Origin of the sequence: Saccharicrinis sp. 156 (assembly GCF_050589685.1) — a bacterium.
Taxonomy (GTDB): Bacteria; Bacteroidota; Bacteroidia; order Bacteroidales; family Marinilabiliaceae; genus Saccharicrinis.
Window position 1 is genome coordinate 1 of record NZ_JBNGOS010000024.1, and the last position, 107,558, is coordinate 107,558.

The 107,558-nt window shown below is 39.5% G+C and carries 71 protein-coding genes; 41 read left to right on the forward strand and 30 right to left on the reverse strand.

Annotation, left to right across the window (positions count from 1 at the left end; genetic code table 11):
- The first annotated feature begins 97 nt into the window (after positions 1-97).
- The 16 genes from ACRD64_RS15290 (at position 98) to ACRD64_RS15365 (ending at position 24,362) form a co-directional block, all read left to right on the forward strand.
- The gene (locus ACRD64_RS15290; protein WP_430934320.1) at positions 98-334 is read left to right on the forward strand and encodes an RNA polymerase sigma factor; all 237 of its coding nucleotides are present in this window, start codon (positions 98-100) and stop codon (positions 332-334) included.
- A 119-nt stretch (positions 335-453) separates the two neighbouring features.
- Positions 454-1,608, forward strand: a complete 1,155-nt coding sequence (locus ACRD64_RS15295) for a FecR family protein (RefSeq protein ID WP_430934321.1) — start codon at positions 454-456, stop codon at positions 1,606-1,608.
- A gap of 77 nt (positions 1,609-1,685) precedes the next feature.
- Positions 1,686-5,069: a SusC/RagA family TonB-linked outer membrane protein gene (locus tag ACRD64_RS15300; RefSeq protein WP_430934322.1), complete on the forward strand. Its 3,384-nt coding sequence runs from the start codon at positions 1,686-1,688 to the stop codon at positions 5,067-5,069.
- A 25-nt stretch (positions 5,070-5,094) separates the two neighbouring features.
- The gene (locus ACRD64_RS15305) at positions 5,095-6,705 is read left to right on the forward strand and encodes a RagB/SusD family nutrient uptake outer membrane protein (RefSeq protein ID WP_430934323.1); all 1,611 of its coding nucleotides are present in this window, start codon (positions 5,095-5,097) and stop codon (positions 6,703-6,705) included.
- Between the two features lie 410 nt (positions 6,706-7,115).
- The gene (locus ACRD64_RS15310; RefSeq protein WP_430934324.1) at positions 7,116-8,612 is read left to right on the forward strand and encodes an alpha-L-fucosidase; all 1,497 of its coding nucleotides are present in this window, start codon (positions 7,116-7,118) and stop codon (positions 8,610-8,612) included.
- Between the two features lie 356 nt (positions 8,613-8,968).
- The gene (locus tag ACRD64_RS15315; RefSeq protein WP_430934325.1) at positions 8,969-11,479 is read left to right on the forward strand and encodes a sugar-binding domain-containing protein; all 2,511 of its coding nucleotides are present in this window, start codon (positions 8,969-8,971) and stop codon (positions 11,477-11,479) included.
- 4 nt (positions 11,480-11,483) lie between these two features.
- Entirely contained in the window at positions 11,484-13,676 is a 2,193-nt protein-coding gene (locus ACRD64_RS15320; protein ID WP_430934326.1) for a T9SS type A sorting domain-containing protein, read from the forward strand.
- A gap of 73 nt (positions 13,677-13,749) precedes the next feature.
- Positions 13,750-16,545 (forward strand): carbohydrate binding domain-containing protein, encoded by a 2,796-nt coding sequence (locus tag ACRD64_RS15325; protein ID WP_430934327.1) that lies wholly within the window; start codon positions 13,750-13,752, stop codon positions 16,543-16,545.
- 476 nt (positions 16,546-17,021) lie between these two features.
- Complete coding sequence (locus ACRD64_RS15330) at positions 17,022-17,633, forward strand: TetR/AcrR family transcriptional regulator (protein WP_430934328.1); 612 nt, start codon at positions 17,022-17,024, stop codon at positions 17,631-17,633.
- Between the two features lie 4 nt (positions 17,634-17,637).
- Positions 17,638-18,897, forward strand: coding sequence for a TolC family protein (locus tag ACRD64_RS15335; RefSeq protein WP_430934329.1), 1,260 nt, complete (start codon positions 17,638-17,640; stop codon positions 18,895-18,897).
- Between the two features lie 7 nt (positions 18,898-18,904).
- Positions 18,905-19,795 carry an HlyD family secretion protein gene (locus tag ACRD64_RS15340; RefSeq protein WP_430934330.1) on the forward strand — a complete coding sequence of 297 codons (891 nt, stop codon included), beginning with the start codon at positions 18,905-18,907 and terminating at the stop codon, positions 19,793-19,795.
- Positions 19,792-20,694 (forward strand): ABC transporter ATP-binding protein, encoded by a 903-nt coding sequence (locus ACRD64_RS15345; RefSeq protein ID WP_430934331.1) that lies wholly within the window; start codon positions 19,792-19,794, stop codon positions 20,692-20,694. Before ACRD64_RS15340 ends, ACRD64_RS15345 begins: the two co-directional genes overlap by 4 nt.
- On the forward strand, positions 20,691-21,422 hold the full coding sequence (locus ACRD64_RS15350) for an ABC transporter ATP-binding protein (RefSeq protein WP_430934332.1): 732 nt from the start codon (positions 20,691-20,693) through the stop codon (positions 21,420-21,422). The genes ACRD64_RS15345 and ACRD64_RS15350 overlap by 4 nt, the downstream gene beginning before the upstream one ends.
- Complete coding sequence (locus tag ACRD64_RS15355; RefSeq protein WP_430934333.1) at positions 21,419-22,525, forward strand: ABC transporter permease; 1,107 nt, start codon at positions 21,419-21,421, stop codon at positions 22,523-22,525. The genes ACRD64_RS15350 and ACRD64_RS15355 overlap by 4 nt, the downstream gene beginning before the upstream one ends.
- Before the next feature lies 1 nt (position 22,526).
- A complete protein-coding gene (locus ACRD64_RS15360; RefSeq protein WP_430934334.1) occupies positions 22,527-23,648 on the forward strand; it encodes an ABC transporter permease in 1,122 nt (373 codons plus the stop codon).
- Between the two features lie 168 nt (positions 23,649-23,816).
- Positions 23,817-24,362, forward strand: a complete 546-nt coding sequence (locus tag ACRD64_RS15365; protein ID WP_430934335.1) for a Pycsar system effector family protein — start codon at positions 23,817-23,819, stop codon at positions 24,360-24,362.
- 127 nt (positions 24,363-24,489) lie between these two features.
- Here ACRD64_RS15365 and ACRD64_RS15370 read toward each other — a convergent pair whose 3' ends face one another.
- On the reverse strand, positions 24,490-25,035 hold the full coding sequence (locus tag ACRD64_RS15370) for a ribonuclease HI (protein WP_430934336.1): 546 nt from the start codon (positions 25,033-25,035) through the stop codon (positions 24,490-24,492).
- A gap of 37 nt (positions 25,036-25,072) precedes the next feature.
- Between ACRD64_RS15370 and ACRD64_RS15375 the strand changes: the two genes are divergently transcribed.
- A complete protein-coding gene (locus tag ACRD64_RS15375; protein WP_430934337.1) occupies positions 25,073-25,708 on the forward strand; it encodes a DUF6629 family protein in 636 nt (211 codons plus the stop codon).
- Between the two features lie 52 nt (positions 25,709-25,760).
- Here ACRD64_RS15375 and ACRD64_RS15380 read toward each other — a convergent pair whose 3' ends face one another.
- From ACRD64_RS15380 to ACRD64_RS15405, 6 genes are all read right to left on the reverse strand, one after another.
- A complete protein-coding gene (locus ACRD64_RS15380; protein WP_430934338.1) occupies positions 25,761-27,311 on the reverse strand; it encodes a sulfatase-like hydrolase/transferase in 1,551 nt (516 codons plus the stop codon).
- A gap of 204 nt (positions 27,312-27,515) precedes the next feature.
- Complete coding sequence (locus ACRD64_RS15385; protein WP_430934339.1) at positions 27,516-28,904, reverse strand: glycoside hydrolase family 28 protein; 1,389 nt, start codon at positions 28,902-28,904, stop codon at positions 27,516-27,518.
- Between the two features lie 93 nt (positions 28,905-28,997).
- The gene (locus ACRD64_RS15390) at positions 28,998-29,918 is read right to left on the reverse strand and encodes an alpha/beta hydrolase (RefSeq protein ID WP_430934340.1); all 921 of its coding nucleotides are present in this window, start codon (positions 29,916-29,918) and stop codon (positions 28,998-29,000) included.
- A 98-nt stretch (positions 29,919-30,016) separates the two neighbouring features.
- The gene (locus ACRD64_RS15395; protein ID WP_430934341.1) at positions 30,017-31,402 is read right to left on the reverse strand and encodes a glycoside hydrolase family 28 protein; all 1,386 of its coding nucleotides are present in this window, start codon (positions 31,400-31,402) and stop codon (positions 30,017-30,019) included.
- A 146-nt stretch (positions 31,403-31,548) separates the two neighbouring features.
- Positions 31,549-33,609 carry a LamG-like jellyroll fold domain-containing protein gene (locus ACRD64_RS15400; protein WP_430934342.1) on the reverse strand — a complete coding sequence of 687 codons (2,061 nt, stop codon included), beginning with the start codon at positions 33,607-33,609 and terminating at the stop codon, positions 31,549-31,551.
- A gap of 198 nt (positions 33,610-33,807) precedes the next feature.
- Complete coding sequence (locus ACRD64_RS15405; protein WP_430934343.1) at positions 33,808-35,160, reverse strand: family 43 glycosylhydrolase; 1,353 nt, start codon at positions 35,158-35,160, stop codon at positions 33,808-33,810.
- Positions 35,161-36,842: 1,682 nt separating this feature from the next.
- Here ACRD64_RS15405 and rpsF point away from each other — a divergent pair.
- From rpsF to rplI, 3 genes are read left to right on the forward strand one after another with little or no spacing between them, the layout of a single operon-like run.
- On the forward strand, positions 36,843-37,190 hold the full coding sequence (rpsF, locus tag ACRD64_RS15410) for a 30S ribosomal protein S6 (RefSeq protein ID WP_430934344.1): 348 nt from the start codon (positions 36,843-36,845) through the stop codon (positions 37,188-37,190).
- 3 nt (positions 37,191-37,193) lie between these two features.
- The gene (rpsR, locus tag ACRD64_RS15415) at positions 37,194-37,463 is read left to right on the forward strand and encodes a 30S ribosomal protein S18 (RefSeq protein WP_027471639.1); all 270 of its coding nucleotides are present in this window, start codon (positions 37,194-37,196) and stop codon (positions 37,461-37,463) included.
- A 16-nt stretch (positions 37,464-37,479) separates the two neighbouring features.
- Positions 37,480-37,926: a 50S ribosomal protein L9 gene (gene rplI / locus ACRD64_RS15420; RefSeq protein ID WP_430934345.1), complete on the forward strand. Its 447-nt coding sequence runs from the start codon at positions 37,480-37,482 to the stop codon at positions 37,924-37,926.
- A 303-nt stretch (positions 37,927-38,229) separates the two neighbouring features.
- On the opposite strand, the gene ACRD64_RS15425 is transcribed toward rplI, so the two are convergent.
- A complete protein-coding gene (locus tag ACRD64_RS15425) occupies positions 38,230-38,631 on the reverse strand; it encodes a response regulator (RefSeq protein ID WP_430934346.1) in 402 nt (133 codons plus the stop codon).
- Between the two features lie 202 nt (positions 38,632-38,833).
- Here ACRD64_RS15425 and ACRD64_RS15430 point away from each other — a divergent pair, with 202 nt between their 5' ends.
- Positions 38,834-41,566, forward strand: a complete 2,733-nt coding sequence (locus ACRD64_RS15430) for a serine hydrolase domain-containing protein (RefSeq protein ID WP_430934347.1) — start codon at positions 38,834-38,836, stop codon at positions 41,564-41,566.
- 84 nt (positions 41,567-41,650) lie between these two features.
- On the opposite strand, the gene ACRD64_RS15435 is transcribed toward ACRD64_RS15430, so the two are convergent.
- On the reverse strand, positions 41,651-42,958 hold the full coding sequence (locus ACRD64_RS15435) for a M18 family aminopeptidase (protein WP_430934348.1): 1,308 nt from the start codon (positions 42,956-42,958) through the stop codon (positions 41,651-41,653).
- A gap of 323 nt (positions 42,959-43,281) precedes the next feature.
- Between ACRD64_RS15435 and ACRD64_RS15440 the strand changes: the two genes are divergently transcribed.
- Positions 43,282-45,651: a DNA topoisomerase 3 gene (locus ACRD64_RS15440; protein ID WP_430934349.1), complete on the forward strand. Its 2,370-nt coding sequence runs from the start codon at positions 43,282-43,284 to the stop codon at positions 45,649-45,651.
- Between the two features lie 428 nt (positions 45,652-46,079).
- On the opposite strand, the gene ACRD64_RS15445 is transcribed toward ACRD64_RS15440, so the two are convergent.
- Positions 46,080-48,971 carry a PD-(D/E)XK nuclease family protein gene (locus tag ACRD64_RS15445; protein WP_430934350.1) on the reverse strand — a complete coding sequence of 964 codons (2,892 nt, stop codon included), beginning with the start codon at positions 48,969-48,971 and terminating at the stop codon, positions 46,080-46,082.
- 306 nt (positions 48,972-49,277) lie between these two features.
- Here ACRD64_RS15445 and ACRD64_RS15450 point away from each other — a divergent pair, with 306 nt between their 5' ends.
- From ACRD64_RS15450 to ACRD64_RS15460, 3 genes are all read left to right on the forward strand, one after another.
- Complete coding sequence (locus tag ACRD64_RS15450; RefSeq protein ID WP_430934351.1) at positions 49,278-52,100, forward strand: 2-oxoglutarate dehydrogenase E1 component; 2,823 nt, start codon at positions 49,278-49,280, stop codon at positions 52,098-52,100.
- 353 nt (positions 52,101-52,453) lie between these two features.
- The gene (odhB, locus tag ACRD64_RS15455; RefSeq protein ID WP_430934352.1) at positions 52,454-53,707 is read left to right on the forward strand and encodes a 2-oxoglutarate dehydrogenase complex dihydrolipoyllysine-residue succinyltransferase; all 1,254 of its coding nucleotides are present in this window, start codon (positions 52,454-52,456) and stop codon (positions 53,705-53,707) included.
- A 715-nt stretch (positions 53,708-54,422) separates the two neighbouring features.
- Positions 54,423-57,755, forward strand: a complete 3,333-nt coding sequence (locus ACRD64_RS15460; protein WP_430934353.1) for a S41 family peptidase — start codon at positions 54,423-54,425, stop codon at positions 57,753-57,755.
- A gap of 149 nt (positions 57,756-57,904) precedes the next feature.
- Here ACRD64_RS15460 and ACRD64_RS15465 read toward each other — a convergent pair whose 3' ends face one another.
- Together ACRD64_RS15465 and ACRD64_RS15470 are read right to left on the reverse strand one after the other, a co-directional pair.
- Positions 57,905-58,438 (reverse strand): DUF4395 domain-containing protein, encoded by a 534-nt coding sequence (locus tag ACRD64_RS15465; RefSeq protein ID WP_430934354.1) that lies wholly within the window; start codon positions 58,436-58,438, stop codon positions 57,905-57,907.
- A gap of 128 nt (positions 58,439-58,566) precedes the next feature.
- Positions 58,567-58,839 carry a CPCC family cysteine-rich protein gene (locus tag ACRD64_RS15470; protein ID WP_430934355.1) on the reverse strand — a complete coding sequence of 91 codons (273 nt, stop codon included), beginning with the start codon at positions 58,837-58,839 and terminating at the stop codon, positions 58,567-58,569.
- Between the two features lie 181 nt (positions 58,840-59,020).
- On the opposite strand from ACRD64_RS15470, the gene ACRD64_RS15475 reads away from it, so the two are divergent.
- The gene (locus ACRD64_RS15475; protein WP_430934356.1) at positions 59,021-60,499 is read left to right on the forward strand and encodes a sulfatase family protein; all 1,479 of its coding nucleotides are present in this window, start codon (positions 59,021-59,023) and stop codon (positions 60,497-60,499) included.
- Positions 60,500-60,650: 151 nt separating this feature from the next.
- On the forward strand, positions 60,651-62,039 hold the full coding sequence (locus ACRD64_RS15480; protein WP_430934357.1) for a sialate O-acetylesterase: 1,389 nt from the start codon (positions 60,651-60,653) through the stop codon (positions 62,037-62,039).
- A 56-nt stretch (positions 62,040-62,095) separates the two neighbouring features.
- Here ACRD64_RS15480 and ACRD64_RS15485 read toward each other — a convergent pair whose 3' ends face one another.
- On the reverse strand, positions 62,096-63,241 hold the full coding sequence (locus ACRD64_RS15485; RefSeq protein WP_430934358.1) for a hypothetical protein: 1,146 nt from the start codon (positions 63,239-63,241) through the stop codon (positions 62,096-62,098).
- Between the two features lie 329 nt (positions 63,242-63,570).
- Between ACRD64_RS15485 and ACRD64_RS15490 the strand changes: the two genes are divergently transcribed.
- The 4 genes from ACRD64_RS15490 to ACRD64_RS15505 all read left to right on the forward strand — a co-directional run bounded on the left by ACRD64_RS15490 (position 63,571) and on the right by ACRD64_RS15505 (position 69,149).
- Positions 63,571-65,976, forward strand: coding sequence for a glycoside hydrolase family 88 protein (locus ACRD64_RS15490; RefSeq protein ID WP_430934359.1), 2,406 nt, complete (start codon positions 63,571-63,573; stop codon positions 65,974-65,976).
- 89 nt (positions 65,977-66,065) lie between these two features.
- Complete coding sequence (locus tag ACRD64_RS15495; RefSeq protein WP_430934360.1) at positions 66,066-66,251, forward strand: hypothetical protein; 186 nt, start codon at positions 66,066-66,068, stop codon at positions 66,249-66,251.
- A 244-nt stretch (positions 66,252-66,495) separates the two neighbouring features.
- Positions 66,496-67,449 carry an SGNH/GDSL hydrolase family protein gene (locus ACRD64_RS15500; protein ID WP_430934361.1) on the forward strand — a complete coding sequence of 318 codons (954 nt, stop codon included), beginning with the start codon at positions 66,496-66,498 and terminating at the stop codon, positions 67,447-67,449.
- Positions 67,450-67,706: 257 nt separating this feature from the next.
- A complete protein-coding gene (locus ACRD64_RS15505) occupies positions 67,707-69,149 on the forward strand; it encodes a sulfatase (RefSeq protein WP_430934362.1) in 1,443 nt (480 codons plus the stop codon).
- A 53-nt stretch (positions 69,150-69,202) separates the two neighbouring features.
- On the opposite strand, the gene ACRD64_RS15510 is transcribed toward ACRD64_RS15505, so the two are convergent.
- Complete coding sequence (locus ACRD64_RS15510) at positions 69,203-69,625, reverse strand: SRPBCC domain-containing protein (RefSeq protein ID WP_430934363.1); 423 nt, start codon at positions 69,623-69,625, stop codon at positions 69,203-69,205.
- 328 nt (positions 69,626-69,953) lie between these two features.
- Between ACRD64_RS15510 and ACRD64_RS15515 the strand changes: the two genes are divergently transcribed.
- The 3 genes from ACRD64_RS15515 to ACRD64_RS15525 all read left to right on the forward strand — a co-directional run bounded on the left by ACRD64_RS15515 (position 69,954) and on the right by ACRD64_RS15525 (position 76,442).
- Entirely contained in the window at positions 69,954-74,777 is a 4,824-nt protein-coding gene (locus ACRD64_RS15515; RefSeq protein WP_430934364.1) for a RecQ family ATP-dependent DNA helicase, read from the forward strand.
- 287 nt (positions 74,778-75,064) lie between these two features.
- A complete protein-coding gene (locus tag ACRD64_RS15520; RefSeq protein ID WP_430934365.1) occupies positions 75,065-75,451 on the forward strand; it encodes a DUF302 domain-containing protein in 387 nt (128 codons plus the stop codon).
- Between the two features lie 262 nt (positions 75,452-75,713).
- Entirely contained in the window at positions 75,714-76,442 is a 729-nt protein-coding gene (locus ACRD64_RS15525) for an NYN domain-containing protein (protein ID WP_430934366.1), read from the forward strand.
- Positions 76,443-76,483: 41 nt separating this feature from the next.
- Here ACRD64_RS15525 and ACRD64_RS15530 read toward each other — a convergent pair whose 3' ends face one another.
- The 4 genes from ACRD64_RS15530 to ACRD64_RS15545 all read right to left on the reverse strand — a co-directional run bounded on the left by ACRD64_RS15530 (position 76,484) and on the right by ACRD64_RS15545 (position 80,539).
- Positions 76,484-77,206: a (Fe-S)-binding protein gene (locus tag ACRD64_RS15530; RefSeq protein ID WP_430934367.1), complete on the reverse strand. Its 723-nt coding sequence runs from the start codon at positions 77,204-77,206 to the stop codon at positions 76,484-76,486.
- An 87-nt stretch (positions 77,207-77,293) separates the two neighbouring features.
- Positions 77,294-77,689 carry an alternative ribosome rescue aminoacyl-tRNA hydrolase ArfB gene (gene arfB, locus ACRD64_RS15535; RefSeq protein ID WP_430934368.1) on the reverse strand — a complete coding sequence of 132 codons (396 nt, stop codon included), beginning with the start codon at positions 77,687-77,689 and terminating at the stop codon, positions 77,294-77,296.
- The gene (locus ACRD64_RS15540; RefSeq protein WP_430934369.1) at positions 77,682-78,371 is read right to left on the reverse strand and encodes a PrsW family glutamic-type intramembrane protease; all 690 of its coding nucleotides are present in this window, start codon (positions 78,369-78,371) and stop codon (positions 77,682-77,684) included. Before ACRD64_RS15540 ends, arfB begins: the two co-directional genes overlap by 8 nt.
- Positions 78,372-78,655: 284 nt before the next feature.
- Positions 78,656-80,539, reverse strand: a complete 1,884-nt coding sequence (locus tag ACRD64_RS15545) for a methyl-accepting chemotaxis protein (RefSeq protein WP_430934370.1) — start codon at positions 80,537-80,539, stop codon at positions 78,656-78,658.
- Between the two features lie 222 nt (positions 80,540-80,761).
- On the opposite strand from ACRD64_RS15545, the gene ACRD64_RS15550 reads away from it, so the two are divergent.
- Positions 80,762-81,517, forward strand: coding sequence for an SIR2 family NAD-dependent protein deacylase (locus ACRD64_RS15550; RefSeq protein WP_430934371.1), 756 nt, complete (start codon positions 80,762-80,764; stop codon positions 81,515-81,517).
- Between the two features lie 126 nt (positions 81,518-81,643).
- Positions 81,644-82,390: a 3-oxoacyl-[acyl-carrier-protein] reductase gene (fabG, locus tag ACRD64_RS15555; RefSeq protein ID WP_430934372.1), complete on the forward strand. Its 747-nt coding sequence runs from the start codon at positions 81,644-81,646 to the stop codon at positions 82,388-82,390.
- Positions 82,391-82,454: 64 nt separating this feature from the next.
- Here the strand turns inward: fabG and ACRD64_RS15560 are convergent, their stop codons facing one another.
- The 5 genes from ACRD64_RS15560 to ACRD64_RS15580 form a co-directional block, all read right to left on the reverse strand.
- Complete coding sequence (locus tag ACRD64_RS15560; protein WP_430934373.1) at positions 82,455-83,645, reverse strand: hypothetical protein; 1,191 nt, start codon at positions 83,643-83,645, stop codon at positions 82,455-82,457.
- A 105-nt stretch (positions 83,646-83,750) separates the two neighbouring features.
- Positions 83,751-85,325, reverse strand: coding sequence for an OstA-like protein (locus tag ACRD64_RS15565; RefSeq protein ID WP_430934374.1), 1,575 nt, complete (start codon positions 85,323-85,325; stop codon positions 83,751-83,753).
- Between the two features lie 495 nt (positions 85,326-85,820).
- The gene (locus tag ACRD64_RS15570) at positions 85,821-86,225 is read right to left on the reverse strand and encodes a hypothetical protein (protein WP_430934375.1); all 405 of its coding nucleotides are present in this window, start codon (positions 86,223-86,225) and stop codon (positions 85,821-85,823) included.
- A 44-nt stretch (positions 86,226-86,269) separates the two neighbouring features.
- Positions 86,270-87,628, reverse strand: a complete 1,359-nt coding sequence (locus ACRD64_RS15575) for a peptidylprolyl isomerase (RefSeq protein ID WP_430934376.1) — start codon at positions 87,626-87,628, stop codon at positions 86,270-86,272.
- Between the two features lie 219 nt (positions 87,629-87,847).
- The gene (locus tag ACRD64_RS15580) at positions 87,848-88,027 is read right to left on the reverse strand and encodes a hypothetical protein (protein WP_430934377.1); all 180 of its coding nucleotides are present in this window, start codon (positions 88,025-88,027) and stop codon (positions 87,848-87,850) included.
- 232 nt (positions 88,028-88,259) lie between these two features.
- Between ACRD64_RS15580 and ACRD64_RS15585 the strand changes: the two genes are divergently transcribed.
- Positions 88,260-89,294, forward strand: a complete 1,035-nt coding sequence (locus ACRD64_RS15585) for an alcohol dehydrogenase catalytic domain-containing protein (protein ID WP_430934378.1) — start codon at positions 88,260-88,262, stop codon at positions 89,292-89,294.
- A gap of 1,005 nt (positions 89,295-90,299) precedes the next feature.
- Positions 90,300-91,028: a DUF6261 family protein gene (locus ACRD64_RS15590; protein WP_430934379.1), complete on the forward strand. Its 729-nt coding sequence runs from the start codon at positions 90,300-90,302 to the stop codon at positions 91,026-91,028.
- A 60-nt stretch (positions 91,029-91,088) separates the two neighbouring features.
- On the opposite strand, the gene ACRD64_RS15595 is transcribed toward ACRD64_RS15590, so the two are convergent.
- From ACRD64_RS15595 to ACRD64_RS15620, 6 genes are all read right to left on the reverse strand, one after another.
- Complete coding sequence (locus tag ACRD64_RS15595; RefSeq protein WP_430934380.1) at positions 91,089-91,937, reverse strand: hypothetical protein; 849 nt, start codon at positions 91,935-91,937, stop codon at positions 91,089-91,091.
- Between the two features lie 116 nt (positions 91,938-92,053).
- On the reverse strand, positions 92,054-93,991 hold the full coding sequence (locus tag ACRD64_RS15600; RefSeq protein WP_430934381.1) for a peptidylprolyl isomerase: 1,938 nt from the start codon (positions 93,989-93,991) through the stop codon (positions 92,054-92,056).
- 301 nt (positions 93,992-94,292) lie between these two features.
- Entirely contained in the window at positions 94,293-96,590 is a 2,298-nt protein-coding gene (locus ACRD64_RS15605) for a multiheme c-type cytochrome (RefSeq protein WP_430934382.1), read from the reverse strand.
- Positions 96,590-97,051 carry a ubiquinol-cytochrome c reductase iron-sulfur subunit gene (locus ACRD64_RS15610; protein ID WP_430934383.1) on the reverse strand — a complete coding sequence of 154 codons (462 nt, stop codon included), beginning with the start codon at positions 97,049-97,051 and terminating at the stop codon, positions 96,590-96,592. Before ACRD64_RS15610 ends, ACRD64_RS15605 begins: the two co-directional genes overlap by 1 nt.
- A gap of 17 nt (positions 97,052-97,068) precedes the next feature.
- Complete coding sequence (locus tag ACRD64_RS15615; protein ID WP_430934384.1) at positions 97,069-98,355, reverse strand: cytochrome b N-terminal domain-containing protein; 1,287 nt, start codon at positions 98,353-98,355, stop codon at positions 97,069-97,071.
- Between the two features lie 184 nt (positions 98,356-98,539).
- Entirely contained in the window at positions 98,540-100,321 is a 1,782-nt protein-coding gene (locus tag ACRD64_RS15620; RefSeq protein WP_430934385.1) for a LytS/YhcK type 5TM receptor domain-containing protein, read from the reverse strand.
- 268 nt (positions 100,322-100,589) lie between these two features.
- Between ACRD64_RS15620 and ACRD64_RS15625 the strand changes: the two genes are divergently transcribed.
- The 3 genes from ACRD64_RS15625 (at position 100,590) to dacB (ending at position 104,265) form a co-directional block, all read left to right on the forward strand.
- Positions 100,590-101,753 carry an iron-containing alcohol dehydrogenase gene (locus ACRD64_RS15625; protein ID WP_430934386.1) on the forward strand — a complete coding sequence of 388 codons (1,164 nt, stop codon included), beginning with the start codon at positions 100,590-100,592 and terminating at the stop codon, positions 101,751-101,753.
- A gap of 149 nt (positions 101,754-101,902) precedes the next feature.
- Positions 101,903-102,874: a DUF6340 family protein gene (locus ACRD64_RS15630; RefSeq protein ID WP_430934387.1), complete on the forward strand. Its 972-nt coding sequence runs from the start codon at positions 101,903-101,905 to the stop codon at positions 102,872-102,874.
- Positions 102,871-104,265 (forward strand): D-alanyl-D-alanine carboxypeptidase/D-alanyl-D-alanine endopeptidase, encoded by a 1,395-nt coding sequence (gene dacB / locus ACRD64_RS15635; protein ID WP_430934388.1) that lies wholly within the window; start codon positions 102,871-102,873, stop codon positions 104,263-104,265. Before ACRD64_RS15630 ends, dacB begins: the two co-directional genes overlap by 4 nt.
- A 230-nt stretch (positions 104,266-104,495) precedes the next feature.
- Here the strand turns inward: dacB and ACRD64_RS15640 are convergent, their stop codons facing one another.
- Positions 104,496-107,216 (reverse strand): 4-alpha-glucanotransferase, encoded by a 2,721-nt coding sequence (locus ACRD64_RS15640; RefSeq protein ID WP_430934389.1) that lies wholly within the window; start codon positions 107,214-107,216, stop codon positions 104,496-104,498.
- Positions 107,217-107,558 lie beyond the last annotated feature (342 nt).

Consider the following 107,558-nt stretch of genomic DNA (forward strand, 5'->3'; position numbering starts at 1 on the left):
GTAAATTCATGGCTGATTAAGAAAAAAGTGAACGGGTATGGCCGTTTTCACTGGGTGGGTATAGACCGTTTTTTCTACTATTTCGACTCAATTAATTTTGCAAGATGAGGATATCGAGGATGATAGTTCTTTAGAGTCTATTAAAATCGCCATAAATAATCTACCTCCTCAAATGGGAAAAGTATTTAAAGCCAAATACTATCAACAACTAAAGATTGAAGAAATAGCCAAGGAATTAAAAATTTCTGTTTCAACAGTAAAAACTCAGCTGGCCAGGGGAAAAAGTAAATTGCGTGAGCTCATTCATGATTTTTTGTTATTCTATTTTCTATAGCTTTTTTTGTATACTTTCATGAGTGGGATAGAGCTTGTTATAAAAAACAAAAAAAAGTAAAGATATGTGTCGTCCTTTTTGGAATCCTTGTCGTCTTAAGGAAAAATCAAAAAAGAAAAATGCATAAATCAAATATAGACTTTAATATTATTTGGAGAAAAATTCATTTTACTATTTCAGAAGACGAAAGCCAGGAACTCGAAAATTGGCTGCGATATTCTCCAAAGCATAGGGAGTTATTTAACAATGCGGTAAAGTTTTATAAAGAAGGCTCTTCATTTTCAAGAAAACCTGCTAATAAGAATAAAGCGCTAAAGAATATTAAAGCAAGAATTAGCCGCAAAATCGTTTTTACTCGTATAGTTGCTTCAGTTGCTATTCTTTTTATCATAGCCACAGTAACTTATGTGTTTCAAATAGATTCGTTTGATCCTGAAGAAATTATTGCAAAAAATATTGAGCCGAAAACAAAATCAGGAAAGCAAAAGGCTATATTAATACTAGATGATGGCACAGCAAAACAGTTGACAACAAAATCATCTATAAAGATACGACAAGGCCAAACCATTTTGCAACAATCCGAAGAAGGGTTGTCTTATGTTTCGACTATTAAAAAAGCAGATCAATTAATTTATAATACTATAAAAATTCCCCGAGGAGGTGAATTTTTTCTCGAATTATCCGATAAAACCAAAGTGTGGTTAAACTCCGAAACTATACTTCGTTACCCAGTAACATTTGCCAATGATAATAGAATTGTTGAATTGACAGGAGAAGCCTATTTCGAAGTTACTAAAGATGCAAAACGTCCATTCAATGTACTTTCAAGCAAACATACAGTTCAGGTTTTAGGAACCCAGTTTAACGTTTCTTCCTATCCAGATGATGATAATATTAAAACTACCCTGGTTGAAGGATCGGTTAATGTAAAAGCAGGTGATGCTGATGTAGTGACTCTTAAGCCTGGTTTTCAGTCAGTATATAATCCCGTTAATGATATTATTGCGACAGAAAAAGTAAATGTAGAGGAATTTGTAATCTGGAAAAAGGGATTGTTTTATTTTAAAAACCAATCATTGGAAGATATGATGACAACACTTGAAAGATGGTATAATGTATCGGTGTTTTTTAGTGATACAGTATGCAAAGATGTTAAGTTCACAGGGAAGATAAAACGTTATGAGAGTCTCGAGAATATATTATCTGTGATTGAAGAAACCAATGAAATTAGTTTTGAAGTAACTCAAGATGAAGTGTTTATTACCCGGAAATGAAGAAAGGATGTGATACGGCAATATCACACCCTTTTAATGTTAATAATTCCAAGTTAAATTAAAAACGTAGTAAAATTATGAAAAAAAAATCAAAGTACTTGCCCCGCAATGTGGGCGCAATGAAATTGACTATGAAATTTACCTTATTCTTTCTGTTTATTAGTTATTTGCAATGTACTGCAAGTACATATGCTCAACAAACTAAAATGTCTGTTGCAATACAAGATGCTTCCGTTTATCAGGTATTGGAGGCGATTGAAAATCAAAGTGATTTTACTTTCTTATATCGTTCAAATCTTTTTGATAAAGTAGATAAACAAAATGTGGAAATACAGAATGTTACTGTATATGAATATCTGGATAAATATTTGGTTCCTGAAGGATTTGAATATGTTGTTAAAGACAAAACAGTAGTGATCAGAGAATTTTTAACTCAGAATAATACAGCCCAACAGGCTGAACATACAGTAACTGGGAAAGTTCTTGATGATAAAGGGTTCCCATTACCGGGGGTTGCTATTATGGTTAAAGGTACCACAACTGGAACAATTACTGATATTGATGGTAATTATGTTATTTCAAATCTGCAGGGGAATGAAGTACTGGTTTTTTCTTTTATAGGAATGCAAAGACAGGAAGTGCCAGTTGCCGGGCAATCATCTATTAATATAACTTTACAGGCAGATGCTATTGGTCTTGATGAAGTAGTTGCCGTAGGGTATGGTTATAAAAAAAGAAGCGTAGTAACAGGGGCTATTAGTAGTCTGAGTTCGGATGATCTGCTTCAGTCAAAGCCAGCTGATATAAATCAGGCTTTAGGTGGACGTGCAGCAGGCGTTGTTGTTTCACAAGCTTCAGGACAACCCGGTTCAAGTCCTAAAATAGTTATTCGAGGGGTTGGTACCAATGGAAATTCAGATCCTCTTTATATTATTGATGGCTTGCCTATGTCAGATATGACTTCCGTTAATCCTTCGGATATTGAATCCATGGAGGTATTAAAAGATGCTACCTCTGCGGCAATTTATGGAGCAAGAGGAGCCAATGGCGTTATACTTATTACCACCAAAAAAGGGAAAAAAGGAGAGTCTACCTTAACATACAATGGTTTTTATGGTGTGCAAGGGGCCTTTAACCAGCCGGATATGTTAAAAACTGACGGATATCTTGAACTGATGAAAGAGTTCTATGCCAATGATGGAAGCAACTATCCCGAAGTAATGCCTACAGAAAATTTAGGGGTGGATACAGATTGGTTAAATGAAATAACCGATACTGCTCCGGTGCAGGAACACAATGTAACCGCGACCATGGGAGGAGAAAAAGGTAGTACCTTGTTGTCCTTAGGCTATCGTAATCAGGATGGTATCATTGGAGGGGATAAATCATTTTTTAAAAGATATAATGCCCGGATAAACACGTTTATGGACGTGAAAGAGTACATCACCATAGGTGCAAATATTAATTTCACGCATATTGATAAAAATGGTATTTCAACAGGAACCAATGGTTATAATCCTGTTTATTATGCGTTGCAAATGGATCCAACCACTCCGGTATATGGTGATGGATTGGTTGCTGCCGATGAAGATGGATATGGAGTGTCGTCAGTGCCTTTTTCACGGATGTGGAACCCTTTTTCCTTTATGGATGTAACCAGTAATGGATATAACAAAACAGAACGTTTTTTTGGTAATGTATTTGCGGAAATAGAACTTATCAGCGGATTAAAGTTCAAAACAGATTTCGCCACCAACCTTAGTTCTAACAATAGAAGAAGTTTTTCCCGCGAATATAATCACCGGTCAGATATTAATTCTACAGTCAGTAGTGTAAGTCAAAACTCCAGTAGAAGTACATTCTGGCAATGGGAAAACACATTGAATTATACCAAAGAGTTTAATGGCCATTCGTTGGGTGTTTTGGTAGGTATATCTTCATCTGAGGATACGTATGAATGGTTGTCCGGTACCAGAAACGACCTGCCCGTAGAAGCAGAGACCAATTCAAATTTCTGGTATCTAAATTCAGGTGATGTTGGTTCCGCTTCAAACGGAGGCTCTGCTAATGCTATACATTCTTTGTATTCACGTTTTGGGAGGGCCAGCTATAGTTATAAAGAAAAGTATATGGCTGAGTTTGTGGTGCGTGTAGATGGCTCATCTAATTTTGGACCTTCCAATAAGTATGGTACATTTCCGGGGGTAAGTGCCGGGTGGAATGTTTCTAGCGAAGAGTTTTGGACTATTAAAAATTTCGACTACCTGAAGTTAAGAGCCAGTTGGGGACAGAACGGTAATGAAGATATAGATGCATTTTCCTATACTTCGATTGTAGGAAATGATCAATATTATACACTGGGGACAAACAGTTCCGTGGTGACTGGTTCGGCGCCAACATCGCTGGTCAATCCTGATGTGAAGTGGGAAACAAGTGAGCAGATAAATATTGGTGCAGATATGGGTTTATTCAACAATAAGCTGAGAGCTAATGTGGATTATTATGTAAAGACGACAAAAGATCTGCTTTTTCAAAGGACAGTGGAGGACGTAAGAGGTAACGAGGCATCGTATTATAATCTGGGCAAAGTAAAGAACTCGGGTGTCGAAATCCAGCTAGGAACTAATTTTGACGTCGGAGAAGTATCATTTGCCGTGAATGCCAATGCATCCTATCTAAAGAACGAGGTGGAAGAGGTTGGAAACGACAATGGATATGAAGAAGGAGGATCGTGGAAGGCTTCGTATAATGTAACCCGCATGCAGGAGGGATATCCCATCGGTTATTTTTATGGCTATAAGATAGATGGTATTTTCCAAACACAGTCTGAGGTGGATAGTTATACCGATGAGGACGGAAACTTAACCTATCCCAATGCACAAGCCGGAGATTTCAAATGGCACGATACCAATGGGGATAAACAAATAACAGCCGAAGATAAAACGGATATCGGCAACCCTTGGCCCAAATGGACTTATGGCGTCAATATCAGTGCCAACTGGAAAAATTTTGATTTTAGTGTTTTTGTTCACGGAAAAGCCGATGTGGATGTGTGGATGTCGCAATATCGGGATGAAGCATACGGAAGATCCAATTTGCCTTCGTTCTGGTTGGATCGTTGGCAAAAAGAAGGGGATGATAAAGGAGTGCCCCGGGTCACATTAGCCGATTTAAATAATAATGTGCGTAACCCCTCTGAATTTCATGTGCGCGATGCTTCTTTCTTTAAGATAGGAACAATTGAATTGGGATATACATTCCCCGAAAAAATATTGAAATCGGTTAACCTCTCTAATGTAAGGATCTATGGAGCCATCGATAATGTGGCCATTTTTACCGACTACCCTATGTTTGATCCGGAAGTGGGAGCGATGGAGGGTAACATATTAAACACAGGTTTAGATTACTCCATGTATCCGCAAGCAAGAACTTTCCGTGCAGGAATAAACCTGGCATTTTAATTTGTGAACTTAAAAAATGAAAAAAATGAAGAGTCTTAAAAATATATTTTTCTTTGGGTTATTGTTTGTGGCGGTAGCCTGTTCAGATGAGTTTTTGGAATCAGATCCGGTAAATAGTTCTACTGAAGATACTTTTTATCAAACAGATGATCAGATGTATGCTGCGTTGATGGCTGCCTATGACCCCTTGCAATATTGTAACGCCCTGGCTACCTTTGTGCCTTTCGGAGAGATCAGATCAGATAATTGCAAAACAGGTGGAGGTGGCGAAGGGGATCAGCCGGATATGCAAGCCTTAGAGGCCTTTACCAATACGGAAGTAAATTATGTCTCCGATGGTATATGGGAGAAGAATTATACAGGTATCTACCGAGCCAACCTGGTTATTAACGCTTCCTATGAAAGTGATGAAGCAACTGTTTATAAAGCTGAAGCTAAGTTTTTAAGGGCTTGGTATCACTTTGATGTATTAAGGACTTATGGCCCCTGTCCTATTATTGATCAAACCACTTATCCTGAGAGCGAAGAGTTTACCAGGCAAAGTAGAGATAATGTAAACGCCTTCATCGAAAGCGATTTGTTAGAGGCCATTCCGGTGTTATTGGAAAAAAGTGAAATGCCCGATGATCAGTTAGGTCGTATTACCAAAGCGGCAGCTCAGGCTTTGTTAGGTAAGGTGTATGTCTATTGGGCAGATTGGAACAGCGATGATGCAAGCCTGTTCGGTAAAGCAGAGGAATATTTGCAAGCTGTTATTAACAGCTCCGATTATAGTTTGGTGGCTGATTACTCAGACTTGTTTGATGCGCACACCGAGAATAGCTCTGAATCGATATTTGAAATTCAGCGATCTACAAAATCAGGTTGGACTAGCTGGGCGAATACCAATGGCACGGAAGGTAACTTCTGGGTACAATATGCGGGCCCTCGCGGTTTAAATTCCAAACATCCGGAAATAGAAGCTGGTTGGGGGTTTGTATTGCCTCAACACGATTTGATGGATTTCTACCTTCCTGACGATACTGTGCGTAAAAGAGCTGTTGCGTATACCTACGATGAGTTGGTTACCGAAGAGAATACAACCATTAGCGATCCGGACGACTATGTAGTATGGGATATAGCCCAATATAATCAGGTTGATTTTGTGGGTTATGCACAAAAGAAATATCCGTGCTGGGTAGATTATGAATATCTTGGCTCCAAGTCTTTGAATCGTCCGGGAAACGAACGTGTGATCCGTTTGGCAGAGGTGTACCTTTTGTTGGCAGAATGTAAGTTAAGAGGCACAGGTAACGAAGGGGAAGCAAAAGTATTAATGGATGAAGTACGAAAGTATCACGTAGGAATGAATACAGGAACCTATAATACCGTGGACGATTTAATCTCAAATTACCCTGAGCGTTTTTCAAGTGTTTTAGATGTATTGTGGTATGAACGTAGAGCGGAGCTGGCAGGAGAAGGAGATCGCTGGTTTGACTTAGTTCGCAGTGGAAGAGCAGAGAGTGTGATGGGAGTTATTTATCCAGGAGTTGATTGGAGCAAACACATATACATACCTATCGGCCTAACTGAGCAAGGAAATTCAGGTAATACACTAACAGCATACCCTGACGAGACCTATCCAGATCCAATATAAAACATATAAACTGTACTCTAATATAATTACGTCTTGGTAATTCCTAAAATTGAGAATCACTCCTTTTTTTAAGGGGTGATTTTTATGAGGTGGCTATTTTATCATTAAGGGGTTATAAGATGAAGTAAGGAAAGAAATTGTTCTTAAGATCCAAACGAACCTAGTCCAGTTCATGTTTTCATTCAAAAAACAAATGAATATTAGAATATTATTAATGTAAAAATATAATAATGTTGCTAATGCGCCATATTTTCTGGTACCTTTTGTTTTTGAGGTATTTATGTATCGTGGTTGAGCGGTATTGTGATAAGGTATGTCGTATTAGTGCAAAACAAAATAATTCGTGTGCCTTATTTTTGTATAAAGAAAATCAGCAAAAGTTTTTTGTAACTCAAATTAATTTTATCGTAATGAATAATTATCTATTAATCCTTATAGCAGCAGCCATGTTTGCCTGTAATGCTGTACCCGGAGAGTCGGAAAAAAACAAATCAGAACCTAAATACACGGCCGATTGGGAATCATTAAAACAATATAAAGTACCGGAATGGTGGCTGAATACCAAGTTTGGTATCTATTTTCATTGGGGACCTTATTCTGTGCCTGCTCATGAAACAGAGTGGTATGCGATACATATGTACACCCAAGGGCACCCAATTCGTAAGTATCATGAAGAGACTTATGGTGATTTAAAAGAGTTTGGTTACAAGGATTTCATTCCCATGTTTACGGCTGAAAAATTTGATGCGGATGAATGGGCAGAACTATTTAAGAAATCCGGAGCACAGTTTGCCGGTCCGGTTGCTGAGCATGCCGATGGCTTTGCTATGTGGGATAGTGAATTGACAGAATGGGATGCCATGGACATGGGACCCAAGCGCGATATCGTTGGCGAAATGGAAAAGGCTGTTCGTAAGCAAGGTATGAAATTTATTGCTACCTATCACCGTCATTGGTTGTATGCCTGGTACCCTACTTGGGATAAGAATACCGATGCCGGCGACCCAGAATATGCAGGTCTTTATGGGCCTTATGTACCGGAAGGTTCGTTTGTAATGGCAACGGGTGATTACCCTAACCCCCCAAAAAAGGAATTTCACCAGGAATGGTTGGATCGCTTGAATGAGCTGATGGACAAATATCAGCCAGATATCATCTGGTTCGATAATAAGATGGATATCATTGAAGAGCAATACCGTAAGCAATTCCTGGCAAATTATTACAATAAAGCAATAGAATGGGGTAGAGATGTAGTTTGTACCTATAAGTTTACCGATATGGTTGAAGGTACGGCAGTACTTGATTTGGAACGCTCCCGAATGAAAGAAAAAAAAGACTTCCCATGGTTAACGGATGATTCTATTGATTGGAAAGCTTGGTGTAATATCTCCGATCCGAAATATAAGTCGACCAATCGTTTAATCGACTTTCTGGTGGACGTGGTTAGTAAAAACGGCGCTGTTTTGTTGAATGTAACCCCGCAAGCCGATGGAGTAATGCCCGATGGAGTCAAGTCGCGTTTATTGGAAATGGGCGAGTGGCTTAAGGCCAACGGTGAAGCCATCTACGACACGCGCCCTTGGAAAATTTATGGCGAAGGTCCGCTTGAGATTAAGGAAGGTCATTTGAGTGAAGATAAGAACAAAGATGCGGTTGCCGAAGATATTCGTTTTACAACCAAAGATGGAAATCTGTACGCGTTTGCGCTAGATTGGCCTAAGGATAAAATGGTGATCCGTAGTTTAGCAACCAAAGAAAACCTATTGAACCGAAAGATAGATAAGGTAAGTATGCTGGCAACAGGAGAAGAGCTTAAGTGGAAACTTACCGACGATGGTTTGTCGGTTGATATGCCTAAGGAAAAGCCCGGTGATTTTGCGTTCGCGTTAAAAATAGAAACAAAATAGCTGAGGGGGTAAATTCCCTTTGAAATAACAGATAAAAGCCTGTTTCTTTATAGTAAGAAGCAGGCTTTTTCTAGTTAAACCCGCAATATGCATTAGAAATTCTATTACCTATTGAAATTACTTTAAAACAAGACACTTCGTTGCATCACTTTCAACTCACCAGAACGATGCTCCCGAAAGTAATCGGGACAAGTGATGCCTCGTTTCAGTAATGCCTTGTTTTATTGTACTTGCCATGCTCATGACGAACCTCCAATACTTTATCCGGGTTAAAAATATCCCCTATATCAGCATTATTTTGTCAATGAACAATTACTGTACAAAAGGTAGTTTTGTAACGTATAAGTTGAATGAATATGATGAGAAATATAATTGTAGCCCTTGTTTTTTTTATAAGCTGTTTAGGGTGCACATCAACGGTGGAAACGAGAAGGACAGAAGATTTTAATTTTGACTGGAAGTTCCATTATGGAGATGTGAAAAATGGATTTAAGGAAAATATTGATGAAAGCAATTGGCGGGAAGTTAAACTACCACACGATTGGAGCGTGGAACATTCGTTTACCCAGGAAAAAACCGGGGGTGCTACGGCCTTTCTGCCAGGAGGGGTGGGTTGGTATCGTAAAACATTTGAATTGCCTTCAAGTGCAAAAGATAAGTTGGTAAGAATTGAATTTGATGGGGTTTACACCAATTCTGAAGTATGGATAAATGAACATTATTTAGGTAAGCGACCATTTGGTTATGCTCCTTTTAGTTACGATTTATCGGAACATATCAATTTTGGTAAAGAAAACGTAATTGTAGTTAAGGCCGATAGAACAGCATTTTTGGATAGTCGCTGGTATCCGGGTTCAGGAATATATCGCAACGTAAAGTTGGTAATTGCTAATAAAACACATATTCCACAATGGGGTGTTTTTGTTACCACGCCTAAAGTTACAAAGGAATATGCAGATGTAAATATTTCAACGGATTTAAAAATAGAAAGTACTGAAGGAAACATAGTCCTCAAAAATACAATTTACTTTAATGAGGCTCAAGTGGCTTCTGAAGAAGAGAAATTAGACTTAACCTTTAATGGAGAAGCAAAATCTAATGTGGCTTATACCGTTAGGGTTGATAATCCACAACTTTGGGATACAGAAACACCTAATTTATATACCGCTGTTACTGAATTGATTGTTGATGGTAAAGTGGTTGACAATACTGAAACAAAATTTGGTATCCGCTCCTTTTATTTTGATGCAGAAAAAGGATTCTTTTTAAATGGTAAAAACACCTTGATAAAAGGAGTATGTCTTCATCATGATGGTGGTTTGGTAGGAGCCGCAGTCCCACGTGGAGTGTGGGAAAGAAGGCTAATGAAATTAAAAGAAGCTGGCTGTAATGCTATCCGTACCGCTCATAATCCTCCATCGGAAGAGTTTTTGGATATCTGCGACGAAATCGGGTTTCTGGTGCAAGATGAAGCTTTTGATGAGTTTCAAAAACCAAAGGACAAAAGGAAAAATTACAATCAACAATCCGTAGATGAAGAAACCAAAGGTTATGCCCAATACTTTGATGAGTGGTGCGAACGTGACCTGACCAACATGATTCTTAGGGACAGGAACCACCCTTCCATTATTATGTGGAGCATCGGTAACGAAATAGAATGGACTTTCCCTAATTACGGCCAGGCAACTGGTTATTGGGGAAGTACTAAAGTGGGCGATGTAAATTATTATTGGGATGAGCCTCCTTTATCTATTGAGAAAGTAAAAGAGCTATTTTATAAATCGGGTAAGGAGGATGTTTGTGCGCAAACGGCTCGTAAATTATCCCGCACAATTAAAAAGTTTGATACAACACGTCCTGTTACTGCTAACCTGGTAATCCCTGCTGTAAGTATGTTTTCGGGTTATGCCGATGCCTTGGATATTGTGGGTTTAAGTTATCGTCAGTCGGTTTACGATTATTGCAGAAAACATTATCCCGATAAGGTTATTTTAGGAACAGAGAACTGGGTTCGTTATCACGAATGGAAACCTGTGGTTGAAAACGAATATATGAGCGGTATATTTATGTGGACAGGTATCAACTACATGGGGGAATCGCGACGCTGGCCTGTTCGAGGAAGCGGGAGTGGGATGCTGGATTTTGCGGGTTTTGAAAATCCATCCTACCACATGTTTAAATCGCTTTGGAACAAAGTGCCACATGTGTATATCACTACACAAACTTCAGATAAATCGCCATATACTTTAACTAAAGGTGGTGAGGTTATCGAAAAAGAAAAAGACTGGTCAATTCATCAAAAGTGGGGCTGGCAGGATGTAAATACACATTGGAACTACAACGAGGGTGAAGGTGTTATGGTTGAAATTTATACCAACCAGGAGGCGGTTGAATTGTTTTTAAACGATAAATCCTATGGTGTTAGGCATTTATCTGATGTGGATGACCATATTCTAAAATGGTTTGTACCCTATCATCAGGGTGAATTAAAGGCTGTTTCTGCATCAGTGCAACATTCACTAAAAACAGCGCTTGAACCTACAGATTTTCTTATTCATGTGGATAAAGATACGCTAAATGCCAACGCCTGTGATGTAGCTCATTTCGAAATTCAATTGGTAGATAGTAAAGGTATTCCGGTAAAACATCTTGAAAAAGAAGTAGCATTTAAAATGAACGGCCCGGCAAAATTATTGGGTGTTGACAATGGTTCCCCTAATAGTATACAGGATTATCAGCGTAATAAGGTAACTACGTCGGAAGGCAGGTGTTTGATGATTCTTCAGGCATTGCAAAAGAAGGGTGTTGCAGAGATTGAAATAAAAATCGCAGGAATCAACAAAAAAACAGAAATAATAATAGAATAAATTTATGCTAAAAAGTCTACAAAAAACTACAGGAGCTTTATTGATGTCGGCATTTTCGTTAGCGGGGATTGCTCAGCAACAGATTACAGTAGATGTTTCGCCAACCATATCAAAAAGCATAGAAGGGCACAAGGATTTAAACCGTACCAAGTATTTTAACCTGGCAGCGAATGTTAGTGAGATTAAATCGAAATTGATGGGTTATGACATGACCATGGCCGATTATTATATCAACGATTTGGAAATGACGGTCGGCCGTAAGTTGATGATGGTAAAATCAGAAACTTTCTGGGGTAATTCGTTGCGGGAGGATTCGGAAAGACCTGGATTTACCGATATCGATTATTTTAAAAGTAAAAAGACGGGATTAAATGATGACGGCATGGATATGCTTAAAACGGCTTTCGGTGATAACCAAGATTTGGCCTGTCACGAAGGAACAGATGGATATCCGGATTATATGGATCAGTATACAGTAGATGGAAGCGCAGGTCATAAATACCCTTCAAATGCGGAATCAGCGGCCGAGTTGATATCTACCATCCTAAAATATGGACATACCGATTTTCAGCGCCCTGCATATTATGAGCTGATGAACGAACCTCACTGGAAGCATTATGACGACCAGCGCTTTATTGATTTGCATGTAAAAACTAAGGAAAAAGTAACCGCTGAAGGTGTTAATACTTTAATTGGGGGGCCATGTTCTTCAGTAAGCAACTACCATAAAAATGAATACCGAAATTTAAGGGGTATTACCAACTTTATAAGCAATACCGAATTTAAACTTGATTTTTACTCTTTTCACTCGTATGATTATATGAAATGGGACGATGATGCAAATGACTTTGTTGGTGCGATAAACTCAGGTTTGCCTTTAGAAGGGGTTTTAGATGCATGTGCAGCATATTGTTCTAATGCAGGTCACGAGTTTAAATATCTGGCCAGTGAACATGGAGGCTATATTTCTGATTCAGATAACAGAGAAACAGCATTGGAGAAATTAGGACAACAATATTTTGCGGGTTCGGGTTTTGATTATGAAATGGAGAAGCGTAATATCGATAACTTCATTATGGTAAACAGTGCTATAGCTAACACTATGACCTATATGAACCATCCTCACGTGGTTTTAAAATCAGTTCCGTTTATTTTGTTAGAAACTTCGGGATGGGATCCTTATTATTATTCGAGCCTTTTGGTAAAAGAGAATTTTGATAAAAACAGTGCTGATTATAGGGAATCGAAACTAATTGATTTTTATAAATTATTTAAAGGCGTAAAAGGAAGACGTGTTGATACTTATATAGACGATACGGATATCCAGCATCATGCTTTTGTTTCGGATAATCAGTTGATAATGGTTTTTCATAACCAAAGTAATACGGATGCAGAAATTACTTTAAATATTAATAACTACACGGAAACACCAAGTGATTACACCGTTCGTAGATTAAGAAGGCAAGTTGATTTTAGACCCGAAATGCTTGAGGAATCACTAGCTACTTTATCAACTTTAGAAATTGGGAGCCAGGAATCGATAGTGGTGTTTGTTAATTATGCCAATACCATTGGAGAAGAAAAAACATTAAACGAAAGCATGTTTTATGCAAGCGAAACAGGAGCTCAGTTTAATGGCAGTAAGGATTTTGAAATAGATTTGGCAAATTACACTTATGTAAATGAAGCTGAACTGAGAGTTGGAATTGGCAGGGATGCCGATAACAGCAAAGAGGTTAAATTGTTTTTTAATGGAACAGAATTGGACGCACCGGTTGAGGATTGTGCAGAAAGGATTACCGGTGATTATTATGCAACAACAAAAATAGTAAAAGTCCCAGCTGATTTGCTTAAAAATACGAATACAATAAGAGTTACTTTTCCGGATGGAAAGTCGGGTGGTGTTGGCGCTGTGGTTTTACGTGCCAGAATTGAAGATGATGCTTCAGTAAATAGTATTAAGTACAACAAAAGCAGTTTAAAGATATTCCCAAACCCATCTAATTCTAAAGTTTATTTAACTACAGAAAAAGAAGGTGTTATTGAAGTGTTATCTATGGATGGAGTTGTTAAAAAGAAAGTGCAAAGCGAGAAAGGAACAACGGTTATGTCGGTTATGGATCTAAACAACGGCACTTATGTGGTTCGTTATATTGTAGGTTCAGATGCATCAACGGGGCTGTTGTCAGTACAGTAAAATATTAAATACTTACCCAATCAAAAACGGAATTGCTATAAATCGTGATTCGGTTTTTATAGAATTTTAGAATATGCAAAATAGATGTACTAGATTAATATTATTAATAGTTTTGGTTATAACCAGTTCGCTTAATGCGCAAAACTTATTAATGAATCCTGGTTTCGAGTCCGGATTAACAGACTGGACAGCTGGTTCGTGGGGTGGGGCAACGGCTTCGTTTGCCGCTTCGACGGATTATGCGCAAGAAGGAACAACATCCGCCATGGCTACGATACCAGCTGCTAACGAGGACCCAGGCAAGGTGTTCTTTCGTCAACAGAATGTAGCTTTGTCTACTTCTTCTGAATATACGCTTTCTTTTTATGTGATGAGTAATTCGGGAAGCGAAGAATCCATCGACTTATCTATTTATTCTCACACCAATATGGATGGAGCAGCGTGGGGAACGGCTTATAGTCAGCCAACTATTACTTTCCAGGGCGATGGTACATGGTACAAAAAAGAGTATGTGTTTACGCCTTCGGTGGTCGCGGGAGATCCTGATTTTAATAAGTTGGCAGTGTCGTTTAACTTGGCTCGAAATGCAACAACTCTTTATTTTGATAATTTTTCATTGACTACTGATACCAACATTGAGCCATATGAACCACAAAATTATTTTGTAAGCAAAACCGGTGATGATGCCAATGATGGTTCTGAGGAAAATCCATTTTTAACCATATCAAAAGCAGCATCAATAGCCGAAGCTGGTGATGTGGTTACGATTCATGAGGGAACTTACGAAGAAACATTAACTCCCCAAAACTCAGGTACTAGCGATAAACCAATTGTGTTTCAGGGTAAGTCTGGCGAAAAAGTAATTATTTCGGCAATGCAAGCGCTTAGCGGTTGGACATTAGATGAAGGTAACATCTACAAAACAACAATAGATTGGAGTTTAGCACAAAAAAATCTTGTTTTCAACGAAGATCAAATGATGACTTTAGCCCGATGGCCTAACGATACGGATGGTGATATAAGTACTCCAAATGGAATTAGGAATAGTGGAGGTAGCGGATCGGATGAAATTTTGAATGCTTACCTTACCTATAACGATGGAATCCCCAATTTTAATTGGGAAGATGGTGGATCTATCTGGTTTTATGGAAACAAAGCTGGCGGTGGCTGGATTGCCTGGAAATCATGGATTAAATCAAGTACCTCAACACAAGTTAATTTTGAGTTAGATAAAAGCCCTAGTTGGATTCGTACCTGGCATGATCCTGCTAGCTTAGGTTATTTTTTCTTAGAAGGTGTTAAAGAAGCTATTGATATTGATAACGAATGGTACTTCAACGAATCTACAAAAACACTTTATTTGCAAGTAGATGGAGGAACAATACCCACAGATGGTCAAATAAGCATGAGAAGGCGAGAACTAACCATTAACCTAAACAATAGAAATTACATTCAAATTAAGAACCTGGCCGTAACAGGTGGTAGAATTGATATTACAGGATCTGCATCAAATAACTTAATCTACCAAGTAACCAGTACCTTTGGAAATCATACCAGAGGAGTTGTAGATAATGGGTTTAACTCAGGTAGTCAAAGTATCATGATTAACGGTTCTAATAATACCATTGAAAAATGTGAGATTGCATATGGAGCTGGTAATGGAATTAAAGCATCTGGCGATGGTCATAAAATTCTAAACAATCACATTCATCACTTTAATACTTTAGGATGTTACGATGCTGTACTGAGTTTACGAGATGGTTCAAATACGGTTGTTAAAAACAATACTTTACACCATGCAGGACGTGATATTATAAATGCAAATCACACCAATGCCGAATATGCGTATAATGATATTTCTTATGGAAATGGGATTGTTGATGACTGTGCTCTTTATTATACAACAGGAGGTCCGCAATACGTTGAGATTCACCATAATTATTTTCATGACAATTATGGCGCGCCAGGAGCTCATGGTAAAGCAGCTGGTATTTATTTAGATAATGACGCAGAAGCATTTGATGTGCACCATAATGTTGTATGTAATACCGAATGGACTAATATCCAGATTAACTGGGACGGAAAAGATTTAAACATTTATAATAACACCCTGTGGAACGGTTCTGCTGTTATGGGAGCGTGGCACAAAGATGGCACTGCATTTTCGAATGTTAATGTATGGAATAACCTTTCTGATGATGCAAATTGGGAAGAACAGGCTGACAAACAAAATAATTTAACTATTTCAAATGGAGATCCTTTTACCGATTTGGCTAATGGAGATTTTACTTTACAAGCAGCAACGCAACCCATCGATTATGGTAGAGAAATAGCGGGTTTTACTGATGGATTTGTAGGTATTGCTCCTGATGTAGGAGCTTATGAATATGGCGCAACAGCTTGGACGGCTGGTATTAGCTGGAACCCGGAGGAAGGCCCTGCCGGATTAGGATGTTATGGTTTACCTGGAGATTATTGTTCAGTTAACCCTGATCTGTCGCAACTAGATACCGATGGCGATGGTGTTACCGACGATATTGATCAATGTCCTAATACTACCCCCGGTAAAGAAGTGGATGAAAAAGGATGTGAATCGGACGTGAGCGTAAAAGAATTACGGGAGGTAGGTTTAATGTTGTTTCCTAACCCGGTTGATGGAGGACGACTCTATGTCCAATCAAATGATCTGGGTAGGTTGAATATGAAGTATGTTATTTATTCTATTTCCGGCACAGTAATGCAAATGGGTTTAATTTCGGGTGACCATTCTAGAACTTCAATAAATATTGATGAATTACCGACTGGATGTTACCTGATGCTTATTACCGATAAGCAAACAAAAGCAGCAACTCGATTTGTTAAATTGTAGTATAAAAATATTAAAATGAGTAAGATTTTAGTTTTGTGCTATCCATCCTGATAGGATTAGGTATTCAGGCACAGACGGCTAATGGTAATTTCAGAAATCACATATTAGCGGTTTCTAACCTGATCCTTCAATATGTTGAGTGGGAGATACATATTGCGGGTTGAACATAGTTGCACAGGAATAGACCCTTCACTTTTTGGGGAGGATAATGGGAGATGCTATTGTACCGAGCAGCTGAAATTGACAGAAATAAAAACAAATGGCCAGGTAAGAAAGAAATGACAGGTTCTTTTCCTTTGGTTTAATTACAGAAATAAGGTGTCTGTTGAATTTTTTTTACCGGCTTAAGGTGTTGAAAATTAATGAATAATATTCGAAGTGTTAAGGAGGTAACATTTTGCAAGTTGTTGATGTTATAATTTTTTGTAACTTTATCAACCATATGGTTAAACCAATTAGTCGACACCAGCAATAAGATGACAAAACACAAAGACAATAAAACGGAAGAACGGATATTAAAAGCAGCACAACAAATATTCGAAGCTAAAGGAATGGATGGTGCCCGGATGCAGGAGATAGCGGATAAAGCAAGTATTAACAAAGCTATGCTGCATTATTATTACAGAAGCAAACAGCTTTTATTTGAAGCGGTATTTAAAAAGGCTTTTTCGCTTTTGGCTCCGCAACTAAACACCGTACTAAACGAGGATACCACTTTAGAGGAAAAAATAAAAAAATTCACCCATAACTATGTCAGTTTTTTTATCAAGCATCCTTATTTGCCCAATTTTATTATTCAGGAAATTAACCGAAACCCGATGTTTATTGAAAATATAAATAACAATTCGTCCTTATTTAACATCGATAAGTTTAAGGAGCAGGTGCACGAGGAAGTTGAAAATGGTTCAATACAACAAATTAGTGCCGAACAACTATTTATCAACATCTTGTCCTTAAATATATTCCCATTCATAGCATCACCCCTGATTAAGGCGTTTACAAATGCTGATGACAAGGATTATAGGTCGTTGTTGGAAGCTCGAAAGGATGAGGTGTCCGATTTCATAATCAATGCGATAAAAAAATAAACCCATGAAAACAATATATCTGTTTGGCATATTATTTTTAACCACGAATTTAGGATATTCCCAAAACATCATTAGTTTAAACGAATGTTATGAGGGTTTAAAGGCAAACTACCCTCTTGTTAAGCAACGTTCTATTGTACAACAACAAAAAGAGGTTGAGCTTTCGGTTATTAAGGCGAAGACCCTGCCTCAGCTTAATCTTAGTGCCCAGGCAACCTATCAGAGTGATGTTACCGAAGTTCCGTTGCCCAATATTGATTTAGTGCCTCTGAACAATGATCAATATCGGGCCACCCTTACAGCCAACCAGCTCATATACAATGGCGGAAAAATAAAGGCATCAAAAAGTCTACAAAATATTAGTGCCGACAGGAAACTCCAAGAGGTTGAAGTAAACCTGTATCCACTAAAACAACGGGTCAATCTACTTTATTTTTCAATACTGCTGACTGATGACCAATCTAAATTGCTCAATGTGAGAAAACAGCAATTAAAAAGTAAATTAAAGGAGGTGAGGTCCGGGATAAAAAACGGTGTTTTGAAACCTACTTCAGATTTAGTTATTGAAGCTGAATTGTTGAAAATTTTGCAACAAACCAAAGAAGTTACCAACAACAAGTCAAAGCTAATTTCATCTTTATCATCATTAACCGGGATTTCCCTTGGCCTGCAGACGGAATTTGAAGAACCCCTGATAACATTGATTGATGACCAAGCGCTAAGCAGACCTGAATTAGGCTTGTTCAGCTTGCAAAAACAAGAGGTGGAACAACACCAAAATATACTCTCCAAATCATTAGCGCCCGAGCTTAAAGGATTTGCAACCGGAGGCTACGGAAATCCGGGACTGAATATGTTGGAAAATGATTTTAAGTCGTATTACATTGTTGGCTTAAAGTTAAACTGGAACCTATTTGACTGGAACGGCAATAAGAAACAAAGACTAGCACTGGATTATTCAAAAGAATTGATAAACAACCAGGAAGAAGTTTTCAGACTGAACACGAACACAGCTTTGGATGAGCAACAAAAGGAAATAGAAACCCTGGAAAGCACGGTTGCTATCGACCAACAGCTTATCTCCTTACAGGAAAAAGTAGTTAACTCCTTCGAATCTCAATTGAAGAACGGCGTTATTACAACATCCGAATACATCACTGAGCTTACCAAACTATACGAAACAGAAAATTTGTTCAATCAACATAAAACAAAGTTGGAATTAGCCAAAGCAAATTACAATACCTTAAAAGGCAATACTAAATAAAAATACAATGAAACTAAACACACTACTTTTTATACTTGTTGCCACGCTTTTTTCGGCTTGCAGCAAGAAAGGAAATAAAGCTGACGGCTACGGAAATTTTGAAGCTACCGAAATAACCGTATCGGCCGAAAACACCGGAAAACTAATCGTGTTTAATATTGATGAGGGCTCCGTGATAGAGCAAAATGAACGTATTGGCTATATAGATACTATTCCGCTTCATTTAAAAAAAGAACAGCTTCTGGTACAAAAAGATGTGACATATGCCAAGTCTAAAGGTGTTTTGTCACAGATAGATGTGTTACAAGCAAAACTGACAACCGCCAGTACCAATAAAACAAGAATTGAAAATTTAATAAAAGACCATGCCGGAACACAAAAGCAGCTGGATGATGTAGATGGTGAAATAGCGGTTTTAAAAAACAGTATCCGCAGCATTGAAATACAAAATGCACCCTTTGTTAACGAAATTAAAGGCATCGGTGTACAGCTGCAACAACTCAACGACCAGATTGCAAAGAGCATAATACTCAACCCAATAAAAGGCACGGTGCTGTCAAAATACGCTGAACCCAATGAAATTGTAACTTTCGGTAAACCGTTATATAAAATTGCCGACTTATCGACCATGGAACTGCGTGTTTATGTTAGCGAAACCCAATTGGCAAGTGTCACCATAGGCAAAAAGGTAAGCGTTAAAATAGATGACCGGGATGGAATGAAATCGTACGACGGCAAAATTAGCTGGATAGCTTCGGAAGCCGAGTTTACACCTAAGATTATTCAAACCAAAGAAGAGCGAGTAGCCCTGGTGTATGCGGTAAAGGTGCAAGTAAAAAATGATGGCAGTCTTAAAATAGGAATGCCGGCCGAAATGTGGTTAAACAATCTGCAATGAGTATTTCTGTCTCCAACATATCGAAATCCTATGGTAAGGTAACCGCATTGTCAAAAATTTCTTTTGAGGTAAAACCCGGTGAACTATTTGGGCTGATAGGACCGGATGGTGCTGGTAAAACCACCTTGTTCCGCATACTTACAACACTGTTGATAGCTGATAAAGGACAGGCCACTGTAGCAGGTTACGATGTGCTTAACGATTACAAATCAATCAGGAACAGTGTAGGATATATGCCGGGCCGTTTTTCTCTTTATCAAGACCTAACGGTAGAGGAAAACCTGAATTTTTTCGCTACTATCTTTGGCACTACCATCAAAGATAACTATGATTTGGTAAAGGATATCTACGTGCAAATTGAACCTTTTAAAAATCGCAGAGCAGGCAAACTCTCCGGCGGAATGAAACAAAAACTCGCCTTAAGTTGTGCCTTGATACACAAACCTAAAGTGTTGTTCCTGGATGAACCCACTACGGGAGTCGACCCTGTATCGAGAAAAGAATTTTGGGAAATGCTCAAACGCCTTCAAACAAAAGGTATTACAATCCTGGTTTCCACACCATACATGGATGAGGCTGCGTTATGCGACCGCATAGCTTTAATTCAAGATGGCAACATACTTGAAATAGATTCCCCGAAAACTATCATAAACCATTTCCCAAAGCCTATTTATAATATCAGTGCCCATAATATGCATCGTCTCATCGTGAGTTTAACAAATTACGAACACACCTATAGCGTATACCCTTTTGGTGAATTCGTGCATTATACCGATACACGTGAAATACTTGACGAAGTAAGTTTAAGAGACTATTTAGCACAACAGCAACTTTCAGATATACACATTGAAAAAACCAGTCCAACCATAGAGGACACTTTTATGGAATTAGCCAGATGATGAAAAACAACTATGTTATACAAGTAGAAGATTTGAGCAAGTTATTTGGTGACTTCGTGGCTGTGAACCGGATCAGTTTTCAGGTAAACGCAGGAGAGATTTTTGGCTTTTTGGGCGCAAATGGAGCTGGAAAAACCACTGCCATGAAAATGCTTATAGGCATATCTTCCCCTACCTCGGGAAAAGCAACCGTGGCTGGTTTTGATGTGTACAAAGAAGCCGAATCCATCAAAAAAAATATCGGTTATATGAGCCAAAAGTTTGCCTTATATGATGACTTGACCGTAAAGGAGAACATTACCTTTTTTGGAGGTATTTATGGATTGTCGAAAAAACAAATAGACCAAAAACGTTGCGAACTCGTGGAGGAATTGGGACTCCAGGATGTCACCAACAGTCTGGTGGCCTCATTGCCACTGGGATGGAAACAAAAGTTGGCATTTTCGGTTTCCTTGCTGCACGACCCGAAAATTGTTTTTTTGGATGAGCCCACAGGAGGCGTAGATCCTATTACCCGTCGCCAGTTTTGGGAAATGATCTATAAGGCAGCCCATAACGGAACCACAATTTTTGTCACTACCCACTATATGGATGAGGCTGAATATTGCGATCGTGTTTCCATCATGGTCAATGGCAAAATTGAAGCGCTGGATACCCCGAAAAAACTAAAGGAACATTATAAAACAGACACCATGAACGATGTGTTTTTAAAATTGGCCCGAGGATGAAAAGATTTGTAGGTTTTGTGAGAAAAGAGTTTTATCACATATTTCGCGATAAACGCTCTTTATTTATATTATTTGGAATGCCAATAGCACAAATATTATTGTTTGGCTTTGCCATTACCAACGAAATCAATAACGTAGATATTGCTATTCTTGACCAGTCCCATGATGCAACTACCAGAGAAATTATCCATAAAATATCGGCATCAAAACATTTTACCATTGCAGATATTATTCAGCAGGAGTCATCCATCGAATCTATATTCAAAAAAGGTAAAGTAAAAGCAGTTCTTCAATTTGAAAACGACTTTGGTAACAAAATCATCAAAGATAAACAGGCAACGGTACAAGTGCTTGCCGACGCCACAGATCCTAATATGGCCAGTACCATTAGCAATTACATTTCATCTATACTTAAAAATTATCAACAGGAATTAAACAAAGGTGTTTCCGTTGATTACCAGATTGTTCCCCAGAGCAGAATGGTTTATAATGCCGAGCTGAAAAGTGTTTATATGTTTGTTCCCGGTGTAATGACTGTTATTTTGATGTTGGTATCGGCAATGATGACCTCTATATCCATTACCCGCGAAAAAGAACAAGGCACAATGGAAATTTTATTGGTTTCGCCCTTAAAACCATTTCAGGTTATTATAGGAAAAGTGTTTCCCTATATCTTTCTATCCGTTATCAATGCTGTTGTAATAGTCGTGTTGAGCATTTTCGTTTTTAATGTGCCGGTAAATGGCAGCTTATTCTTGCTAGGGATTGAAAGCATATTGTTCATCGTCACATCACTGGCTTTAGGAATACTAATCTCAACCATATCGGCAACACAGCAAACCGCTATGATGATTTCACTAATGGGCTTGATGCTGCCCACCATTTTACTTTCCGGGTTTATTTTCCCGATTAGCAGTATGCCTGTGCCGCTTCAGGTTATCAGCAACATCATACCTGCAAAGTGGTTTATCATTATTGTAAAAGGTATAATGCTAAAAGGCATAGGGATAGGTTATATTCTAAAAGAAACCTTGATCCTACTGTTGATGACCTTACTGTTTGTAGGGGTAAGTGTAAAAAAATATAAAATTAGATTGGAGTAATATGAAAGTAATACTGAACATCATAAAAAAGGAGTTTAAGCAAATCTTCAGAAACAAGGGTATGCTTCCCATCATCTTTGTTTTGCCTGTACTACAATTGGTCATTTTATCCAATGCGGCTACTTACGAAATAAAAAATATAATATTTGGCTATGTGGATGCCGATAACAGCAGCATATCCAGAGGGTTGATAGAACAATTTGAAGCCTCGATTTATTTTAACGTTTCCAACAGGTTTTCTTCCGAAAAAGAAGCTTCCATGGCGATGCAGGATGGAACAATTGATGCGTATTTAAATATACCTACCCATTTTGAACGAGATCTACAAAAAAACAAGACCAACGACATCGGCGTGTTTATTGATGCCATTGATGGTTCGGCAGCAGGTGTTATAAATGTATATGTCACGCAAATAATACAGCGCTACAACAGAAATATAGGAACGGATTTGATACAGGTCTCTGATAGAGGTGAAAAACCAAACAGCATAGAAAGTATTCCATTGTTTTGGTACAACAACACCTTAAACTACAAAACCTTCATGGTGCCGGGTATCCTGGTATTGCTCGTCACCATGATTACCCTGTTTTTATCCGGAATGAACATTGTCAGGGAAAAAGAAATAGGAACATTGGAACAGATCAATGTAACACCCATAAAAAAACATCACTTTATTATAGGTAAGCTCTTTCCTTTTTGGGTGCTGGGTATGGGGCTGTTAACCATTGGCTTGATCCTTGCCAAAGTTATATTCAACACACCAATACTGGGCAATTTGGTGCTGCTCTATGCCTATACATCGGTTTATATATTAGTGATTTTAGGCATGGGTCTGTTTATCTCCAACTATACGGACACACAGCAACAAGCCATGTTCATTGCCTGGTTTTTTGTGGTGATATTTATATTGATGAGCGGTTTATTTACTCCTATTGAGAGTATGCCTAAATGGGCACAAGTTGTTACAGAGTTTAATCCCATTAAATACTTTGTAGAAATCATACGGATGGTAATGCTCAAAGGTTCCGGCTTTGCTGACATTTTTCCATTGGCCATAAAAACACTGTCTTACGCTATTGTAATGAGTGGCTTGGCGGTTTGGAGTTATAGAAAAACAACTTAAGTAAAAACAGCATAGTTACCAAAGATCGTTTTTATAGAACTGATATTTTTCTTACCACAAAACTTTACGACAACGATATCATGTGACAAGAGCTAAAATTTATAGCCATTAAAATGTTGAAATACAATAAGTAAGTTATAAAACTTTGACAACAAAACACTGATACCCATGAAAAAAAAAGCCATGAACGAAAAGCTGCATAAGTACGACTCCCGTGGGATTCAAACACTATTTAGAACCGTCAGCAAAAACCATTATAACCTGTTGAAAATGGTTGACAATAAAGCAAGAATTGTGCTTACCGTAAATTCCATTATTACCTCTCTACTTTTCGGAATTCAAATCCTGAACCTGGAGGCTCATATTACAGAACACAGTATTTCTTTGAAAATATTGGTGATTTGCAGCATGCTGTCCATGGTTTTCGCCATTGCGAGTATGTTGCCGCACAGGTACATAGGAAAGAGCTTCAGGAAAAGCGGCTATAAAGGAACTCTATATGCAGAAAATTTCTCCAAACAAAGCTTGACAGAATTTAGAAACGAGTTTAATAGAATTATGAGTACGGGTGAAAGAGTATATGATGAATTAATTACAGACCTTTATTTTTTGGGCAAGATCATTACTATAAAACAAAGAATATTATTGTTATCGGTTATCATATTTATGGTTGGGCTACTATCTACCATATTAATTACCCTGTTGTCCATTTAAGTTCTATTTTAGACCAGGCTCAAGAGGATACAAAACTGACACCTCGTATTATACTAATGCGAGGGATTGATTAAAAATGTTAAAGGATCGGAGAACATTCTTCCAAGCTTTTTCCTATTCTCTTTATTTATAGCCTATTCTCCCTAAGCGCTTTTCTAGAGGTTCTGTCAACTAAAGTAAAGAGTTTATCTATCTCAGTTTTGGCATTTTCGGTCTTATGTCCTTTGATTTTAATGAAATCACAATCCAGCACATCGGTAATGCTGTAAAATTCCTGGTATAAATCGTGGTTTTTAATGAGTTCACCTTTCTTATTGAGGTAATTGTTTCGTTCCAAACGTTGGCGTCGTCCCGGTAGTCCGATTATATTTTGAGAGTCGGTGTAAATAATGACTTTAGCACCTTCTGGTTCTATTTCGGTCAAGGCCCATAAAAGGGTTTGAAGTTCCAGTTTTGTTGAAGAAGTGTTTTCGAAGCGTCTTACGTTTACATGCTCTTTTAATGTATTCAAACAGGTATATGGTTGATATATTGCAAGATAAGCACCGTAGCCAATGTGCGATTGCGGATGGTAGCTTCCATCGGTAAGTAGTATTATTTCATCCATAAATAATTGTATGGATGCGAATATAAAAAGTTCAAACCATACTTTTCTTATTTTATGTTGAATCATAGAATTCTTTCTGTATTTTAAGGGGAAATTTTAAACGATGTGTTTTTCAGCTGAGGTAAGTTTTGGCGCCAGTGCAGTTATTTCCACGGTAGGGGTAATAGCCATTAAAAAAAGCACTAAAAAGGAGCAACTTTTTTTTGCTATGATTCCTTTGTTGTTTGGCGTTCAGCAATTCTTTGAAGGATGTTTGTGGCTTGCTTTACAGCATCCTGAATATAGATACTGGGAGTCTCCGGCAACTTTTGGATTTCTCATATTTGCGCAACTTATTTGGCCGGTTTGGGTTCCGCTATCCACCTTGCTAATAGAGAAAAATAAACGAAGAAAACAATTGATAGCTGGCTCGTTGTCCCTGGGGATAGCCCTGTTTTTATTGTTGGGATATAGAATGGTGGCTTACGATGTTACTGCACAAATAGACCAACAGCATATATTTTATACCGTTGGCCATTTTAAAAGCACCAACTGGTGGAGCGGAATTTTTTATCTGTTACCGGCGGCTTTTCCGTTTGTCTTCTCAAGCAACAGGCAAATCAATTATATGGGGATGTTGATGTTGTTGTTCTTTGTGGTTTCAAAAGTATTTTACCTAAAATATATGATTTCTGTTTGGTGTTTGTTTGCCGCCATATTGAGTTTGTATATCTTTATTATTCTTAAAAGAAATGAATGATAACGCACGTGGTGACCATTGGCAAGACACAGGTAGTCACCACGTATGTTCATTACCGGTAATCCCAGAAGTCGAACTGCTCTCCTGTATTGGCATTATCATCTCCCAGTTTAACCGCTTTTTCCTTCATTTCTTTTTGCATGCTTTTTACCAGGTCAAAGTATTGGGGCAGGAAGGCCAGGTTGGTGGTTTCCCATGGATCGTTCTTAATATTAAACAACAAAGTGGTTCTTGAACCTCTAGTTAGTTCTCCCAATTTCCAGTCTTTATCCGGAGCCTTAACAAATTCCAACAATTTGTAATCACCTTTTCTGTAAGCCCGTTGGTGTTGCCGGTAAGCATGATAGGTAAAATCACGCACTTGTTCTTGTTCGCCATTGATGACAGGCAATAAACTCTTTCCGGTTACTGAGGCTGGTTTTTTAATTTTGGCCAGGTCGCAAACCGTAGGGAAGATGTCGTGGATATAACAATAGGCATCCAGTCGAACTCCTTCTTGCTTAACAGCTCCACCTGAAATAATTAAGGGCACATGAACGCCGTCTTCATCATAAACGTTCTGTTTGCCCAACAAGCCATGGTTTCCAACACCTAAACCACTATCGCCTGCAAGAACAATAATCGTATTGTCGTACTGTCCAGATGCTTTAAGCGCTAATATTACTTTACCTATTTGAGCATCTAAATGTGTGATAATGGCATAGTAATCCGATAAGTGTTTTCTGGCTACTTCAGGTGTTCGAGGCCAGGGGCCCAGTTCTTCGTCGCGCAAAAACAAATGTCCGTTATCAAAAGGATGTTGTGGCATATAGGATGGGGTAAGCGTAATATCCTTTTCGGGATACATATCTTTGTACTTTTGCGGGGCCTGGCGAGGGTCGTGCGGTGCATGAAATGCCAGGTACATAAAATAAGGCGCTTTCTCATCGTACTCCTGGATAAACTTAATGGCATTTCGGGCGAAAATCTCAGAAGTATGCGGACCGTCTTTTTCAGTTCCTGTTGGTCCTCTTTTATCGTTTTTTAAATCAATGAGCCTTTTCACTTCGTTGCCGTTCTCGTCATACTCCAATAGCCAACCCTCTGTTTTCTTGTAATTACCATCCTTTTTCCAGTCCCACAGCGGCATTCTCCAATGATCGACCAGATAAACACCACGGCTCATCACACAGTCCCCGTCATCAAAAGAACGTGCTAAAGATGGATTATCCTGATGCCATTTACCCACCATATGGGTGGTATACCCTGCGTTACCAAAAGCTTCTCCAATGGTAGTGTGCTCTTTAGGAATACTCTTTCCGACACCATCTAACTTGAATAGTTGACGACCTGTTAAAAGCATAGCTCTACTTGGAACGCATGTTGCTCCTGTAAAAGCTCCCATCAGATAAGCGTTGGTAAATACTATACCTGAGTGAGCAAGCTGATCCATATTGGGCGTCCGCACAGCCTGACCACCCAGAGCATGTATTCCGGTATAACGATGGTCATCGGTATAAATGACCAGTACGTTTGGTTTCTTTGCTTTTTTAGCAAAAGTGTTAAATGTAATAGAGCAGAGTAGCAATGCGAAGCTCCATTTTAGTAGATGTTTTATTTTCATATTAATTTACTTAGCTTGTTTATAAATCATTGTCAGTTTATTGTTAATGTGGCACTTAGTTTTTGGGTGTTGTATTCAGATCTCACCGCTTACAATTCATTGCTCTCTGCGCTCAGCACTGCAGTGTAGCTGTCGTCAGTAAACGGGTTACTTCCTGCTTTTCCATTCTCCGGTCTCCAATTTCTGATTTCCGGTCTGCGTTATCTAATGCGTGATCTCTTCAACTACGTCGTCTAGGATGATACGTTCTCTTTTATCTTCCGAGGTATAGGAGAAATTCAATGCATGTGTTTCGAGTTTTTCGATATGACGGGCAAACATGCTGCCGGCAGGAAGAACGCCAAAAAAGCTAAATTCAGGATAGCGGGTTTCATCTTCAGCTACTACGTTTGTGCTCATTTCTGCAGTTCCATGTCCGGGTAACATGATGTCGATATTATGAAGTGTGACTTTTCCGATGCGATGATTGGTCGTTCCGGTCATTAAAATTCCTGTAGGCGGGTTTATGCGACAGTTGGCTGTATCTCTTATGGTGGCGATCACATTATTGATGACGATATTATCGATAGATCCCACTTTTTGCTTCGGAGCATTGCGATAGGTTCGCAAACGTTCGCCCAATCGAATAAAAATGGGCATCTCCACATTTTCCATGGTGATGTTACTAATGGTAATGCTGTCGATATTGGCACCATCCATACTAAGTATTTTAATGCCTCCTCCCCGGGTATCATGGATGGTACAATTATCAATGGTAATGTTTTTAAAATCTCCCATGGATTCCGTACCGAATTTGATGGTGCCCCAATCGCTTTTCAGGACGCAATGACTCACAATTACATCCCGGGTAGGCATGGGAGAGGTACTTTTGATACAAACTGCATCGTCGCCACTGTCTATGTTGCAATTGCGGATAATGGCATCCCTACTCGAATCTAAATCTATTCCATCGTTGTTTTTATGGGCATGCGAATAGATGTCTATGCCATCTACCAAAATTCCTTCGCACTGAAAAATGTGCAAAGTCCAGGCGGCTGGATGTCTTAACCGCACGCCTTCAACTTTTATGTTTTTTGATTTTACCAAACGAATTAGGAATGGACGGTTGTTTGCAAAGTCTTGTAGTTGACTCTTGTCAACGCCAATTTCTGTCATGGTTTTTAAGAGTTCGGGCCGCTTAAAAAGCTGACCTCTTCCTACAATAGTTCCCTCCCCGGTAATAGCAATATTGCTGGCATTTTCGGCTCCCACTAAACATTTTCCTCTGACTTGGTTGACCGCATCGGTAAATGGATCGATAGTGATGTAATCCTTGGGGTTCTTGCTACCAATTAACTGTGCTCCTTTTTCAAGATGAAGGGTAACATTATCTTTTAAAAGAACAGTTCCCGAAATAAATGCTCCGGCAGGTATTACAACAGTTCCACCTCCGGCAGCATTACAATCGTCAATCGCATTTTGAATAGCGGTGCTGTTTAAGGTAAGGCTATCTGCTGCTGCGCCATAATTGAGTATGTTGGCCACCTTAGGTTGAGGTTGACAAGAGTAAAGGAATATCCAAAGGGTAACACCCAGGTAAATTAAATTTTTCATTTGTTATGTTTTATCTCAGGTTTCTGTAAAATTTTTCGTAGCGTTTGGGAGAGGTTAAGATGTTGAATATAAAATCTGCAAGTCTATTATAATTTACCTCATTGTCTGTTTTTCCAGCCACTCCTCAGCTAATTTAGTCCAGTCTGGTGCAGCAATGCGGCTTTTTCCTAGTCCATATCCATGACCGCCAGTAGGGTATATATGCATGGTGGCAGATACTTTGTGTTTTACCAAAGCCTGATACATCCTTATTGAGTTTTCTACAGGCACAGCTTTATCATCGCCAGAATGTAAAATAAAAGTAGGCGGTGTTTTTTCGCATACTTGTAACTCACTGGAGAATTCAGTAACCAATTCGTCGGATGGGTTTTCTCCAAGCAGATGCTTTCTGGAACCATAGTGAGTAATAACTTTTTGCATACTGATAACAGGATAAATCAACATCATAAAATCGGGACGGATCATTTCGTTATCCATATCGTCCTTGCTTTTGTAATAGGCTCGTTCGAAGTGCGTTCCCAAGGCAGAGGCCAGGTGTCCACCGGCAGAAAACCCCATCACACCTACTTTGTTTTTGTCGATGTTGAATTTCTCTGCGTAATGACGAATGTATCTCATCGCGCGTTGCGCATCTTGCAATGGGGCTTTATGCGAGGTAATTACCGATTCGGCTTGTGGCATACGATATTTTAAAACGAATGCAGCAATACCCCTGCCGTTTAACCATTTGGCAACATCGGTTCCTTCCCAATCGTACGAAACCCCGCCATATCCCCCGCCCGGGCATATTAATACAGCCATTCCATTGGCACTTTGTTTCGACGGTAAAAGGACCTCAATGGTGGGTGCCTGCACGTTTGTTATAAAAATAATATCACGTTTGGGGATAAACGCTTTCCCTTTCGATTTTTGGTGGTTAGGTATTTTTCCTTTCTCCCAAAGAGGAACAGGTTGGGCGGAAATATTAACTGTGAAAAAAGATATGAATAAAATTAATGTAAGTACTTTTTGCATGTTTTTTTATTTTTTTACCCCAGAGTACGCAAAGGATAGCGCAACGAAAGCTATGCTATCTTACGGTTTTAGCGATTCGTGGCGGGTTTTACGTTTTTTTATAGCTTTACTTTTTTATTGTTGGCGTAAGTATTAGATAATGTGCTATTTACCACATCTTTAAATACGACGGGTTTACGAGCATCTTCCCCTGTAATATGTAGATGAAAATTATCTACATGCACATTTTTCATATGGCGTAAAAACATCCCGGAAGCAGGCAAAGTTCCAACCCGACTAAATTCAGGCCACCAGCCTTCCAGTACCTCCAACGTATATTCATTGTGGTCGTTTTTTTTGGCATCTTCCTTGGTCCCGCCACCTGAAACGAAAAATTGAACATCTTTAATAATTACATTTTCTATGTATTTTCCGGGCATTCCGGTTAAAAAGAACGCAGAGTTTTTATCAAGTTCTGTATTGTCGGCAATAATATTCTGAAAGGTGAAGTTTTTCATCTCTTTCATGGGATACATTTCTTCAGGCGCATCTACACAAGCCTTTTGCTGAGCAAAAGTCATAAAGATAGGGCGAGGGACGTTTTTCATTACCAGATTTGAGAATACCATGTTTTTCATGCTTCCTCCTTCATTCATTTGAATTTTAAGTCCGCTGTCCTTAATGTTTTTAAACGTACAGTTGGTCACGGTTACCGATTCAAAATCTCCACGTGAAAGCAGACCGATTCGCATTCCTCCCCATTTTGTTTCGAATACACAGTTGCTGATAACAACATCTTTACATGGCTTATCCGGCAAAGAGGCTTGTAGGCAAATACAATCATCGCTGTTATCAAATGAACTGTTTGAAACACGAATATTGGTGCACCCGTCAAAGTCAAGGCCATCGCCATTGCCATTGGAGCGACTATGGATACGAATGCCTTCTACTACAATTTCGTTGCAATACAACCAAGCGGAAGTCCAGGCAGCAGGATTAATCAGAGTGATATCCCGCATATGAATTTTATCGCAGTTTTTAAAGCGCATCAACATAGGGCGACCTGTTTTCCGGGTAAAATACTTGGTATGACCGTTTCCATCAATTACCCCATGTCCTTCAAAAGCAAATGATTTGGCATCCTCGGCATAAATCAAACACTTGTTCATATGAGGTTCATTCTTGTACATATTTTTATGGGTGTCATTACCATAATCGGCCATGTTGGAGCTTCCTTGAAGTATGGCTCCGTTTTCCACCCTAAGGGTCACATAGTCTTTCATATAAAAAGTTCCTGTGACTACCGTTTTGCCCGAAGGAATTATAACGGTTCCACCTCCGTTGTTGGTAGCTGCATCAATGGCATTTTGCAGTGCATTGGTATCTATGTTTTTCCCGTCTGCCTTAGCACCAAAATCGACAACGTTAAAGTAGGTTTGGGCACTTATATTTGTAATTAGTAAAAGAAGGAATGTAATTATTACCATTATAGATGTACTTTTCATTTCTTGTTTTTTAGATTTATACGTTTGGGTCGCACCAGAATGCTTGTCGAACAGTTTTGGTCAAATTTAAGTATATCCAGGTTTTAAATTGGGTAAACACAGGGGTAAAATGGGGGGTAAATAAAAAATACGCCTTTAATTACAAATTAAATATCATCCATAAAGCGGTTACAGTCCTCCATGTTAAATGTAGGTTCTTCATTAAAAATTTTAACATATCTCGAACTAAAAGAAGCAAAAGTGTTTAATGCTGACTGATTTTGTTTTGTTTTAAGTAAAGCGGAAATCAGGTATTTGTGAGCGATTTCGCTTAAAGGAGCAATGCTGGTCCATGATTTAGCCAAAGTGGCAACAACCTGGTATGCCTGTTTTTTATATTGTGCAGTGCAGATACTTTGTAATAGTGTAATATATTTTTGTTCGTATTGCTCTATTAATGAATCAAAACTGTTGGTTTTAAGCTGACGGCAGAGGGATAAGTCTTCCCGTATGTATTGGTAAGTTTCATTTTTTAGGGATGCTGCCATAAAATGAATATCTACATGTAAACTATTGTCATGTAAAAGTTTCCATTCCCTGTTTTGATACGACAACTCAATATTCCTAAAGTTCTCCAATAACCTACGCAGCCGATGAATATTAGTGCTGCGGTTATTCTTTTGTTGCGAAGGACTATCTGTTTCCCATAATATATCGGATAGTTCAGCCGAAGTAATATAGTTGTTTGTTAAAATTGGGTATAGTATAATCAACGATAAAAGTCTGATAAGCGTAGGTGAGAATTGGTTACTGATATCAATACCGTTTTTGTCGTATGCTTTAAAGGTATGGATAAGGTGGATGGCATTCTTTTGAGCTTCAGTTTTGCGGAATTCCTGCGTGGGATTGTTTTTACCGTTTTTAAGGTAATAAACCACAAAGGTTATTGCTAAAACAGCTATAATTCCAACTAATAAAAAGGGGAGAGGCGAATAATGTTTATGAGGTTCTATAGTTTCCAGCTTTCCGTTGTACACCTGCCTGATTTCATCGGGTCCAAGGGCTCTGTTCCAAAGCGCCAGCTGACTCATTTTACCGTTGAAATTGTTTTTCCAAATACTTCTTCCGACGGTTACAATGGCATTGTTACCTGCTTTCCCTTCAACGCTTTTGGAGTCAAACATGACACCATTGATATAAAAATCGACTTTGTGGTTGATGCTCACCGATATGGCTATGTGCATCCATTCCTTCAAGTCGGTTTTAAAATGTTTTGAGTAGGAGGTATAAAGCATAGGTACGGTAAATAATAAGGCATTTTGCTGAGCATTGAGCCTGAAAGCAAGGTTTTTGTTTCCGATAATAGCCATGACTTTATTGTTCTGTATAGGCTTAAGCCAGCACGACACGGTCATTTGTTGGTCAAATTCAAACCCTTTGAAATCAATAAAACAACTGTCGTTTTTAAAATCGGCACACAGTCCTCTTTTTTCATCATGTGTGAAGTATATATGTTGCCTGATGGACTGTATTTGATGCTGCATATTATTCTTTGAATTACCTTCTAAAGGAAAATAAGCCAGTAGTTTATGTTGCAATGGGCCATTGATTTTACTTTCAAGGTAAAGCTGTTTAATTTCCTTATCTGAGAGTTCTTTTTTATAGATTAAAACGTCATCTACAAGTCCTTGAGCTGCAACACCCATTTTATCGTTACCTAAAATATATCTGCTTCTGTTTTTATGCCAGTCGGGGTTAATCGAATCTGTTATTATGCAATCGCCATTGTAGTATATACGAAGTATTCCAGCGGCGTTCAAGGTAAAGCCAAGGTGTTGCCACGTATCGGCACATATGATTGGTTGGGTGTCTATATCTTTTTTATTGTAATGGTTAAATTGGATTTGTCTTGTAGATAAATAGCGAAAATTGAAGATGTCGTTCTCGCTAAGCAAGGTTCCGGATTGCTCAATGGTATTGCCGGGTTTAATCCAGCAGGCAAAACTCACGGCAGAATCATTGGGGATGATGCTGAGTTTGCTGTTTTTTTGATGGGCCGTAAAGCGACCAACTTGCGCCCTGATTTCGTCCAGATAAGATTCTATATTTTGAGGCTTATCATCTCCTGCAGAAAAATGGTTATGGTATATGGGAAGATGATTGTTTCCTTTAATTAAAACGGAAGGAATTAGAAAAAAGAAATATAGTATTGTTAGAATCCGTGGCAAATTGACATCTTTTTGGGATTATTCACACAAATATAAATAAGTGAACTTAATCGTATATGTTTATTCTAAATTAGTTTTTTTAAAAAGTATGGTTTAGGTATGGACTAGTAGAACTGAAATAAAGGAGCGTTGGCATTTCACCCATCGGCTCCTTTTTAGTTAATTTACTTAAGGATAGTGCTATCTAATACCAAAAGTCTATTTCATCAGCAACCAATTCAAATTAACCGATTTAGTACTCCCCCAGTCCGATTTAAAAACAACCACAAGGTTATGTGTTCCAGTAACGGGTTGTTTAATATCAGCTTCAATGGTTTTCCATGAGCTCCACCCACCCGTATATTCAATAGGGAATTCGGCTATCAATTTACCTTTGGGATTATTCAGCCTTACCTCGAAGCTTCCCATACGTTGACCGCTGGCAACACGGGCCTTAATTTTCCTGGCACCATCAAACTTAACCCTGTCAAATCGCACATAACTCATCATTCGGGCATCGCAGATCATCCATCCGTTAGGCTCTTTCTCTCCTCCAACAAAGGCCGTTTTTGCACCTGAAATATCGTTGTAACGGTCCACCTGAATCGTATCGCCTACTTGCGGGGTTCCAATGCCTCGTAATGTTGGTTTTACTTTTTTAATGGTGCCGTCCTTTTTAAAGGTCATGTAATCGGCTCGCATAGAGCGCAATTTGTTATATCCACTGATATCCCAGGAGTGGTAAAATAGAATCCATTGACCATTATATTCTACAACCGAATGGTGATTCGTTCCATTGTAGATATTATCCATTATTTTTCCCTGATAGGTATACGGTCCCATAGGATTGTCACTGATTGCATAACCAATGGTATAACCTTCATCGGCAAACACATGGGCAAATGTCAGATAATATTTACCATCCTTTTTAAAAGGGAAAGACCCCTCTTTGTAACCGGCAGGCAGACCTTCCACTAAAATAGGGTCTTGGGTTATTTCTTTCATATTATCGGCCAATGGAGCTACGTACAATTCATGTCCACCACCAAAAAACAAGTAGGCTTTATCGTTATCATCCACCAATAAACCAGGGTCTATTCCTGATACACCCTCAATATAACTTTTTTCCCATTTGAAGGGACCGGTGGGACTTTTTGAAACACCAACACCAATTCTACGGAAGGCATTGTCGTTTTTTGGCTTGGCAGGATAATAATAATAGTATTTGCCATCTTTTTCAATACAATCAGGCGCCCACATAGCATAAGTATCTTTTTCGCCCCAGGGCACATCATTTTCTTTCAATATCCAACCATGGTCTTTCCAAGTAGCTCCATTTTCCAGCGAAAAGGCATGATAACCAGGCATACAAAAACGGGGAAATTCTTTCTCCCTGCCATTAGGTGGATAAGTATCGCTTGATGGGTAGACATATAATTTGCCATTAAAAACGCGAGCTGTAGGGTCGGCCGTAAACATATGCGTCACTAATGGGTTTTGGGCAACAATAATCTCAAGCCCCAATAATAAAATCAAGCATATAGCCAGTAAATTTCTTTTAATCTTCAACATCTGATTTTTGCATTTAAATTACAGTCAAATGTATTACAATAGCGTTTTTTATGAGGTAATAATTTGTGGTGAATAAAGGTGGGTAAATATTTAAAATTCATGCATGATACCTTGATGTAAAGGAAACCACCAAGCCACAAAGAACAGCAAGTCCACGGATTAATAATATTAAATATGCGATTTCAGAAGTAAGATTAAATTACTATACATTTTAAAATAATCCAGCATTTCCAATAATAATTTGTGGTAGGAATTAACTAAACTAATATGTATCAAGTCGAATGCTTACATTCTTTTAGGTTTCCCTGCCATAATCAGTATCAATTAGTAGTTCCGGCCACTAATTAAATAAACCTAAATCCAAGGGGTCAACACGCTCCGTTTTTTTCCGTTTTCGGAGCAATATGTTTTCCTCGAAAAACATTTTAAGGGGTCAATGTCCGCCGGAATGTCATGCTAAAAACATGACCTCAACCAACGTTTGGTAAGGGGGTGCTTGCTCCGGAATATCCATCGAGGAAGAATCACTAAATCGGGGTTAAATCCATTTAAAGCTAAGTTCATTTACTCCTAATATTGAACCGGCGGGAGGGCTTTATAATTCGGCCAAATATTTAAGCATTTTAAATATACAACAGCTTCCGTTCAGAAAAATGGACAGAAACATTGTTTATTCAAAGGTTAATTCTTTTGATGATTTATATCATACAATAGTAAATTCCTGCGAAAGTATTCATTAAGAATCTGATATAAAAAACAAAGAGATTGTTTGTAAACATCTGATTAGTATATTTCTTAAAGAAATATAGTTGGCAAAATTGACTTCAATCAAATTAAGTGCAAGAGCTGTCTTTGTTAGATGCAATTAATCGTAAATAATGCTGTTTAACACAAGAATCAATCCATTATTTAAAATTATGGAGCAGTATGGAATACTTAATTCCATATTTAAGGCGAACCATTCCCAAAATGATGGCAAACGGAAGAATTGAAAAAGGTTCACAACAATTAACCGAGTTCCAAAGCCTAATTCTTTATAAGTTGAATTAATAACTGGAATATGTGCAAAGGCAAAAAGAAATGAGAAAATAAGAAAAAAAAACGAAATGTTCACTCACTTTCTTTTTCAGAAATCCAAAGTCCTTATAAATTTCATGAAATACTGAAACTAATAGTACAATAAAAAATACTATTGAAATTATTTTTGAATAGAAATAGAACAAAAGTGAGATGAGGAAGAGAAAAAGATAGCAAAGGCTAAAATATCTAAGTTCTTAATTTAAGTAGGTCCTTGCAATTAATTGTTCAAGAAGTGGTATTAAAAATACCGATAAGACTATTTCAAGAAGCGATAAGGCAAATATATTATCGTTTAAAACCATCAGCACCAACTACAATAAAAATGCTATCTGATATCAAATAATAATGTAATAGATATATTAATTGTAAAAAAACAATGATAAAGCATTTTTGCCATATGCTAAATTTTTTAAAGAAATTTTATTCATTTCTTCTTGATATAAATGTAAAATATTGAGACTGCCAGAACTGCTATCACTTACCAGTATAATTTGATTTGTTAATCGCCAATGACTTGCGAATATTTTGCATCAAAATATTTGCACTCTGTAATTAAAATAACTACTTTTGCGGCCGAATTTATTAATTAATTTATTATCATTATGTTGAATCATTATGAAGCCGTTTTCATTTTGACTCCCGTTTTGTCTGATGTTCAGATGAAGGAAGCGGTTGAAAAATTCCGTTCTGTGATTACAGAAAATGGAGGTGAAATGGTAAACGAAGAGAATTGGGGGCTGCGCAAATTGGCGTATCCTATCCAAAAGAAATCGACAGGTTTTTACAACTTGTTCGACTTTAAAGTACAACCTGATGCGATCGCCAAGCTAGAGCTTGCTTTTCGTCGCGACGAGCGTGTTATCCGCTTCTTGACTTTCAAGATGGATAAATATGCAGTTGCTTACAGTGAGAAAAGAAGAAAAACCATCAAAGAAAAAAAGGAGAGATAGGCCATGGCACAAAATCAAAGTGAAATCAGATATTTAACGCCTCCATCGGTTGAGATCAAAAAGAAAAAGTACTGTCGTTTTAAGAAAAACAAGATCAAGTATGTTGATTACAAAGATCCTGAGTTCTTAAAGAAATTCTTGAACGAGCAAGGTAAGATTCTTCCTCGTCGTTTAACTGGTACATCTTTAAAGTATCAAAGAAAAGTTGCAACAGCTGTTAAGCGTGCCCGTCACATTGCATTGTTGCCTTATGTTACTGACTTGATGAAATAAAAAAGGAGGACAAAAAATGGAAGTAATATTAAGAGATGATATAGCCAACCTTGGTCACAAAAATGAAGTGGTAAAGGTTAAGAATGGATACGGTAGAAATTACCTTATTCCACAAGGGCTTGCTGTTTTGGCTACTCCTTCAGCTATCAAAGTACATGAGGAGAACATGCGCCAAAGAGCTCATAAAGAAGAAAAGATTAAGAATGATGCGCTTGAGGTGGCACAAAAAATGGAAGGTCTTTCGTTGACCTTAGGTGCTAAGACAAGTACGACCGGCAAAATCTTCGGTTCTGTAAATACTATTCAAATTGCAGAAGCACTGGAAAAAGAAGGTTATACTGTAGAGCGTAAAAACATTTCTATCAAAGAAGACCAAGTGAAAGAAATTGGTAAATACGTGGCAACAATCAAGCTTCACCGCGAAGTGAAGGTTGAGGTTAACTTTGAAGTAGTTGCCGAATAACTTAGTATAAACTTATACGAGATACATTTTCAAACAAACAGGAAAGCCATTTCGCCTTGCGGAATGGCTTTTTCCATTTTTATGGGTTTGGGTAGTGTTTTTAAAAGTAGATTTATGGGCTTATAACATAACGGCTTTGGGGGCATGAGGCAAATCACTTCTTCACATCGATGATAATAACAAGCTTCCCGGAAACGCATGGTAAATATTTCGGTTGAGGGTTATTCGTAATATTTTTTAATACGCTACAAAAAAAAGGCCTCAATTTAAATTGAAGCCTTTCAGTATATTTTAGTATCGAACTCACTTATTCAGGTACTTTGATAATGTTTCCATTAAAATCTGCAGTCTGATAGGTTTGGCCAGGTAATCGTCGCAACCTGCTTCCAGGCATTTTTCTCTTTCCCCCGACATAACATGTGCGGTCTGTGCAATGATTGGTACTTTACCATCTACTTTTTTGATTTCTCTGGTGGCTGTGTATCCATCCATGATGGGAAGCTGAAGGTCCATCAATACCAAGTCAATATCATTTTCTTTGTACATATCAACTGCTTCTTGTCCGTCTTTTGCCCAAAGTATTTTGGCATTTGTTTTTCTAAGGGCGGCATCAAAAAATATTTTGTTGGTATCCACATCCTCAACTACAAGGATTACTTTATCTCCCCAATTTTGGTTAAGAGAACTGCTTATATTTTCACTCATAATGCGTCAGAAATCTAGCAAATGAAATTTTTAGTACGGCTAAAATAATCTTTGTTGTGGGAATTACCAAATAAAACAAAAACAAAAAGGTTATAATTTTAATGGTCATTTTTCAAAAAACAATTTAAATATTATCTAATAAATTGATTCATTACATTAATTTTGAAATCAAATGAAATCATTGTAGAAAAGAGGTAGTAAAGTGACTAAATATATATACGTATTCTTATTTATTGTAGCATACAACTTTGGGGTTGAGGCGCAGTATTTTGTAAATGAGGAAAAAGTAGACTCCATATACCATACGCTAAGTTTGAAGGAGAGAGTGCGATCCTTACTGGTTTTACCCGTGATACAACCTGACGATGAGGAAGCAGATTCTTTTCCTAAATGGGTAAATATTGAAAAACTTTTAATCCCGGACGGGGAAAGGCCTCCCATGTTATCGGACATAATGATAAGGTCTGCATTCTTGCGGGGAAACAATAAAGATGTGCGAGAGCAACTCATGAACGTGTTGTTGCGAAAGAAGCTGGACGGAGCTTACTTTCCCATGCAATCCCCATATAACCTGTTGTTTCAGAATGAGGATTACAAACCTATAGACTTATTCCTGGAACCTATAGGACGATTGATTATACCTTGTTTGGACGTTGATTCAGGGAATCAAATTTTTCAAACCCATCTTTATCAGCTCCCTAAAAATATTCTTTCGGAACAGCAATTACGCCTAGATGATAATGCACTTCATGGCTCTGTTCCCGATTATTTAAAAGGTACCGATTGGAAGAGTATTCAGGATATAAGGAGGAACTCAAAAGATCCCTCGCTGGAAATGTTACTAAAAAATGGGGACTTAATTTATTCGGATAATGTGGATAATGATTTCGATATTTTATGGAGGGTTTTTGAGAATAATGTTTTGCCTCAAAACCTGCTGGAAGAGAGTTGTAAGAAAAGTGTGATGATACGTGAGTTGTTATCCAATAAACCCAAGCCAAAAGTGTATAATGAAATTAATGAAGAAATAGATCTTATTATAAGATCGATTTATAAAAAAGGTGCAGTGCTGCTCGAAAATAAAGATATTTTACCCATTCGTAATTTGGAGAATCGCAAAATAGCATCAATACATATTGGTACTAATAAGGAATCCATCTTTCAAAAAACATTGAAGAAATATTGTACTGTTGAGAACAATTATGTTGAAAGTGTTCCGGACATAGACCAGATTGCCAAACTAAGAAAAAGTACCGCAGGGTTTAATACGATTATTGTTGCAGTAAATGGTGATTGGTTCGAGAATGATATTAATGATTTGCTGTATTTGTTTCTTCATCAGATATCCTCAACGGCCGACTTGATTTTGGTTCATTTTGGTTCGGGAAACCGGTTGAAGGATTTACCGGTTGAACACCCTTTTAAGGCCATTTTACTTTCGTATGAGATAAACGAAATAGCACAGGGCGTTGCAGCACAGATTGTTTTTGGAGGCGTCGGCGCAGAAGGGGTGTTGGCTAAAAGCATTAATAGCCGTTTCCCATTTGGAAGCGGTGAAGTTACCCGAAAAAGCCGTTTAGGGTTTGCACCAGGTTATAGTAAGGCTATGCCCGACACACTTAAATTAATCGATCAGGTGGTGTATAAAGCCATAAGGGAAAGAGCCATTCCGGGTTGTCAGGTTTTGGTGGCCAAAGACGGGGATGTGATTTACAACAAGGGTTTTGGTTATCATACATATAACAAACGTAGGCATGTTAAAACAACCGACCTTTACGACATTGCCTCCGTTACCAAAATAGTATCTTCAATACCATCGGTGATGAAAATGTACGATAAGGATATGATCGATCTGGAAGATTCGCTGTCGAATTTGCTGCCTCGCCTGGAAGGGACCAATAAATCCGGCTTGAAACTAAATGATATGATGGTTCATCAAGCAGGATTGCAATCGTGGATCCCTTTTTACTTACGTGCAATCGACAAAGATAAACTGAAAGGAGATATTTACAGTCGTCGGTATTCGAGCCAATATAATATAAAGGTGGATAATAGATTGTATATGAATAGGGGTGCCCGGTATAGGTCTGACGTTTTCCGACGCTCCAAAAGCGATGATTTTAACATACAGGTTAGTTCCGGTTTGTATATGAACAAAGCTTTTATAGATTCGATTCGGATGGGCATTGATACGTCCGAAATACAGGGAAATCCTGAGTATCGGTATAGCGATCTGGGTTATTATTATCTGAAAGAAATTATTGAAAACAAATTTAATACCACCCAGGACCAATTTGTTGAAAACACGTTTTATAAACCATTGGGGGCGGAAAGAATGATGTACTTGCCGTTGGAAAAGTTCAACAAACGGGAAATTGTGCCTACGGAAAACGATGTGTCATTCAGAAAAGAAGTGATTCATGGATATGTTCACGATCCGGGTGCGGCGATGCTAGGTGGAGTTGGCGGGCATGCAGGCGTGTTTGCTTGTGCCGAAGACCTGGCCAAGATTTTACAGATGTACCTTAACAATGGGTATTACGGAGGTGAACGGTATATTGATTCGAGCACCTTGAAAACATTCACCTCCATAGTGAAAGAAGGCAATAGGAGAGGCTTAGGCTTTGACAAACCTGTACTCGATCCCGAGTTGTCGGGCCCCACTTGTCATGAAGCCTCCCCATCATCATATGGCCATTCGGGCTTTACCGGCACCTTGGTTTGGATGGATCCGGAATATAATTTAATGTATATTTTCTTATCCAACAGAATCCATCCCAACCAGTATAATAAAAAGTTGATTGCCGAAGATGTTCGAACTGATATCCAGTCAGCTATTTACAGAGCTTTGCCGGATTATTGGGAGAGGCATATCGTGGATCAGTCATCAGTTGACAGTACAACAGACATTAATTATTCAGATAAGGGAAAATAGTTTTTAACATACTTAGTAAAAGTAAAATGGAGCGTAGGAAAAAATCTACGCTCACTGTTTCTTCTTCTCCCTACTTCTTGCTGTCTATGTAAGATTGTAAAAAGTGGTGAACGCTTTAACCACATAGGTTTGATCCATTACTCCTGCCAATTCGCGAACCGAGTGCATGGCCAACATTGGGTTGCCCATATCAACCGTTCGAATATCTATTTGGCCTGTTGAAACATTGCCCAGGGTTGAACCACCTGCCATATCCGAGCGGTTGACAAATTTCTGGTATGGTACCCCGGCTTTTTGGCAAATAGTTTCAAATACAGCTCCGGAATCTCCATCGGTGGTATATTTTTGGTTGGCATGAATTTTAATGACGGGGCCGCCATTCATTACCGGATGTAAAACAGGATCGTGTTTCTCCACCAAATTAGGATGGATGGAGTGTGCCATGTCTGCCGATATCATAAAGGAGTTGTAAATAGTCCGGTAAAAATCATCCTGATGATATCCTAAGGCAGCATTGATTCGTAGCAAAATATTGTTCAACACGGGAGAGCCTGCTCCTTGTTTGGTAACGCTTCCCACTTCTTCGTTGTCAAAAATGCAAAGCATCTGCGTGGTTTCGGAATTGTCGGATCCCAGCAAAGCTTTTAACCCACCATAAGCCATGGCCAGGTCGTCCAGCTTTGGAGAACTGATCATCTCGTTGTCCATGCCCATTATGCAACCTTTTTCAAACTCGTAAAGGGTCAAATCAAAATCAATAATATCATCTTGTTTTACATGAAGCGCTTCTGCTAGCAGACTGAGCAAATAATTGTCTTTTTCGAAGGTTTCGTTCACCACCCCCATCAGCGGTAGCATATCCTTTTGCCTGTTCAGGACAATACCCTTGTCGTTGATCTCCCGATTTAAGTGAATGGCCAAATTAGGAATGATTAACAAGGGTTTTTTTAAGTTAACAAGGGCCGATTTTGGAAATAACGGATTATCGCTCTTAAGGCTTACCCTTCCGGAGATGGAAAGCGGACGATCCAACCAGGTCATTAATATCGGGGCGCCATACACCTCCGTATTCAACTTAAGCAATGTATTCTCAACCAACATCTCCGGTTGGGGCTTTATTTTAAATCCCGGCGAGTCGCTGTGTGCACAGATCATTTTAATACCTGTGTCGGGAAGGTTCCTGTTTCCCAAAGAAAATGCAAAAACAGCAGAATCGTTTTTGGTGGTAAAATATTTTTTCCCTTTTTCAAGTTGCCACGAATCGGTTAAGCTAAGTTCTTGAAATCCATTATCAGATAGTTCTTGTTTGATATTGGAAACCACATGATAAGGGGATGGGCTTTGGTATATAAAATCTATCAGTTCTTGTGCGAATGCTACCTCTTTGCTCATATCATAATTTTTTACGCAATTTATAAATTCAAATGATATTGTGATAACACAAAAGCATGAGTTTTGTTATGGTTGCTACGATTATAGTGTCAGGTAACTTTTATTTTTAGTTTATTTTCAATTTCGATGGCACTCATAAATAACGGATTTGGAAAGATAGTAGACGTATGAAAGCTGAATAAAATACATACCCATATTTAACTTAAAAAATCAAGGATAACAATTACTTACAATATAATCAGCAACAACCAACAACAAATAGCCAACAACCAACCGCCAAAATTTACTATCTTCGTGCTTCCACAAAAAATCATGAGTTAAAAATGCGTGTTTGTATTGCCGAGAAACCCAGTGTGGCAGGAGAAATAGCCAAAGTCGTAGGTGCTACCAGTAGAAAGGATGGATATTACGAAGGTAATAACTATCAGGTTACATGGACTTTTGGTCATCTGTGCACGCTCAAAGAACCGCATGATTACCTACCCGAATGGAAACGGTGGAATTTGGGCACGCTTCCGGTAATCCCATCTAAGTTTGGCATAAAGCTCATTGAAAATAAGGGGGTTGAAAAGCAATTCGGAGTTATTCAAAAGTTGGTGCAATCGGCCACGGAAGTGATCAACTGCGGTGATGCTGGCCAGGAAGGAGAAGTGATTCAACGATGGGTGCTGCAAAAGGCAGGATGCAAGGTTCAAATAAAGCGTTTATGGATATCATCGTTGACAGAAGAAGCCATCCGCGAAGGATTTGAAAAACTGTACGACAATGACAAGTTCAATCCATTATATGCAGCGGGAAGTGCCAGGGCTATTGGAGATTGGCTTTTAGGAATCAACGCTACCCGCTTGTACACCATCAAATACAGCCAGCCCGGCACGGTGCTGTCTATCGGGCGGGTGCAAACACCGACGCTTGCCTTGATTGTAAACCGTTACCTGGAGATCGAAAATTTTGTTCCGCAACCGTATTGGGAATTAAAAACGGTTTACAAAGAGGTGACTTTTAACTCTACCCAAGGTAAGTTTTCCAGCAAAGAGGAAGGTAGTTCGGCCCTGGAAAAAATCAAAGACAAACCATTTGAGATAACCGATTTTAACCGTAAACCCGGAAAAGAAGCGCCACCCCGTTTGTTCGATTTAACTTCGTTACAGGTGGAATGTAATAAGAAGTTTGGGCTGTCGGCCGACGAGACTTTAAAAGGGATTCAGTCGCTTTACGAAAAAAAGCTGACGACCTATCCCCGGGTAGATACCACTTATTTAAGTAACGATATTTATCCTAAAATTGAAGGCATTTTAAAGGGGTTAAAACAGTACAATCAATTGGTGGAGCCTTTATTGAGTGCGAAAATCCGTAAATCAAAAAAGGTATTCGATAATAAAAAGGTGACCGACCATCACGCTATTATACCAACAGGGATGACGCCTCCCGAAAGTCTTTCCCGGGACGAGCGGATTATCTATGATACGGTTACCCGTAGGTTTATTGCCAACTTTTATCCCGATTGCGAAATATCTACCACGACCATTCTTGGAAAGGTTGAGGATGTACATTTTAAGACATCGGGCAAACAGGTCTTAAAAGAAAATTGGCGGGTAGTTTATAAGTCGGTTGCCGGAAAAAAGGATTCGGAGGATAAAATATTACCTGAGTTTGTGAAAGGGGAAAGCGGTCCGCACGAACCTGATTTCCAGGAAAAGGAAACGCAGCCACCCAAATATTACACAGAGGCCACCTTGTTGCGTGCTATGGAAACCGCGGGAAAGCAGGTGGACGATGATGAGTTGCGCGAATTAATGAAGGAAAACGGAATTGGTCGACCTTCGACCCGAGCCAATATTATAGAAACCCTGTTTAAGCGAAAGTATATTTATAAGGTTCGAAAAAACGTGTTGCCTACAGCGATGGGGGTTAAACTGATGGAGTTTATCTCTAACGATTTATTGAAATCGGCTGAACTGACAGGGCTTTGGGAGAAAAAGTTACGGGAGATCGAAACAGGCGAATATCAGGCTTCCGAATTTATGGCTGAGCTGAAGCAAATGGTTTCGGATATAGTTTTTCAGGTAAAGAACGATTATTCAAAAGGTAAAATCATAATCGAAGAAGATGATGAGAAGGAAATAAAACCTAAACCTAAAGCTAAACCCAAAACCGGAATGGAACTGAAATGTCCACGCTGTAAAGAAGGGAGTATGCTCAAAGGGAAATCTGCCTGGGGATGTTCTGCTTATGCTTCAGGTTGCAAAACCTTAATCCCCTTTGAGTATTTAGGTAAGAGTTTTACGGACAAACAGGTGGAAGCCTTAATTTTAAAAGGAAAAACGCCATCCATTAAAGGATTTATTTTGGAGGGCAAAAAGGTAAACGGCCAGGTGAGTTTTGATGATAATTTTGGCTTGCGACTAGAAAAAGAGGCCGAAAAGGAGTTGCGATGCCCGAAATGCAAAACAGGACATATTTTGGAAGGTAAATCTGCCTGGGGTTGTTCCAATTATAGTAATGGCTGCAGGGTGTTGATTCCTTTTGAATTCTTAAAAAAGAAAATTACCAGGGCAAATATGGAAGCACTCATTTTTAAAGGGAAAACAGGCAAAGTTAAGGGATTCAGCCTATCGGAATCAGAAACCAATATAGCCGGTTTTATCGACTGGGACGAAAATTACAACTTAAGATTTAACAAAGCGGAATAGATATGGGTAGCCTGGTTCATTTCGGGCTTCGCCTCTAGTCTGCTGCTTGCTGACTGATGCCCCGCCTAAAAATAAACTGTTTATTTGTGGCGGGATATCGCGTTGTTTCAACCCGCAATATGCATTAGAAATTCTATTACACATTGAAATTACTTTAAAACAAGACACTTTGTTGCATCACTTCAACTCACCAGAACGATGCTCCCAAAAGCAATCGGGACAAGTTATGGCTCGTTTCAGTAATGCCTTGTTTTATTGTACTTGCAATGCTCATGACGAACCTCCAATACATAATCCGGGTTCAACTGCTGACACCATAAAGTCTATCCCGAAAAACACCATATTTCAATTTGAAAGGTTTACCGAGGAAGCTCGCAAATATGACAAGATATTAAATTTTGATATTTTCGGGACTGTATGCTGACACACTATTTCCCACACACCCCCTTGTAACTGCACTTCACGCAACTGTCGGCATGTTGGGTCTGCGTAAAGGCCATGTCTTTGTTAAATAAATCGTCCAGGTGTTGTTTAAGATGTTCAATATACTCTTCTTCCACGGCTTGAAGGGTAAGTTTTTGGTTATGGGTTGGTGTACCTTTCTTCAGCGAATAATCAGGTGAAGTAAAAATCTTTTTAATCCATACCACACCGGGCAAATAAGCCGGTAGTTCCGAATCGCTTTGTTTAAGGATGTAGCTGTATAGCAAGGTCTGAAAAATTGCCTTCTTGGATTTATGTTTCGATTGCAGAAACAGTTCTTCCACTTTGCTAAAGTGCTCATCGCCTGCTCCGGTTTTATAATCGATAACCCTAACGGCGCCATCTTTTTCGTCCAAGCGGTCTATGGTTCCCCCCAGGCAAATACTTTTATCGTTAACCCTGAGATTGGTACTTACCTCTTTTTCTAAACCTTTGAGGTAAAATGGGGCATGCTGTTTTTCGACCTTTAAAAACTGGAAAACATATTTTTTGATAATGTCGAACACTAAAATATTCTTGCCCTGAATATCTTTAAAATCATTTTGATTTAAATCCTGGTTGAAATATTTATTAAAACTGGCATGCAATGCCCTGTTTATGGAATACTTATCCCTTGCCAAAGTTTCAATATCCTGAGGCTGTACCTCCATACTTACAAAGCGTTTGTATATTTCTTCCACGGTTTCGTGAAAAAGGGTGCCAAAAATCCGGGGGTCAATTTCTTCCGTTATCTCATCCGGCTCCGAAGCCTTGAGAATATACTTGTAGTAAAAGCGGATGGGGCATTCAAAATAGGTGCTCAACGCACTGGGCGATAGTTTTCTGGATCCACCTTCCAGAAATTGATTCAATATAGCCATGATCTTCTCATCCTTATCTACATAAAAATCCTTTGAAGGTGTAATGTTAATATTATCCACAGCAGTTGAAAAACTCAGTTTTTCGGGGGGATATTCATATTTCAACTGGAACAGGAAGCGGCTCATCTCACCTGTTTGCATCCCTTGCGCAGATGAATTGTACAATAGTTGAACCTTCTTTGCCCTGTGAATCAAACGATAAAAATAATAGGCGAATATCGCATCCTGATGCTCGATGGTTGGCAGGTTAAACGCTTTTCGCAGGCTGTAAGGAACCAGAGAGTTCGTGGCTCCTGACTGTGGAAATACGCCCTCGTTCATATTCAGGATAATCAGGTTTTCAAAATCCAACGCTCTTGTTTCCAGAATTCCCATGACCTGTAATCCTTTAAGCGGCTCTCCACTGAACGGAATACTCTTTAAGTCCGCAGCTCTTTTAAAAAGCTTAATCCAGGTCTCCGGGTTTATTTCCACATTCAGTTTATTAATCAAGTCCGCCAGCTGCGTAATGGTCAGGTGCAGTTGATAAATAAACTCCTTTTCTATGACCTGACTGTGGTCGCTATTTTTTAGTCCGGCGTACATCTGTTGAAGTAAATCAATCAGGTAGGTCGAAAAGTCCTCGCTTTTTTCAACCACCCTGAAAACAGAACCCAATAATTTACTTTTGTCCAGCTCATGACCTTCGATATAAGTCTTGTTCCGCCTGGTCATGGAATAAGCCATTTCTTTGTGTAATTCTGGACTTAAAGGCTCAATGTACTGATGGGTAAGGATGGGAATTACATTTCTGAAATAAAACCATGTTTTACCGGCCTTTGTTTTCCGGCTGTTTTTTTGCAAGTCAAAAACAAGCTCCAGCAATCCATAGGCTGGTGTGTTTTTTATAGGATATCCCATGGTTATATTCACCTTTTCAATCTCATCCGGAATACTATGTAAAACAGGTAGCAAAATAGTTTCATCGGTTAAAACAACCGCTGTTTGTAATGCCGAATGGAGTTCTGTATTATTCCCACCTTTAGGTATTTCTTGTAGAAATTGATGTGCCACCTGAGTTTGCGCGGTGTCCGTAGCCACCGATGTAATCTTTATTTCAGGCATTTCAGGGTTGTGAGGGAAGTGCCAATCGGCAGGTGCCGGATAATTGCGCAGGTTATCCTCAATAAAACGAACGGCTTCGTTCGCTTTCATTCTTTCATGAGGGTTTGGAAGGGGTGTTTTATCTGGCAGAAGCCAAGGTGTATAATCCCATATGAAATCAGCTTTGTTTCCAATTTGCAAATGATGGAACAATTTTTTTTCGCAACTGTTTAAGGCGTTAAAGGCCACAAATATCACTTTGGGATAGGGTATATCCAAGGGTTCCTTTTGATCAATTTTATCAGCAATGTTACGATAGACAGCACCTTCGTAGGTCATGTTTTTATCGTGTAAGCGCTGGTTGAAAAGTTCATAAACCTCGTACAACTTCTCCCATATTTTAATAAACTCAGTCTGGTGTTCCGATAGCTTGTTGGGATTAAAAGTATGCCAGAAACTTTTAATGGTATTGATCTGGTCTTCGGTGAGAAAACTATAGTCGTCTTCAATTTCTTTGATGGACAGTAAATTGGAGAATACCTGTTGAGGATTGGCGCGGTATTTATCTATATCGTCAAAATCGTTCAATATAATTTCGCCCCAGGGCAAAAACTCATCGAAACTTGTGCCTGTGCGGTAAATCTCTTCATACACCTGATATAGTTCAAACACCAGGGTGATTTTATCCGCAATTTGATAGGTAGTAAATTCCTGGATAAACTCATTGATGGTAATCGTTTTGGGCGACCATAGGGGTTTTGATATCAACTGGCTTAAATGTTGTTGAAAAAAAAGTCCTGCCCTTCTACCGGGAAAAACAAAACAAAATTCGGATATATTGGTTTGATACTTATTAAAATAATATTGGGCAAGGTGTCTTAAAAAATTCGTCATGAATTGCGTTTTCGATGATTGATAAATGCAAAAGAATAAAAATAATTAGTTTTTAAATATTTTTTTAAAAGATTTCAGCTGCTAATGCGAATAATCAATCCTTAAAATACATATCTTGCATTTTATATCGAATCCAATATGATACGTATGCAATGATCGATTAAAATATTTTATCGGTTTGTACTAAAAATGGGAGATTGAAACCCTCAAGGGTAACATAACGAATGCCTTAGTTTAGGATATTCGTCAAGTAAAAGTGTTGAATTAATCTACAGGAATTAAATTACGCGGATAAGGAACTATTCTATGGAAGAATTTTCATTTGTGGGAAACAGCGAAATAGAGACAATAGAAGAGCTGTACCAAAATTATTTAAACGACCCTGAATCGGTTGACGAAAGTTTCAGGTTGTTCTTTAAGGGCTTTGAATTTGCCCGTAAAAATTACGATACAACGTCTTCCGGCGGAATGTTGAGCAAAGAATTTAATGTGGCCAACCTGATTCATGGCTACAGGCAAAGGGGACACTTGTTTACCAAAACCAACCCGGTTCGTTCGCGACGGCAGTATTTTCCAACCTTGGATATCGAGAACTTTGGCCTGGAAAAAGCCGATCTGGAAAAGGAATTCGAGGCAGGCTCTAAGCTGGGGATAGGTAAAGCAAAATTGAAGACCATCATCGAGCACTTGCAAACAACGTATTGCGAATCGGTTGCAGTAGAGTATTTATACATTCGTCATCCGGAGGTAGTGGAGTGGTTGATGCAAAAAATGGAATCCGCACGGAATACGCCTGATTTTTCAATTGAGAAGAAAAAGTGTATTTACGACCAACTGAATGTGGCAGCAGGTTTCGAGGGTTTTATCCATAAAAAGTTTGTGGGCCAAAAACGTTTTTCGCTGGAGGGGAGTGAGGTCATCATTCCCGGCTTGCATGCTCTTATCCGCAAAGGCGCCAATTTGGGTATTCAGGAGGTTATGATCGGTATGGCGCATCGCGGCAGATTAAGCGTGCTGGCCAATATCCTGAAAAAACCGTACGAAAATATTTTCAAGGAATTTGTGGGCGATGAATATGCCGAAGGAATTTCATTAGGGGACGTGAAGTATCACCTGGGTTATCAAAACGACATTATTACAGATGATGGTAACAAAGTGAGGATTAACCTGGCGCCCAACCCGTCGCACCTGGAAACGGTGGGACCCATTATCGAAGGTATTACCCGATCCATCATTAATAACAAATTCGAGAAGGATTTTAGCAAGGCGATACCTATCATAATTCATGGTGACGCCGCCATTGCAGGGCAAGGTGTAGTTTATGAGGTGGTTCAGATGAGTCAGCTTAAGGGGTATAAAACCGGGGGGACGATTCATATTGTCATCAACAACCAGGTGGGTTTTACCACCAATTACCTGGATGCCCGTTCCAGTACTTATTGCACGGATGTGGGTAAGGTAACCCGAAGCCCTGTTTTCCATGTAAATGGCGACGATGCCGAAGCCATGGTATATGCGCTGGAGTTGGCCGTGGAATTCAGACAGAAATTTAATGCCGATGTATTTATTGATGTGCTTTCGTACCGTAAATACGGGCATAACGAAGGGGACGAACCCAGGTTTACACAGCCTACTTTATATAAGTCGATAGCCAAACATCCTAATCCCAGAGATGTTTACGGAGAAAAGCTGTTGGAACAAAAGGTGTATTCTAGGGAAGAAATTAATGCCTTGCAAAAGGGGTTCGACGTATATCTGGAAAAACAGTTGGAAGATTCCAAGAGTATTGATAAAGTGGTTATCCAGCGGTTCCTGGAGGATTATTGGAAGGGGTTCCGGTATTCCGAGCCTAAGGATTTTATCACGTCGGTTGAAACAGGTGTAGAGAAGGATAAGTTACTTGCGTTGAGCGAGAAGTTGACGGCCTTGCCCGATGATTTACCATTTTTTAGGAAAGTGCATAAGATTATGGACGACCGTAAAAAAATGGTGGCGAAAGATCGTTTGGATTGGGCCATGGGCGAACAACTGGCTTATGCCACGCTGGTCACCGAAGGACACCCGGTGCGCTTAAGCGGGCAAGATTCGGTAAGAGGTACCTTTGCCCACAGACATGCCGGATTGACCATTGAAGATTCCGAGAAACTATATTTCCCTTTGAAACATTTGTCAGATGATCAGGCTCGTTTTAACGTGTACAACTCCCACCTTTCGGAATACGGGGTTCTGGGATTCGATTATGGTTATGCCCTGGCAACACCCAATGGCTTGACTATCTGGGAAGCCCAGTTCGGGGATTTTTATAATGTGGCCCAGGTGATTATCGACCAGTATATCAGTTCGGCAGAAGAAAAGTGGGGTTTGATGAACGGCCTGGTGTTGTATTTGCCGCATGGTTTCGAAGGTCAGGGGCCGGAGCATTCCAGTGCACGTGTGGAGCGTTTTTTATCGATGGCAGCCAATAACAATATGCAAGTGGTTAACTGCACAACGCCAGCTAACCTTTTTCATGTGCTGCGGCGACAGGTAATGCGGGATATTCGCTTGCCGTTGATTATTTTTACGCCCAAAAGTTTGTTGCGTCATTCAAAATGTGTTTCAACAATAGATGAATTAGCCAAGGGTAAATTTCGGGAGGTAATTGACGATATTAACGTTGACGCAGAGAAGGTTAGAAGGGTTGTGTTCTGCACAGGAAAGGTTTATTATGATTTGCTGGTGCGCAAAGAGGAACTGAATGCCCGGGATGTGGCATTAATTAGAATCGAACAAATGCACCCCTTTCCTAATGATCAGCTGCAAGGGATCTTAACCAAATATAAAAACGCTATCCTGCATCTTTGGGTTCAGGAAGAACCCGAGAATATGGGGGCGTGGAAATATATTCGAGGCATGTTTAAGGGTGTTAACCTGATTCCGGTTGCTCGTTTGGCCAGTGGTAGTCCTGCTACGGGTTTGAACGGCTTACATATGGTAGGGCAGAAGGAAATAGTGGACAAGATATTTAAAAAATGCCATTGTGAGCTTAAAAACAAATATTGCGGTTTACAGTGTGTTGAAGGCAAAGACAGAAAGGAAATATTAAAGCAGCATAAGTATTTTCAGGAAAAGCCCAGATTTTCAATTTAGCGTCTATAAAAACTCCGACTGCCGTGATATGCTTGCCCTCAAATGGGTCATTTACGATAAGTAAACGACCAATTTGAGGTCTTCACAAGCCTGGCAGCTGAAGCCTTTATGAAGCTATAATTGATGATTCAGAGACATCTTTTTAAGTGTAAGGAGTGAAAATATAAACAAAACAGTCTTGTAGGGATTGTATGTATAACCCGGTGCCCTGGCGCGGGAAATAATCAGATTAATTTAAACCGACGCATAACGAATTAAAGGTATTTACATAGCAACTTCGCTTTGCCCGTCTGTCGGATAGGTGGAGAAATTTAGAAAATAAGATTTAAGTCACTGATTGAAAAAATAATAGCATGATAATAGAGATAAAAGTCCCTTCCCCGGGAGAGTCCATTACCGAAGTAGAAATTGCCAGTTGGTTGGTGAACGATGGTGACGTGGTAAACAAAGACCAGGAATTGGCAGAAATAGAATCAGACAAGGCCACACTTACCTTAAACGCGGACAAGGCCGGGAAAATTAAAATATTGGTAGAAGAGGAGCAAACGGTTGCAGTGGGTGAAATAGCCTGTACCATCGATACATCGGTTGCTCCCGAAGAAAGTTCGGAAGCAACTGTGCATGAGGAAACTCCGGCCACAGAAGCCCAAGCTCCTGAAACGAAAACAGCAGAAAAGAAACCTGTTTCCGAAGGACATGCAAAGGTTAAGGTAAGCCCGGTAGCCCAAAACCTTATGGAAGAGGAAGGATGGACGGTTGAAGATGTTATCAACGGACTGCATCGCATATCTAAAAAAGAAATTAATGCCATCAAAGCGCAAGGTGTGGACGGGGGGGCTGCACCGGTTGCGCAAGGATTAGCTGCACAGCCCAAAGAACGCGAGCTGGGCCGGCAAAAAATGAGCTCCTTGCGTAAAAAGCTGAGTGCCCGTTTGGTAGCAGTAAAACAGGAAACCGCCATGTTGACCACTTTTAACGAGGTGGATATGGGCAACATTATGGCTATGCGCAAAAAGTACCAGAACTTGTTTGTGGAAAAGCATGGTGTCAAATTGGGTTTCATGTCTTTCTTTATTAAAGCATCGGCCCTGGCCATGCAAAAACACCCTATGGTAAATTCCATGATTGATGCTGACGAGATAGTAACGCCAAATTATGTGGATGTTTCCGTAGCGGTTCAAACACCAAAAGGATTGATGGTACCGGTAATCAGAAATACCGAATCATTAAGCCTGGCTCAAATAGAAGAAACGCTAAAGCAGTTGGCCGTTAAAGCCAGAGCCGGTAAAATTAGCCTGGACGAGATGACCGGTGGCACCTTTACCGTGACCAACGGAGGTGTGTTCGGTTCTATGCTTTCCACACCATTGATCAATCCCCCACAATCGGCCATATTGGGCATGCACAATATCGTTGAGCGACCAATGGCCGTAAATGGCAAGGTAGAGATCCGACCCATTATGTACACCGCCTTATCCTATGACCATCGTATTATCGACGGGAAAGATTCCGTTGGTTTCTTGGTTACCTTAAAGAAAATGCTTGAAAACCCGGAACTGATGTTATCCGGTGGAGATGAGCTGGAGAAGATGGTGCTGGATTTGTAAAAAAAATTAACGTATACCCAATGTATATTAAAAAAATATTGGAAGCCTTAAACTGAATATTTATTTAGGATATAGAAGAAATCCCGTAGAGATGCCAATGGGTGTAATCTACGGGATTTTTTTGCCTATCGCCTGCGGTTTTAGGTATCACTAAAATTTGAATGCTGCTGACAAAAGAGAGATGATTTAAAAATGGCGCCCAACGCTTAAAAAAAACGAAAGAAAACGATTTTGGTGGAGATCGGGTTATGATAAAATAAACGAACGCACAACAAACAGAGTATAAACGTAATGGGGGTGTGGTACCATAAATGCACGGATTTACGGTTAATAAACAGCAGTGTATATTCGAAGGATGGTGCATGAAATGCCATACTACGCATACACTAGGTCACTAGTACGTCAGATAGTTAGGTTATTATCACATAAGGAATTAAATGTGGAAAGATATGGAAGTAATTTTTATCAGCGGTATTTTTATGTCTTTCTTCATTGTTTTTTGTTACGGGATTATTTTCTTAACTTAAGCAACAGTTGAATAAAATCTTATTCATTGTCTTGTCTTAAAGTATAAATTATCTAATCAATTTCCACATGAAGCCGACATGGTCGGAGTAATTATGCGGGTCTATATACTGTTTTGCCAATTCTTTACGTAGAACAATAACATGGCTGTAATTGCACCGATTATCAGGATTTTCTAAATATTAAAAGAATGAAAAATATAGTATTGTTGTGTGTTGCATTAACTTTTTCGTTAGGAGTATCAGGACAGATAAGTGCCAAACTGATGCGTTACATGGATATTTCCGAAACGCAAATAACCTTTGTATACGGAGGGGATATTTGGATTGTTGACAAAAATGGAGGAACGGCCATGCAAATCACGCATTCGCCAGGAGAAGAATCCTGGCCAAAATTTTCTCCCAACGGACAAGAAATTGCATATACAGCCAGATACAATGGTAATTCAGATGTCTATGTGGTTTCTGTAAAAGGAGGTATACCTAACAGGGTTACCTACAATTCTTTTTCTGACAGGATGATTGATTGGCATCCGGATGGTCAACAGATCTTGTTTGCCTCAGGCAGAAATAGCGGCATTGGCAGGTTAAATAAATTCTTTATGGTGGATAAAAAAGGTGGATTGCCTGAAGAGTTAAGCATCCCTTATGGAGAGCTTGCTTCCTTTTCTCCGGATGGGAAACAATTGGCATATATCACTAAAATAACCGAGAACTATCCTTTTAAAAGATACAGGGGAGGTCTTACTTCCGATATCATTATTTACGACTTTAATACCCGCAAAACAGAAAGAGTAACAACTGATGAGGCAAATGATGGCAAACCGGCCTGGATTGACAAGAAGGTTTATTTTTTATCGGACAGGGATGCGAATATGCGCTTAAATATTTGGGAATATAATCCGGCCACAAAGGCTAAAACCCAGATAACTAAACATAAAAATTTCGACATTTCATTTTTATCCGGAAGTAAAACAGAACTGATTTACGAAATTGGTGGCGAGTTGTATGTGATGGATGCTTCAACGCAATTATCACGGAAGGTGGATGTAAAGATAGTCAGTGATTTGTCTGTTGAAATACCAAGGATCAAATACGTAGGTAAAAAAATCTCTAATGCTTCAGCTTCACCCGGAGGCACCCGTATCGCCTTCGAAGCGAGGGGCGAGTTGTTTAATGTTCCGGTGAAGGAAGGTTATACACTCAATATAACACAATCAAGCGGAGCTTTTGATCAAAATCCGGCCTGGTCGCCGGATGGCAAAACCATTGCCTATTGGAGTGACAGATCGGGAGAGTATGAAATTTGGTTGCAAGACACACAAACTAACAACCAACCCCAAAAACTAACCCGGCGGGGAAAAGGTTTTGGCTACAAGATACACTGGTCACCCGATAGTAAAATGATGGCCTTTATTGACGAGACCAATACTATTTGGGTAATAGATGCAGATAACGGGGAACTTACAAAAGCAGGCAAGAGCCAATGGAATATTGGCCATTCTTCAAGGTTTGGTTTTCAGCTTTCGTGGTCACCCGATTCTAAATGGTTGGCATATAGTCTGGGATTGGAAAATAGCAATGAAGCAGTGATGGTTTACAACGTAGAAAAAAAGGTTCAACAGCAGCTAACCAGCGGTTTTTACGACGACACCTATCCGGTATTTAGCCAGGATGGTAAGTATATTTTCTACCTGACCAAAAGGAGTATGAATGCCGCCTATTCTTCGTTAGGTGACGGAACCTGGATATACCCCAATAGTACCCAAATTGCTTCCATAGCATTAAAAAAGGATATTCCGCTTTTACTTAAGGCCAAAAACGATACCGTAGCCCTAAAAGAGGATAAAAGTAACAGCGATTCCGAGAAGAAGGAAAAAGAGAATGGAAAGAATGATGAGGCAAAGAAGGTTAACGGAAAAGATGATGAGAAAAATGCGAATGGAGAAAAGAATGCCAAAGGGATTAAAGTTGAAATAGATTTTACAGATGCCGAAGCACGCATGGAAGTTCTTCCTCCCAAAGCAGGTAATATAAGCAGGCTGGCAACATTTAAAGGCAAGCTGGTGTTTTTACGCAGGCCCAATACGGGTTCGGGCAACAAAACGAGTTCACTTTACCTTTTCGATTTGAAAAAACATGAGGAGAAAAAAATAATGGATAATGTGAGCCATGTCTCTGTTACGGCCGACGGAAAGGCTATGTTGGTAGGATCAAACGGTAAATACGGAATCATTAAGCCAGCTCCATCCCAAAAAATAGACAAACCCGTTCCGACCAATGATATGGTGATGAACTGGGTTCCAAAAGAAGAGTGGAAGCAGATATTTGCCGACACCTGGCGCAGGCACCGCGATTTCTTCTACGATCCCAACATGCAGGGTGTCGATTGGAAGACCATGCGTGACCGATATGGTAAGCTAGTTGAAGATGCCAGAACAAGGTGGGATATCAACATCATTCAGGCTAGCTTGGTAGCAGAGCTTAGTGCCGGTCATACTTATGCAAGTGGAGGTGAAATGGAAAGTGCGCCTTCCACACAAGGAGGATACTTAGGAATTGACTGGACAAAAGAAGAAAAGCTTTATAAAATTAAACGAATTGTTCAACCAGCCAATTGGGATACAAAGGTGCGTTCTCCATTTGATAAACCCGGGGTTAAAGTAATGGTAGGTGATTATATTCACTCTGTAAATGGTATTCCTTTGGATCCGGATGTAGATCCTTATGCGGCGTTTGAAGGTCTGGGAGGGAAAACAATTTTGCTCAAAATTTCTTCATCGGGTAAAGAAAATGAAGCCAAAGACGTGGTTGTTAAATGTATGACTGGTGGTCAGGAACGAACATTGCGATATCTGGAGTGGATAGAAAATAACCGAAAAATGGTTGATGAACTATCCGACGGGCAACTGGGATACATATATATGTCTAACACTTCGAGCCAGGGACAGATGGAACTGGTCAGCATGTATTACGGACAGCTCGATAAAAAAGGATTTATTATTGACGAGCGGTTTAACGGAGGAGGGCAGTTAGCCGACAGGTTCCTGGAACTACTGCAGCGCCCTGTTAATTGTCATCTGCATTGGCGTCATGGTAAGGACCACAGGAACCCTATTAAAACCAACACAGGCCCAATGGGAATGCTGATTAATGGATGGGCAGGTTCTGGTGGTGATGGTCTGCCGTGGGCCTTCCAGGAACTTAAAGCCGGGCCTATTGTTGGAGAACGCACATTGGGTATTTTGGTTGGGCCGGCTACCGGTCACCGGTTGATTGATGGAGGATCCATTACGGTCCCAGGAGCCAGGTTGTACGATAACGATGGTCACTGGTTCTGGGAAGGAGAAGGGGTTAGACCTGATTTTAAAGTGTGGGACGATCCAAATATCCTGATGCAGGGAAGAGATCCGCAAATGGAAAAGGTGGTGGAAGAAGTACTTAAAGAAGTGAAGCATAACAAGCACCTGATTACTCCGGCTCCTCCGCTGGAAGATCGCAGCGCTAAAGGGCTGCAACAATAGCAGTTGATCAATGGTTGTTAGTCAATGGTGATTGGTGGCGACGTATTTAGGTCTCTTCCCTTTGCTACAGAGAGCAAGGGGAAGTACCACACCATTGGTTTGGATATGGGTTGCTTCACCCTTGATTAACCGATGACTGTTAGGCTAAACTAAACCTCGCATGCATCGCCCATACAATTTGGTTTTTCTTCCGGTGTTTTCATCAAACCTATTTTAACAGATAAGTGATATAACTTACATCCGATGCAAATACCAAATGCTGTTTCTGAAAATAACAGCACCAGGCAAATCAGGCACATGATGCAGATAGGCTCAAAGTAACTTACATCCTTCAGTAAATAAAATGAAAGGATAAATATAGCGCCGGATAAGGCACTGCCCAAACTCCAGGCGAAGCGTTTTTGTATGGCTCCAATATGCAACGGGCTTTGCTTCCGGACAAAAAGCCATGATAAAAATACGGTAGGCGCAAATTTTGGATTAACCAATACCGCTACTAAAAAGTTAAATAACAGAAAACCCGAAATATACGGAAGTACAATATAGTTTTTAATGACGAAGGCATTCACAAATGCAATAAATCCCAATAAAAGCATTAAGCCGGAATTTCCTCTTACAACACGTTCGTTGAGAACCTTAAAGTTTTTATCTTCAACGTATTCACCAAAATTAAATATAGACATATTATTTTAATTAATATTTTTAATCCGGCAAATATATACTTATAATCTACATAATGGTTCTGTCATGCCAAATATAATCACATCTTTCCTGTCTCCGTCTTTTTCTTATGGCTCTCTGCTCTCTACCTCTATTTCCACTCCGGGTTCCTTTTATCTTCCGGGGTGATGTTCCGGCAATACATCTTCATGTCGTGGAAACTAACGCCAATTTCATCAAAGTTTTTTTGGGCTTGGGCAAGAGAAACAAGGTTGCAACTATATTGAAGATTAGGATCGTTAAACTGCAAGGGATCATCTTCCCAATAGCATATTTGGCAAATCTCCAATTCTAATCTTTTTTCCGGATTTAAAGAATTGTATCCGCAGCAAGGGCAATATTCGTTTAGCGCTATTTTTTTCATTAAGGGCAAATATAGTAAAGGCTTGAGTAAAAATAACAATTTAGCCCAATATACTACCCAACTATTACCCATAAACCACCTATTTAAATTAACAGATACATTTAATTTTGCTTGATCAATTATATTTGATGTCAATTTTACTGGAAATTGTACTCTAAAATAATTCTCAAAATAGAAATATATGAACAACGGCATTTTTAGGCGCTCTACGCTACTTTTTTTGATGATGTGCTTTTTTTTAAGTTCATGTAAAAACAACACTGAACAACAGGAGAAAAGTATCATTTTAACAGGTAAACCTAACGTTATTTTAGTCGTTTCCGATGATCATGGAAAAGATGCTTTGGGCTGTTATGGTAATCCCATTATTCAAACACCAAATCTGGATAAATTGGCTTCGGAAGGTGTATTGTTCAATAACGCCTACTGTACAAGTGCAAGTTGCGCAGCGAGCCGCTCAGTAATTTTGACCGGTCAGTTTGGACACGCAACCGGCTCCTATGGTCACGTTCACGACTATCACCATTTCAGTACCTTCGACAATGTTAAAGCATTACCTGTTTTAATGGAAGAGGCCGGTTATGTCACAGCAAGAATAGGAAAATATCATGTGGCACCGGAATCGGTTTATCATTTCCAGGAAGTGTTAGAGGCTGACCCGAGAAATACGGTTGAAATGGCCGAAAAGTGCGAAGGTGTGTTAAATACTGACAAGCCTTTTTTCTTGTATTTTTGCCCGGATGACCCACACCGTGGTCATCCTTTTAAACCGGAGAAATGGGATATGCCCAATACCTTTGGTAATAAAAAAGAAGGCTATGCTGGTGTTGAAACTAAGGTGTATGATCCGAAGGATGTGATTGTGCCGGAATATCTGCCGGATACAAAACAATCCAGAGAAGAAATTGCAGAATATTACCAGAGTATCTCCCGTGTTGACCAAGGTTTTGGCAAGCTAATGGGTATGTTGGAGGCTACGGGTAAAATAGACAATACTATCATTATTTATATTTCTGATAACGGGATGGCTTTTCCAGGCGCAAAAACAACGGTTTATGAGCCAGGTATTCAGTTGCCATGTATTATTAAAGATCCTACAACTAGATTAGCAGGCACAGTAAACAATGCCATGATTTCGTGGGTAGACTTAACACCTTCTATTTTGGACATGACGGGAATTGAATATAAGCCGGAAGATTTTCATGGAAGTTCATTTCAAGAAACGCTTGAAACCGGTAACGCGGATGGTTGGGATCATGTCTATGCCTCGCATACATTCCACGAAATAACCATGTATTATCCTATGCGTGCCATTCGCAGCGATAAGTATAAGCTGATCTGGAACACAGCCTGGCGTTTGGAATACCCATTTGCATCTGACTTATGGGCATCTTCCACCTGGCAAGGCGTCTACAGGGCCAAGGAACAATACTACGGAAACAGAAAGGTGGATGATTATCTTTTCCGCCCGGAGTTTGAATTGTTTGATTTATCTGTTGATCCTTGGGAAGCCAAAAACCTGGCACAAGAGAAAGAATATGCCGAAGTATTGGAATCGATGAAGGCAAAACTGAAAGACTATCAGATGACAACAAGAGATCCATGGATTATCCTGTGGGATCATGATAACTCGATGCAAGGAACCGGCGTGAATTTGTAAATAATAATCGAGGGTTTCAATAATTACGAGACCTTTTGGGTACTCTTTTTTTAATGAGGTGATATTCCCTTAAAATCACAATATTATCTGCCTTATCGGAATACGTATTTTAATGTATTATTGATAATTGAATTTCTAATAAAGCGTCAAAATGAAGAAAAACCTTATCGTTTTAAAATTACTTTTTTGTGTTGGGGTTATAACAGCACAAACCAAGATTGCCCACATATTTACGAACCATATGGTATTACAACGCAATACACAAGTGGCGGTTTGGGGAACGGATAAACCTCACGCTAAGGTGGTAATCAAGGCTGGTTGGGGTGAGAAAGTGTCGGTTGAAACCAATAAACAAGGAAAATGGAAAACTTTTATTCAAACTATTGGGGCAGGTGGGCCATATGAACTTAGTATTAAAGGATCATCCAAAGTTGAATTTAAGGATATATTGCTAGGGGAAGTCTGGGTATGTTCGGGCCAATCTAATATGTCCATGTCACTTGAAGGTAATATGGGACAACCCGTGTACGGAAGTCAAAAAACTATCTTAAACAGTAATAACGATAATATTCGATTATATACAGTTGAACGTAATACAAGTGCCGAACCGCGTGAAGTATGCAACGGTGAGTGGGTAGTGTCAGAACCCCACACCGCTAAAGACTTTAGCGCTGTAGCTTATTTTTTTGGCAGACTTTTGAACGAGAAGTTAAATGTGCCTATTGGCTTAATCCATAGTAGTTGGGGAGGAACTCCTGCTCAGGCCTGGACTCCAGAGGAAACACTTAGAGCAGGATTTAAAGAGTTTTACAATCAGGCCATTATGCCTAAACAGGAAAGCAAAAAAAACGCTCGGTTATTCAATGCAATGATTAATCCGATAATTCCGTATACCATTAAAGGAACCATTTGGTATCAGGGAGAGGGAAACAGGTTTAATGCAGAGCAATATTCCCGTTTGTTCCCTGCCATGATTAACAGCTGGAGAAATCGCTGGGGTCAAGGTGATTTCCCCTTTTATTTTGTGCAGATAGCATCATTCGGCCCGGGGAAGGAACATTGGGTCGAATTACAAGAGTCGCAATTAAAAACGATGTTGACCGTTGAGAAAACCGGAATGGTGGTAACTAACGACATTGGACAGGAGAATTGCATTCACCCCCCTAAAAAAAGAGAAGTGGGAGAGCGCCTGGCATATTGGGCATTGTCAAAAGACTATGGTTGTATGGGTATTCAATTCTCAGGACCAGTGTATAAATCAATGGAATTAAAAGAAGGTAAGGCCTATCTGCATTTCGATTATGCTCCATTGGGCGTTACGAATATGGAAAAGCCTTTGAATGATTTTGAAATTGCAGGTGCGGATAAGGTTTATAAAACTGCCCAGGCTAAAATCATAAAAGGTCAGTTAGAGGTATGGAGCGATGAAATAATGGAGCCGGTACATGTTCGGTATGGCTGGAAATGTTATTTTGAACCTTCCTTGTTTAATACGGCTGGTTTGCCTGCCTCAGGATTTAGAACGGAGGCGTTTGAGTAAACTTGGCGACCATTAGCATGATGTAGATAGTCACCCGTGAGAGTTTTTTTATGTCGCTAATTAAAAGGAAATACCCATAACAGTTTCAAATCCAAACTGGTTCTTTCCCGCCCATGTGCTTTAAACAAAGCCGTAAAGTTCTTGTGACCTTCAAGGTGTTGTTTTGTAAATTGTTTCAGTGAATCAATATTGGTAAAGTACTCAACGGTGGCTGAAACCCCCATGTCATGATTTGAGAAGAAAACAAAGTGCTCAGTTCCCATAGGTCCCGGGTATTTCGAAACGATAGCGTAATCCATTGTTTTTCCTGTAGTTGAAATGTTTATGGTTGTATCCTTCATGTTGGGAACATCTTTGATGGTAAGTGTATATCTGCTTACTTTAAAATGCTCGTTGGCATCGTTAAAGAAAGGAATAAACTTACAGTTGGTAAGTAAAGGCCCTGCGTAAATGGCATTTCCGTTTTTAATATCATCCAAAGATGTATTTGAATCGAATTTAATGTCAAACCTACGATGATAAGGTGTGAACAATTGGGCTATGTCGCGAGTCGCAAAAGCACCCATTCCGGTGAAATATTGATAATATGCTGGTTTTAGCTGGTTCTTTAATTCGGGTTTACCTTCAATGAATTTATAATATTCTTCAATACTGTTAATATTATAATCCCTTGTAAAGCCCGGTTGACCAGTAATCGTATTGCCCCGCATACCAAAGGCATCCCCAATAAATAATGTAGTTTTATTATTAATGAATTCCTCCCATACTTTTGGTTTTTTAGGCGGTTGGTTAACTACTATTAAAGAGATAATGAAGACAGCAAAGGCAGCATAAATAAGGGTATGCTTGCCAATGAATTGACCGGTTTTTAGTTTTGCATCAACCTTTTTTTTGTACCTGACACTATACTGTCCTTTATCAATAACAACATGCCATTCGTTCCTTGCACCTTCATTGGCATAATAATCATCCAGCTTTTTTCGTAAGTTATACATGCTAACACGAACACGGGTATTGCTTTTATCTGGTTTGTCTTTTTTGCCAAAGAATTCTATGTCTATAATATCTTCTTTTAAAAAGGTATCTTCTATTTCAGCTTTAGCCAGATATTTTAGGAGAGCAGCACCAGTGGTTACTTTCTGAAAGGTACTACTTTGTGTTACAGTTTTGATTATTTTATTTTTTTCCTCTTCCGAAAGCATCTGCATTTAATATATGCAATTTGGTTTTAATTAAAATTCGCAAATTTAAGTTTGAAACGATAGTGTGTTAAGTGTCTGTGGACTTGTGTTGTACGGTTTGTGTTAACCGTTACAAGTACCGTTACAACAAGGTTAAAGATAGTGTATTTTAATAAATAATACGACTTTTGATTGAGGGTAAACATAAAATGTGTTTTCCGAAACAATGATAATCTACAACATATGAAACGAGCAGAATTAGCGAGGGAGCTATGCTGATCTTAGATTCTCATAAAAGGGGACGATAATTTTTGCGAGTTCCATACGACCTTACAACAAAATATAAAGGTATGAAACAACTAAGTCTATTTTTTATTTTAACAGCACTGGTATCTTGCAATAATGCTAATAAGCTACCCAAAGCAGAAGATGTTTTTGAACTTACCCAACGTGTTGCTAACTGGCAAATCGAAACCTGGGAGGATCAGGGTGAATACCGAGCATTACCACCGGAAGAAGACCGTAAAAAGTGGCATCATCGTAAGCGCTATCACGATCTGGAATGGCTGCCGGCTACTTTCTATGCGGGGCTTTATCAGTTTTCTGAAATTTCGGATGATAACAAATACGAAGATTGGCTGACAATGATGGGTAATAAGTACGACTGGAAATTGCATAAACGCATGTATCATGCCGATGACCATGCTGTAGGTCAGTTTTATTTGAGTATGTACCGATTAACCGCCAAAGGTTTTATGTTGCAGCCAACCATGAAGCAGTTCAACGCTATTATGAAAAGCGATAAAAAGGATGATTGGCACTGGCATTGGTGCGATGCTTTGTTTATGGCCCCTCCAACATGGGCACGACTGGCAAAGGTGACCAGTTGGAAAAAGTACTTGTTATATATGGATAAGCAATACCGTATGACTTACGATAATTTGTGGGACGAAGAAGAACAATTGTTTTTCCGCGATAAGAGTTACTTCAAGAAAAAAGAAAAAAATGGCGAAAAAATTTTCTGGGCACGTGGAAACGGTTGGGTTTATGGCGGTTTGTCTTTAATGATTCCTGATTTACCAAAATCTTGGGAAGGCAGAGGTTTTTATATCGATATTTTTAAAAAAATGTCCGAAACGCTGAAAAGAACCCAACGTCCCGATGGAACCTGGTCGGCAGGACTATTAGGAGATATCAAGGACTATCCAAACATTGAAACCAGTGGAACTTCCTTTTTTACTTTTGGTTTGGCATGGGGAATCAACAATGGCATTCTGGACAAAGAAACGTATGAACCTGTATTAATGAAAGCCTGGAACACATTGGCAGGAACAGTTAGCAAAGAAGGAATGGTGGGTTATGTTCAGCCTGTTGGTGCAGCTCCTGGCTTAAGCTATCCCGATTATACCGAACTATACGGAAGTGGGGCGTTTTTAACTGCTGGTACTGAGATGTTCAAGTATATCAATAAATTTTATCCAACAGAGAAAGCAGAGCTTGAGGACGCGCAACATACTACTTTTATGCATAACGGTGGTTGGTGTTGGTACCAGGATCCACGAGCTATTATTAGTAATGGGAAAATAGTGATTGGAGGTTTAGATGGACAAAATGGTGATGTGAATGTTGGTGTGTATGATTTAAAAGGTGATTCAATTGAGGGAAGGGTAACTTTGCACGAAGAATTGCAAGCAGACGATCACGATGTCCCTGCCTTATATGCACGTCCTGATGGGAGTATATTTGCTATGTGGGCAAAACATGGAAACGAAAAGATTCATTATTACAATATTTCTTCTTCGTATGATTATTTAAAATGGGGAGAGAGAAAACAGTATAACCATGTATATGAAGATAGGCGTGGAGTTACTTACATGAATCTTTATCATTTAAAAGATGAGGATTTGCTATATAATTTATATCGTGATGGAGAAACGTATAATCCTTCGTTTATAACTTCTTCCGACCATGGAAAAACATGGGGTAACCGCACGCATTTTATTGCCAACGATGTTAAAGGCCGTCAGCGACCATATTGCCGTTATGCACAGCCTGATGAAAATACGATTGGTATATCTTATACGGATGCACACCCACGTCAATATGGCAATAGTGTTTATTATGCGCAATATCGTAACGGGGCGTTTTACAAGGTGGATGGTACCAAAATTAAAGATTTAAAAGATGGTCCCCTTCGTACCTCGGAAGGAGAAAAAATTTATACCGGAAGCGAGACCAAAGAAAAACCAGCAGGCTACGAGAGTGTGCCAAACAGCGGATGGACCTGTGCAATGGGGCAGGATGAGAAAGGCAATCCTCATGTGGGTTATTCGTTGTATTTAAGTAATTCCGACCATCGCTATCGTATTGCCTCATGGGATGGAAAAAAATGGAACGATCGTGAAATTGCTTTTGCCGGAAAGTGTTTGTACTATGTAGAGAGTTCCTACACTGGTTTAATGGCTTTTGACCCAACAGACCCAACCAAAGTTTATATTTCATCAGATGTTAATCCATCAACAGGTGAAGACCTTGGCGGAAGACATGAAATATATGGCGCAACCATTGGGGCTTATGATGATATTTCAACGATAAAATGGGAAGCCATCACCTCAAATTCTAAATATCGAAATATCCGACCCATTGTAGTTGCTGGGGATGGTTATAAGGCCTTGTTGTGGTTAAATGGTCCCTGGGATACTTTTGTGAATTATGATGTTAATGTGGTTGGGAAAATACTGGAAAAACCGGAGTAGTGAATGGTCATTCGAAGGATTAGTTCTTGGTGTTTATGGTTTATCGATGATTACAGATCCGTCAAAGTAGAGAAAATGAAACAAAGGATATGGAAATAATGATTTCTCCTGGGGATGGTGACACGGAATCACGAATAGCACCTATCCTTTGCCGAAGAAAAGAATGGGATGTCAGAAAAAATTACTTTTGGGATGATAAGATGGCCTGCCTGGAAGCGGGAATTTCAGCAAATTTAATGGCGAAATATTTACCTCCATTCAGCAATCCTGGTTAATAGGAGAAATTTAGTCGGCGATTGGAGATTTTAAAAAAGTGAGGGTGAAATCAGAGCCGATTCCCGGGTACATCATTATGGAATAGGGCCTCAAATTTTCGGGAAATCAACCGTTAAAGCTTTAGATGTAGGAGTTAAAGGTGAAGAGTATAATATTTGTATAGATTTTTCCAATGGTCATTTTAAAAGCAAAACAATTGAACGGAAATTAGTACATTGGCCTTTTCTCTTGAAAATATTTAAAATGAAGCAATTTCTATTGATATTACTGATTCCCCTTATGTTTTCTTGTTCTTTATCTGAAAAAGATGAAGGCGTACTACACAACAAAAGAGTTTTAATTTTTGGCAACAGTATCACCCAAAACGGGGCTTATGTTACTTATATAGAGTATTTTTTACGTAAAAACTATCCCGAGCAAAAACTGGATATCATAAGTATCGGTCTTTCCAGCGAAACGGTTAACGGAGCTTCCGAAGCCAATCACCCATATCCTAGGCCTTGCGTTCATACCAGGTTAGACTCGGCCTTGGCTTTGGTTCAGCCGGATGTAGTAATGGCTTGCTATGGCATGAATGACGGAATCTATACCTGTCACAATAAGGAAATTTTTGAAACTTATAAAAAAGGCATTTATAAATTAAATGATAAAGTAAAAGCTTCAGGAGCTCAGTTGATATTATTGACACCAACTCTATTCGATCCTGGTCCCCAAAAGGATAACTTAAGAATGGAACACGAAGAACATTCTTATCGAAATCCTTATTACAAATACAATGAAGTATTGGATGAATTTACCAATTGGCTTTTATCCATAAATGATGATGGATTAAAGGTGATTGACTTGCACAACTTTCTACAACCTATATTAGCCGACGCAAAGTCGATCAAAGAAGATTCTACGTTTATCCCGGATGGCGTTCACCCAAACAAAGCAGGTCATTTTTTAATAGCCAAAAAAGTGTTGCTCGATCTATATCCCCAAGTCGAAATGGGAAATCCATATCCAACCGTAAAGCAATTAGCGTCTGATTCCCTATTCATTCTGGTGGAAAAACGAAGAAAACTTCGTTCAAAAGGATGGTTGGAATATGTGGGGTATATCAAAAAAGATACTGTTAAAATAGATGATATTGTTCCTACAAAATTAAAGGTAGAAGAGTTGGATAAGATGATGGAGGAATTGGAAATTAATTAACAGCAGTAAATATGGTCGCGGAGAGTGAGGGTTAAAGGCTGGTTCCATAAGGCATTAAGATTTCGGGGTATAACCGGGTCGTTCCCCTTAGCCCAGAGGCTAGAGGGAACGACGACTGCGTAGCAATGGGGGCGGGGGTTCACTAAGAAATGTTTTAATGACCGTTACATCACTCACTTTTTTATATAATTTGTATACTATTGTCCGGTTAAATTTTAGCCGGAAACCAATGATAATTTTATTAAATATTGAATAAAATGAAGCTAAAAGCAATATTTCCAGTTCTCTTAATATTACTATTAAATGCTTGCCAACAAATATCAAAAGAACAGCAGAAACCCAATATCCTCCTATTGTGTATCGACGATCTGCGTCCCGAGTTGAACTTTTTCGGAAAAGATTACATCCATTCACCAAATATCGATGCACTGGCAGCTAAAGGGCGCGCGTTCCAACATCACTATGTAAACGCACCTAGCTGTGGGCCTTCCCGTTATACCCTGCTAACAGGTACCTATGGTCCGCCAAGTAACGATGCTTTATTTATAAGAGCAGAAAAATTTGCTATTAACCCGGGAGAAGTTAAGCCTAGCATGCCCGAGTGGTTCAGGAACAATGGCTATACCACGGTTTCCGTGGGGAAAGTTTCTCATCACCCGGGAGGAAGAGGAGGAGCAGACTGGAACGACAGTGCAACAATCGAAGTTCCCAAAGCCTGGGATAAACACCTGATGCCAGTAGGAGAATGGCAACATCCCCGTGGCGCAATGCACGGACTGGCTCATGGCGAAATCCGCAAGCACGATGGCGATATGGATGTTTTTCAAAGTACAGAAGGAGATGATTCTATTTACCCGGATGGGTTAATCGCCTCTGAAGGAATTAAACAGCTTAAGAGCCTGGCATCAAAGGACCAGCCTTTCTTTTTGGCCATTGGTTTAATTAAACCTCATCTTCCATTTGGAGCACCTGCAAAATATATGGCGCATTATAAGAGTGTAAAACTGCCTCCAATTGCCCACCCTCAAAAGCCTCAAGGAGTAACTACCTGGCATAAATCCGGGGAGTTTATGAAATATAACCGCTGGGGCAAAAATCCAAACGAAGACCCGGAGTTTGCCGATGAGGTTCGCAGGCATTATGCGGCTTGTGTGAGTTACGCCGATATGCATGTGGGGATGATCATGGATGAACTGAAGAAAACAGGAGCCCATAAAAACACGGTGGTTGTGCTTTGGGGTGACCATGGCTGGCATCTGGGTGAGCATGCCATCTGGGGAAAACACAGCTTGTTTGAGGAAGCTTTGCATTCGCCGCTTATTGTCTATTATCCCGGAATTGAAAAGGGTGGAGCAAAAGCTGATGGAGTGGTAGAAACCATTGATATTTTCCCAACTCTTTGCGAGTTAACGGGAGTAGATACCCCCGGCTTTGCTCAAGGAACTTCTTTGAAACCTATATTAGATAATCCAATGGCCAAAGGTCATTCTGCTATTGCCTATAAGAGCGGCGCTACCCTGCGTACTTCAACGCATCGTTTAATTTTGCACCCGGACGGACATGCCGAATTATACGACCATACAAATGCGGAAGGGGAAACCAAGAATATTGCAAAGGAGAATCCCGATATAGTGAAAGAACTGATGGCTATTTTAAATAGCAAATATCAAGCTTCGAAGAAATTCGGACTTCATGATTAAAAAACGTAAAAAAATAAGAAAACGGGGTCATTTAGTGTACCCCGTATTTCGTATTAATGATTTTGTCTTGATTCCGCATACGTTTTGAAATTATTCAGGATAGCCTGCCAACCTTGCCTTTGAAGGTCTTCGGAGTTGTTTGGCTCCGGCTCAAACGATTCGCATATTTTTGTCTGATTCCCATCCTGTTTAAATTCAACAACCAGTAATCTGCCATCTGCCAGGTGGGATTTTATAAGATTCTGGTCCTCAACATGGTCATGAACCCCCATAAATTCAAATTCGGCCTGACCATCTTTAGAGGCCATTTTGTAGTTGAACATACCATGAATTCTTAGATCGTTTTGCGCTCTTGGGCAATGCCAATCGGTACTGGCAAAATTCCAGTTCACAATGTGCTCCGGTGAGGTCCACAGCTCCCAAACCTTATTACGATCTGCCGAAATAGAAGCTTCAACTTGGATTACATTTTCCATGACTTGATAGATTTAAAGATTCCAAATTAAAAACACCTTCAAAATGTAATTGGTTCATAGGTTATTAGTAGGATTGTATAAATGCTTATGTTTTTATCCTACCGAATTTATAAAGTTTAAAGATTAGGTTTCTTTTGCTTGCTCAAATAGTATATATTATTTAATTTGTTTGTTGAATATTTATATGGTAAGGTTTAAGACCCCAACTGGCCTTGTATATAACAACCAGGCAGGAGCATGGATTATCCCTTAACGTAATATTGGTAAATTTAAGTTGTAACACATGCAGGATGCGCCGCACGTATTAAAGTAGCTCGAATTAAGATTAATGAGGAACATTGTTTTCATAGATACCGAAGTAGACCCAGGAAGCAAAAAAATACTTGATATTGGAGGTGTAACCGAGAGTGGTTTGCAACTTCATTCAACCTCATTGGCAGAATTTTTGGATTTTATAAATAACAAGGAATATATATGCGGACACAACATCATGAACCACGACTTGTTATACCTGGAAAGAACTGCATACCAGGATATGTCAGGCATAAAATCTATTGATACATTATTCTTATCTCCATTGCTGTTTCCTTCCAAACCTTATCACGCACTGCTTAAAGATGACAAACTTCAAACGGATGAATTAAATAACCCTTTAAATGATGCAATTAAAGCAAAAGACCTTTTTTATGATGAAGTATCAGCATTTCGGGACTTTGATCATGATTTGAAGCAGATTTACTATTTGTTGCTTAAAACCGAATGGGAATTTACATGTTTTTTTGATTTTATAAACTACAGAACTTCTGAAAAAGATGTCATTGGCCTTATACAAAAAAGGTTCTCCGAAAATATTTGCAACAACATTCATCTTGAAAATATCATTAAAGAAAACCCAATTGAATTGGCTTATAGTTTAGCATTAATCACTACCAATAACCGATATTCGATAACACCACCATGGGTAACCAAAACCTACCCTGAAGTAGAAAGGGTTATGTTTTTATTAAGAAACAATCCGTGTTTGGAAGGATGCTGCTATTGTAATAAATCACTTGATGCAAAAATTGCGCTAAAGAAATATTTTGGGTTTGATTCCTATCGGTTATATGGAGGTAAAGCATTACAAGAAGAAGCTGTTAAGGCGGCCATTGATAATAAGTCTTTTTTGGCAGTATTCCCTACAGGAGGAGGAAAGTCTATAACTTTTCAAGTGCCGGCATTAATGAGTGGCGAAGCTGTAAAGGGCCTGACCGTGGTTATTTCTCCCCTTCAGTCTTTAATGAAAGACCAGGTTGATAATCTGGAAAACTCAAATATAACGGAAGCTGTCACCATAAATGGTTTGCTTGACCCAATAGAAAGGGCAAAATCTATCGAAAGAGTTGAAAATGGAACAGCCTCTTTACTCTACATTTCTCCGGAATCACTTCGATTAAAATCTATAGAACGGCTTTTACTAGGACGAAATGTGGTACGCTTTGTAGTAGATGAGGCACATTGCTTTTCCTCTTGGGGGCAGGATTTTAGGGTTGATTACCTCTACATAGGCGACTTTGTAAAAGCATTACAGAAAAAGAAAAACCTCGAAAGCGAAATACCAGTTTCTTGTTTTACAGCAACTGCAAAACCAAATGTAATTCAGGATATAAAGGATTATTTTCAGGATAAACTATCCTTAAAGCTAGAAACCTTTAGCTCAAAAACATCCCGTACGAACTTAAGCTACAAGGTAATCCCCAGAGACAATGAGGAAGATAAATATGAAACCATACGTAGGCTGATTGATGGTAAAAAATGCCCTACCATAATCTATGTTTCGCGTACACGGAGAGCCTACCAAATTGCAGAAAGGTTATCAAATGACGGGTATATGGCAAAGCCCTATCATGGCAAAATGGATAAACAGGAAAAGTCAGAAAACCAAGACGCATTTATTCGTGGTGATGTCGATATAATGGTGGCTACCTCCGCTTTTGGGATGGGGGTTGACAAAAAGGATGTGGGAATGGTCATTCACTTCGAATTGTCGGACTCGCTTGAAAACTATGTCCAGGAGGCGGGCAGAGCTGGAAGAGATGAAAATATTACCGCTGATTGTTATGTTCTTTTTAATGAAGAAGATTTAAGTAAGCACTTTATATTACTCAATCAATCCAAGTTGAATATTAAAGAGATTCAGCAAATATGGAAAGCCATAAAAGATATAACCCGGTTTAGATCACGTGTTTCAAATTCGGCACTGGAAATTGCAAGGAAAGCCGGATGGGATGAAAGTGTATTTGAGATAGAATCAAGGGTGAAAACTGCAATTTCGGCATTGGAAGAAGCTGGTTACCTTAAACGAGGGCAAAATATGCCCAAAATATATGCCAATAGTATTCTCTCAAAAAATGCTCAGGAAGCGATAGAAAAAATAAACCTCTCGGAAAGGTTCGATGAGCGGCAAAAGCAACTTGCCGTGCGAATTATTAAAAAACTGTTTGCCAGTAAAAGTAAAATGCAGCCCACTGATGAAGTTGCTGAATCAAGAGTGGACTATATATCCGATCATTTAGGAATTGTAAAAGAGAAGGTGATTAATGTGGTTAACTTGTTGCGCGAAGAAAAAATACTGGCTGACAAAAAAGACTTGACAGCTTTTATCAAACGAGGTGAAAATAAAAACCGCTCACTGAGCGTGCTGAAATCAATTGGTAAAATTGAGAAGTTTCTGGCGACTCAATTTGACGAGCAGGAAAAGTCTTTTCACATTAAGGAACTTAACGAACACGCAGAGGAATACGGATGTTCGGACGTATCGCCTCATAAAATCAAAACCATCATCAACTTTTGGGTCATTAAAAACTGGCTCAAAAGGAAGCAACATGATTTCTCAAAAAATCATGTAACCATACTATCCAACTATTCACAACCAGAACTAAGGGACAGACTGGGAAAACGTCATGAATTAGCGCGTTTTATTGTTGATTTTCTTTATTTAAAAAGTAATCAGGACCTATCTTTTTCTGACAAAAACAAAGTGCAGGTTTTAGTGGGATTTTCGGTACATGAATTAAAAGAAAAATACGAGAATCAAAATGCATTATTTAAACGCAATATCACCATTGCAGATATTGAAGATGCCCTGTTTTATTTGTCAAGAATAGAGGCCTTAAAAATAGAAGGAGGTTTTCTGGTTGTCTATAATTCATTAACTATTGAACGACTTGAAAAAAATACTAAAAAGGGATATAAAAAAGAAGACTATAAGAAACTGGATCAGTTCTATGAAAATAAGGTACAGCAGATTCATATTGTGGGTGAATATGCCAAAAAAATGATTCAGGATTATAGAGAGGCTTTACAATTTGTTGAAGATTATTTTCAGCTAAACTATTCTTCCTTTCTGAATAAATATTTTAAAGGTAGCAGACAAAATGAAATAAAAAGAAATATTACACCTGCTAAATTCAGGCAACTGTTCGGAGAGTTATCTCCTTCCCAGTTAAGTATCATTAAAGATAATCGTTCGCCATATATTGCAGTTACAGCAGGTCCGGGAAGTGGCAAAACAAGGGTGTTGGTGCATAAGCTGGCGTCTTTATTATTGATGGAAGATGTAAAACACGAACAACTATTGATGGTGACCTTTTCGAGGGCTGCCGCAACGGAATTCAAAAAACGATTGCTCACCTTAATTGGAAATGCGGCCAGTTTTATTGAAATAAAAACCTTTCATGCATATTGTTTCGATTTGCTCGGCAGGATTGGCTCGATAGAAAAATCCCAAACTATTATTAATACAACGGTTGAGAAAATACGTAACCAGGATATTGAACCAAACCGAATTTCAAAGGCCGTTTTGGTTGTTGATGAGGCCCAGGATATGGATAAACATGAGTTTGAGTTAATTAAAACCTTAATGGAATACAATGAAGAAATGAGAGTAATTGCTGTTGGGGATGATGATCAAAATATTTACGAGTTCAGAGGAGCTGGTTCCCAATACTTAGAACAATTTATATTGGAGCAAAAGGCCAAAAAAATCGAATTGATCGAAAACTATCGCAGTAAATCAAACCTGGTAGCATTTACAAATCGGTTTGCCGAAAAAATAACCCATCGCCTGAAGGTAACACCTATTGTTGCCCATTCAAATGAAACCGGATTATTAAAGTTAATTAAGTATTCCTGTTCAAATCTCGTTGAACCAGTTGTCAATAGTATATCCTCTTCTGACCTTATGGGAACTACCTGTGTTTTAACGCATACAAACGCTGAAGCCTTGCAGGTAGTAGGTCTTTTGCTTAGCACAGGATTACCCGCAAAACTTATTCAAACTAACGAAGGGTTTAGTTTATATAACCTAATAGAGGTCCGATACTTTATCGAACAGCTTAAATTTACTGAAGATAAATATGTGATTAGCGATAATGCCTGGAAAGCAGCAAAAAGAAATCTTTGGAATAAATATAAAACTAGCTCTAAAATAGATATCATCATTCATCTGATTAAAGATTTTGAATGGAGCAACCCTAAGAAAAAATACCAATCGGATTTTGAAATATTTGTAAAAGAATCTAATCTTGAAGATTTCGCCAGCACAACCGGAGAAACGATATACGTATCCACCATTCATAAGGCAAAAGGCAAAGAGTTTGACAATGTTTTTTTACTGCTGGATGGTTTTAATCCGGATAATGATGCAAAGAAACGTGAATTATATGTGGCCATGACCAGGGCTAAGCAAAACCTTACGATTCATGTAAATGGGAGCTACCTTGATGATATCTCATGTCAATACATGGAAAGAAAAATGGATAATATTCAGTATAAACCGTCGAATTTGTTAGTTGCGCACCTTTCTCACAAAGATATTTGGTTAGACTATTTTATGTATAAACAGCATGTATTGGCAAACTTAAAAAGCGGAGATAAGCTAATGGTTAACAAGGATGCTTGTTACGACAAAAACGGGAATTGCATTGTTAAATTCTCAAATCGTTACAAAGAAAAAATAAATCACTATGAAAATATGGGATATCAGCTGATTGCGTCGGAAATTAACTATATTGTATATTGGCAGAAAGAAGATTTAGAGAATGAGATTATGATCGTTTTACCCGAGTTGAAATATGTAAAGGAGGAGGCTCCAATAAATGGTCATTCATAGATATGGACGAAAATAGAATAGCCGTTCCGGTAATCATCTTGCAAATTTGCTTCAGTCAGTAGTAATAGGAGTTTGGATTGGAGTTGCTCCACCTTCCAAACTGTATGATGTAGAAAAAGAATTTCCGAGAATAATTCCGGCACCGATCCGTATCCTGAATTAATGAAAAAAAGCTAAATAAGATATTTAAAGAGCAATCTTTCAAGACATCTTATTTCCCTTAAGGATAAAAAGTAGGAAAGTAAAAGTTGATTCGTTATTTTAATCATTCACATTATAGGAAAAAAATGAAATACTATTTTGAAAAAACATTGAATTGTTCTTTTGAAGAAGCAGTAGAAAGAGCAACGGAAGAACTTAAAAAAGAAGGGTTCGGGGTTTTAACCGAAATCAACATCCACGACAAACTAAAAGAGAAATTAGGCGTTGATTTCAGGAGGTACCGCATACTGGGTGCATGCAATCCCGCTTTTGCCTATAAAGCACTGCAGGAAGAGGATAAAATTGGGACAATGTTGCCTTGCAACGTCATTGTTCAACAAGTTTCAGAAACCCAAACAGAAATTGCTGCCGTTGACCCGATGGCCTCTATGCAATCGGTAGAGAATGAAAAACTGGCAGGTGTTGCAAACGAAGTTCGGCAAAAACTTAAACAAGTAATTGACAACGTTTAAACATTCCATCCATAATGCATAACGTGGTCGGTTGATTTCCAAAGCGGAGCTTGTCACTCCAACTGAAAATAGGAGATTAAATCGTGACGGTACAGTCACGACCGTTGGTATGGCATTAAAGATGAAAGAAATTCCTAATAAAAACATCAATCTACTTCTTTCATCTTTCATCGGCTTAACCCGGGAATGATTATATCGTATTTTTACTAACTTGTACCCGGAAGCATTGATGAGTAACTAACTACAATCTTAATTAAACAAAATGAATATAAATCTGGCCGTGCTTATCGACGGCGATAACATACCATCGGCATATATCAAAGAGATGATGGAAGAAATAGCCAAATATGGCAACCCGACCATCAAACGGATTTACGGTGATTGGACTAAACCTAATTTATCAAAATGGAAAAGTCTATTGCTCGAAAATGCCATAACACCGATACAACAATATGGATATACCACGGGTAAGAACGCTACCGATTCGGCCATGATTATCGATGCCATGGACATTCTATATTCGGAAAAGGTGAATGGGTTCTGTCTGGTATCAAGCGATAGTGACTTTACCCGATTGGCGACAAGACTCAGAGAGGCGGGTATGCAGGTAATAGGTATAGGGGAAAAAAAGACGCCCAACCCCTTTATTGTTGCCTGTGATAAGTTCATTTATCTCGAAATATTGAAACATGAATCAAAACCCAAGGAATCAGAAAATGAAAAAGATTTTGATAAGGATTCTGTGGATAAAATTACGGCGAAGGAAATTAAGCTGATTGCCACCACCATAAATGACCTGTCGGATGATGATGGTTGGGCATTTTTAGGAGATGTAGGCAGCTTGTTGCAAAAAAAGCAGACTAATTTTGACCCGCGGAACTATGGTTTTCAGAAGTTAACCCCACTCATTAAGTCTACCGGTAAGTTTGAGATAGAGCAAAGAGAAAAACCCAAAAGTCGTTCTAAACTAATATTTGTGAAAAATAAATAAGCCACCTTTACTATTGACGGTTGACCGATAAACACTGAACACTAGAGCCCGCCCGCCAGTATCTCTGCCAAATGGATAGTTTTTATCGGTAGCTTCTGCTTATTGATGTAGGACTGAATATTCATTAAACAAGAAGCCTCGGTGGAAACAATGTACCTGGCTCCGGTATTTAAAGCATTTTGTACTTTTTGTTCCGCCATGGCCGTTGAAATGGAAACAAACTTTACCATAAAGGTTCCGCCAAATCCACAGCACGTGTGACGGTCTTCCATTTCAATGAGTTCCAGTCCATTTACATTAGCCAATAATTGGCGGGGTTCGTCCGACAAGCCATACTCACGCAATGCCGAACACGCATCGTGATAAGTCACTTTATGGGGGAAGGAGGCATTCAAATCAGTGATCTTTAGATGGTTGACCAGAAAGTCGGTAAACTCTATTACATTGCGGTTCAGCCGTTCGCATTCGGGCAGGTATTGTGCATCATCTTCAAATAGCTTTGTGTAATGATTTTTGACGTAACCCGCGCATGAAGCCGATGGTACAACAATTGGCCTGTCGTTAGGGAAATCTTTAAAAAACTTGATGGCTGCTTTCTTGGATTGCTTCCAATAGCCGCTGTTAAATGTGGGCTGACCGCAGCATGTCTGTTTGGGGTTATAATTTACCTCCACATTCTTCGATTCCAATATTTTTACAACACTCCACCCAATATTGGGAAACATTTGATCGATGAAGCAAGGTATAAAAAGGTCGACAATCATATTTAAAAATTTTACCAAAGGTAGCTTATTCGTTAATTTGGTCAACAGTCAGCAGTTAATGATGACTGTTGACCGATCTATCGCTGACTACAAATCCAGTTTACGCCGGTTGGCTTTTTTATCGCCATGTATTTTTTTGTTTTTAAGTCTTTTTAGTTTAGAGGTGCGAGTTGGTTTGGTAGCTTTTCGTTTGACGGCAGGCTTTAATGCCTGATGGATCAATTGGTGTAATAAAGCTACACCTATCTCCTTGTTTCTTAATTGAGACCTGGTTTCTTCGCACGCGATAACCAAATGACCTTCTTTATTGATTCTATTTCGTAGTTTATCAAGAACAACTTGTTTTTGATGTTGGTTTAAAATCTTTGAATTCAATACGTCGAAGTGAAGGATTACCCTTGTATTTACTTTGTTCACATGCTGACCGCCCGGGCCTGAACTTCTGGATGCGGTAAATGACAATTCGGTTTCCAGGTTAATCATTGAAGTATTGTTGAGATTTAAATACTGAATTTTGCTCGTGTTCCTTCATCCTTTTATGAGTTCGTCTCATCATGAATATCAACAATGGGAAAAACAGGAACAAAAGCCATTGGATTTGCACCATCAGAATAAAATCATAGAACCCATGAAAAAAGAATGGTACGAAAAACGCCAATGCCAAATACTTGGTTCTTGAAGCGGCAATGAATTTGGCCAGTCCTAAATAATACCCCATCATAATCCCGAACATGGCATGTGCCGGAACGGCGGTGAATGCTCTGGATATTCCCACGTGAAAACCATTAGAAAACACGTACATAAGGTTTTCTACCAACGCAAAACCAAGCGATACAAAAACTGCGTATACAATTCCATCAAAGCGTTCGTTAAAATTGGGGTTTTTCCAAATAAGAATATAAACGGCCAGCAACTTAAAAGCCTCCTCGCAGAATCCGGCCACCAAAAAAGCATTTCCAAAGGCCAATCCAATTTTTTCAGAGAACAAGAAGGGCAGGGATGAGGAAACCAATCTTTCGGCAATAATAATGGGAGGTACCGTCAGCACTCCTGCAACCAGTCCTTTAGCTAAGAGGGAAACAGGTTCTTTTTCGTATTTGTCACGATAGTATATATACACCAGAATTATAACCACCGGTGCAACCGATATCAAGAGTAGGTTCATTACAGTTTTTTTTTGTTGGCGGCAAGATAATAAAAATGCTAATAATAGTTCCTTGTAATAGGTGATATAGCCATTCGCGAATAGTGATTAGCAAATGATTATTAGGATAAGGGACTAACTGCAGCCTAACCGGCAAAATGACGATGTTGTCGCGTGAACATCGCTTTATCGTAAATTTACCGTTTTCCGGACTACGCATTTTATTCCCCGGAAATCTCTGTCAGTATTCCAGGCATGTAACGGCATGCCCTTGATGTCTGTTTACAGTTCTAAACATTTTTCCGTCACACCACAAAATAATCCACTGTTTCTTTCATTTTTTTCGATTCATGCGTCAGTTTCTCGATAAACTGGCGCATAAATTCAGCCTGAGCGGCATTTTGCGAAGTGATTTGGTTGAGTTGCGACAAACCCGAGTTGATCTGATCGACGGCCACACTTTGGCTTTCCGAATCCTCAGCAATAAGGTGCACCAATTCAGCGGTTTTGACAATTTCCGGAGCTATCGCCTCTAGCTTTCTGGTGGCTTCATTAGAGTTGTTTCTACCTACTTCGGCCAATATTTCAATTTCGTCAGTTAATATTTTTATACGTTCCGCCAGCTTGCGAACCTCGCTGGCCACTACCGCAAAACCTTTTCCACTTTGGCCTGCACGTGCAGCTTCCACCGCCGCATTTAGGGCAAGAATATTGGTTTGGGCGGCAATGTCTTTTACCTCATTTACTTTATCGGTAACCTCCAGCATCGAATCGTTGGCCTTTCTAACCGTATTGAGGCTCTTGGTAATTTCTTTGGCAGCTTCCTCTGATATCTGCCCCGTTTTTACAGCATAGCCCGTGTTGGCCTTGACGCTATCCATCACTTCGTCCATGGATGTGGTAATTTCTTCCATGCCGGCAGCTTGTTCTGAGGCGCTTTCCGCTAATTTCGATGTTTCTACATCAATTTGATGGGATGTATGGTCGATGGTTTCTGAAATATTGTCGATGCTGTTGATCACACGATTAAAACGTTGACCCATCGATTGTAACGACTTTACCATTTCACCTATTTCGTCGTTTCTATGGTAGGAAACCGCGGCTTTTAAATTCCCGGCTTCTATTTCTGCCGCAAACATTGACGCGGAAAGGATGGGGGTAAGGATGTTTTTAACCAACCGTCGTAAAATGAGTAGGATAATTACTATGCATACAATCAATACTGCCATCAGAATGTATTTTAACTGGTTGGCTTGTTCCATTACCACCTCTGTGGGGACACTGTAGGCCAATCCCCACGGGGTTGGGCAGTCACCAATGTTTATTTTTGAATAGGAGAAGTAGTCATTCCCATTATCGCTTTCATATTCGTGGGTAAACGTTCCTGCTTCGCCCATTCTTTCGAATAGATCGTCTGTTGTTTTAAAACCGTGCTGTAAATCCATAATATTTTTTCCCAGCCAGGCTTCATTTTTCGACGCGATGATATCCCCGTTGTTAGAAAATAAAATCGCATTTCCACCTTTAGATGTTTCCAGGTCTTTAAATAACGCTTGGTAGCTGGTTAATTCAAGATCGAACCCAACTAACCCTAAAAAGGTATTGTTGTGTTTCAGCGGAATACAAACACTAGTTTCCATGATGGGTTCTTTTAGTTTACCCTCGTAATCTTCGTAGTATGGATTGGTAACGTATTCCGTGTTAAGTTTGTGTATGGTGTGGTACAGCCCATCGGGATCTTCCCCGTCCATATCCAGTGTATCCGTTTGTTGGGTTATTTCCCCTTGGTGGTTAAAGTAAGTGTTTCTCAATCTACCGTAGGTTGCGGTTCTGCTGTTGTCCAGGGTAAAAAGTTGCCAGTTATACCAGGTGCCTTTGTAACTGGGGTTATTGATGGTTAATGAGTGAATAATCTGATCGGAAATCTGAATTCTCTCTCTACGATCAAGCTTATGCAAGGACTGTATGGATTGTGCCAGGGAGCGCGCCATGAACAAATCTTTGTTTAAACTTTCCGATACGCGCGTGGAGTATAGCTGAGCAACCTTCCGGGTGCCGCTGACAGCGTTTTCTTTTGTGAAATTATTAAACTGAAAGCCAATAAAAAAGAAAGCCAACAAAAGAATTACTAAAAGAGGTAATATAACGCTAAGGAAAATTCTTAGTCGTAAGCTGTTTTTTTTTGTCATAAATTCAATGATGAAATCAAGAAACAGAAATGGGATTTTTGATGTATATGTACGTGACATAAAGGAAAAGGTTCAAAAAAAGTTAGGTTAACGTTTTTTTTAACGCGAATTTCTGTAATTAACGCGAATGTGTTTATCTTCGGTAATCGTGAATTATGCAATGGTTTTTAATTCGTGAAGATCCTTGTAATTATGGGTTAAATTAAATGTAATAATTGGAACATGCGAAGTAAATCAGATGGTAATAGTAATAAAATCGAACAAGTAGCAGAGCTCTTAAAGGCATCAAAATTTGCGATTGCCTACACTGGTGCCGGGTGCAGTGTGGAAAGTGGCATTCCACCTTTTAGGGGGGAAGCCGGAATTTGGAACAGGTATAACCCACGTTTGTTGGAGCTGGATTATTTTTTCAGCAATCCGGAGCAATCCTGGAATGCCATCCGGGAAATATTTTATGATTTTTTTACGGATGCGAAACCTAATCAGGCACATATCGTTTTGGCCCAACTGGAAGCATTGGGAATCATCAAGGCCATAGTTACGCAGAATATCGATGACTTACACTTCAAGGCAGGGAGCAAAGAGGTTTATGAGTTTCATGGTAACTCTCAAAACCTGAAATGTACTAAATGTGGCTATTCGGTTGCTGCTTCCGGCATAGACCTGGGAAAAATACCTCCTGCTTGCGATAGATGTGGCGGACTTTTAAAACCTGATTTTATATTTTTTGGCGAAGGAATACCTCCGGTAGCATATGATAAAAGTTTTGATGCAGCGCGAATCGCCGATGTGGTTTTGGTAATAGGTTCAACCGGTGAGGTGATGCCCGCGTGCCAGGTGCCGTGGGAAGCCAAAAGAAAAGGAGCCACCATTATCGAGATCAACCCGACAGTATCCAATTTCACAAACCAAATTACAGATATCCATATTCGGATGGAAGCCGGAAAAGCAATGGAACTGATCGGTAAAAAATTCTAATTTTATATGAAATGAAGCCTGAATAACTTCAAGTGGCCGCGTAACTATTATTTCTACGATAAATTATTACATTTGTCAGTCATTTAATAAAAATGAGAACAAATTTCTACTATAAAAACTTTGACAATGAAATTATTAGAAGGAAAAACTGCAATTATTACCGGTGCGGCGAGAGGGATCGGTAAAGCCATCGCGATAACTTACGCTAAAAATGGTTGTAATGTAGCTTTTACTGATTTAGCCATCAACGAGGCTGCCGAAGAAACGGAAAAAGAGCTAAACGCTTTGGGTGTTAAAGCAAAAGGCTATGCTTCGGATGCCAGCAATTATGAAGATACACAGCGCGTGGTTAAAGAGATTCAAGAAGATTTTGGACGTGTTGATATTTTAGTAAATAATGCGGGTATCACTAAGGATGGAGCACTAAAAAGAATGACGGAAGAGCAGTGGGATATCATCATCTCTGTTAACCTGAAATCGGTATTTAATTTTACCAAAGCGGTTCAGCCAATCATGTGGAAGCAAGCCGGAGGTAGCGTTATCAATATGAGCTCTGTGGTAGGTGTTTCCGGTAACGCCAACCAATGTAATTACTCTGCTTCCAAAGCCGGTATTATCGGGTTCACAAAATCTGCTGCCAAAGAAATGGGCGCCAGAGGAATCAGACATAATGCAATAGCCCCCGGATTTATTATTACCGAAATGACAGGGGCTTTGCCGGATGATGTGAAGAAGGCTTGGGAAGGTCGTATTCCATTAAAAAGAGGAGGCACTCCGGAGGATGTTGCCAACACATGCGTATACCTGGGTTCCGATTTATCAGCTTATGTAACCGGACAAACTATTCATGTTTGTGGCGGTATGAACATGTAGGCGACACGGTCGCCAGTGAATAAAATAATATAGGGCTTGCAATTTTTGCAGGCCTTTTTTTATTTTAAAATAATTTTAGTCCAATAATAATGGAGAGTTCATTGTAATCGGTATCCCACGTCATATAATCTCCTGTTAGTTGCCTGTTAATTCCATATCTTGCTTCTGCACTACACTTACCAAGTAAAAATCCTGCTCCCACAGCAAAGTTACTAACCGTATTTACGTTTACATTTATATTATTCACGTTATTAAACCGATTAATAAGGATATTAGAATTTAAAGGCGTATCGAATATATACATGGCGTTGAGAAATATGGACTTTTCTTCACCAACATAAAAATAGTGGCGAATCCCAATAGGAACCTCAAGTGAATTATATTTTATATGGTTCAATTCTTGATCAACTTCCAGTTTGGAATCCATAAAGCGCAATGTTGGTTCTACGATAATGGCCCATTTGTTATTGTTGAAAGGCAACGGTAGTTCGGAGGCTGCACCAAATCTATAACCCAAAGAATTGTTGTGCTCGTATGAACTTGAAAAATTTTTGTTTCTCATTGTTATGTTTGAAAAACTTATTCCGCCTTTTAAACTAATCCATATTTTAGATTTTCTGTTGGAACGATCCTTTGGGGTGCTTTCTTCGTTGCCGTTATATTGATTGATTAATTTTATAAGATCCTTTCTTTCATAATCTAAGTTGATTATATCTTTTCTGTCAATCTGAGGATCGTTTAGCAAAGTAAAAAGTTGCTGTTTGAACTTTTTATTGTAGCTTATTTTACCTTGAAGCAGGTACCTCTTATATATAAGCTGTTCCACTTTGGTAGTAGATGAGCTTATGAAATAACGGTTTAGGTTCCTGTCTTCGTAGGCATATAGTTTAACTTTACCGGTTACAAGTAACTTTAAAAAAAGAGTTTCTTCGCTATATTGTGGTTCATTCGAAATTCCTAGTTCCTCAATATTGTCAGTGGATCGGTCGATGTTTACTTTGTGACTTTCGTACTTTGAGTGATTATTAATGTGGAATTCCTTGGTATCGTTAATTGTCGCTATTTTTATGGCACCATTTTCACCTATTTTATACTGAAATTTATCTGGATTATTTTTCCAGTCCATATTTTTGATAAAACATTGTACGGTATCATTTTTCTGGTTGACAAAATATCCTGGTTCAAAAGTAATTTGAGAGAATGCATTTAAGGTTAAAATGAGTAGCGCAGTTAAGATAAGGTGTAGTTTCTTCATATGGAATTTTATAGTTATTGTATGGAGTTCCCAAGTAAATTTAAGTATTGCTTGCGAAAAATTCCATTTTACACGCCAGTTTCGTGTAAACTTAAAATGTTGATCCTACTCTTCGTAGGTATCATCCAAATCATATTCCGAACGGTTTTCGCCGCGATCGAATGTGGGGAGTTCTTCCCAGAAAAATATTTCTTCCTTGCTTTTGGGCCTGAAGGCATCGAGCCAATAAAATCCTTCCAACCTTAAGTTTTCATCCGGGACTAAATAAGGAGGGTTCATATTCCCGTTTGGAGATACGCGCATGGTAATTTGGTCTACCATGCGCTGAGTCAGATATAAAGTCATATTGCTGCATTCGGCTCTGTTCACGCCAATAACATACTCCCGGTCTTTGGGGAAATATACCGACTGCGCATTACCATTTACATCAATCTTGTATATTTCATTGTTCCGTATGTATCCGGTCATGAGCTTTCCTTTAACCTGGTTGTAACGACCTGTATCTTCTTCCGAAATGATAAATGATCTGTCAATCAGGTCCACTTTATCAAGCACCTCATTTTTGGTGTACATCTTTATCACGTCCGCCGTCAGCTGGTTGCCCATCGACCACATAATAGGATCGTAGTAAAAAGTGTTGGTGGTGTCCCTGGAATCGAACACCATGGAATCGCAACGGCCTTGCATGTCGCTCCTAAAATATTTTACTTTTCGATAAGCCTTTATCAGTTTCTGCTCGCCATCTTCCAGAGGCACTGCCTGTAAGGTGTCAGCGTGAAGAAAAAGGGTATCTTTATTATAAATCTGCAATAACTCTGCATTTAAAGTGGCCAGGGCATCCTGGGTTATCTCGTTGTAAAAACCGTAATCCCCTTTAATGATCAGATTATTGGTGGTGTCGTGCAGCTCCATGCTGTTAAATATCTCGCCATAGCCGCTCGCCCTATCGTAATAAATAGTGTCTCCTTTTAACAGTTGTTCTCCTTCAACATAGGCATTTTCCTTTAAAAGAGCCACATCGTGTTGCATGTCGTAGTAACCAGCTTCGGCATATATGGTGTTGCTATCACTGATAATAAAAGTGGGGCCTTCAATATTAGAAACTTTTGTTTCGGTATGGTAAATTAATGTATCAGATTTAATGATGTATTTAGGATTAGTTGCTACAACACTGTCCTTATAATGGACCTGGTCAGTAGCTGGGTAGTAATAACCTTTTTTGCTGGTTAAGGTATTTTCTTTGTTAACAATCTTACCAAAGTTAAAATAGTAGGCAAAATTGTTTACCCGATCGTAGTCTAAATAGTCCGTGGTCAATACCACATCTTTATTAACCAAACGAACATCCTCGCGGACCTGGGCCAAACCTGTATTTCCATCGTAGTTTAACCTTCTGCCATACAGGTGGAGCGTGTCGTTTTGGATGATATGGATATTTCCGTTTGCATTAATTTTGTTATCGAGAATGTACCGATAGGCCGTATCGCAGAACATGACGGCGGTCTCGTGGGTGAATTTTACATTGCCGATCAACACCTGCACGTCTTTCCCGTAAATAGCTTCATCATAATTTAAGCTGTCGGCATTATTGACGATTACTTTTTTTTGCCCGGAAACAATTCCCGTATAAAATACAGAGGCTAAAATGATGATCTTGAAAATGCGATTTGATATATGCATTAGAATTACCGAGCTATAAATTTTATTAATGCGGCAAAAATAGCAGTAATACCCAAATTACGAAAATTATCCCATCCCTAAATAGGGCAATTATGAATATAAGCCGGGATCTGTCATTCGGAATTCTTCAAATTCCTTAATGTCAGCAGTCGAAAGCCTTCCCGATGGCTATGGGATAGAAAATCTTACCTTGCTTTTATGAAGCGAGGTTTAGATATTCTTGATCCAATTGGCATTGAGGTGCAACCTAATGACAATTTTGGATAAGTATAATTTGTTTGGGTGAACCGATATCCTAACCTTTCATTCATGTTGATAGAATAACAAACAGATTTGTTGAAATCAATTATCAGGCCAAATTTTAAAAAGGTCATTGCTCAATGGTCGTGGGATCAAACTGATTATTCTGAGAAAAATCAAATTCTAACACGGAATGTTTTTGGAATACCCTCGCAAATGTTACAAAACCATAGATTTTGATACTTTCGCGACTGCTTATTGTTGTATGGTCGTCGGAGAAGCGGCAGACGTTTGAAACACAAGTTTACGCTTCAGATATATAGTATCGGGGGTATGACCGTTGTAGGGTTTAAACTGTACAAATTTGTCCACATAATCCTTGGCTTCGATCGACATGGTTATTTTATACCCTTTGTTAAATTTTAACTGGTACTGCCCCAAACTGTCGGTATGGGTATCTAGCTTTTGGGTAGCCGACTCGTCGATATTATGCTGGTACAAACAATAGCACCTTACGGAAGAAAGAGGTACGGGGCAATTGGTTTCTTCGTCCACAATTACCCCGTTCAAAGATATGTTATAGGCTTCCCTTGCACAGGAAGCACAAATGATAATCGATAAAATTAAAAGTCCTATTTTGCTTTCCCCGGTAATACTCATCCTCCTACACTTTTATAATTTGCCAAACAAAATAGGTAAAATAATTACTTAATCCAATTTTTAAACTCAAAATTACAGTCCCGCCAATCGTCATGAATGGTGATATACGTATCCAGCTGCTTTTCTTTTATCCAGTCATCAATGGCATCCTGACGTCTTTTTTCTGTCATAATGTTTTGTACCAGCTGGTAATCATCTTTCAGGTTGGCACGGTGAGGAGCTATTTTTCTTTTTTGTTTGATGATAACATACACATCGTGTCCTTTGTCGTCTTTAATACTAAAAGGTTTTGATATTTCTCCTTCCTTCAGTTTTTGAAGTTCTTTTGCCAATTGTGGTTGTTGTATGGCCGAAAGTTCAAAGTTAGAAGACTGCGAGCGCATATTTACCATTAATCCGCCGTTGTTCCTGGTATCTTTGTCCATGGAGTAATACAAGGCAGCCTCTTCAAAACTCAATTTTTTCTCAGCGATTAAATTAGATATGGAATCCAATCTGGAAACAGCTTCTTTGTTGGCGTCACTCGAAACTCTGGGTTTCAACAAGATATGTCTAACGTTGATACGCTCTCCTTTTCTGTCTAACAATTGAATAATGTGATACCCAAACTCGGTTTGAACAATCTTGGACACTTTGTTTTTTTCCTGCATGTTAAAAGCCACGTTGGCAAACTCGGGCACAAAGGTACTGCGCGTACTCCATCCGAGATCGCCGCCGCTGGTCGCACTGCCCGGATCTTCGGAGTACAATACGGCAAGAGTGGCAAAATCCCTTCCTTCGGCCACCTGCTTTTGGAAATCCCTTAACCGGCTTTTAACGCGGTCAATTTCTTTTTGGTCGATTCTGGGGTATACGGCAATTTTTTGAATCTCGTACTGTACCGGAACCATGGGCAGGCTGTCCTGCGGTGTTTTACGATAATAAGCGCGTACCTGCGATGGCGTGGGTTCAATGTTTTCGGTAATGGTACGTTGCATGCTTTCGGTTAACATTTGGTCGCGGACTACGGTCATTTGTTCCTTTTTAATCTGCAGTACGGATTTGTTAAACCATTCTTCCAGTTTTTCGCGTCCGCCGGCCCTGCTGATAAATTCGTTCATCCGGCGGTCCACTTCGTTTATCACGTTGTTCTCGCTCACTTCCACGCTGTCCAATACGGCCTGGTTCAACATCAGCTTTTGAATCAACTGTTGTTCGAAAAGTGTACACTTTAAATTGCCTTTGGCCGATGCGCCTTGCATGACAGCTTGTTGGTACTGGTATTCGACATCGGACTTTAATATGGCGTTGTCGCCCACAACGGCAATCACTTCATCAATTACATTTTTTTGGCTTAGCAGGGGAGTACTAAAAGATAGGATAGTGGATATGGTGGCAATCAATAAAATGGTTGTTTTGTGCATTATTTTTGTTTTAATCTCTAATTGTTTGATATTTAATAAGTAACTGATTGTTGAGAAAGTCATAATCAGGGATTGATTTACCAATTTTCGTTCCTCTTTTTATCATCACTTGCAAATATATATTATTCAGCGGGAAGTATAAGGTTTAATGGAAAGATTTTAGCATAAACATTTAACCCGCAATATGCATTAGAAATTCTATTACCCATTGAAATTGCTTTAAAACAAGACACTTCGTTGCATCACTTCAACCCACCAGAACGATGCTCCCGAAAGTAATCGGGAAAGGGATGCCTCGTTTGGGTAATGCCTTGTTTTATTGTACTTGCCATGCTCATGACAAACCTCCAATACATAATCCGGGTTTAATGATTGGTGTTGGCTGAATTGTTTCTCCAACAGCCATTATTTCTTTTAATCATTTATAATTTAGCTTTTATCAATATAAAGTTAAATTAGATGGTTATGATTTTTTATTCCATCACTTTTTAGTGGTAAGTTTTTCTTTAAATAAGAAAGGTGGGGGTAAACTTTGTTTTAACGCTACCTTTTTTGTTTTCCGATTTTTAATAAATATCTTTTCCGATTAAGAAAACGATAACGCGATGTTACATTTTTAAAGAAACTATTTATGAAATCAATGAATCTTACCGGTATCAGACAAATGGAAATGCAGGAAGTACCTATCCCGTTGTTGCGCAGGGATAATGATGTGCTGATACGTTTAAAGGTGGTAGCTGTCTGTGGTTCTGATGTTCATTATTATGTATCAGGAAAAATAGGCGATCAGGTAGTGTCGTATCCTTTTTCCGTGGGACACGAGTGTGCTGGTATCGTTGAGAAAGTGGGCGCTTCAGTCTCTCATGTGAAAATAGGTGATCGGGTGGCAATTGAACCTGCCATGCCTTGTTTTGAGTGTGACCAATGCAAATGTGGAAGGCCTCATACCTGTCGTAAACTAAAATTTCTTGGATGTCCGGGACAAGCCGCTGGTAGCTTGTCAGAATTTATTGTGATGCCCGAAACTTCTTGTTTACCTATTCCAGATCGTATGACCTATGATCAGGCGGCCATCTCGGAACCGCTGGCTATTGGTCTTTACGCAGTGAATAGGGCAATGCCGATACAAAATGCAAAAGCGGGCATTTTAGGATTTGGTCCCATAGGGATGAGTGTGTTATTGTCTGCGCTGACAAAAGGGGCCTCTAAGGTTTTTGTGAGTGATAAGATTAATGAACGACTTCAAATTGCTATGGATTCCGGGGCGCATTATGCAGGTAATATTGATGAAAAGGATGTGGTGAAAGAAATTTTAGATCTGGAGCCTCAAGGTTTAGACCTTGTGTTTGAATGTTGTGGAAAACAGGAGGCGGTTGAACAGGCCTTTGATTTATTAAAGCCGGGTGGAATTTTGATGCTGATAGGAATTCCTCAATTCGATCATTGGCGCCTCCCTGTAAGTAAAGGACGCCATAAAGAAGTCACTGTTATGAATATTCGTCGCCAAAATGGAACAGTGGAAGAGGCCTTGGAATTGTTAGCCAACGAAAACATAGACGTTAGCAATATGCCAACCCACCGTTTCTCCTTTGTCGATTCAAAGCAGGCCTTTGATTTGGTTGCCAGTTATAAGGATGGTGTGATGAAGGCCATGATTGATCTCTAGCAGAGCGTTCAATATATTCTGTTATATTGTACATGATAAATGTAGAGTCTTTGGACGCACCTCAATCAATATCAGTATGAACTCAGGAAGGGTCATTGTTATTTTTGTTCTGCCTATATTTATTTTACTGACATTTCCCATGCCTATTAGGCTGCACTTGAAAGCTGCATTTCTATTAGCCTGAAGATTTTATTGCACTTTCAATGTTCACGACGAAGTGCTAATGCATAATCCGGGTTAAAACAACATCTGAAAATTAAAAAGTTCCGGCGGACTACCAAAAAATGCCGTTCGGATTCAAAACTATGTTGCCATATGTGCATACTGCCTGTAAGCCACCGTCCGGCAGGACATGTAACTTGATAGAAGCACATATGAAGTTTTGCAAATCTTGAGTATATCTTTGACCGTCAAAACACATCTTCGAGACCTCTTTGCTAAAACTAAATTTCAAAATGACAAAGAACGTAATACGTTTAATGCGCCATGTTTATTTACTTTTAATAACGTTCCAATTTTAATGGGACATTAGTGAACCTAAATCATTAATTAGAATGTTCTGTGCCATACCGTAACATGTCTTTAATTAAAGAAACCTTCCTGCAGGTTGCGTGAGGTGTTCGTCAGGTGGTGAAACTGTCCTGCAGGTTGCGGGTGCTCTTTTTCAAATGGAGGTGCATTCCTGCCTGCTGCGAGACATTTCCGTCACGCGGGGAAGGCTTGCTGCACCTTGCAGGAGGTTTTCGTCAACGGGAGGCGGTTTCTGGCAGGTGGATCCCCGACACACCCTCCATCCCGTGTACTTAGGATTGCGTGACATCAGACGGGCAGTCTTTGGTCTTTTATTATTTCACTTGAAGGCTTTGGTCCATGGCAGGAACGAAGATTTCCACCGTGCCGGTTTTTCGGATATATATAAAAATTATGGGATATTGTTTGATATTATCAGTATAATATTTTATATTAATGACACTTTATTATCATCTAACTTTAAACAAATACCTTATGATTCTAAATTTAAAGTTAACTAGCCTCAGGAATAGCGAGTTTGTGCAGTTTTATACTGATTTACTCGCTATTATTGAAAAACATGAACCGATCCGGATTCAAATTGAAGCCCAATACCTTCCTTTAAAACAAAACCAGGATCGGCTTACCGAAGTGTTTAAACAAAAACAAGGAAGTATCTTAACGGAAGAGATAGCTGATTTGGATGGTCGCCGTGACAGAGACTTTGTTGGTATTTCTACTTTGGTGGAAGCTTACACTTATAGTTACGAGCCGGAAAAGAAAGAGGCAGCCATAATACTAAAGGATTCCTTGAAATCATATACCGGAGCTGCTCGTATGAACTATAGAGCCGAAACCAGTATGTTAAATGATTTGGTGGAAAAGTGGCGCTCGGAGGAAGAATTGGTGCATGCAGTTGAAACCCTGGGACAACAGGCCTGGCTGAATGAGCTAGACACCTCGAACAAACTTTTTAACGATCGTTTTTTGGCACGCGTGCAGGAAACAGCCGGGAATCCGGACGTGAAAGTAAAAGAGATCAGGGACGGGATGATGTCGCAATATAAAACCATGTTGAATCACATCAAGGCGCATGCAACGCTCAATGGCAATGAATCATATGATTCGTTGATAAATCAGATGAATGTTTTGATTGAAGAATACGGCAAATTAATTACCGGAAGAAAAGCGAAATCAGACACAGACTCAGACAGTGAAATTTAAGTTAAACGAACGGTTAGGTTTTAATAAATACAGAAGGTTGCTCTTTATGGGCAACCTTTTTTAGTAGAATTTTATTACCTTTTGTTTTAACCCTTCGTCGTATAGTTCTTCTTCGAGGTTTTTAATGAATTCGATCCTTTTTTTATTGAGCAAGATGGCCTTAATCTTCTCTTCAACAAAGCTGACCGGCGCAATATCATCCTCTTTGTGAAAAGCCCTTATCGATACCAGGTAATGGGAAGTACTGTCTGATGTTTCGTAAAATTTATTGTAATCCAAAAACATGGGGTGTTGAGGAAAAGGCAAGGGCAGCAGTTCGTTAATCTCTTCAACGGTAACCCACCTGTCCACGAAGTTGTCAAATTTTTGCGCATTCTGAAAACAATACTCTTCCAGTTTAACGTAATCGTCGCTATCATCTGATCGGTACCATTTTTTAACGTCACTTAAATTAGGCGCATTGAGCGGAACTTGCACAAAAACACCCTGAATAATATCTCTGTCGAGCTTAAAGTTTTCGCTCATTTTGTTATAATACGCTTCAATTTCCTGAGATGAAATCAGAGGCACGTATTTTTGAAGCAAGAGTTTCTGTTGGTACCGATGAATCAGTAAAGATGCTCTGTAATCGCTTAATATCTGGTCCACATCTTTTTCCTCGGGCGTAAGGTTTAGTTCGGCCTTACGCAATAAAAGGGCAGATTTAACCCATCGGTTGATATAGTTCTGGGTAAAGGCGATGCTGTCGTTTTTGCTCAGGTTGCCAGGGACGGCTTTTTCCAGTTCCGATAGAGTCAATATCCGGTTGTCTACTTTAGCCAATGGCACGTCATCTTCGTCCGGTGCCACGTTTTTACAGGCACTAAAGCAAAGGATTGCTGCAACTAATAACCGAATGTGGATTTTCATATACTCTAATAAATTAGCTTAACGCGGATAACCAGTTCGGACTTTAATGGCGCACCTCCCGCTTTGGGCGGGACAGGTGATGTGCCCAATTATCTGCCCCGGCCATACCGGTTTCATTATTTCTTTTTTACTTTTTTGCTGTATTTTAATGCTTTCTTATTCACCGTAGGAACATACCTGGCTTTAAGTTTGTTTAACCATTCATTTTCTATTTGGGTTTGGTAATCCGCAATTACCTGACCTCTGGTTTCTTCCAGTTTTTTGGGTTTTTTGGCGATTTTTTGCCCGGCTCCCCAAAGGTATTTATAGTCGGGATCGATCTTTCCCTCCGATTTTTTCACCTTCCACAATTGCTTGTCCAACGCTTTATATTCGCCTTTATGGAACGTTCCTTCTATAACCCTGGCATCAGGAAACAGCTGTTTCAATGAATCCGCTGTGATATTATTTGAGGCCATCAACTTTTTGGCCGCACCCAGTTCTTTTTTATCGTTTGTCAAGAAGATCTTGCCTTCCATTTTCTCGGGATAAAAATAATCTGCCTGATGAGCAGCGTAGTACGATTCAATTCCTGTGCTGTCTTCAATGGCTTTGTTCCAGATTTCTTTTTGGCTGATTTCAAATATCAACAAGCCATCGTGATATTCGTTCAACAAATATTTATACTCGGGGTATTTGTCTTCCAATCTTGATTTCTCAAAGGCAAGTATTTCATCCTCCAGGATTGTTTCAGACAGTTTGTCAATCAGGCTTGCCCTTCTGGGTTGGGTAAATTGTCTGTTCTCCTTTAGTTTTGCAATAAACGCAGATACCGTAAAATCCCAACCGTTCATGGTCGCTACATTGACCCCGGAATTCTCAAATTCAGAAAAGAACGCATCATCGGACAGCTGGCTGTCCTTCGCTTTTGTTTTAATTTGTTCCAAAAGCGTATCGTCTTGCCAATAGTTATACGCTTTCTTTAATCGGGCAACGACTGCCTTTTTACCCTGATAGGCCCTTTCGTCTTTGGCTATTCTGTTGCTTATTTCTTCCTTCTTCTCATCGAAAGGTGGAACCCCTCTTTTTTCCAGTAGTTTGATGATATGGAATCCATAAGGCGTTTGGATAACCTCTGAGATGCTACCGGCAGAATCGAGCTTGAAAGCAGGCTCACTATATTCGGGTATCATCCTGCCTGTTCCAAACCAGGGCAGTTCACCGTTGTTGTTGGCGCTGTTTCTATCTTCGGAAAACTGTTTGGCCAGGGCTGCAAAATCATCTCCTCTTAAAACCAGCTGATGTACCGAATCGATTTTTGCCCGTTTTTCGGCGATCACTTTTTCCGGTGAGTCAGGAGGAAACATTTGCATAATATGGGCAGTTCTCAATTCGCCACGGTTTTTTCTTTTGTCGTGAACTTTTACCACATGGTATCCAAAGGAGGTCCGGGTAATGGGCGAAATTTCACCTACGGCCGTGTTATACGCCGCCGATTCAAATGGATATACCATCATAAATCCGCTGAAATATCCTATTTTGCCCTGGTTTTTCCTGGCCGAAGGATCTTCGGAGTATTGTGCGGCTAACTCGTTAAAGTCATCTCCGTTTTTATATTTCTCAACGATGGAACTTATTTTCTCGTAAGCTTTTAAGGTGTCTTCGGGCGATGGGGAAGGGGGCAGTTTAATTAAAATGTGACTCGCGTTCACTTCCGTTTTTAACCTGTCGTAAGCTTCCCGGATGAGTTGATCTGTCACTTTTTTATCCGATAGGTACGGCTTGGCCAGTTCATCTTTATAATAGTTAAATTCCTTGGTGAAGGAAGGTAAAGTGTCGAGACCTTGTGCACAAGCTTCGTGTACTTTTAGTTTGTAGTTGACAAACAGGTCGATATATTCATTTTTGGATTTGGGCTCTTCGGAAAAGTTGTTGTTCTTGTTGTAGATGAAATCGAACTCTTCAACTGTATAATTTTTGTCTCCAATAGTCACCAGGTTATGGGTGGACTGCGCAATGGCACCTGCCGAGAATAATACAGCGGCAAAAAGCAAAATCAGGTTGGTACGTATCATGGTTATTAAAATTGTTTACTTTAATTAAACTGTCCGGACAATAAATTATTGCATATTTATCTATGTTTTCACCACATTGTATGGTGGCCAATAATGCGGCCTAAAGAAAACAAAAAAGCCCGAAAAACAAAAGTTAACAGATGGTTAAAACGATAATCGTTGCGCATATTTGGGCGCTTTACGGAGTATGGTAACTTATGCAGTAGGCTTTCCCTGGCACGGCGTTTTAAATCCCCGGGATGACGGTTAAGATCTTATACCCCGTCATCCCGGGCGTATTTATTTCGCTGCCGTTGCACGCTTATTGTTGTAATATTGCTTCAATTTGCGCTTTGTCAGGAACGTTAGGAAACTTGTTTAATATGATTCTGGCCATTTCTTTCGATTTGTCCTTTTGTTGGTATTTCATGTGCAGATTGAGCATGGCTATATAATAACTCATGTCATCCGGGTGAATGGCAATCGCTTTGTTAAGATATTTTTCGGCATCGCGACTGTTGTTCCGGAAATCGTACATCATTGCGATGTTGTACATGATACGAGGGTTTTGCGGTGAAAATTCCGAAGCTTTTAACAGCCAGTCCATCGACTCGTCATATCTTTGTTGTTCCGATAAAAACAGGGCATAGGTGAACATGGTGTTTCCGTCCTCCGGCATATGCTTCAGGTAATCTTTCAGCAATAATTCTGTTTTTTTAGGTTCACCCTTGCTGTTGTATAATAATGCCAGATTGATTTTTATGGTATGTAGTTCAGCATCCTGCTCCAACGCTTTTTTGTAGAACTTTTCAGCTTTATCTATTTGCTTGTCGTTGTAATAAAAGTTGGCCAAATTAAACTTGCCGGTAGGGAAATCGGCACTGTATTTCAAGGCCTCCAGATATTCATCTTTGGCCTTGTCCAAAGCTTTTTTATACTTGGCCGGAATTTGTTCCTGAGGCACTCCGAATAACTTGGATGCGCTTTCAATCCTGATCGCCTTGGTTTGGTCACCCAGTAAATCCAATACCGAATTCAATGATTTTTGGTCGTCCAGTATTAGGTTTTGCAGGGCATTATAACGAATATGGCCGTTAAAATTGTGTAACGCTTCAATCAGTATGTCTTTAGCTTTGCTTTGATAGTGCAAGCCGAGCAGGTGAATGGCGGTAGCACGGATTATTTCGGGATAAACCTCGTCGTTGTAAATATGTACCAGACCGTCGAACCCTTCCTGGCTTCCCGATTGAGCTTCCTTAAATACGGTTCCGTATTGCGATGGTCGGCCGATGCCGTGCCATTTGTTCACATAATCAATCGCCCAATCCGTTGTTTGGTCGGCATGGCATTGGTTACAGGCATTGGGTGTACCGATTTCCTTGGTTAAATCCGGCCGGGGTATACGCATGCTGTGGTCGTTACGGTAATCCACACCCATATAAAACTGGGCCGGCATATGACAGTTGATACAACGGGTGCCTTCGCCTACCTCGAACGTAACACCGTCATCGGCAATAACCGCTTCTCCAACCTCTCCATACCCTTTATGGAAATGATGGTTATAAGTATCATAGTCATCTGCACGATGACATTGCGTACATAACCTGTTGTCCTCGAATAATCGTTTGGTGCTATGTACATTGTGACAGTCGTTACACTGCACGTCGCGCATATACATTTTGCTTTGTGTAAATGATCCATACACATAATCCTCGTCCAGAATCTGTCCATCGATATGGTAATTTTCACCTGTTGGCAGGTTGGGGATCGTATGATTGTAGATGTCCGCGCTATGAACAAAATCAGAAACGGAGCCGCGGCGGGTATGGCACCTGACACATAAATCCACATATTGCTTGTTGTCGATGCCGCTGGTTTTAACCACCAGGCCAAAGTTGTTGTGCTCATTGCGGGCATATTCGGCTTTGGCTGCCCATTCCAGGTGTTTTGATGCCGGGCCGTGGCAGGCTTCACAGCTGACATCGATCTCGCTCCAGGTTGTATGGTACGAATCGGTTTCCACATCATATCCTTTCACCAGGTTGGTGGAATGACAATCGGCACACATACCGTTCCAGTTTTGGGCCTGGTTGGTCCAGTGCAGCCAGTTGTTGCTCTCAATAATTTCGTTGGTGTAAATCTCCTCTGCCATGTGGTACCAGACACTGTCTTTGGAGTTCCATGTTAAAGGCAGTGTCTGCAATCGACCCTTGTCAAACGCAACCAGGTATTGTTGCAGGGGATAATAACCAAAGGTGTATTTAATCTCAAACTCCTCAAGTTGGCCTGATTCCCCATCCGTTTCAACATAAAATCGTCCGTCGCGCTTATAAAACCGATGTGTCATCCCATTGTAATCGAGCGACTGGTTGTTGAAATCGCCCAACACGGTGGAGTCGTTGGCATGTTCCATCGCCCTGTCGTGATCGGAACCCACCCATTCGTTATATTCGTTCAGATGGCATTCAACGCAGGTTTCCCTGCCCACATAGGTCGCTTCATGGGCCTGCTCTGCATCGTCTCCGCTATAGGTACGGATTACGGTATACGCGGGAATGGAAATAATGGCCACGATAATGGCGATCAGACTGATGCGTTCTATTTTATTGCGATTCTCCATTATGCGTAGGTTAACTGTGATTTTTCAAAAGATTTTCTTTTCACAGGATGGTTGGTGTCGATAAAGATTTCCCCGTTCTCAATTTTTATGGGGAAGGTGTCCAATGGTCGGGTGGCAGGCGCCGATAGTACCTCGCCAAAGCGGTTAAACTGCGATCGGTGGCAAGGACAGTTGAAGCCGCCGGTTTTGAGGTTTGAGTTGACCACACACCCCAAGTGCGTGCATTTGACCGACATGGCCAGGAACCCCCCGTCTTCGAATCGTCTCAGAAAAAAATGACCTGTCATAAAAGGATAGGTTTTGTTCTTATTAAACGAATCTACTCTTCCTGCATTAAATAATTCTTTTTTTGTGTCGGCATGTTCCACTTTGCTGACACCTCCTTTAATTAAAAAGAAGCCTTCCACGGATGCCGCAGCTACGAGTAACCGCTTTATAAATTTTCTTCTGTCGAAATTCATTTTAGTCTATCAGATTTTTAGATAATCATCAACATTCCCTTACCTCTCAACAAAAGAGATATCAGCAACATAGTTATATACGATGACATCAATATGGTAGTGATGGTCATCACCAACTCCTCTGTTTTGGCGCCATGTTTCTTTTTCCAATATATTAAATACCCGAGCATAGGCAAGGTGTAAATCAAGAACGGAATCAGTCCGGTGGCGAACCAGCTACCCAGGCTGGCAAACCATAAATCAAAGTGGAGGAAATGTTCCAACAAATAAATCAAAACAAAAGTGAAAATAAAAGCAAATATGCCGGCGTGTATCGTCATTTTCTTGCCCAGGGCCGAGTTAAACCAAACGCCTATATTCAGGTTGGAGTATTTAAAATAGGGGAGGTAGAAAAAGAAGAATGCCACGGCAAAAGGCAATACCACCGCACTAAAAAACGGGTGTACATGTAACAACAATTCCTGGGCGCCCAAGAAATACCAGGGGGCTTTGCTTGGGTTAGGGCTGTTTAATGGGTTGGCTTGTTCAAGTAATGGGGCATGATAAAAAATAGAGAAAACAAAGAGGCCGGCGATAAGCAATGCTGCCACCATGATTTCTAACCAGATTAGGTTAGGGATCACATGTACCTTTTCAATCTTATCTTGCTTTGGTAAAGCCACCCCCCCCGCCTTACGGACCAGCCAGAAGTGCATACTCATCAGAAAAATAAAAACCAGCGGGAGTATGCCCGTGTGCAGGGAATAAAAGTTCAAAAGGGTATTGCCATCCACCACGTCGCTACCCCGAACCATATTGGCCATAGGATGTCCGATCCACGGTATATACTCTATAATCTGGGTGATAACGGTAACTGCCCAATAAGCCAGTTGGTCCCAAGGCAAAAGATATCCCGTAAACGACGAAACAATCACCAGGAACATCATGATCAAACCATATATCCAGTTCTCCGCTCTTTTTTGGTAAATAGCTTGCGAATAATAGGTACGTATCAAATGCAGGAAGGAAACCACAATCATCAGCTTGGCCGAAATATGATGCAGGTTTCGGATGAATTGTCCGAATACCGTATTGTTTTGCAAAGCCAGAATGGAGTCGTACGCATGCTGGACGGTTGGGATATATGAAAACCTCAATAGCAGACCTGTCACGCTCAGGATAACAAAAAGCAATGCCAGTATTCCGCCCAGACCAAAGGTGCGGTTGAACTTTAGAGCTCGCTTGTCAATTTTGGTTGGATGAAGATGAAGTATAAATTTTTCTAAGGATGATGATATTTTATTTCCCGTATTCTCTTTTGTCATTATAGAAGATGTGTGGTTTCTATTGTCCCACAAAGAAAGTTAAAAAGCTTCGATTCTGAAAATGAATTTGTATCTGGTGTATTTTATAGGATAGGCTCACAGGTTATATCGCCGGTGGTGTCGATAATAGAGCATAGCTTCCGGAAACAATTTTCATTATTTTCAGGGAGCAATTGCTGTAAAGTTAATCATTGCAAGGCAGGGTGAAAAAAAACGAGGATCCCACATTTTCTTTGCTTTCCAGCCATATTTTCCCTCCCAACATCTGGACATATGATTTAGTAATTGATAATCCCAAACCAGTTCCTTGAAGGGCCATTTTATGGATAGTATGGCCCTGAATAAAACGTTCGAAAATAGCATCCCGGTGTTTTTTTGAGATGCCTATACCTGTATCTTTTACATAAAACTGTATCGTTTTGGTATGGCTATCTGAAATGGGTTCGTAACCAAACGCTACATGTCCTTTTTCGGTGTAATTAATAGCATTTTTTACCAGGTTTGTTAATATGGCATACAGCTTTTCGCAATCGGTTTGTAGTATTGCTTCGTTGTTAGTTATGCCATTTTTACACAGAAGCGTTAGGCCTTTAGCTTCTGTTTCCGGTTTAAAAAAAGTATAGATATATTGAATCAGTTCATTTATATTGCAATCTTTTATGACTACTTTCATTAATCCAGATTCAATTTTTGAGATATCGATTATGTCATTAATGATGCTGAGCAAGCGCTTTCCGCTGTTTTCGATAATTTTGATGTATTCCGTTTGCTGCTCTTTGGTTAAATCCGGTGCCTGTAATAAATCAGTAAAACCTAAAATGCCGTTCATGGGAGTTCGTATTTCATGACTCATGTTGGAAAGAAAGGCTGATTTTAACCGCTCGCTTTCTTCCGCTTTTTCCTTGGCTTCCGTAAGTTTTTCGTTAATGAGTTTATATTCAATATTCTGTATTTCTATTTCTTCGTTTTTTTCTTTTAATTGGTTTTCGTAAAGTTTGTTGTTGGTAATGTTTACCCCAATACTTGCAATACCAACAATGGTATTGGATTCGTCTTTAAATTGTGTGTTGTGCCACGAAATAAATATGGGCTCACCTGTTTTTGACAGAATCTTGTTATCATGATTCTTAAACGGATTGTCGTTATGGATACTACGGTTAAATATATTATAAATTTTCGCTCGATCCTCTTCAGCAATAAACCAGTCAAACCAGTTTTTACCTATTATTTCATTTTTTTCGTACCCTGAAATTTGCATTAAGTAATCGTTGCAGTATGTAATATTGCCCTCGGTATTGAGTTGGATGGATACAATATTTCCACTTTCAAAAACTTTTAACAATCGGCTTTCAGATTCCTCTAGTTTTGATTGAGCCAACCTGTTTTGCCAGTTTTTATATTGCTTGAGCATGACTAACCCAAGTAACATTGTGGCCGGCGTATAAATAAAAATTAAAGGAATTGTGATGGTTTCTAATGTAGGTATGATTTTTTCGGAGGGAAGCAGCATGGTGCAGATAGCCATGGTTGCGTGTACCGTGGCTCCTAGACCTAACAGTTCCCAAAGGTAATTTTTAGTTTTCCATTGAGGTCTGTATGTTCTCCATAACAATCCTATAGCACCCGATGAAATAATGACAGAAATGCCCATCCATTGCCCATCACCCCCAATGGTTAATCGGGCAGTACCTGTTATTGCGATGGCAATAGCAGTAGGTATAGGACCAAAAAACAAACCGGAAATGGAAAGCATTACGGAGCGTGTGTCAAATGTAATTCCGGGTACCCAATGCCATGGGGTGTACATAAGCACTATTCCAATTCCCCCCAGGATTAATCCAATAAGAATTTTTTTGCTTTTGTTTTTATGGTTCTCATTTTTAATCCAAAAACTTCCGTAGAGCATTGCAAAAGCCAGTAAAACCGCTGTGTTCTGCAATAATTCTATTATGATTGAATTTCCCATTAAATCCTATTCTATTGATATGAACTTGAGTATCTCATTTTTGTTCGATCCCAAATCGAATTAATCTGTGTCTGTGATCAAAGGGAAGTTGTTCAGAGAAACAGAACCTCAATGTAATACGTCAAAGATAACGATATGTTACACGATTTAATTTGTGAAACATAGCTGATAAAGGCATTCGAAATTATGAAATCTTCTCAAGGTTAATTAATTTAGGCGAACTAAAAAAAAGAACGAATGTAGGGTTCAAGTCAAATACAAAAGAACTATGAAGAATTTTAATTATCAAGCCGGAACCAAAATACTTTTTGGAAAAAACAAAATCAACGAATTGGCAGATGAAGTGTTGACTTATAGCGACAGGGTTTTAATTACTTATGGGCAAGGTTCCGTAGTTAAGAGCGGTCTGTTGGATGCTGTAAAAACCAAACTTCGGGCGAAAGATATTCATATTGAAGAATTGGGGGGTATTCAACCCAACCCGCGACTAACCAGCGTTAAAGAAGGTATTAATATTTGCAGGGAGAAGAATATTGGGTTTATCCTTGCCGTAGGTGGGGGAAGCATTATTGATGGCTCTAAGGCTATTGCGGCAGGGGTGGATTACAAAGGCGATGTTTGGGATTTTTATGCCCGCAAGGCCATACCGGAAAGTGCGGTGCCTATTGGTACGATTTTAACATTGGCAGCTACCGGATCGGAAATGAATGGCGGTTCGGTAATCACGAACGATGATACAAAAGAAAAGCTGCCCATAAATAGCGAACTGCTGAAGCCAAAGTTTTCAATTCTGGATCCAACATTAACGTTTTCGGTGAATAAGTGGCAGACGGCCTCCGGTGTGGTAGACATTATGAGTCATATTTTTGAGCAATATTTTACCCCGGATAGTGGAACGGAACTGCAAGATAGCTTGGCGGAAGGAATTTTAAAAACCTGTATTAAATATGGGCCAATTGCTATTAACGAACCGGAAAATTACGAAGCCAGAGCCAATTTAATGTGGGCTTCAAGTTTGGCATTGAATGGCCTGACAGGTACGGGAAAAATGATGGGTGATTGGGGTACGCATATGATCGAACACGAAGTAAGTGCTATTTATGACTTGACGCATGGAGTCGGACTGGCCATTCTTTTTCCCAATTGGATGAAATTTGTTTTGAACGAGCGCAATGCTTTTAAATTTGTCCGCCTGGGTAAAAATGTGTTTGGCATTGATGAGGGGGAAGATATGGCGGCTGCCACAAAAACAATTGATGCTATTCGGTCTTTTTTCAATTCTTTGCATATGCCTTCCAAATTATCGGACGTTGATATTCCTGCGGAGCATTTTAAAACCATGGGCGAGAAAGCCTGCCAATTTGGTCCTATCGGTTACTTCCGCAGGTTGAATGATGCAGCAGTAACCGAAATTCTGGAAATGAGTAAATAACTTGGGATGTTTTGTCTGCGTAAATGTATACTTAGGCATTTTTTTTGTGGAACAAATATATTACCCGTTAAAAGTCAGCTATGTTATTTCGAGGTTTATTAATACTGTTTATTACTTTGTTGCTTGCGTCATGTTCAACGTATCAAACTTTGAACATTGATTTATTGATGCCCGCCAAACACTCGGTTCAACCAGAAATTAAGTCGGTGGTATTGGTAGATAATTCAGTAGCATTTAGGGGAAAAGACGTACACAAAGTAAAAACGATTGACTCCAAGTTAAGTATCGATACCATTTGGCTGGAAGAATACGCTACATTAACCTTATCGGCACTGAAAGAAGAGTTACAAGGAAGACAATTTTTCGATTCAGTATACTTTCATGACGAACCATTGAAAGAAAATAAAAATTTGGTTAATCGTGCCATGAGTTGGCAGCAGGTGAATGATATATGTGCGCAATATGATGCCCAGGCAGTAATTGCTTTCGAAAAGAATATGTATAGCACATTCATTGAGGTGAAGAGGATGTATGATGGCTACTTGTTTGGTTATTTGGATGTGGCGGGGGCTATTTTATGGCGGGGATATGACAATTTAAACAAAGACGTAATTTTTCAGGAAACCCAACGCGATACTATTTCGTGGGATGGTGATGGGGGGAATATAAATGCAGTAGCCTTAAAATTGCCAACGCTAAAAAATGGTCTTGCGGAACATGCCATGTATATGGGAACAGAAATGGCAAACCATATAGCACCTTATTGGGAGACGCAACAAAGAGGTTATTATATTTCCGGTAACTATCATTTTATTCAGGCGGCTGAATTTGTTAAAAAGGAACAGTGGGGTGAGGCTATCAAGATCTGGAAATATGTTTTTGACCATTCCCAAAAGAAGGTAAAGGCAAGGGCAGCATATAATCTGGCATTGGCCTCGGAAATTTTAAGTGACTATGAATCCGCGGAATATTGGTTGGATGAAGGACTGGATATTCTCGGTGATTTGAAGGGGCAATCGGCGGCTGTGGACAAAAGACGTTTGATTCAATATTCTTTTTATATGAGTAAACGCGTTAAGTCTATTGAAAATTTGAAAGAACAAATAGGAGCCATTCAATGAAGTTAACCCTTTTTATCCTTGTTTTCATTATATCGCTAAACAGCATCCGGGCTCAATTGTATGTTGATGATAACGGAACTATTACCTCCATTAAAGTTCAGGAAATAACAACGCAGGAAATTCTTTTCTCACAAGGCGAGAATCTGCGCCTAATGCCTGCTTCCTTGACTAAAGTAGTTACTACAGCAACCGCGCTGGAGCTTTTGGGTGCCGGTTATACCTACCAAACAGATTTTTTTTACAGGGGAGAGAAGAAAGGCACGAAGTTGTACGGTGATTTAATCGTTACGTCTTATGGGGATCCAACATTGGGTTCCAGGTATTTTGAGGAAACCGCTCCCGAAATGATATTCTCGGCTGTGGCAGATGGGCTGAAGAAAGCGGGCATTCAATCCATCGTAGGAAGCCTTCATGTGATAGCCGATCAAATCGGCTATTCCGCCCCCAGGCTATGGGAAGATATGGGTAACTATTATGGTGCTTCCCCTCAGGGTTTTAATTGGCGGGATAATACCGCAGAGGTTACTTTGAGTTCGGGAGCTGTTGGAACAAAGTGCCGGGTCGTGTCCATAGATCCTGATATTAAACCATATTCAATTCGATGTGAGGCTGTGGCAGCTGCACATAATAACGACAGCGCATATGTTTATGGAATAGGTAAGATGCAGCAGTGGTGGATAGAAGGTTCAATACCAAAGAACCGTTCATTATTTAAGATCAAGGCTGCGTTGCCAGATCCTAGAGCAGCGTTTAAAAAGGATTTGATAGAATATCTTAACAAAAATGGGATTGAAATCGGTGAAAAAAGACCTGTGGGTGCGTCAAAGGAAAAGAAAAATATCCCGATTTGCACGTATCATTCGCCACCACTTTCGGAGATTATCAAGGTTGTCAACCAAAAAAGCAATAACCTATTTGCCGACCAGCTTCTGCTAACTATAGCCAAAGAATTAAAAGGCCAACCAACATGGGACTATGGCAATTTAGCCGTACGTGAATTCTGGGAAGATAAAATAGATTTCAACCATAGCTTTCGCCTGAGGGATGGTAGTGGTTTAACGCCTAAAAACCTGGTTTCAGCCAAGGGTATGGTACAGTTGCTGAACTGGATGAATCAGAATAGTGGTAACTTTAGTTTTTATGCAGAATCGTTGGCCAGGGGAGGTGAATCGGGTACGTTGCGAAGTGTGTTTAAACATCCTGATTTAGAAGGCCGGATAATTGGGAAGAGTGGTTCTTTTGAAGGCGTGTTGGGGTATTGTGGATACGCAACCACTGTATCGGGTAAAAAAACTGCCTTTTGTATTATCGCCAACAATTACCTTGTTCCAACCAAAAAAATTAGGATAACCATGGATGAGTTCATGACTAAAGTGGTACTGGAGAATTAAAAGAATGGGCATATTCGGAGAATTATGGATAATTAACCTGTTTGTCCTCAGGTTATTCTGATGAACACGGTTCTTGGTTCTCCATGGGAATACCGCAAACAACAAAGCTGTATTAATCCGTTTGATCCTAGGGATCTGAGGACAAAAAATCTTTGCAGTAAGGATAAATTGCCAATTTAAAACAGACGATTGCCCATTGACTGATACCTATTTGCCAATTAACGATGGTGTCAATATTTAGTGTTTCTTCCCGAGTCTTCTATTAGGTTTTTTAACAAGGCATTTAAGTCTGTTGCTTCCTTTAGTTCTTGAATGCTTTGCTGCATTCTGAATCTCCAACGGTGTCGTACATTGCTCGGATAGTTGATTTGTTCTTCATGTGTTTCCCGCCATCTTAAATCACCGTCCAAAGCTATCAAATCCTGTATAGGGAAAATGGTCCACATGGCCGGGGAATACATATGTTGCGTGATGATTTGTAAACATATCTCCGGTTCGGCATAAAAAGGAGCTTCCCCATGGTTGCCCAATTGGTTGTTATAAAAGTCCTGAATCGATTCTTTATCTTCCTCCCACCAGCCTCTGATGGTTGACATATCATGGGTGGAGGTAGTGCAAACAGATAAGTATGGGGCATCAGCCGGATGGGCAAACTTGATTAAAGAGTTCTTCGACATACGCTGGATTTCCAGACTTAAAATATTTAATGCCTCCATCACGGGGGGCACACAATCGGGAACCATTCCCAAATCCTCCCCGCATACCAACATATCGCTGGCTTCAATAATTTGAGGCAGTTTATTCATGGCCTGGTGGTACCAGAAATCATCGTGCCTTTGATAAAAGAAATGAAAATATAATTTGGACATTTGACCTTTTGTATGATCATCCAACTCAGCAAAGGAAGAAGTGTTATGTACACAAATTCTGGGATGAAACTCGTTCTCACCAGTCTGAACGATTAAAACGTTGGAAATTAAATCAAACAGGCCATCTCTTATTTCTCTGTCGGTAATGCTCAGGTCTTCTTCTTCAATGCCTTGTAGGAAATAAGCATTAACTTTTAATTGCGAATCAAAATCTTGCTTCAGCTGATAATTACCATGACCAGTATCCTCTAAAAAATCATTTATTACACGCGGGGCATGTTCGTTAAATAACGCTTCTACGATATGGTGTTTGATATATGGTTTAACATAACGCTCGTAATCGAAAACAATGTGGTAACTTTCAATCTCTTGCACAGTCATGGGCAATGCGGGTTTAAAATGCCCCATTAAACCTTCAACGGCATCCGAGGGGATTTCCCATATTCTGAAAAATCCTAGTATGTGGTCGATGCGGTATGCATCAAAGTAATCGGCCATTTTTTGCAATCGGTCGATCCACCATCTATATTTATCTTTGGCCATGGCTTCCCAGTTATAAGTGGGGAAGCCCCAGTTTTGTCCTTTTACGGCAAAGTCATCCGGAGGAGCGCCGGCCTGACCGTTCAGATGAAACAGGTGAGGTTCGGTCCACGCCTCTACGCTGTTAGGGCTAATGCCGATAGGGATATCGCCTTTTAATACAACTCCATTTTTACGGGCATATTCGCTTACCTCCTTCAGCTGTTTATCTAAATGATATTGTATAAAGTAATGAACCGCAATGTCATCCCATTCGTTTGAATGAGCAGCACTTATTTTCAATATGGCCTTTTCGTCATAGGTGCTGTGCTCTGTCCATTGCCTGAAGTCGGGATTCTTCATTTTATCCCTCAAGTAGGCGAAAGCAGCATAGGGAATAAGCCATTTTTTATTCTTTTTAAAGAAGCTGATGTACGCTTTGTCGTCGAAAAAAGTTTCTTTTTCCTGGTCGAACAATAATTTATAATACTCGCTTTTGGCCCGTAATACCTCAGGGTAATTGACGTGAATTTCAGAATTCAGTTTATTGCTTAGCGCCTCAAATCCTTCCATCATTTTTTTATCCTTGAGTTTCCCCATCTTTCCCAGGTTCAAATAGAGGGGGTGCAAAGCCATCACCGAGATTGATTTATAAGGATAGGAATCCAGCCAATTGTGCGAAGCAATGGTTTCGTTGACAGGGAGCAGTTGCACCATCTTCATTCCAACACTTTTCGCCCAGTCGATAAATGCAAATAAATCGTTAAACTCACCTACTCCAAAACTATCCTTGCTGCGCAGTGAGAACACAGGGACAGCAACACCCGCCCCTTTCCAATTGCCAAACGGATACTTAAACGATTCGTCCTGTTTAACGAAGGTGATTTTTTTTTCGGTAATTTCGGGCTGGCCTATTTGTCTATCTTCACCTTCTTCAATGGTGCTAATTTTTTTTGTGTCTGAATTATAAATGGCGTATTTGTAGCTGAGCGGGAACTCCACTTTGTTAAGATCAATCGAGGCACACCATTCCGGAAAGTTGTTGCCAGTACCCATCAGCAATGGCTTGTCCAGATCCCAATTGCCTAACACCTTTTGATTGCCAATGATGCACAGGCGGTGGTTGGTCCCTATCCTGGGAACATTAATTTTAAATTCCAGCGCTTGATCGGATTGGTTTTTTGGAGGATTAAACGTTCTGGAAGGTTTCATAATTACCTTTCTAAATGCCGAGCTGTACATTATTTTTTCTTCGTTTAAAGGAGCTCGCCAGTTATCCGTTATAACGATAACCGACTTGTTATCCTTCTTATTAATGCTGAGCTCTCTCGAAACTCCCCATTCCCAAATAATATTGCCAGATTCATCCTGTACAAAATATTTGTATTCGATCAACTTATCAGATGTGTTGATCTTACATTCCCCGGTCCAGTCGCCATTATTGGCATAACTTAGTTTTAAAGCTTTTGATGTTTTCCATTTACCCAATGATTGGTTAGAGCCGCAGACATAAATATTTTGCCCTAATAGGGTGTGATAATGGATGTTGAATATTATTTGCATAACCTTAAAATTAGGCGTTGTAGTTTTTTATTCCGATTAAGATAAGTATTAAATAGGGAATAATATAAGTTATAAATCAGTTTTTCAGAATTGCTTGAAAAAGTGGGCTTTAAAAATGGAAAGAAAATGGAAAAGGAAGGCCGTTTTGACTTATCTCGATAGGTTAGATGAGATGCTGAGTTGCCTGTATGGACCCAAGCGTATAAACAAAAAAAACGTGAGCCTCATCCGAAACTCACGCTTGATATTGTAAAATAGACTCTTTGCTTTAACCCGGATTATGTATTGGAGGTTCGTCATGAGCATTGCAAGTACAATAAAACAAGGCATTACTGAAACGAG

Coding starts and splice junctions, on each gene's coding strand:
- ACRD64_RS15295 (WP_430934321.1), top strand. CDS start 454: ATGCATAAATCAAATATAGACTTTAATATTATTTGGAGAAAAATTCAT.
- ACRD64_RS15300 (WP_430934322.1), top strand. CDS start 1,686: ATGAAAAAAAAATCAAAGTACTTGCCCCGCAATGTGGGCGCAATGAAA.
- ACRD64_RS15305 (WP_430934323.1), top strand. CDS start 5,095: ATGAAGAGTCTTAAAAATATATTTTTCTTTGGGTTATTGTTTGTGGCG.
- ACRD64_RS15310 (WP_430934324.1), top strand. CDS start 7,116: ATGAATAATTATCTATTAATCCTTATAGCAGCAGCCATGTTTGCCTGT.
- ACRD64_RS15315 (WP_430934325.1), top strand. CDS start 8,969: ATGATGAGAAATATAATTGTAGCCCTTGTTTTTTTTATAAGCTGTTTA.
- ACRD64_RS15320 (WP_430934326.1), top strand. CDS start 11,484: ATGCTAAAAAGTCTACAAAAAACTACAGGAGCTTTATTGATGTCGGCA.
- ACRD64_RS15325 (WP_430934327.1), top strand. CDS start 13,750: ATGCAAAATAGATGTACTAGATTAATATTATTAATAGTTTTGGTTATA.
- ACRD64_RS15330 (WP_430934328.1), top strand. CDS start 17,022: ATGACAAAACACAAAGACAATAAAACGGAAGAACGGATATTAAAAGCA.
- ACRD64_RS15335 (WP_430934329.1), top strand. CDS start 17,638: ATGAAAACAATATATCTGTTTGGCATATTATTTTTAACCACGAATTTA.
- ACRD64_RS15340 (WP_430934330.1), top strand. CDS start 18,905: ATGAAACTAAACACACTACTTTTTATACTTGTTGCCACGCTTTTTTCG.
- ACRD64_RS15345 (WP_430934331.1), top strand. CDS start 19,792: ATGAGTATTTCTGTCTCCAACATATCGAAATCCTATGGTAAGGTAACC.
- ACRD64_RS15350 (WP_430934332.1), top strand. CDS start 20,691: ATGATGAAAAACAACTATGTTATACAAGTAGAAGATTTGAGCAAGTTA.
- ACRD64_RS15355 (WP_430934333.1), top strand. CDS start 21,419: ATGAAAAGATTTGTAGGTTTTGTGAGAAAAGAGTTTTATCACATATTT.
- ACRD64_RS15360 (WP_430934334.1), top strand. CDS start 22,527: ATGAAAGTAATACTGAACATCATAAAAAAGGAGTTTAAGCAAATCTTC.
- ACRD64_RS15365 (WP_430934335.1), top strand. CDS start 23,817: ATGAAAAAAAAAGCCATGAACGAAAAGCTGCATAAGTACGACTCCCGT.
- ACRD64_RS15370 (WP_430934336.1), bottom strand. CDS start 25,035: ATGATTCAACATAAAATAAGAAAAGTATGGTTTGAACTTTTTATATTC.
- ACRD64_RS15375 (WP_430934337.1), top strand. CDS start 25,073: ATGTGTTTTTCAGCTGAGGTAAGTTTTGGCGCCAGTGCAGTTATTTCC.
- ACRD64_RS15380 (WP_430934338.1), bottom strand. CDS start 27,311: ATGAAAATAAAACATCTACTAAAATGGAGCTTCGCATTGCTACTCTGC.
- ACRD64_RS15385 (WP_430934339.1), bottom strand. CDS start 28,904: ATGAAAAATTTAATTTACCTGGGTGTTACCCTTTGGATATTCCTTTAC.
- ACRD64_RS15390 (WP_430934340.1), bottom strand. CDS start 29,918: ATGCAAAAAGTACTTACATTAATTTTATTCATATCTTTTTTCACAGTT.
- ACRD64_RS15395 (WP_430934341.1), bottom strand. CDS start 31,402: ATGAAAAGTACATCTATAATGGTAATAATTACATTCCTTCTTTTACTA.
- ACRD64_RS15405 (WP_430934343.1), bottom strand. CDS start 35,160: ATGTTGAAGATTAAAAGAAATTTACTGGCTATATGCTTGATTTTATTA.
- rpsF (WP_430934344.1), top strand. CDS start 36,843: ATGTTGAATCATTATGAAGCCGTTTTCATTTTGACTCCCGTTTTGTCT.
- rpsR (WP_027471639.1), top strand. CDS start 37,194: ATGGCACAAAATCAAAGTGAAATCAGATATTTAACGCCTCCATCGGTT.
- rplI (WP_430934345.1), top strand. CDS start 37,480: ATGGAAGTAATATTAAGAGATGATATAGCCAACCTTGGTCACAAAAAT.
- ACRD64_RS15425 (WP_430934346.1), bottom strand. CDS start 38,631: ATGAGTGAAAATATAAGCAGTTCTCTTAACCAAAATTGGGGAGATAAA.
- ACRD64_RS15435 (WP_430934348.1), bottom strand. CDS start 42,958: ATGAGCAAAGAGGTAGCATTCGCACAAGAACTGATAGATTTTATATAC.
- ACRD64_RS15440 (WP_430934349.1), top strand. CDS start 43,282: ATGCGTGTTTGTATTGCCGAGAAACCCAGTGTGGCAGGAGAAATAGCC.
- ACRD64_RS15445 (WP_430934350.1), bottom strand. CDS start 48,971: ATGACGAATTTTTTAAGACACCTTGCCCAATATTATTTTAATAAGTAT.
- ACRD64_RS15450 (WP_430934351.1), top strand. CDS start 49,278: ATGGAAGAATTTTCATTTGTGGGAAACAGCGAAATAGAGACAATAGAA.
- odhB (WP_430934352.1), top strand. CDS start 52,454: ATGATAATAGAGATAAAAGTCCCTTCCCCGGGAGAGTCCATTACCGAA.
- ACRD64_RS15460 (WP_430934353.1), top strand. CDS start 54,423: ATGAAAAATATAGTATTGTTGTGTGTTGCATTAACTTTTTCGTTAGGA.
- ACRD64_RS15465 (WP_430934354.1), bottom strand. CDS start 58,438: ATGTCTATATTTAATTTTGGTGAATACGTTGAAGATAAAAACTTTAAG.
- ACRD64_RS15470 (WP_430934355.1), bottom strand. CDS start 58,839: ATGAAAAAAATAGCGCTAAACGAATATTGCCCTTGCTGCGGATACAAT.
- ACRD64_RS15475 (WP_430934356.1), top strand. CDS start 59,021: ATGAACAACGGCATTTTTAGGCGCTCTACGCTACTTTTTTTGATGATG.
- ACRD64_RS15480 (WP_430934357.1), top strand. CDS start 60,651: ATGAAGAAAAACCTTATCGTTTTAAAATTACTTTTTTGTGTTGGGGTT.
- ACRD64_RS15485 (WP_430934358.1), bottom strand. CDS start 63,241: ATGCTTTCGGAAGAGGAAAAAAATAAAATAATCAAAACTGTAACACAA.
- ACRD64_RS15490 (WP_430934359.1), top strand. CDS start 63,571: ATGAAACAACTAAGTCTATTTTTTATTTTAACAGCACTGGTATCTTGC.
- ACRD64_RS15495 (WP_430934360.1), top strand. CDS start 66,066: ATGGAAATAATGATTTCTCCTGGGGATGGTGACACGGAATCACGAATA.
- ACRD64_RS15500 (WP_430934361.1), top strand. CDS start 66,496: ATGAAGCAATTTCTATTGATATTACTGATTCCCCTTATGTTTTCTTGT.
- ACRD64_RS15505 (WP_430934362.1), top strand. CDS start 67,707: ATGAAGCTAAAAGCAATATTTCCAGTTCTCTTAATATTACTATTAAAT.
- ACRD64_RS15510 (WP_430934363.1), bottom strand. CDS start 69,625: ATGGAAAATGTAATCCAAGTTGAAGCTTCTATTTCGGCAGATCGTAAT.
- ACRD64_RS15515 (WP_430934364.1), top strand. CDS start 69,954: ATGAGGAACATTGTTTTCATAGATACCGAAGTAGACCCAGGAAGCAAA.
- ACRD64_RS15520 (WP_430934365.1), top strand. CDS start 75,065: ATGAAATACTATTTTGAAAAAACATTGAATTGTTCTTTTGAAGAAGCA.
- ACRD64_RS15525 (WP_430934366.1), top strand. CDS start 75,714: ATGAATATAAATCTGGCCGTGCTTATCGACGGCGATAACATACCATCG.
- ACRD64_RS15530 (WP_430934367.1), bottom strand. CDS start 77,206: ATGATTGTCGACCTTTTTATACCTTGCTTCATCGATCAAATGTTTCCC.
- arfB (WP_430934368.1), bottom strand. CDS start 77,689: ATGATTAACCTGGAAACCGAATTGTCATTTACCGCATCCAGAAGTTCA.
- ACRD64_RS15540 (WP_430934369.1), bottom strand. CDS start 78,371: ATGAACCTACTCTTGATATCGGTTGCACCGGTGGTTATAATTCTGGTG.
- ACRD64_RS15545 (WP_430934370.1), bottom strand. CDS start 80,539: ATGACAAAAAAAAACAGCTTACGACTAAGAATTTTCCTTAGCGTTATA.
- ACRD64_RS15550 (WP_430934371.1), top strand. CDS start 80,762: ATGCGAAGTAAATCAGATGGTAATAGTAATAAAATCGAACAAGTAGCA.
- fabG (WP_430934372.1), top strand. CDS start 81,644: ATGAAATTATTAGAAGGAAAAACTGCAATTATTACCGGTGCGGCGAGA.
- ACRD64_RS15560 (WP_430934373.1), bottom strand. CDS start 83,645: ATGAAGAAACTACACCTTATCTTAACTGCGCTACTCATTTTAACCTTA.
- ACRD64_RS15565 (WP_430934374.1), bottom strand. CDS start 85,325: ATGCATATATCAAATCGCATTTTCAAGATCATCATTTTAGCCTCTGTA.
- ACRD64_RS15570 (WP_430934375.1), bottom strand. CDS start 86,225: ATGAGTATTACCGGGGAAAGCAAAATAGGACTTTTAATTTTATCGATT.
- ACRD64_RS15575 (WP_430934376.1), bottom strand. CDS start 87,628: ATGCACAAAACAACCATTTTATTGATTGCCACCATATCCACTATCCTA.
- ACRD64_RS15585 (WP_430934378.1), top strand. CDS start 88,260: ATGAAATCAATGAATCTTACCGGTATCAGACAAATGGAAATGCAGGAA.
- ACRD64_RS15590 (WP_430934379.1), top strand. CDS start 90,300: ATGATTCTAAATTTAAAGTTAACTAGCCTCAGGAATAGCGAGTTTGTG.
- ACRD64_RS15595 (WP_430934380.1), bottom strand. CDS start 91,937: ATGAAAATCCACATTCGGTTATTAGTTGCAGCAATCCTTTGCTTTAGT.
- ACRD64_RS15600 (WP_430934381.1), bottom strand. CDS start 93,991: ATGATACGTACCAACCTGATTTTGCTTTTTGCCGCTGTATTATTCTCG.
- ACRD64_RS15605 (WP_430934382.1), bottom strand. CDS start 96,590: ATGGAGAATCGCAATAAAATAGAACGCATCAGTCTGATCGCCATTATC.
- ACRD64_RS15610 (WP_430934383.1), bottom strand. CDS start 97,051: ATGAATTTCGACAGAAGAAAATTTATAAAGCGGTTACTCGTAGCTGCG.
- ACRD64_RS15615 (WP_430934384.1), bottom strand. CDS start 98,355: ATGACAAAAGAGAATACGGGAAATAAAATATCATCATCCTTAGAAAAA.
- ACRD64_RS15620 (WP_430934385.1), bottom strand. CDS start 100,321: ATGGGAAATTCAATCATAATAGAATTATTGCAGAACACAGCGGTTTTA.
- ACRD64_RS15625 (WP_430934386.1), top strand. CDS start 100,590: ATGAAGAATTTTAATTATCAAGCCGGAACCAAAATACTTTTTGGAAAA.
- dacB (WP_430934388.1), top strand. CDS start 102,871: ATGAAGTTAACCCTTTTTATCCTTGTTTTCATTATATCGCTAAACAGC.
- ACRD64_RS15640 (WP_430934389.1), bottom strand. CDS start 107,216: ATGCAAATAATATTCAACATCCATTATCACACCCTATTAGGGCAAAAT.